The sequence below is a fragment of the Pseudomonas sp. MWU347 genome (genome assembly GCF_017947305.1).
Classification (GTDB): Bacteria; Pseudomonadota; Gammaproteobacteria; order Pseudomonadales; family Pseudomonadaceae; genus Aquipseudomonas; species Aquipseudomonas putida_A.
The window spans coordinates 343398-458740 of sequence record NZ_JAFGZB010000003.1 but is presented as its reverse complement, the minus strand read 5'-3'; the positions used below and the strand labels follow the sequence as shown (position 1 = coordinate 458740).

105 protein-coding genes, 1 tRNA gene and 2 pseudogenes (1 of these 108 only partly in view) are annotated in these 115343 nt (G+C 59.3%); 46 read left to right on the top strand and 62 right to left on the bottom strand.

The features are described from left to right. Positions 1-70: 70 nt before the first annotated feature. The 9 genes and pseudogenes from KCG87_RS08460 to arnB form a co-directional block, all read right to left on the bottom strand. Positions 71-1669, bottom strand: a complete 1599-nt coding sequence (locus tag KCG87_RS08460; RefSeq protein ID WP_210557094.1) for a glycosyltransferase family 39 protein — start codon at positions 1667-1669, stop codon at positions 71-73. Positions 1670-1684: 15 nt separating this feature from the next. Then, positions 1685-3045 (bottom strand): annotated as a pseudogene (locus KCG87_RS08455) (UDP-glucose/GDP-mannose dehydrogenase family protein). Beyond that, positions 3042-3455, bottom strand: a complete 414-nt coding sequence (gene arnF / locus KCG87_RS08450; RefSeq protein ID WP_134786349.1) for a 4-amino-4-deoxy-L-arabinose-phosphoundecaprenol flippase subunit ArnF — start codon at positions 3453-3455, stop codon at positions 3042-3044. Before arnF ends, KCG87_RS08455 begins: the two are co-directional and overlap by 4 nt. Then, on the bottom strand, positions 3452-3796 hold the full coding sequence (gene arnE / locus KCG87_RS08445; RefSeq protein WP_097089729.1) for a 4-amino-4-deoxy-L-arabinose-phosphoundecaprenol flippase subunit ArnE: 345 nt from the start codon (positions 3794-3796) through the stop codon (positions 3452-3454). Before arnE ends, arnF begins: the two co-directional genes overlap by 4 nt. After that, the gene (arnT, locus tag KCG87_RS08440; RefSeq protein ID WP_210557096.1) at positions 3793-5442 is read right to left on the bottom strand and encodes a lipid IV(A) 4-amino-4-deoxy-L-arabinosyltransferase; all 1650 of its coding nucleotides are present in this window, start codon (positions 5440-5442) and stop codon (positions 3793-3795) included. The genes arnE and arnT (KCG87_RS08440) overlap by 4 nt, the downstream gene beginning before the upstream one ends. Beyond that, positions 5439-6323 (bottom strand): 4-deoxy-4-formamido-L-arabinose-phosphoundecaprenol deformylase, encoded by an 885-nt coding sequence (arnD, locus tag KCG87_RS08435; RefSeq protein ID WP_098963996.1) that lies wholly within the window; start codon positions 6321-6323, stop codon positions 5439-5441. Before arnD ends, arnT (KCG87_RS08440) begins: the two co-directional genes overlap by 4 nt. Beyond that, positions 6323-8314 (bottom strand): bifunctional UDP-4-amino-4-deoxy-L-arabinose formyltransferase/UDP-glucuronic acid oxidase ArnA, encoded by a 1992-nt coding sequence (arnA, locus tag KCG87_RS08430; protein ID WP_003224731.1) that lies wholly within the window; start codon positions 8312-8314, stop codon positions 6323-6325. Before arnA ends, arnD begins: the two co-directional genes overlap by 1 nt. After that, positions 8311-9342 (bottom strand): undecaprenyl-phosphate 4-deoxy-4-formamido-L-arabinose transferase, encoded by a 1032-nt coding sequence (gene arnC / locus KCG87_RS08425; protein WP_134786352.1) that lies wholly within the window; start codon positions 9340-9342, stop codon positions 8311-8313. The genes arnA and arnC overlap by 4 nt, the downstream gene beginning before the upstream one ends. Further along, positions 9339-10487, bottom strand: coding sequence for a UDP-4-amino-4-deoxy-L-arabinose aminotransferase (gene arnB / locus KCG87_RS08420; RefSeq protein WP_027611948.1), 1149 nt, complete (start codon positions 10485-10487; stop codon positions 9339-9341). The genes arnC and arnB overlap by 4 nt, the downstream gene beginning before the upstream one ends. 438 nt (positions 10488-10925) lie before the next feature. On the opposite strand from arnB, the gene KCG87_RS08415 reads away from it, so the two are divergent. Then, a complete protein-coding gene (locus KCG87_RS08415; RefSeq protein ID WP_027611947.1) occupies positions 10926-11816 on the top strand; it encodes a tyrosine-type recombinase/integrase in 891 nt (296 codons plus the stop codon). On the opposite strand, the gene KCG87_RS08410 is transcribed toward KCG87_RS08415, so the two are convergent. From KCG87_RS08410 to KCG87_RS08385, 6 genes are all read right to left on the bottom strand, one after another. Then, positions 11817-12875 carry an ABC transporter ATP-binding protein gene (locus KCG87_RS08410; RefSeq protein ID WP_134786353.1) on the bottom strand — a complete coding sequence of 353 codons (1059 nt, stop codon included), beginning with the start codon at positions 12873-12875 and terminating at the stop codon, positions 11817-11819. Further along, entirely contained in the window at positions 12872-14467 is a 1596-nt protein-coding gene (locus KCG87_RS08405) for an iron ABC transporter permease (protein ID WP_210557098.1), read from the bottom strand. The genes KCG87_RS08410 and KCG87_RS08405 overlap by 4 nt, the downstream gene beginning before the upstream one ends. A 3-nt stretch (positions 14468-14470) precedes the next feature. Continuing rightward, positions 14471-15484: an iron ABC transporter substrate-binding protein gene (locus KCG87_RS08400; protein WP_134786355.1), complete on the bottom strand. Its 1014-nt coding sequence runs from the start codon at positions 15482-15484 to the stop codon at positions 14471-14473. A 186-nt stretch (positions 15485-15670) separates the two neighbouring features. Beyond that, the gene (locus KCG87_RS08395; protein WP_210557100.1) at positions 15671-17188 is read right to left on the bottom strand and encodes a glycosyltransferase family 39 protein; all 1518 of its coding nucleotides are present in this window, start codon (positions 17186-17188) and stop codon (positions 15671-15673) included. Next, positions 17185-18906, bottom strand: a complete 1722-nt coding sequence (gene arnT / locus KCG87_RS08390) for a lipid IV(A) 4-amino-4-deoxy-L-arabinosyltransferase (protein ID WP_210557101.1) — start codon at positions 18904-18906, stop codon at positions 17185-17187. Before arnT (KCG87_RS08390) ends, KCG87_RS08395 begins: the two co-directional genes overlap by 4 nt. Positions 18907-19201: 295 nt before the next feature. Continuing rightward, entirely contained in the window at positions 19202-19744 is a 543-nt protein-coding gene (locus KCG87_RS08385; RefSeq protein ID WP_246881667.1) for a histidine phosphatase family protein, read from the bottom strand. Between the two features lie 454 nt (positions 19745-20198). On the opposite strand from KCG87_RS08385, the gene KCG87_RS08380 reads away from it, so the two are divergent. Further along, the gene (locus KCG87_RS08380; protein WP_210557104.1) at positions 20199-21509 is read left to right on the top strand and encodes a HAMP domain-containing sensor histidine kinase; all 1311 of its coding nucleotides are present in this window, start codon (positions 20199-20201) and stop codon (positions 21507-21509) included. Here the strand turns inward: KCG87_RS08380 and KCG87_RS08375 are convergent. From KCG87_RS08375 to KCG87_RS08355, 5 genes are all read right to left on the bottom strand, one after another. Further along, positions 21467-22018, bottom strand: a complete 552-nt coding sequence (locus KCG87_RS08375; RefSeq protein ID WP_210557105.1) for a PqiC family protein — start codon at positions 22016-22018, stop codon at positions 21467-21469. The two genes, KCG87_RS08380 and KCG87_RS08375, sit on opposite strands and share 43 nt — an antisense overlap. A 16-nt stretch (positions 22019-22034) precedes the next feature. Beyond that, entirely contained in the window at positions 22035-23690 is a 1656-nt protein-coding gene (locus KCG87_RS08370) for an MlaD family protein (RefSeq protein ID WP_103367168.1), read from the bottom strand. A gap of 117 nt (positions 23691-23807) precedes the next feature. Then, positions 23808-25109, bottom strand: a complete 1302-nt coding sequence (locus tag KCG87_RS08365) for an FAD-binding oxidoreductase (protein WP_210557106.1) — start codon at positions 25107-25109, stop codon at positions 23808-23810. After that, entirely contained in the window at positions 25106-26194 is a 1089-nt protein-coding gene (locus KCG87_RS08360; protein ID WP_041063835.1) for a polyamine ABC transporter substrate-binding protein, read from the bottom strand. Before KCG87_RS08360 ends, KCG87_RS08365 begins: the two co-directional genes overlap by 4 nt. A gap of 204 nt (positions 26195-26398) precedes the next feature. Continuing rightward, entirely contained in the window at positions 26399-27757 is a 1359-nt protein-coding gene (locus KCG87_RS08355) for a glutamine synthetase family protein (RefSeq protein WP_210557107.1), read from the bottom strand. Positions 27758-27918: 161 nt separating this feature from the next. On the opposite strand from KCG87_RS08355, the gene KCG87_RS08350 reads away from it, so the two are divergent. The 5 genes from KCG87_RS08350 (at position 27919) to KCG87_RS08330 (ending at position 33502) form a co-directional block, all read left to right on the top strand. Then, positions 27919-28815, top strand: coding sequence for a helix-turn-helix domain-containing protein (locus KCG87_RS08350; protein ID WP_210557108.1), 897 nt, complete (start codon positions 27919-27921; stop codon positions 28813-28815). Between the two features lie 95 nt (positions 28816-28910). Then, positions 28911-29420: a sigma-70 family RNA polymerase sigma factor gene (locus KCG87_RS08345; RefSeq protein WP_210557110.1), complete on the top strand. Its 510-nt coding sequence runs from the start codon at positions 28911-28913 to the stop codon at positions 29418-29420. Continuing rightward, positions 29420-30382 carry a FecR domain-containing protein gene (locus KCG87_RS08340; RefSeq protein ID WP_098964009.1) on the top strand — a complete coding sequence of 321 codons (963 nt, stop codon included), beginning with the start codon at positions 29420-29422 and terminating at the stop codon, positions 30380-30382. Before KCG87_RS08345 ends, KCG87_RS08340 begins: the two co-directional genes overlap by 1 nt. A gap of 67 nt (positions 30383-30449) precedes the next feature. Further along, on the top strand, positions 30450-32852 hold the full coding sequence (locus KCG87_RS08335) for a TonB-dependent receptor (protein ID WP_210557111.1): 2403 nt from the start codon (positions 30450-30452) through the stop codon (positions 32850-32852). Between the two features lie 134 nt (positions 32853-32986). Next, positions 32987-33502 (top strand): cupin domain-containing protein, encoded by a 516-nt coding sequence (locus KCG87_RS08330; RefSeq protein ID WP_210557113.1) that lies wholly within the window; start codon positions 32987-32989, stop codon positions 33500-33502. A gap of 183 nt (positions 33503-33685) precedes the next feature. On the opposite strand, the gene KCG87_RS08325 is transcribed toward KCG87_RS08330, so the two are convergent. From KCG87_RS08325 to KCG87_RS08290, 8 genes and pseudogenes are all read right to left on the bottom strand, one after another. After that, positions 33686-34297, bottom strand: a complete 612-nt coding sequence (locus KCG87_RS08325) for a dTMP kinase (protein ID WP_210557115.1) — start codon at positions 34295-34297, stop codon at positions 33686-33688. Between the two features lie 95 nt (positions 34298-34392). Then, a complete protein-coding gene (locus KCG87_RS08320) occupies positions 34393-34857 on the bottom strand; it encodes an SRPBCC family protein (protein WP_135295796.1) in 465 nt (154 codons plus the stop codon). Between the two features lie 101 nt (positions 34858-34958). Beyond that, on the bottom strand, positions 34959-35345 hold the full coding sequence (locus KCG87_RS08315; RefSeq protein WP_096796037.1) for a nuclear transport factor 2 family protein: 387 nt from the start codon (positions 35343-35345) through the stop codon (positions 34959-34961). A gap of 59 nt (positions 35346-35404) precedes the next feature. Continuing rightward, positions 35405-35785 (bottom strand): nuclear transport factor 2 family protein, encoded by a 381-nt coding sequence (locus KCG87_RS08310; RefSeq protein ID WP_139053991.1) that lies wholly within the window; start codon positions 35783-35785, stop codon positions 35405-35407. Positions 35786-35854: 69 nt separating this feature from the next. After that, a pseudogene (locus KCG87_RS08305) lies at positions 35855-36452 on the bottom strand (SDR family oxidoreductase). Positions 36453-36484: 32 nt separating this feature from the next. Continuing rightward, positions 36485-37588, bottom strand: a complete 1104-nt coding sequence (locus KCG87_RS08300; RefSeq protein WP_027611807.1) for an alkene reductase — start codon at positions 37586-37588, stop codon at positions 36485-36487. 119 nt (positions 37589-37707) lie between these two features. Further along, positions 37708-38991 (bottom strand): cation:dicarboxylase symporter family transporter, encoded by a 1284-nt coding sequence (locus KCG87_RS08295; RefSeq protein WP_098964014.1) that lies wholly within the window; start codon positions 38989-38991, stop codon positions 37708-37710. A gap of 113 nt (positions 38992-39104) precedes the next feature. Beyond that, positions 39105-39530: a VOC family protein gene (locus KCG87_RS08290; RefSeq protein ID WP_039762906.1), complete on the bottom strand. Its 426-nt coding sequence runs from the start codon at positions 39528-39530 to the stop codon at positions 39105-39107. A 155-nt stretch (positions 39531-39685) separates the two neighbouring features. Here KCG87_RS08290 and KCG87_RS08285 point away from each other — a divergent pair, with 155 nt between their 5' ends. Next, entirely contained in the window at positions 39686-40564 is an 879-nt protein-coding gene (locus tag KCG87_RS08285) for a LysR substrate-binding domain-containing protein (RefSeq protein ID WP_210557117.1), read from the top strand. Between the two features lie 202 nt (positions 40565-40766). After that, on the top strand, positions 40767-41426 hold the full coding sequence (locus KCG87_RS08280) for a carbonic anhydrase (RefSeq protein ID WP_095135815.1): 660 nt from the start codon (positions 40767-40769) through the stop codon (positions 41424-41426). A 62-nt stretch (positions 41427-41488) separates the two neighbouring features. On the opposite strand, the gene KCG87_RS08275 is transcribed toward KCG87_RS08280, so the two are convergent. Then, positions 41489-42202, bottom strand: a complete 714-nt coding sequence (locus KCG87_RS08275) for an SDR family NAD(P)-dependent oxidoreductase (protein ID WP_210557119.1) — start codon at positions 42200-42202, stop codon at positions 41489-41491. A gap of 59 nt (positions 42203-42261) precedes the next feature. After that, positions 42262-42474, bottom strand: coding sequence for a 4-oxalocrotonate tautomerase family protein (locus KCG87_RS08270; RefSeq protein ID WP_095135811.1), 213 nt, complete (start codon positions 42472-42474; stop codon positions 42262-42264). Between the two features lie 199 nt (positions 42475-42673). Between KCG87_RS08270 and KCG87_RS08265 the strand changes: the two genes are divergently transcribed. After that, positions 42674-43597 carry a LysR family transcriptional regulator gene (locus tag KCG87_RS08265; protein WP_210557121.1) on the top strand — a complete coding sequence of 308 codons (924 nt, stop codon included), beginning with the start codon at positions 42674-42676 and terminating at the stop codon, positions 43595-43597. Between the two features lie 210 nt (positions 43598-43807). On the opposite strand, the gene KCG87_RS08260 is transcribed toward KCG87_RS08265, so the two are convergent. From KCG87_RS08260 to KCG87_RS08250, 3 genes are all read right to left on the bottom strand, one after another. Further along, positions 43808-44056, bottom strand: coding sequence for a CsbD family protein (locus KCG87_RS08260; protein WP_098964018.1), 249 nt, complete (start codon positions 44054-44056; stop codon positions 43808-43810). Between the two features lie 146 nt (positions 44057-44202). After that, entirely contained in the window at positions 44203-44895 is a 693-nt protein-coding gene (locus KCG87_RS08255) for a DUF695 domain-containing protein (protein WP_210557123.1), read from the bottom strand. A 43-nt stretch (positions 44896-44938) separates the two neighbouring features. Further along, positions 44939-45523: a TetR/AcrR family transcriptional regulator gene (locus KCG87_RS08250; protein ID WP_007967154.1), complete on the bottom strand. Its 585-nt coding sequence runs from the start codon at positions 45521-45523 to the stop codon at positions 44939-44941. A 196-nt stretch (positions 45524-45719) separates the two neighbouring features. Between KCG87_RS08250 and KCG87_RS08245 the strand changes: the two genes are divergently transcribed. The 12 genes from KCG87_RS08245 to KCG87_RS08190 all read left to right on the top strand — a co-directional run bounded on the left by KCG87_RS08245 (position 45720) and on the right by KCG87_RS08190 (position 59570). Then, a complete protein-coding gene (locus KCG87_RS08245; protein ID WP_210557125.1) occupies positions 45720-46397 on the top strand; it encodes a type 1 glutamine amidotransferase domain-containing protein in 678 nt (225 codons plus the stop codon). Between the two features lie 94 nt (positions 46398-46491). Further along, on the top strand, positions 46492-47616 hold the full coding sequence (locus tag KCG87_RS08240) for an alkene reductase (RefSeq protein ID WP_210557127.1): 1125 nt from the start codon (positions 46492-46494) through the stop codon (positions 47614-47616). Between the two features lie 241 nt (positions 47617-47857). Then, entirely contained in the window at positions 47858-48418 is a 561-nt protein-coding gene (gene folE / locus KCG87_RS08235; RefSeq protein WP_097089804.1) for a GTP cyclohydrolase I FolE, read from the top strand. 106 nt (positions 48419-48524) lie between these two features. Then, complete coding sequence (locus KCG87_RS08230; RefSeq protein ID WP_202368197.1) at positions 48525-49067, top strand: DUF3833 domain-containing protein; 543 nt, start codon at positions 48525-48527, stop codon at positions 49065-49067. Next, positions 49064-49774, top strand: a complete 711-nt coding sequence (locus KCG87_RS08225; protein WP_210557129.1) for an SDR family NAD(P)-dependent oxidoreductase — start codon at positions 49064-49066, stop codon at positions 49772-49774. The genes KCG87_RS08230 and KCG87_RS08225 overlap by 4 nt, the downstream gene beginning before the upstream one ends. 14 nt (positions 49775-49788) lie before the next feature. Then, positions 49789-50094: a DUF6482 family protein gene (locus KCG87_RS08220; protein ID WP_027611785.1), complete on the top strand. Its 306-nt coding sequence runs from the start codon at positions 49789-49791 to the stop codon at positions 50092-50094. A gap of 14 nt (positions 50095-50108) precedes the next feature. Then, positions 50109-51647 (top strand): cryptochrome/photolyase family protein, encoded by a 1539-nt coding sequence (locus KCG87_RS08215; protein WP_210557131.1) that lies wholly within the window; start codon positions 50109-50111, stop codon positions 51645-51647. A 159-nt stretch (positions 51648-51806) separates the two neighbouring features. Then, on the top strand, positions 51807-53996 hold the full coding sequence (locus KCG87_RS08210) for a hybrid sensor histidine kinase/response regulator (RefSeq protein ID WP_210557133.1): 2190 nt from the start codon (positions 51807-51809) through the stop codon (positions 53994-53996). Between the two features lie 59 nt (positions 53997-54055). After that, positions 54056-54499, top strand: a complete 444-nt coding sequence (locus KCG87_RS08205) for a TspO/MBR family protein (protein ID WP_210557423.1) — start codon at positions 54056-54058, stop codon at positions 54497-54499. 206 nt (positions 54500-54705) lie between these two features. Beyond that, a complete protein-coding gene (locus KCG87_RS08200) occupies positions 54706-57111 on the top strand; it encodes a glucose/quinate/shikimate family membrane-bound PQQ-dependent dehydrogenase (protein WP_210557135.1) in 2406 nt (801 codons plus the stop codon). 105 nt (positions 57112-57216) lie between these two features. Then, on the top strand, positions 57217-58503 hold the full coding sequence (locus KCG87_RS08195) for a carbohydrate porin (RefSeq protein ID WP_210557137.1): 1287 nt from the start codon (positions 57217-57219) through the stop codon (positions 58501-58503). 164 nt (positions 58504-58667) lie between these two features. Beyond that, complete coding sequence (locus KCG87_RS08190; RefSeq protein WP_007967141.1) at positions 58668-59570, top strand: bestrophin family ion channel; 903 nt, start codon at positions 58668-58670, stop codon at positions 59568-59570. Between the two features lie 50 nt (positions 59571-59620). Here KCG87_RS08190 and KCG87_RS08185 read toward each other — a convergent pair whose 3' ends face one another. Next, positions 59621-59863, bottom strand: a complete 243-nt coding sequence (locus KCG87_RS08185) for a hypothetical protein (protein WP_103367089.1) — start codon at positions 59861-59863, stop codon at positions 59621-59623. Positions 59864-60156: 293 nt separating this feature from the next. On the opposite strand from KCG87_RS08185, the gene KCG87_RS08180 reads away from it, so the two are divergent. Continuing rightward, positions 60157-60426 (top strand): hypothetical protein, encoded by a 270-nt coding sequence (locus tag KCG87_RS08180; protein WP_098964028.1) that lies wholly within the window; start codon positions 60157-60159, stop codon positions 60424-60426. Positions 60427-60507: 81 nt separating this feature from the next. On the opposite strand, the gene KCG87_RS08175 is transcribed toward KCG87_RS08180, so the two are convergent. Continuing rightward, the gene (locus KCG87_RS08175) at positions 60508-61179 is read right to left on the bottom strand and encodes a lipopolysaccharide kinase InaA family protein (protein ID WP_210557140.1); all 672 of its coding nucleotides are present in this window, start codon (positions 61177-61179) and stop codon (positions 60508-60510) included. Between the two features lie 455 nt (positions 61180-61634). Between KCG87_RS08175 and KCG87_RS08170 the strand changes: the two genes are divergently transcribed. Continuing rightward, positions 61635-62684, top strand: a complete 1050-nt coding sequence (locus tag KCG87_RS08170) for a 3-oxoacyl-[acyl-carrier-protein] synthase III C-terminal domain-containing protein (protein ID WP_210557141.1) — start codon at positions 61635-61637, stop codon at positions 62682-62684. Positions 62685-62776: 92 nt separating this feature from the next. On the opposite strand, the gene KCG87_RS08165 is transcribed toward KCG87_RS08170, so the two are convergent. The 3 genes from KCG87_RS08165 to KCG87_RS08155 all read right to left on the bottom strand — a co-directional run bounded on the left by KCG87_RS08165 (position 62777) and on the right by KCG87_RS08155 (position 65366). After that, the gene (locus tag KCG87_RS08165) at positions 62777-63844 is read right to left on the bottom strand and encodes an alkene reductase (RefSeq protein WP_135295815.1); all 1068 of its coding nucleotides are present in this window, start codon (positions 63842-63844) and stop codon (positions 62777-62779) included. A 576-nt stretch (positions 63845-64420) separates the two neighbouring features. Then, positions 64421-64804, bottom strand: coding sequence for a helix-turn-helix domain-containing protein (locus tag KCG87_RS08160; protein ID WP_210557142.1), 384 nt, complete (start codon positions 64802-64804; stop codon positions 64421-64423). 85 nt (positions 64805-64889) lie between these two features. After that, a complete protein-coding gene (locus KCG87_RS08155; protein ID WP_210557143.1) occupies positions 64890-65366 on the bottom strand; it encodes a GNAT family N-acetyltransferase in 477 nt (158 codons plus the stop codon). Positions 65367-65778: 412 nt separating this feature from the next. On the opposite strand from KCG87_RS08155, the gene gabP reads away from it, so the two are divergent. Then, positions 65779-67179 carry a GABA permease gene (gabP, locus tag KCG87_RS08150; RefSeq protein ID WP_210557144.1) on the top strand — a complete coding sequence of 467 codons (1401 nt, stop codon included), beginning with the start codon at positions 65779-65781 and terminating at the stop codon, positions 67177-67179. A gap of 87 nt (positions 67180-67266) precedes the next feature. After that, positions 67267-68358: a GlxA family transcriptional regulator gene (locus KCG87_RS08145; protein WP_210557145.1), complete on the top strand. Its 1092-nt coding sequence runs from the start codon at positions 67267-67269 to the stop codon at positions 68356-68358. A gap of 60 nt (positions 68359-68418) precedes the next feature. On the opposite strand, the gene KCG87_RS08140 is transcribed toward KCG87_RS08145, so the two are convergent. Beyond that, on the bottom strand, positions 68419-70278 hold the full coding sequence (locus tag KCG87_RS08140; RefSeq protein ID WP_210685720.1) for an ABC transporter ATP-binding protein: 1860 nt from the start codon (positions 70276-70278) through the stop codon (positions 68419-68421). 236 nt (positions 70279-70514) lie between these two features. Between KCG87_RS08140 and KCG87_RS08135 the strand changes: the two genes are divergently transcribed. Next, a complete protein-coding gene (locus KCG87_RS08135; RefSeq protein WP_134786410.1) occupies positions 70515-71276 on the top strand; it encodes a hypothetical protein in 762 nt (253 codons plus the stop codon). A 7-nt stretch (positions 71277-71283) separates the two neighbouring features. Here the strand turns inward: KCG87_RS08135 and KCG87_RS08130 are convergent, their stop codons facing one another. Both KCG87_RS08130 and KCG87_RS08125 read right to left on the bottom strand, forming a co-directional pair. Further along, positions 71284-71598, bottom strand: a complete 315-nt coding sequence (locus KCG87_RS08130; protein ID WP_210557148.1) for a plastocyanin/azurin family copper-binding protein — start codon at positions 71596-71598, stop codon at positions 71284-71286. A 14-nt stretch (positions 71599-71612) separates the two neighbouring features. Further along, positions 71613-72581, bottom strand: coding sequence for a metallophosphoesterase (locus KCG87_RS08125; protein WP_210557150.1), 969 nt, complete (start codon positions 72579-72581; stop codon positions 71613-71615). Between the two features lie 153 nt (positions 72582-72734). Here KCG87_RS08125 and KCG87_RS08120 point away from each other — a divergent pair, with 153 nt between their 5' ends. From KCG87_RS08120 to KCG87_RS08110, 3 genes are all read left to right on the top strand, one after another. Beyond that, positions 72735-73247: a sigma-70 family RNA polymerase sigma factor gene (locus KCG87_RS08120; protein ID WP_210557151.1), complete on the top strand. Its 513-nt coding sequence runs from the start codon at positions 72735-72737 to the stop codon at positions 73245-73247. Then, positions 73240-73980, top strand: coding sequence for an anti-sigma factor (locus KCG87_RS08115; RefSeq protein WP_210557152.1), 741 nt, complete (start codon positions 73240-73242; stop codon positions 73978-73980). Before KCG87_RS08120 ends, KCG87_RS08115 begins: the two co-directional genes overlap by 8 nt. A 138-nt stretch (positions 73981-74118) precedes the next feature. Beyond that, entirely contained in the window at positions 74119-76740 is a 2622-nt protein-coding gene (locus tag KCG87_RS08110) for an EAL domain-containing protein (RefSeq protein WP_210557153.1), read from the top strand. A 29-nt stretch (positions 76741-76769) separates the two neighbouring features. On the opposite strand, the gene KCG87_RS08105 is transcribed toward KCG87_RS08110, so the two are convergent. Both KCG87_RS08105 and KCG87_RS08100 read right to left on the bottom strand, forming a co-directional pair. Continuing rightward, positions 76770-77738, bottom strand: coding sequence for an ABC transporter substrate-binding protein (locus tag KCG87_RS08105; protein ID WP_086791533.1), 969 nt, complete (start codon positions 77736-77738; stop codon positions 76770-76772). Positions 77739-77824: 86 nt separating this feature from the next. Continuing rightward, entirely contained in the window at positions 77825-78637 is an 813-nt protein-coding gene (locus KCG87_RS08100; protein ID WP_134786415.1) for a phytanoyl-CoA dioxygenase family protein, read from the bottom strand. Positions 78638-78746: 109 nt separating this feature from the next. On the opposite strand from KCG87_RS08100, the gene KCG87_RS08095 reads away from it, so the two are divergent. Continuing rightward, positions 78747-79661 (top strand): LysR family transcriptional regulator, encoded by a 915-nt coding sequence (locus KCG87_RS08095; protein WP_134786416.1) that lies wholly within the window; start codon positions 78747-78749, stop codon positions 79659-79661. A 190-nt stretch (positions 79662-79851) separates the two neighbouring features. On the opposite strand, the gene KCG87_RS08090 is transcribed toward KCG87_RS08095, so the two are convergent. Together KCG87_RS08090 and KCG87_RS08085 are read right to left on the bottom strand one after the other, a co-directional pair. Further along, the gene (locus tag KCG87_RS08090; protein WP_134786417.1) at positions 79852-80370 is read right to left on the bottom strand and encodes a nuclear transport factor 2 family protein; all 519 of its coding nucleotides are present in this window, start codon (positions 80368-80370) and stop codon (positions 79852-79854) included. A 42-nt stretch (positions 80371-80412) separates the two neighbouring features. Next, a complete protein-coding gene (locus KCG87_RS08085; RefSeq protein WP_134786418.1) occupies positions 80413-81486 on the bottom strand; it encodes an aldo/keto reductase in 1074 nt (357 codons plus the stop codon). A gap of 143 nt (positions 81487-81629) precedes the next feature. Here KCG87_RS08085 and KCG87_RS08080 point away from each other — a divergent pair, with 143 nt between their 5' ends. Beyond that, positions 81630-82520, top strand: a complete 891-nt coding sequence (locus KCG87_RS08080) for an AraC family transcriptional regulator (RefSeq protein ID WP_210557154.1) — start codon at positions 81630-81632, stop codon at positions 82518-82520. A 520-nt stretch (positions 82521-83040) separates the two neighbouring features. After that, positions 83041-84351, top strand: coding sequence for a glycosyltransferase family 39 protein (locus KCG87_RS08075; RefSeq protein WP_210557425.1), 1311 nt, complete (start codon positions 83041-83043; stop codon positions 84349-84351). 188 nt (positions 84352-84539) lie between these two features. On the opposite strand, the gene KCG87_RS08070 is transcribed toward KCG87_RS08075, so the two are convergent. Further along, entirely contained in the window at positions 84540-85187 is a 648-nt protein-coding gene (locus KCG87_RS08070) for a hydrolase (protein WP_210557155.1), read from the bottom strand. A 179-nt stretch (positions 85188-85366) separates the two neighbouring features. Here KCG87_RS08070 and KCG87_RS08065 point away from each other — a divergent pair, with 179 nt between their 5' ends. Both KCG87_RS08065 and KCG87_RS08060 read left to right on the top strand, forming a co-directional pair. After that, entirely contained in the window at positions 85367-86284 is a 918-nt protein-coding gene (locus tag KCG87_RS08065; protein WP_135295823.1) for a LysR family transcriptional regulator, read from the top strand. A gap of 220 nt (positions 86285-86504) precedes the next feature. Continuing rightward, positions 86505-86723 carry a hypothetical protein gene (locus KCG87_RS08060; RefSeq protein ID WP_134786422.1) on the top strand — a complete coding sequence of 73 codons (219 nt, stop codon included), beginning with the start codon at positions 86505-86507 and terminating at the stop codon, positions 86721-86723. Between the two features lie 310 nt (positions 86724-87033). Here KCG87_RS08060 and KCG87_RS08055 read toward each other — a convergent pair whose 3' ends face one another. The 7 genes from KCG87_RS08055 to KCG87_RS08025 form a co-directional block, all read right to left on the bottom strand. Next, the gene (locus KCG87_RS08055; RefSeq protein ID WP_210557157.1) at positions 87034-88281 is read right to left on the bottom strand and encodes an MFS transporter; all 1248 of its coding nucleotides are present in this window, start codon (positions 88279-88281) and stop codon (positions 87034-87036) included. A gap of 816 nt (positions 88282-89097) precedes the next feature. Next, positions 89098-90444, bottom strand: coding sequence for a glutamine synthetase family protein (locus KCG87_RS08050; RefSeq protein WP_210557163.1), 1347 nt, complete (start codon positions 90442-90444; stop codon positions 89098-89100). A 21-nt stretch (positions 90445-90465) separates the two neighbouring features. After that, positions 90466-91023, bottom strand: coding sequence for a cupin domain-containing protein (locus KCG87_RS08045; protein ID WP_027614278.1), 558 nt, complete (start codon positions 91021-91023; stop codon positions 90466-90468). Positions 91024-91036: 13 nt separating this feature from the next. Then, positions 91037-92326, bottom strand: coding sequence for an FAD-binding oxidoreductase (locus KCG87_RS08040; protein WP_210557165.1), 1290 nt, complete (start codon positions 92324-92326; stop codon positions 91037-91039). A gap of 93 nt (positions 92327-92419) precedes the next feature. Further along, entirely contained in the window at positions 92420-93604 is a 1185-nt protein-coding gene (locus KCG87_RS08035) for a DUF2252 family protein (RefSeq protein ID WP_210557167.1), read from the bottom strand. 62 nt (positions 93605-93666) lie between these two features. Continuing rightward, complete coding sequence (locus KCG87_RS08030; RefSeq protein WP_098964056.1) at positions 93667-94995, bottom strand: ATP-binding protein; 1329 nt, start codon at positions 94993-94995, stop codon at positions 93667-93669. Further along, positions 94992-95735: a response regulator gene (locus tag KCG87_RS08025; protein WP_098964057.1), complete on the bottom strand. Its 744-nt coding sequence runs from the start codon at positions 95733-95735 to the stop codon at positions 94992-94994. The genes KCG87_RS08030 and KCG87_RS08025 overlap by 4 nt, the downstream gene beginning before the upstream one ends. 131 nt (positions 95736-95866) lie before the next feature. On the opposite strand from KCG87_RS08025, the gene KCG87_RS08020 reads away from it, so the two are divergent. Both KCG87_RS08020 and KCG87_RS08015 read left to right on the top strand, forming a co-directional pair. Next, positions 95867-96190 carry a hypothetical protein gene (locus tag KCG87_RS08020; RefSeq protein ID WP_095135713.1) on the top strand — a complete coding sequence of 108 codons (324 nt, stop codon included), beginning with the start codon at positions 95867-95869 and terminating at the stop codon, positions 96188-96190. 35 nt (positions 96191-96225) lie between these two features. Further along, the gene (locus tag KCG87_RS08015) at positions 96226-96897 is read left to right on the top strand and encodes a DUF3313 domain-containing protein (protein WP_098964059.1); all 672 of its coding nucleotides are present in this window, start codon (positions 96226-96228) and stop codon (positions 96895-96897) included. 104 nt (positions 96898-97001) lie between these two features. Here the strand turns inward: KCG87_RS08015 and KCG87_RS08010 are convergent, their stop codons facing one another. Both KCG87_RS08010 and KCG87_RS08005 read right to left on the bottom strand, forming a co-directional pair. Beyond that, positions 97002-97631, bottom strand: a complete 630-nt coding sequence (locus KCG87_RS08010; RefSeq protein ID WP_098964060.1) for an amino acid transporter — start codon at positions 97629-97631, stop codon at positions 97002-97004. 15 nt (positions 97632-97646) lie between these two features. Beyond that, the gene (locus KCG87_RS08005) at positions 97647-98273 is read right to left on the bottom strand and encodes a TetR/AcrR family transcriptional regulator (RefSeq protein ID WP_210557169.1); all 627 of its coding nucleotides are present in this window, start codon (positions 98271-98273) and stop codon (positions 97647-97649) included. Between the two features lie 158 nt (positions 98274-98431). Between KCG87_RS08005 and KCG87_RS08000 the strand changes: the two genes are divergently transcribed. The 6 genes from KCG87_RS08000 (at position 98432) to KCG87_RS07975 (ending at position 103453) form a co-directional block, all read left to right on the top strand. Further along, entirely contained in the window at positions 98432-99814 is a 1383-nt protein-coding gene (locus KCG87_RS08000; protein WP_210557171.1) for an aspartate aminotransferase family protein, read from the top strand. Between the two features lie 201 nt (positions 99815-100015). Beyond that, positions 100016-101308, top strand: a complete 1293-nt coding sequence (locus KCG87_RS07995; protein WP_210557173.1) for an OprD family porin — start codon at positions 100016-100018, stop codon at positions 101306-101308. Between the two features lie 6 nt (positions 101309-101314). Beyond that, complete coding sequence (locus KCG87_RS07990) at positions 101315-101479, top strand: hypothetical protein (protein WP_167734059.1); 165 nt, start codon at positions 101315-101317, stop codon at positions 101477-101479. A gap of 278 nt (positions 101480-101757) precedes the next feature. Then, a complete protein-coding gene (locus KCG87_RS07985) occupies positions 101758-102417 on the top strand; it encodes a hypothetical protein (RefSeq protein ID WP_246881673.1) in 660 nt (219 codons plus the stop codon). Continuing rightward, a complete protein-coding gene (locus KCG87_RS07980) occupies positions 102414-102935 on the top strand; it encodes a hypothetical protein (protein WP_098964065.1) in 522 nt (173 codons plus the stop codon). The genes KCG87_RS07985 and KCG87_RS07980 overlap by 4 nt, the downstream gene beginning before the upstream one ends. Beyond that, on the top strand, positions 102932-103453 hold the full coding sequence (locus KCG87_RS07975) for a hypothetical protein (RefSeq protein WP_210557175.1): 522 nt from the start codon (positions 102932-102934) through the stop codon (positions 103451-103453). The genes KCG87_RS07980 and KCG87_RS07975 overlap by 4 nt, the downstream gene beginning before the upstream one ends. A gap of 49 nt (positions 103454-103502) precedes the next feature. Here KCG87_RS07975 and KCG87_RS07970 read toward each other — a convergent pair. The 7 genes from KCG87_RS07970 to fdnG form a co-directional block, all read right to left on the bottom strand. Beyond that, positions 103503-103598 (bottom strand) — tRNA-Sec (locus KCG87_RS07970). A 7-nt stretch (positions 103599-103605) separates the two neighbouring features. After that, entirely contained in the window at positions 103606-105522 is a 1917-nt protein-coding gene (gene selB, locus KCG87_RS07965) for a selenocysteine-specific translation elongation factor (RefSeq protein ID WP_210557427.1), read from the bottom strand. Beyond that, the gene (selA, locus tag KCG87_RS07960) at positions 105519-106931 is read right to left on the bottom strand and encodes an L-seryl-tRNA(Sec) selenium transferase (RefSeq protein WP_210557176.1); all 1413 of its coding nucleotides are present in this window, start codon (positions 106929-106931) and stop codon (positions 105519-105521) included. Before selA ends, selB begins: the two co-directional genes overlap by 4 nt. A 190-nt stretch (positions 106932-107121) precedes the next feature. Continuing rightward, positions 107122-108048 (bottom strand): formate dehydrogenase accessory protein FdhE, encoded by a 927-nt coding sequence (fdhE, locus tag KCG87_RS07955; RefSeq protein ID WP_210557177.1) that lies wholly within the window; start codon positions 108046-108048, stop codon positions 107122-107124. A 3-nt stretch (positions 108049-108051) separates the two neighbouring features. Next, positions 108052-108717 carry a formate dehydrogenase subunit gamma gene (locus KCG87_RS07950; protein ID WP_003224974.1) on the bottom strand — a complete coding sequence of 222 codons (666 nt, stop codon included), beginning with the start codon at positions 108715-108717 and terminating at the stop codon, positions 108052-108054. Beyond that, positions 108714-109649: a formate dehydrogenase subunit beta gene (gene fdxH, locus KCG87_RS07945; protein WP_098964070.1), complete on the bottom strand. Its 936-nt coding sequence runs from the start codon at positions 109647-109649 to the stop codon at positions 108714-108716. The genes KCG87_RS07950 and fdxH overlap by 4 nt, the downstream gene beginning before the upstream one ends. Further along, the gene (fdnG, locus tag KCG87_RS07940; protein WP_210557179.1) at positions 109650-112715 is read right to left on the bottom strand and encodes a formate dehydrogenase-N subunit alpha; all 3066 of its coding nucleotides are present in this window, start codon (positions 112713-112715) and stop codon (positions 109650-109652) included. Between the two features lie 320 nt (positions 112716-113035). On the opposite strand from fdnG, the gene KCG87_RS07935 reads away from it, so the two are divergent. The 3 genes from KCG87_RS07935 to KCG87_RS07925 all read left to right on the top strand — a co-directional run. Next, positions 113036-114190 (top strand): PatB family C-S lyase, encoded by a 1155-nt coding sequence (locus KCG87_RS07935; RefSeq protein ID WP_210557181.1) that lies wholly within the window; start codon positions 113036-113038, stop codon positions 114188-114190. Between the two features lie 197 nt (positions 114191-114387). After that, positions 114388-115245 carry a glucose 1-dehydrogenase gene (locus tag KCG87_RS07930; protein WP_027612798.1) on the top strand — a complete coding sequence of 286 codons (858 nt, stop codon included), beginning with the start codon at positions 114388-114390 and terminating at the stop codon, positions 115243-115245. A 6-nt stretch (positions 115246-115251) separates the two neighbouring features. Next, on the top strand, positions 115252-115343 hold the beginning of the coding sequence (locus KCG87_RS07925) for a cation:proton antiporter (protein ID WP_210557182.1). 1252 nt of this gene lie beyond the right edge of the window; the window shows 92 of its 1344 coding nt (coding positions 1-92); its start codon is at positions 115252-115254; its stop codon lies off the right edge, out of view.

Genomic DNA, 115343 nt, shown 5'->3' with positions numbered 1-115343 from the left:
CCCTGTAGAAGCTGCCGCAGGCTGCGATCTTTTTCCTGAAAGCGCAAAAGATCGCAGCCTCAATCAGTTCCTACAAGGGCTTCAGATACAACAGCACGTAATCGTTCTTGTCGAAACGCCCGGTCAGCACCGGTTGCAGGCCGGCCAGCGGGGTGCCCTGTAGCGTTTGCAGGTCCTTGCTGTCCATCATCAGCCAGGCCGGGCCCTTGAGGGCTTCGAGTTGCTGGACTGTTTCGGTGAACTGCGGTTGCAGATCATGCTCGACGTTGACCATGAACTTGATCGCCTTGGCGTCTTTGCCCATGCCGTGCAGCACCAGCGGGGCCGGGTTCTGCTGCACCTGCGCGAAGGCAGCACGACTGAACGCCTGCGTGTCGTACAGACGTCGTTCCACCGGTTCGAACACCGCGGCATACACCGTCCACAAGGCTAACACCGAGCACAGCGCCAACACTTCGGCCCGCCAGCGCGGGATCATCAGACGCGACAACGCGAGCAATTGCAGAACGCCGAGCACGACCAGTACCAGGGTGATGCCGTCGAGTTGCTCGGGAAAGCGGCGCTTGGCAACCAGCAGGGCCACCATCAACAGCCCCGGCGTCACCAGCCAAATGCCTTGAATTACCCCACGCAATACGCGGAACACTCGTCCGTGCAGCACCTGAAACGGGTACGCCGCGATGATCGCCGCCATCGGCAACATCGGCAGCAGGTAACGCGCCTTCTTCGCCTGTGGAATCGACAGACCGACCATGACGATCAGCCCGGCGGCCGCGCAGTATTGCACCAGACGCAAGGCCGGCCCGCGCTGATGCGGCTTGCTCAGCCAGGTCGCGGCCAACGCCAGTATCGCCAGCGGATACGCCAGTGCGTAATTGCCCATGGAACTGGTGAAGTAATACAGCGAACCGCTGACGCCTTCGCTGCCGTCCATGCGCCCCATGAACTGCATACGAATGACGTCTTGCAGGAACGCCTCGCCACCGCTGAGTTTAGCCAGCCACAACAGCAGGCCGACGCATGCAGCGAGCAGGATCGACGCCAGCACACCGAACACCAACAGCCGTTTCCACTCGCGGTTAAGCAAGTAGTAACTGCAGAGCATGCCGGTCGGCACCACCAGGCCGATGGGCCCGCGAATACCGAAGCCCAGCAACAACAGGATAAAGATCAGCGGCCAGCGACGGCGCGAGCCGAAATGGTCGTGCGCGTAACCGAGGTAAAACACCGACAGCGCCACGGCGGCGAGCATCAGGTCTTGCGACACGGCGCGCACTTCGGTGACGAAGGTGCTGGTGAGCATCAACAGCGCGATGCTGATCAGGGCCCAGCGTTGCGAATGCACCGCCAGCAACCGATACATCAACGTCACGATCACGCCGCCGGCAATGGCGCTCGGCAGCCATGCCGTCAGGGTGTTGATCGCGCCGAAGGGCAACGACAACAACCAGATGAACAGCGTCGAGAGCGCTGAATAGTCGGCGTAAGGTTGACCGTATGTGGTCGGGAATACCGTTGGCCCGTGTCGCAACATTTCCTGGGCAAACAGTACGAACCGTGAATCGAAGCCAATGGGAGCCTGTCCGTAAACCCCGGCGATAAACAACAGCAGTGCCAGCAGCCCTGCGATCAGGGACTGCCGGCGGATGACAGGCGACAACGTGATCAAGCGACGTCCGCAGTGTTAGGCCACTGCTGCAGCGGGATCGGCAGTTTGCGCGAATCGCCTCGGCCGATCGGGAAGTACTTGAAGCCGTTGCGTGCCAGACGCTCGGCGTCGTACAGGTTGCGGCCGTCGAAGATCACCGGGGCTTTCAGGCGCTGCTCGATCAGGTCGAAATCCGGCGCCTTGAACTGCTGCCATTCGGTGCAGATGATCAGCGCATCGGAACCCGACAGCACCGATTCCGGGGTGCCCATCAGCATCAGTTTTTCTTCGTTCGGATACAGATGCTGGGTTTCCTGCATCGCTTCCGGGTCGAACGCGCGAACGCTGGCGCCAGCGGCGAACAGCGAGTCGAGCAGCACGCGGCTCGGCGCATCGCGCATGTCGTCGGTGTTCGGCTTGAACGCCAGGCCCCACAGGGCGAAGGTCTTGCCGCGCAGATCACCTTTGTAGAACGCATTGATGCGGTCGAACAGCTTGTGCTTCTGCCGCTCGTTGATCGCCTCGACCGCTTGCAGCAGGTCGCTGGAGCAATGCGCCTGTTCGGCACTGTGGATCAGCGCGCGCATGTCTTTCGGGAAGCACGAACCGCCGTAACCGCAGCCTGGGTAGATGAAGTGGTAACCGATGCGCGTGTCGGCACCGATGCCCTGACGCACCGACTCGATGTCGGCGCCCAGGTGTTCGGCCAGTTCGGCGATCTGGTTGATGAAGCTGATCTTGGTCGCCAGCATGCAGTTGGCGGCGTATTTGGTCAGCTCGGCGCTGCGCAGGTCCATGAACATGATGCGGTCATGGTTGCGGTTGAACGGCGAGTACAGGTCGCGCATCACATCGCGCACTTCGTCACCTTCGCAGCCGATGACGATGCGGTCCGGACGACGGCAGTCGGACACCGCCGAACCCTCCTTGAGGAATTCCGGGTTGGAGACGATATCGAACTGCAGCTCACGACCGGCCTTGTCCAGCGCGGCCTGAATGTGCGCACGCAGGGTGTCGCCGGTGCCGACCGGTACGGTGGATTTCTCCACCAGGATCAGCGGCTGCTCACGATGGCGCGCCACGGCATCACCTACCGACAGCACGTATTTCAGATCGGCCGAGCCGTCTTCGCTGGACGGCGTACCGACGGCGATGAATGCGACGCGACCGTGTTGTACGGCGAGCTTTTCATCGGACGTGAAATGCAGGCGGCTGGAGTCCAGGCCTTCGCGTACCAGGCTCGACAGGCCCGGTTCAAAGATACTGACGTGACCCTGGCGCAGCAGTTCGACTTTCTTCTGATCGATGTCCATGCACACGACGTCGTGACCGACTTCGGCCAACACGGCGGCCTGCACCAGGCCGACATAACCGCTACCAAATACTGTGATTTTCATGGAGCACTCCTGAATTCGGGCGCACGAGACGGACGAGTGTTAATAGTGATGACCCCGAGCATGACCAGTGCCACGCCCAGCGATTTAGTGAAACTGAACGATTCGTTGAACAGCGGCAGACTGGCCGCCAGCAGGTACACCAGCGCGTAGCTGATGCTCAATAGTGAATAAGCCCGGCCCAGCGGCAGATCGCGCAATGCCGCGAGCCAGCAGAGCATCGACAGGGCGTAGGCGAAAATTGCCACCAGCACCACCGCCAGCGCCGAAAGATCGACACTGCCGGCGCTCAGCGCCGTCAGCCATTGTTCCGGTTGCGGCAGGCGCGTCATGCTCCAGCGCATGCCCAGTTGGGCGCCACTGACCAGCATTACGCTGCCCAGAGCAAATCCGATTCCACGAGCCTGGTTCATGACTGTTGCCCCAGCAAAACCACGCCGCCGATCACCAGCGCCACGCCCAGCCAATGCTGGCGGTCGATGGGCTCGCGAAAGACGAAGCGGGCAATCAGGGTGATCAGCACGAAGTTGAGGCTGAGCATCGGGTAAGCGATGCCCACTTCAAGACGTTGCAACACCAGCAGCCAGACCAGCAGCCCGCTACCCAGCGAAAACAGCGCCAGCCACAACCATGGCGAACGCAGTTTGTCGGCCCAGGACGAATCAACGCCGCGCCAGCTCTCCACGGCGAATTTCTGCGCGACTTGCCCTAGGCACGTCAGCAGACACGCCGTCAGTAACAGCAACCAGCTCATGACGGATCCTTGGGCAGCACCATGATCACCAGATTGCCCGATTCGTAACGGGTACCGTCCTTGGGCAGCAAGTCCAGCTCTTCGAGCTCGTCCTGGCCCTTGACGCGCATCAGCACACCGACCGATCCGCTGCGGCGCGCTTCACGTACCCATTGTTGAACGTTGTCCTTGGTGAGTCGGCGCTCGGCGCCTTCCGGGTAGGAAAGACCGTACTTGAGTTCGCCGACCGTGTTGTACAGCGCGACCTCCGGTTGTTTCATGCGCCAGGCCAGTGCCGCCGCCGCGCCCAGATCGTTGCTCAGCAGATGCGTAGCGCCGGACAGTTCAGTGACGTGATGACGGACGAACTGATCCGGGGTCTTGTTGGCCACCACCGACTTGGGCAACGCCGCCGGCAGGATCCCGGCCAGTAACAGACTGCCCAGCGCCGGTGCCGCCCAGCACTGCAACGGCAGGAACGCTTGCGCCAGGTTGGCGATGATCCAGCCGATCAGGGCGATGAACACCAGCACCAGGCTGTGCAGTTCGTGGTCGTACACCGGTTTGTTCAGTTGCAGGTAAACCAATGCGATCAGCGTGACCACACCCAGCAGCAGGTTCAGCAGACCGTTGATCCCCAGCGCCCGACCTTGTTCCAGACGCAAGCGATCAGCCAGCGCATTGCCCAGCAGCAGTGACAATGGCAACAGGCACGGCAGAATGTAGGTCGGCAGCTTGCCGTTGCTCAGGCTGAAAAAGCCGAGCGGCAGCCACAACCACAACAACAGGAAAACCATGTTCGGCTGGGCCCGGGTTTGCCAGGCTTGCTTGAACGCGGTCGGCAACAGGCCAACCCACGGCAGACTGAATGCCACCAGCAGCGGCAAGTAGAACCACCACGGTGCATCGTGCTGCGCATCGTCACCGGCAAAGCGGCGGATGTGTTCGTGCCAGAAGAAGAACCGCCAGTAATCCGGTTCCTGTGCGTGCACCGCCAGCGCCCACGGCAAGCTGACGATGATCGCGATGGCGATCGCCACCGGACCGAACACCAGTAGTTCACGCCAGCGTTTCTGCCAGAGCATCCACGGCAACGCGATCAGTACCGGCAGCAACCAGGCGAGAAAGCCCTTGGTCATGAAACCCATGCCGCAGGCCAGCCCCAGCAGCGCCCAGGCGCCCAGACGGTGCCCGGTGCTTTTGCTGTCGAGCGCAAACCACAGCGCCACCAGGCTCAGGTTGACCCAGAAGGTGAATTGCGGATCGAGGTTGGCATACCCGGCCTGACCGGCGACGACTGTAAAGCTCATGTAGAGCAGGGCGCAGACGAAGCTCTTGCGCGGATCGTTCCACAACCGCCGCGCGACCAGGTAGGCCAGCAGCACACTCAACGCCGTGCTGAGTGCCGACGCGAAGCGCACGCCGAACAGGTTCTGTCCGAACAATTCCTGGCCGATGGCGATCATCCAGTAGCCGGCAATCGGTTTCTCGAAATACCGCAGCCCCATGAAATGCGGCGACACCCAGTTGCCACTGAGCAGCATGTCCTGGCTGATCTGTGCGTAACGGGTTTCGTCGGGGATCCACAGGCCATGGGTGCTCAATGGCAACAGATAGGCCAGCAGACAGAGGCCGACCAACAGCGGCAGTGCCCAGCGTCTGGTCATGCGCCTTGCACTCCCAGCCAGCCTTCACGGCCTTCGAGCACACCGCGCTGCACGCGGCCCACGGGCAGGGTGTTGAAAAACTCGGGCAACAAGTCGCCCAAGGGTTTGAAGTCAATGTTGCGCTGGCGTGCATCGGCCAGCAATTGACGAAAGTCCTGAGCCATCAGAATCCCTTCTACTTCGGCATGAATGGTGTAGACGTTGAGTGCTTGCGCCTGGAACCGGTCGAGGATAAAGGCGTTGAAGTCCTTCGCCGCCACGTGCGGGCCGACGACTTCGTCGAAGGTCGGCAGGTCCACCGGAATCTGCGGAGTGCCCAGCGAACCGTCCGCCAGCAGCGGACGGAACAGGCTCTGCCCGCGGCAATCGCTGTTATAGCGAAAGCCGAAGGTCTGCTTGGCCTCGATCACGCGCTCGTCCGCACGCCAGCCGGCGGCAGCCGAACACTGGATCTTTTCGCCGAGGATGTCGCTCAAGGTGTCGACGCCGCGCCGGATCTGTTCGATCAGTTGCGCGTCGCTCCAGCGCCCGGCGTTGGCCTGCCAGCCATGGTGATCCCAGGCGTGCAGGCCGACTTCGTGACCGGCGTCCCGGGCCTGACGCATCAGGTGCCCGAGATCACGGCCAATCGGTTTGCCGGGCCAGGCAGTGCCGGCCAGCAAAATGTCCCAGCCGTAGAGGCCGGCAGCGTTGGAGCGCAGCATTTTCCAGAGGAACTGCGGGCGGATCAGGCGCCACAGATGCCGACCCATGTTGTCCGGGCCGACACTGAAGAAAAACGTTGCCTTGACCTGCGCCTCGTCGAGCATCTCCAGCAGCCGCGGCACACCTTCTCGGGTGCCACGGTAGGTGTCGACATCGATACGAAGACCTGCCTGCATTACTTCTTGTCCGCGATTTCGAGCATGGCTTCACGCAGGAAGAAGTCCAGGGTGTTGCCGATGGTCTCGCGCATTTCCACGGTCGGCTCCCAGTTCAGCAGGCGCTTGGCGTTGGCGATGCTTGGCTTGCGGTGTTCCACGTCCTGGTAACCGGCACCGTAGAACGCCTTGCTTTCCACGTCGCGGAAACCGGCGAACGGAGGGAAGTTGTGACGCAGCGGGTGCGCTTCGAACTGACGCAGCAGCTCTTCGCCCAACTGACGGATGCTGGCTTCGTTGTCCGGGTTGCCGATGTTGATGATCTGGCCGTTGCAGACATCGTTGTCGTTGTCGATGATCCGCGCCAGGGCTTCAACGCCGTCAGCGATGTCAGTGAAGCAACGCTTCTGCTCGCCACCGTCGAACAGACGGATCGGCGTACCTTCCACCAGGTTGAGGATCAACTGGGTGATGGCGCGGGAGCTGCCGATACGCGCCGAATCCAGACGGTCCAGACGTGGGCCCATCCAGTTGAACGGACGGAACAGGGTGAAGTTCAGGCCCTTGGCGCCGTAAGCCCAGATCACGCGGTCCAGCAGTTGTTTGGAGACCGAGTAGATCCAGCGCTGCTTGTTGATCGGACCGACGATCAGGTTCGAGCTGTCTTCGTCGAAGTTCTTGTCCTGGCACATGCCATAGACTTCCGAAGTCGACGGGAAAATCACGCGCTTGTTGTACTTGACGCAGTAGCGAACCAGTTTCAGGTTTTCTTCGAAGTCCAGCTCGAATACGCGCAGTGGGTTGCGGGTGTATTCGATCGGGGTGGCGATGGCCACCAGCGGCAGGACCACGTCGCACTTCTTGATGTGGTACTCGATCCACTCGGAGTGAATGCTGATGTCGCCTTCGACGAAGTGGAAGTTCGGGTGGCTGCGCAGACGCTCGATGGCGTCGGAGCCGATGTCCAGACCGTAGACTTCGTAGCGGTCGTCACGCAGCAGGCGCTCGGACAGGTGGTTACCGATGAAACCGTTGACGCCCAGGATCAGTACGCGAGTACGACGTGGCGCACGACCGGATTCGGCACCGCGCAGCAGCGAGCCATCGACCAGACCCAGTTCGTTGGCCAGTTGCGGGCCGCTGAGGTACAGACCGTTGTCGTTGCGCTGACCGGCGTTGATCACCAGCGAGTCTTGACCGCAGGCAATGCGCAGCGGATCGACGCTGATCACGCGACCTGGCGCCTGACCTTCGTTGCCCTTGACGACTTCAGCGCTCCAGACGATCAGTTTGTGTTCGCCCACAGCGCAGAAGGCGCCCGGGTAAGGACGGGTGACGGCGCGCACCAGGTTGAACAGTTCTTCTGCCGGTTTGGCCCAGACCAGTTTGCCGTCCGCCGGGGTGCGGCGACCGAACACGGTGGCTTTCGATTCGTCTTGCGGAGTTTCAGTGATCTTGCCTTGCAGCATGTTCGGCAGGGTGTCGCGCAGCAGGTCGCTGGCGGCGGTGCGCAGTTTGGCGTGCAGGGTCAGGCCGGTATCACTGCGCTCGATGGCAACGCGCTGCTGGGCAACGATGGCGCCGGCATCAGCGCGCTTGACCATGCGGTGCAGGGTAACGCCGGTTTCGGTTTCGCCGTTGACCAGCACCCAGTTCGCCGGAGCGCGGCCGCGATAGCGTGGCAGCAGCGAACCGTGCAGGTTGAACGCGCCTTTTTTGGCCAGGGCCAGCAGTGGTTCGCTCAGCAGGTTGCGGTAGTAGAAGGAGAAAATGTACTCCGGGTCCAGCTTGGCGATGCGCTCGATCCACAGTGGGTGGTTGGCGTCTTCCGGGGCGTGGACCGGGATGCCTTTGTTGGCGCACAGCTGGGCAACCGACGCATAGAACGCGTTTTCTTTCGGATCGTCGGCGTGAGTGAACACTGCTGCAATGTCAAAGCCGCTGTTGAGCAGGGCTTCAATGCCGGCGCAGCCAATATCGTGGTAGGCGAAGACAACAGTTTTTGCACTCATGAGAGAACCTGATCGGAAGTGGAAGAAGTAGCGGTAGAAGAAAGACCATCGACGGTGACGGCAGGGGCCGGATCGGCCGGCTGGCTGCGCAACACCTTTTCGATGAAGAAACGTGGACGGGCGCGCACATCGCTGTACATGCGGCCGAGGTATTCACCCAGCAGCCCCATGCCGATGAACTGACCACCGGTGAACACGAACAGTACGGCGAACAGCACGAAGGTACCGTCACCGGCCCAACCGGCACCGAAGGCCAGACGCAAGACAATCAACGCAATCGCGAACAGCACGCCCAATCCGGCCATGGCGAAGCCGACGATGCTCAGCAGACGCAGCGGCGTGGTGGTCATGCAGGTGACCAGATCGAACATGAGGTTGATCAGGCGCATCGGGCTGTATTTCGAGTCGCCGTGTTCACGCTCGGCGTGGGCCACGACGATTTCGGTGGTGTGACGGGCGAAGCTGTTGGCCAGGATCGGGATGAACGTACTGCGTTCGCGGCAGGCGAGCATCGCGTCGATGATGGTGCGGCGGTAGGCGCGCAGCATGCAGCCGTAGTCGCTCATGGCGACGCCGGTGGAGCGTTGCACGGCCAGGTTGATCAGCTTCGAAGGATAACGGCGCAGCGCCGAGTCCTGACGATTGCCGCGCACGGTGCCGACCACGTCGTAACCTTTTTCGGCTTCGGCCACCAGCCGGGGGATTTCCTCCGGCGGGTTCTGCAGGTCGGCATCGAGGGTGATCACCACGTCGCCCTTGCACTGTTCGAAACCGGCCATGATCGCGGCGTGCTGACCATAGTTGCGGTTGAGAATGACCGCCACGAACGGGCTGTTTTCACGCCCGGCGGCTTCTTCGAGCATGTTCGCCGATTCGTCGCGGCTGCCGTCGTCGACCAGCACGATTTCGAAATCGTGATTCAGTTGGCGGCAGGCCGCCTCGGTACGACGCAGCAGCTCGGGCAGGCTTTCCTGTTCGTTGTAGACCGGGATGACGATCGACACGCTACGGATTGGATAAGGTTTCACAGGCGTTTTTCCATGATGTGTGCGATGGCACCGACCACCCGGTCAAGGTCTTGACCGGTCATGTCGGGGAACAGCGGAATCGAGCACAGCCGCGCCGAGTTCCATTCGGTGTTGGGCAGGTACAGGTCGGGGTCACGCTGGCGATACCAGGTGTGCAGGTGGGTGGCGATGAAATGGATACCGGTGCCGATGCCCTGATCCTGCAACGCCTTCATGAAGGCTTCGCGATCCATGCCGCAACGCTCGCTGTCGATGCGCAGGATGAACAGGTGCCAGGCGTGTTGCTGGGCATAGGCGGGCAGGGCCAGCGGTTGCACCGGCAGGCCTTCGAATTTTTGCAGGTAGCTGGTGGCCAGTTCGGTGCGCCGGGCGTTGATTTCGTCCAGACGTTGCAGCTGCACCAGGGCAATCGCGGCGTTGATGTCGGCCAGGTTGTACTTGAAGCCCGGTTCCATCACTTGCGCCTGCGGCTTGCGGCCACCGGTCAGACGGTCATAGGCGTCAACGCCCAGGCCGTGGAATTTGAGCATGCGCACGCGGCTGGCGAGCGCTTCGTCGTCGGTGACGAACATCGCGCCTTCGGCACAGGTCATGTTCTTGATCGCATGGAACGAGAAGATCGCCGTGCCTTGCGAACCGACGTGGCGCCCCTTGTAGCGGGTGCCGGCGGCGTGGGCGGCGTCTTCGATGACCGGGATGCCGTGCTTGTCGGCCAGGGCATACAGCGGATCGAGATCGAATGCAGCACCGGCGTAGTGCACTGGAATGATTGCCTTGGTTCGCGGGGTGATGGCCGCTTCGATGCGCGCAGCGTCGGTCATCAGCGTGTCGCGGTCGACATCGACAAACACCGGTTTGGCGCCCAGCAGGGAGATCATGTTGGCGGTCGAGACCCAGGTCTGCGACGGGGTGATGACTTCGTCGCCCGGGCCGATGCCCAGGGCCAGCAGCGTGATGTGCATGCCGCCGGTGGCCGAAGACAAGGCCACCGCGTGCTTGCAACCCACGTACTGCGCAAACTGCTCTTCGAGTGCCTGGTTTTTCGGTCCCGTGGTGATCCAGCCCGAGCGCAACACCTGCTCGACAGCGGCAATTTCCTCATCGCCAATACTTGGGCGGGAGAAGGGGAGAAACGCCTGACTCATGGGCACCTCATTGCAAAAAATAAAAGGATGGACTCACGTAACTGTTGGATCCAACCACAGCGTAGACACAGAAAAGCGCTCCTGCATCAATAACTTGGCAAAAAAAGCATGACGTCGGGGATTGATTGACTTTTCACGATTTGCCCGGCAGGTTGGGGCATAGCCACTACCGAACCTATGGGAATTAAGGTTATGCCGGTTTTTGTGAAAGGAACATGAAAAACCGGTTGGCGAATCGTTTATCTGTCACTTATACAGCCGCTGTTCAGGCTTCTGCCGTCCATCGCAGTTTTTTCTCGGACAGTGCCGCTCAAGTACCTTCTTTACTTCAAGTACATTGCATTTGTTAGTTGTTGTAGTGCTGTACGTTTTTTACTCAAGGTTTAACGTTTGATTGATTTAGTTGCTGCAACCCCCGACGCTCCAAAAACCAACCCGATGAGCCTGTACCTCGCGCGTTTGGCGCCCTCCAGCCAACTGACCATGCGCTATGTGCTGCAAGATGCGGCCGATCGCCTGGGCTTTGAAGACATGAATGTCGAAGAGATTCCCTGGCATGCCTTGCAACCGGAAGATGTTGTAGCGCTGGTCGCTGCATTACGCGCAGACAACTACGCACCGAACACTTCTTCGTTGTATGTGAATGCGGTGCGCGGGGTGATGAATGAGGCCTGGCGCATGAGTCTGATCAGCCAGGAACATCTGTTGAAGATGCGCTCGGTCAAGGGCATTGCCGGCACGCGGCTGTCTCAGGGGCGCAATCTCAAGCGCACGCTGATTCACGAATTGATGGAAGTCTGCGCCGCCGACCCACGCCCGCAGGGCTTGCGTGATGCAGCAATCATCGCGCTGCTGTACGGTACCGGTATGCGCAAGTCGGAATCGGTGGATCTGGACCTGAATCAGGTCGACTTCAGCGAGCGCAGCCTGTGCGTCACCGCCAAGGGCAACAAGCAGTTGATCAAGTACGCGCCGGCATGGGCTTTCAGCAAGCTCGATGCATGGCTCGAACTGCGCCGCTCGCAGCTCAAGGAAGGCGAGAGCGACGATGCCTTCCTGTTCAACCGTATTCGCCGTGGCAGCCACATCACCCGCGAGCGGATCACCAAGCATGCGATCTACTACATCGCCCGCCAGCGCGGCACGCAGGTCGGGGTGAAGATCATGCCCCACGATTTCCGTCGCTCGTTCATCACTCGGGTGATCGAGGAGCACGACCTGTCGATCGCGCAGAAACTGGCGCATCACAGCAACATCCAGACCACCGCCAACTACGATGTGCGCGATGACAACGAGCGGCGGCGGGCGGTGGATCGCTTCGATCTCTGATCAGCTCAGGCCAAACACATGCGCCGCACCGAGTACCGACAGCTGCACCGCGCTGCCGGCGGGCGGCGCGTGCATGCCGGAGCTGCGCACCAGAATCGAACGGGGCGGATCCTGAGTCGCGGATGAGCTCAGTTCAACGGTCAGGGTGCAGGTGTTGCCGGCAAAGTCACGGTCGGTGACCAGCGCATGGCAGCCTTGACTGTCAGACGCCCCTTCGGCGATCTGCAATTGCTCGGGGCGCAGCATGATCTGCGCGGCGCCGCTGAAGCCGTTGCTGTTCACCGCCACCTGACCCAGATCGCAATGCGCCCAACCCGCCTCGATTCGCGCGGGCAGGACCACCGCTTCGCCGAGAAAGTGCGCGGTCTGTTCATCCTGCGGATAGCGGTAGAGATCCATCGGATGCCCGGACTGCACCAGCCGGCCGCTGCGCATCACCGCCAATTGATCGGCAAACGACAACGCTTCGCTCTGATCGTGAGTCACCAGAATGGTGGTGACGCCGGCGTCTTCGAGCAGGCGCGCGACCATTTTGCGCATGGCACTGCGCAAACCGGTGTCGAGGGCGGAGAACGGCTCATCGAGCAGCATCAGCCGTGGTTGCTGCGCCAGAGCGCGGGCCAGCGAGACCCGCTGTTGCTGGCCACCGGACAATTCGTGGGGCCAACGGTTGGCCATGTTGGCGTCGAGGGCGACGCTGTCCATCAACTCAAGGATGCGCTGGGTGCGGGCCGCACCGGTCAGGGCCAGGCCGAAACCGATGTTCGCCGCCACCGTCATGTGCGGGAACAACGCGCCGTCTTGCGGTACGTAGCCGATCTGCCGTTGATAGGCCGGCACTGCGTGACTGCGGTCGACCAGCGTCTGGCCGTTGAGGGTGAGGCTGCCGCTGTCGGGAAACTCGAAGCCGGCGATCATTCGCAACAGCGTGGTCTTGCCGGAACCGGAGGGGCCGACGATCACCGTGCGGCTGCCGGTCGGCACGTTGAGGCTGACGTCGTCGAGCGCCTTTTGCGCGCCGAAGGTTTTACTGAGGTTGAGCAGTTCGAGAGCGTTCATCGGCCAGCGGTACGCCTGGATTGGTGATAGAGAATGGCCGTCAGCGGCAGTGAAAGCAGGATCATCAAGAACGCGTAGGGCGCGGCGGCGGCGTAATCGATTTCGCTGGTCATCGCCCAGAATCCGGTGGCGAGGGTCCGCGTGCCGTTGGGCGCCAGCAGCAGGGTTGCGGTCAGTTCATTGGTGATTGCCAGGAACACCAGTGCCGCACCTGCCGCCGCGCCGGGAGCTGCCAGGCGTACGGTGATCAGCCACAATGCGCGTATCGGCGAGCGGCCAAGGCTTTGCGCGATGTTTTCCAGCTCGACCGGGGCCTGTGCGAAACCGGCGCGCAGGCTGACCAGCGCCCGGGGCAGGAACATCAGCAGATAGGCCAAGAGCACCGTGATGGTGGTCTGGTAGATCGGCCGGGCGAAATGAATGGTCACGGTGACCAGCGCCAAAGCAACGACAATGCCGGGCAGTGAACTGGTGATGTAATTGCAGCCTTCCAGCAAGCGCTGCAGTTTGCCCGGCGAGCGGATCGACAGCCACGCGATGGGAATCGCCGCGACACTGGTCAGCAATGCGCCGGCCACTCCGTAAGACAAGGTCTGCAGCAGCGCCGGCAGCAACTCGTCACCTTGCCAGACCTGCACGCCACCGGCCAGCAGCCAGCGGCCCAGCGTGAGCAACGGCACACCGAGCGCGAGCAGGCAGGTCAAGGTTTGCAGCAATAAAGCCAGGGTTGTCACGCCTCGGTTCAGTCGCACGCTGCGCTGATCGCGGGCGCTGCCGGAACCGACTCGCGCGTAGCGGGCGTTGCCACGGGCGGCAGATTCGGCGGTGAGCATCGCCAGACAGCACAGCGCCAGAACGCCAGCGAGCATGTTGGCCGCCGGGCCGTTAAACGTCGATTTGAACTGATCGAAGATCGCCGTGGTGAAGGTGTCGAAACGGATCATCGCGTACAAGCCGTACTCGGCCAGCAAATGCAGACCGACCAATAACGCGCCACCGCAGATTGCCAAGCGCAATTGCGGCAACACCACCCGAAAGAACACCGCCCACGGCTTAAGTCCCAAGGATTGCGCGACGTCTTCAATCGCCGGATCGAGACGGCGCAAGGTCGCGGCAATCGGCAAATACAGAAACGGGAAATAGGCGATCACCGACACCAGCACACCGGCCGGCAGACCGTGGATCGACGGAATCAGGCTGACCCACGCATAACTGTGGACGAACGCCGGCACGGCCAGCGGAGCCACCGCCAGCACTGACCACAGGCGTCGGCCGGGCAGGTTGCTGCGTTCGGTCAGCCAGGCCAAGGTGGTTCCGAGCAGGATGCACAGCGGCAGGGTGATCAGCACCAGCAGCACGGTGTTGATCAGCAATTCGCCGACCCGCGGGCGAAAGATCAGAGCTTCGATGGTTGCCCAACCGGTGTACCACGCAACGCCGATGACGAACGCGATCGGCAGCAGGGACAACAAAGACACCAGCACCGCCGAGCTCACCACCCACGAACTGCCACGCCCGGCCAGCGTGCGGGGCGGGTGAATGAGGCTGGCGGCGGCCGTCGCAACGGCCGGTGCAGGCAAGGTTTCGGGCATCACTTAGAGCAATCCGGCCTGGGTCATCAGCTCGACGGCTTTTTTGCTGTCGAGGGTCGACGCATCGACTTTCGGCGCGTCGAGGGTTTTCAGCGGAGTCAGCTTCGGATTGGACGGCGCGTCTTTACCCACGGCGTATTCGAAGGAGGTGCCGGTTTCGAGAACTTCCTGACCTTCCTTGCTGGTGATGTATTTGACGAACTTCTGCGCTTCATCCTGATGCTTGCTCGAGGCCAGCACGCCGGCGCCGGAGGTACTGACGAACGCGCCCGGATCCTGATGTTTGAAGTAGTACAGCTTGGTGTTTTTGCTGTTTTCGCCGGTCTTGGACTGATCAACGAAGCTGTAATAGTGATAGATCACGCCGCTGTCGATCTGTCCGGCGTTCACCGCTTTGAGCACCGCACTGTTGCCGCGATAGATCGTGGCGTTGGTCTTCATGCCCTTGAGCCATTCCAGGGTGGCAGCTTCACCTTTCTGTTGCAGGACGGCGGCGACGATCGCCTGGAAGTCCGCGCCAGCCGGGGAGGCGGCCCAACGGCCTTTCCAGGCCGGGGTGGCGAGGTCGAGCAGGGATTTGGGCAAGTCCTTTTCAGTCAGTTTGCTTGGGTTGTAGACGAACACGGTGGAGCGGGCGGCGATGCCGACCCAATTGCCGTGGGCCGGACGGTAGGCGGAATCGACTTGCTCAAGGGTAGCGGGCGCCAGAGGGGCGAACAGTTTGGCGTTGTCCACCAGCACCATCGCCGGGGAATTCTCGGTGAGGAATACGTCTGCCGGCGAGGCGGCGCCTTCCTGCACGAGCTGGTTGCCCATCTCGGTGTCATCGCCGTTGCGAATGGTCACCGGAATGCCGGTTTCCTCGGTGAAGCCGGCCACCCAGGCCTTGGTCAGGGTTTCATGCTGGGCGTTGTAAACCACCAGACCCACCGAATCGGCGGCAAAAGCCTGCCCGGTGCCGAGCAACGCAGTGGCCAGCAATGCGCGCTTGAAGAAGGATGGAAAGCGTGGATTCATTCGGGCAGCTCCTGTTTTCAGACGTTATGAGCAAACCCTCGCAGGAAACAATGCGAACGATTTGCAAGTGTCGAGTCGCGGCAATGTAGGGTGGCAAATGAGAAAAAAACGTCAAAGAAGCCGTTAATACTTGTCATTGCCATTCAAATTTACCGCGACTCTCTCCTTTTGTCTTAACGTCATTGCTCAGGAGTGGGGAATGTAAGCCACGCTCTGGTCTGCACGCCCGTGGAATACCTGTTCGCCACGGGTCGGGGTGGTGGTGATGACCTGATGATCAGCCTTCAGCGCATCCAGTGGCACGGCGTCACCGGAACGATATTGCGCGACGAAGATCGTGCGTTGCGGATCCCAATGTTCCCCGCTGGTCCTTTCCAGCCAGGCGATCAGCGTCGCGGTGTCGCCATTGTGCGGGAAGTCCTCGATCGTTTCCGGCACGTAGTAGAACGGTGCACCACCGGTTTGCAGGTACATCGGTACTTTGTTGTCGACCTCGATCATGACCATGCGCCATTGATTCAACGGTGCCTGCTGACTGGCCTGTTCGCGAACCTGCTCGCCGAAGCGGATGACACCGCCGCCGCTGTTGGTCCATGGGTAAAGCACACCCAGTACCGCAGCGAGCAGTATAGTAGTGACAGCGAAGCCGATCTTCAGCCCACGGCCTTCGCTTTTGCGGGCGGCCATGCGCCGGGTCACCCACCAGGCACCCAGCAATTGCGCGAAGGGCACCAGCGGCAACACGTAATAGCTGCGGCGACTGCCACTGGCGGTGAAGAACAGCATCAGCAACGCGAGCCCTTGAATCAGCCAGCGGGTATCCGGTTCGATGTGCTTCCAGTTGCGCGCGGCCACCCACAAGGCGATCAACCAGCACGGCGCCCATGGCAGGGTGTAGACCGGCAGGTAGATCAAGTAGGTGTAAATCGGCCCGAACTGATCGAACGGCTGGAAAAACCGCACGACGTTTTCACGCAGCACCAGGCCGAGGCCGCTTTGTTCGTAGTTGGGCGCACCGTAGAGGTGAGACAACAGGAACGGCGCCATGTAAAACGCCCCGGCGATCAAGAGCGCGCCGAACAGTCGCAGGTTCAGGTGACGTTTCCAGCGGTGTTCGCTGAGCAGGTGCGGCAGCAGCACCAGCCCCGGCAGGATGAAACCGATCAGGCCTTTGAACAGCGAGGTCAGCGACAGCAGGCCGAAGAACACCACGTAGCGCCAGAAGCGGGTGTCATCCGGGCCGCGCCAATACCACCAGACGGCCGCCAGCACGCCGCAGACGGTGAGAATGTCGGCGGTGGCGACTCGGGCCCAGAACACGAAATAGAAGGTGGTCGCCAGCATCCAGCCGGCGATCAGCCCGGTGCCTTTGCGAAACAGTTGCTCGCCGAGCAGGTACACCAGCCACACGCTAAGCCACGCGGAAATCACCGAAGACAGGCGTAACGACCAATGTCCCAGTCCGCCAGTGAACCAGGAGGTGGCGGTGATCAGCCAGTACGACAGCAGCGGTTTGTCGTAATAAGGACTGCCCTTGAGATAGGGGTCGAAATAATCGCCGCTTTGCAGCATCTGCAAGGCGATGTTGGCCCAGCGGGTTTCCGGCCCCCACAGCTCGCGACTGCCCAGGCCGAGCAATAACAGCAGGGCAGTCGCCGTCAGCAGAAGCAGCAATTGCCTCCGTTCAGTCCTGGTCCGGGTCATGGCTGGCTCTGGCTGAAGATGAGGATTTCGATCTGGCCACGGCGGTAGTGCTTGCCGTCTATCGGCAACAGCTCCAGTTGCTGCTCGTCAGAGGTGCTGTTGACGCGCATCACCACGCCCACCGAGCCTTTTTTGCGCGCTTCGGTCATCCATTCGCCTACGCCGTCGAGGCTGACCTTGCGTGAGGCCATGGCCGGGTCATCGAGGCCGTACTTGAGCTCGCCAACGGTGTTGAACAGGTCGACTTGCGGGCGGCGCAAACGCCATGACAATGCGGAAGCGGCTCCCAGGTCGTTACTCAGCAACGAGCTGGTTTCGCTCAGTTCCTGCTGATGTTCGGCAATGAACTGATCCGGCATCTTGCTGTTGACGATGGTCGCCGGCATCGCCGCTGGCAGCAATGCGACGAGCAGGCCGATGCCCAACGCCGGCATCGCCCACAGCGCCAGAGGGCGCAAGGCTTGCAGCGATCCGGCAATCAGCCAGCCGAGCAGCACGATATAGCCCAGCGACAGGCTGAACATTTCGGTGTGTTCGTAAATTTCACGGGTCGCTTGCAGATAAATCAGCGCGATCAGTGCGGCGATGGCCAGCACTACGTTGACCACACCGTTGATGCGTAAGACGCGGCCGTTCTGGTCAGCTATCCAGTTCATCACGGTGTAGCCCATCAACAGAGCCAATGGCAGCAGGCACGGCATGATGTAAGTCGGCAGTTTGCCGCTGCTCGCACTGAAAAAAGCCAGCGGCAGCAGGAACCACAAGGCGAGGAAGGCGATTTTCGGATCACGCTTTTCGCGCCAGGTACGCAGCAGCGTCGAAGGCAACAGCAGTGCCCACGGCAAGGTGGACGCAAACAGCAGCGGCAGGTAGAACCACCATGGTCGTGCGTGCTGTGCGTCTTCACCGGCGGCGAAGCGGCGGATGTGTTCGTGCCAGAAGAAGAACCGCCAGAAATCCGGTTCACGGGCATGCACGGCCAGTGCCCATGGCACGCTGACCAGCGCGGCCACCGCCACGGCAACCAGTCCATAACGCACCAGTTCACCGAAGCGCCGTTGCCAGATCATGTAGGGCAGGGCGATCAGTACCGGCAGCATCAGGGCGAGGAAACCTTTGGTCATCAGGCCCATGCCGCAGGCAAATCCCAACAAAGCCCAGCCGCCCAGCCGCGCGCGCGGGGTGTTGCTGTCGATGGCAAACCAGATCGCCACCAGACTCAGGTTGACCCACAAGGTGAACTGCGGATCGAGGTTGGCATAGCCGGCTTGTCCTGCGATCAGGCCGAAGCTCATATAAAGGAGGGCGCACGCGGCGCTGATTCGCGGGTTGTTCCACAGGCGCCGGGCCAACAGGTAGGCCAGCCACACGCTAACCCCGGAGCTGAGTGCCGAGGCGATGCGCACGCCGAACAGGTTTTCACCGAAAATCGCCTGGCCGATGGCGATCATCCAGTAGCCGGCGATCGGTTTTTCGAAGTAGCGAATGCCCATGAAGCGCGGCGCCACCCAGTTGCCGCTCTGCAGCATTTCCTGGCTGATCTGCCCATAACGGGTTTCATCGGGAATCCACAGACCGTGAGTCATCAGCGGCAGCAGGTAAAACACCACGAATGCCAGCACCAGACCGGGTATCGCAAAGCGTTCGATCAGGGAGCTCTGGTGGAGGCGCGGCAAATTCAGCGCTGCATGGTGCAGCGGTTTGTTCTCAGACGTCATGACTGGACCTTGGTGCAGTACAAAGTGTGCGTTTCAGTGACGGCCCGGCGATTTCCGTAGCAGGCGCGGCACTGGGTTGAATGAATGCAGAGGCGAGCACGGCCGAGGGGCGTGTCCTGCATTCAGAGAACGGGTCTGCTTCCAGCTTTAAGTTCTCCTCGGGAAGACAAGCTTTAAAATGAAATATTTCCAGTTTTTTCAGTCTGAAAAACATTTCTTATTACAAATTTCATACACGCCAATACCCTGTGCCAGAGCATTGGCCGAGTCGTTTGTTCTCGACTAAGTTTGATGATTACTTGGCCAATCGTTGCCAGCCTTCGGGATTCATGATGCCGATTACATCAAGTTTTCCTTGCGCATCTATCCGGGCCAAAACAGTGCTGCCATATTCGGCGGCGACCGCGCGCGGGTAACCGGTCTGCCGTTCAAAATCGGCGATGCAGCCGCTGTGGGTTACCAGAATCATGTTCTGTCCCGGGGTCTTGTGCGCCACCAATTCATTGCGCATCGTCGGGCCACAGGTTTCCAGCCATTCCGCCGCCACGGCATCGTGGCCAAGCATGTAATGCGCAGTCTGCATGGTGCGCGTCAACGGGCTGCTGAAGAACTGGGTCTTTTCCAGGCCCAGTTGCGTAAAGCCACGGCCGACGTCGGCTGCAGCAATGCTGCCAGCCTGGGTGATACCGTCCGCCGGCCCCAGGCAAGTATTGGTCGAGCGGTCGCAACGTTCGGTGTGGCGAACCAGTGCGACGACTTCACCGGCCTGCCAGGCCTTTACCCATTCCTGGGTAGCCGACGCACTCGCATAGCGCAGGTTGGGGGGCGAGCGTTGCATCCAGACGAAGCCGCAAATCAGTGCGATCAGCAGCAAACCGACGGCTATGATTGCCCAGGTGCGCGGACGAGACAGGTCCCATCGCTTGGACGCTGATTGTACTTGTACTAATTCAACCACAACGTTGCCCCTTGTCATTCCCGAGTTCCATTCAGTCAACACGCAAAGTGCAACGTAAGCTCCAGGAGATTAGTTACTTTACGGGGATCTGCTTGAATGGCTGCTGAACACTACGTTCAGAGTCGTGGCGGGGCAGTGAAGAACATGTGAAAAATTTGCGAGAGAAGCGCAGGTATTAGCGGAAAAGTCTATTTGATAACTAAACTCAAATAGTCGTTTTGTTTGTTTTGGCCACTTAACAATGGCGCCACTGGAGGCGAAGCTGCGACTTTGGATAACGTCGTGGCGCAGCTGCTTTCAGCCCCCGACATCAGCACTGGAGTCATTGAACCGGATGGACCTCAAGCAAAGCCTCGCCAATCGGATCGTGATTGTGTTCGCCTTGATGAGCGCGGTGGTGGCCGGTGTCTTCGCGATGGGCATTGTGGCTACCGTGCATGTCGTGGAGCACAAGTTGACCATGACCGCCCTCGGCGGTGGGCTGCGCCGGTTGTTGGCGATGGACGACATCAACCAGTGGCGCCACGAGCCGGAAAAGAGCGAACTGTTTTTTTTCGAGAACGGCCCGGGGCCCATGGCGCTGACGCCGCAACTGGCGGAACTGCCCGTGGGGTTTCAAGAGATCACGTTCAACGGCGACGACTTCTATGCGATGGTCGAGGCGGTCGGTGGCCGCAAATATGTGCTGTTGCGCAATCAGGAAAGCTTCGAACAGCGTGAACACCTGCTGTTCGTGGTGGTGATAGTCGGGTTCATCCTCAGTGTCATGCTGGCGGTCGCGCTCGGCAGGTTGTTGGCGCGGCAGGTCATGGCGCCGGTGATTCGCCTGGCGGGGCAGGTACGTCATCGCGATCAGTTGATCGCGTTGGCGCCGGCCCTGCATCCGGATTACGCCGATGATGAAGTAGGGGAGCTGGCCCTGTCTTTCGACCAGACACTCGGCCGGTTACGCGAAACCCTGAACCGCGAAAAACTCTTCACCAGTGATGTCAGTCATGAACTGCGCACACCGTTGATGATTCTGGCCAGCTCCTGCGAGCTGTTGCTGGCCAACCCCTCGCTGGATCAGCGTTCCACTCAGCAGGTCACACGCATTGCCCGGGCCAGCGCTGAAATGCGCCAACTGGTCGAAACCTTCTTGATGCTGGCGCGCAAGCCGGAAGAGCTTGGCACCGAATCCACTTGCACACTCAAATCGATCGCCGACGCCCAAGTGGAAATCTGGGGGCGACTGATTCGTGAAAAGGGTCTGGAATTCATCTACGAGCCGCAACTGGCGGGCACCACGCGTTATGACCTGACGTTCTTGCAGTCGGTCATGGGCAATCTGCTGCGCAATGCCTGGCACTACACCGATCAGGGCTTTGTAAGGTTGACCCTGCTCAAGGACAGCTTCGTGGTCGAGGACAGCGGCATAGGTATTCCGGAAGAGAAACGTCATGCGATGTTCCAGCCATTCGTGCGCGGTGACGAGCAGCGCGGTGAAGGCCTTGGGCTGGGATTGTCGCTGGTGCAGCGGATCTGCAGCCATCAGCGCTGGCAGGTTCAGTTGGTGACTCGCGAACCCAACGGCTGCCGTTTCACCGTCACGCTGTCGGCGGCTCAGGAGGCCGAAGGGCAGACGCGAGAATTACCCGCCGCTTGATTGATCAGGGCAGCCAGGCGTTTGACGTTGTTCTGTTGCGCGGCCACCAGTTCGTCGATGCTCGGGCCGGACGGAGTTTGCAAGGTTGAATGGCAGGTCAGCAGAGCATTGTCCGCCGCACCGCTGGGACGCAGGCGCCATTTGACGTCGATCAGCCCGTACTGGCCGGGGATCGAGTCGAAACGCTGCACATCGATGCGCACCGAGACGTTGCCGCGACTGCCGGTATTGCTCAGTTGATCGTTCAAGGCACTGCGCAGCTCATCCGCCAGACTCGCCCCCCACCACTGGGTTTCCAGAATCGCCAGGCCGTTGTTGCCCTGACGGATGACGATTTGCGGGCGGTCGACTTGTGGCGGCACGCTGATCCCCTCGATCGGAATCTGCGCGCCCGAGCGGGACGCCGGCAGTTGCACCGGGGTCAGGGTGTGAAAGTTGATCGGCTCGCTGCGGCAGGCGCCCAGCAGCATGAACGCAGCGAGCACGGTGATCTTCAGCGGTAAAGCCATGGGGGAGCTCCTGTGCTCAATTGCGCGGCGGTCCTTTCAGATCCAGCGGCGCCGCGTTGTCGGGACGACCGCGAATCAGTGATTCCGGATGGCGACCGAGATAATCCGACAGCTCACGCAGCGAACGCGACATGCGCCCGAGTTCGTCGAGGGTCTCGGTGAGTTTCTCGCGCTGTGGCGAATCTTCGGCCAGGGTCGAGCTGGCGGACTGCAAGGTCTTGCTGACGTCGGCCAGGGTGGTCTGCACGCTTGGCAGGGTTTTCGCGTTGAACTGGGTCAGGCCTTTGCGCAGCTCGACGAGGTTGCTGTCGAGGTTGCCGGCAATCCGTTCGACCGGCAGTTTGTTGAGCTTGTCGACCACGGCTTCGAGTTTTTCCTGCAACTGTTCGAGGCTGCCGGGCACGGTTGGCAAGACCACCGGCCGAGCCGTCGCGTCGAACGCAACTTTCTCGGCTTTCGGGAAGAAATCCAGCGCAATGTACAGTTGCCCGGTCAGCAGGTTGCCGCTGCGGGCCTGGGCGCGCAGACCGTTGTCGACGAAGGTGCCGAGCAAACGAATGCCGGCGGCTTCGTCGTCGGGATCGTGCTTGAATTCGGTCAGCATCTTTTTGTAGGCCTGCCCCAGGCGCTGGGGGTAAATGACGATGCCGACGTTAAGCGGGAAGCTGCGTTTTTTCGCGTCGAAGTCCAGGTTGATCCCGACGACCCGGCCGATCTCCATGCCGAGAAACTCTACCGGTGCATCGACCTTGAGCCCGCGCAAGGACTGTTCGAAGCGCAGCACCATGTATTGCGCCTTGCCGTTGGGCGGGGCGAGGGCGGTCTGCTGATCGGCGAACAGTTCGAAATCCTTGTCGTCGGCGGCTGCCACATCGTTGGGGCTGTAATCCGGCGCACGGAAGGCAATGCCGCCGACCAGCATGGTCGACAGCGATTCGGTCTTCACTGCAAAGCCGTTGGCGCCGACATTGATGTCGATGCCGCTGGCGTTCCAGAACCGGGTGTTTTCGGTGACGAACGCGTCGTTCGGCGAATGGATGAACACCTCGATGTCCACGCCCTTGCCCTCGGGGTTGAGCGTGTAGGTCACCACCTGACCGACCGGAATCTTGCGGTAGTAAACCGGCGAACCAATGTCCAGCGAGCCGAGATCCGGCGCATGCAGCATGAAGCGCTTGCCCGGTTCGCCGTACGTGATCGGCGGCGGATTCTCCAGGCCCTTGAAGTGTTTGGCGCGGCTGTCGGACTGGCCGATGTCGGCGCCGATGTAGTCGCCGGAGAGCAGGGTGTCGATGCCCGACACACCACCTGCGCCGATGCGCGGGCGCACGACCCAGAAGTGCGAGTCTTCGCGGGTAAAGGTTTCGGCCTGCTTGGCCAGTTTGATCGTGGCGTCGACGCTCTTCTGATCGCCGCTCAACTCGACGTCAGTCACCTGACCGATCACTACATTGCGGTATTTGACCTCGGTCTTGTTGGCGGTCAGGCCACTGCCGGTCTTGAAGTTGACGACGATGGTCGGGCCTTCCTGCATCAGGTTGTGCACCACCAGCGAAATACCGACCAGCACCGCGACGATCGGCACGATCCACACCAGTGAAATACCGAAGCGACGCGTCTTGATCGGCGCTTGGCCCGGTGCTCGTGGCTCATCGGCGGCTGACGACTTCATCCATGTCCTCCTCGGTTTTGTGGATGCTGAGCGTCAGGAACGCAAAAGCACTTCATCAATATAGAAGTGCTTGGCGATAGAGCAAATAAGCGAGGAGATGGTTACGTGGTGGATGCCTCAGCCGAGGATTTCACGCAGGCGATACCAGAACATGCCCAGTGCCAGCAGCGGCGAACGCAGGGCCGGGCCGCCGGGGAAGGTCATGTGCGGCACCGCGCTGAACACATCCATGCCCTGACTGTGGCCGGCGTGAATCGCTTCGCCCAGCAGCTTGGCGCACCAGTGCGTGACGTTGAGGCCGTGCCCGGAGTAACCCTGAGCGTAGAACACGTTCGGCTGCTGCTGGAGCCGGCCGACCTGCGGGAAACGGTTGGCCGTGATGCCGATCTTGCCGCCCCATTGATAGTCGATGCGCACGTCCGCCAGTTGCGGGAAGACCTTGAGCATCTTCGGGCGCATGTAGGCGGCGATGTCCGCCGGGTCGCGGCCGGAATAATGACAGGCGCCGCCGAACAGCAGGCGTCGATCCGCTGAAAGCCGGTAGTAATCGAGGCCGACTTTCTGGTCGCACAACGCGAGGTTGTGCGGGATCAATTGCGCGGCACGTTCCTCGGACAGCGGCTCGGTGGCGATGATGTAACTGCCGGCCGGCAGTACCTTGCCGCTGAGTTGCTGTTCGAGTTCATCCAGATGCGCGTTGCAACCGAGCACCAGACTGCCGGCGCGAACGCTGCCGGTGGCGCAGCGCACTTCAACGGTTTCGCCATGAATGATCTGCAGCACCGGGCTTTGCTCGAAGATTCGCACACCGAGGGACGCCGCCAGACGCGCTTCGCCTTGCACCAGATCCAGCGGGTGCAGATGACCGGAGCCCATGTCGATCAGACCACCCGCGTAGATGTCGGCGTTGACCACTTGCTGACGGATCAGCTCCGGGCCGACCAGACGGGTCTGGTGTTGATAACCGAGTTTGTCGAGGCTGACCTGTTCGTCCTTGAACGCTGCGAATTGCGCCGGAGTGTTGGCCAGCTCGCAGAAGCCCCAACGCAGGTCGCACTCGATGGCGTTCTCGGTGATGCGCTGGCGCACCAGTTCCACCGAATCGATCCCGGCGCGCTGCAAGTAACGCACGCCGTCATTGCCGACGTAACGGGCAAAGCCTTCGACCTCATGACCGATACCGCGAATCAATTGACCGCCATTGCGCCCGCTGGCGCCCCAGCCGATGCGCCGGGCTTCGATCAACACCACCGACAGCCCGCGCTGCGCCAGTTCAATCGCGGTGTTGACCCCGGTGAAGCCGCCGCCGATCACGCAGACATCGGCGGTGAGATCACCGTCGAGTGTCGGCCAGGGCGTGCTGGCACGGGCCGAAGCTGCGTAATAGGAGCGGGCGTGTTCTTTGCTGTACTGATTCATTTGTTCGACTTCACTTTGCTCCAGGACCGGGTCATCAGACGCATGATCGACTGGGGCGGGGTAGAGGAGATGTAGAGCTTGTCCAGCACCGCCTGGGACGGGTAGACCTCGGGATTGTTCACCAGCGCCTGATCCATGTACTGCTTGGCGGCCGGGTTCGGGTTGGCGTAACCGACCGAAGCGCTGACCTTGGCAATCACTTGCGGATCGAGCAGGTAATTGATGAAGGCGTGGGCTTCCTTGGTGTTGCTGGCGTCGGCCGGGATCGCCAGCAGGTCGAACCACAGGTTGGCGCCTTCCTTCGGAATCGCATAAGCGATGTTCACCCCGTTCTTGGCTTCCTTGGCGCGGTTGGCCGCCTGGAACACATCGCCGGAGTAACCGAAGGCTACGCAGATATCGCCATTGGCCAGATCGGAAACGTATTTCGAGGAGTGGAAATAGGTGATGTACGGGCGAATGCTCAGCAGTTTGGCTTCAGCCTTTTTATAGTCTTCCGGGTTTTCGCTGCGTGGGTCCATGCCCATGTAGTTGAGGATCGCCGGAAACACTTCGTCCGCCGAGTCCATCATCGACACGCCGCACTGGGTGAGTTTCTTCAGATTCTCCGGCTCGAACAGCACGGCCCAGGAGTCGATGTGGTCGATGCCGAGCACAGCCTTGACCTTGTCGACGTTGTAGCCGATGCCGTTGGTGCCCCACAGGTACGGTACCGAATGCTGATTGCCCGGGTCGTTCTTTTCGAGCAGTTCAAGCAGCTTGGGATCGAGATTTTTCCAGTTCGGCAACTGCTCGCGATCGAGTTTGAGGAACGCCCCGGCCTTCACCTGACGCGCGAGAAAGTGGTTGGATGGCACCACCACGTCGTAGCCGGTACGGCCGGCGAGCAGCTTGCCTTCCAGGGTCTCGTTGGAGTCGAACACGTCATAGATCACCTTGATCCCGGTCTTGGCCTGGAAGTCGGCGAGGGTGGTTTCACCGATGTAGTCGGTCCAGTTGTAGACGCTGACCTGTGGCTGGGCCAGGGCTGCGGTGCTGCACAACAGCGCCAGTGCGGCGGGAACCATGGATTTCAATAGACGCATATCGACACCTCTTGGAATTATTGGAGTTTTTCAGGTGGTTCTGGATTTTCAGATGGATCATTGTTCCCCTGCTCTTTGTGGGAGGGGGCTTGCTCCCGAAGAGGCCGGTACCTCCAACATTACAGCTGGCTGATACACCGCTTTCGGGAGCAAGCCCCCTCCCACAAAAAGTCATGCCATGGAGGAAGGGGATTTGTGCTGGAGTCAGACGCTCAGCAGCAGGAACTCGCGCTCCCACGAACTGATCACGCGCTTGAAGTTTTCATGCTCGGCGCGTTTGACCGCGACGTAGCCGCGCACGAATTTGTTGCCCAGGTAACGCGCAACGGTGTCGCATTCTTCCATTTGCGTCAGCGCGTCTTCGATGGTGATCGGCAAGCGCAGGTTACGGCGTTCGTAGGCGCGGCCTTCGACGGCGGCACTCGGTTCGATGCCTTCGACCATGCCGATGTAGCCACACAGCAGGCTCGCGGCGATCGCCAGATACGGGTTGGCATCGGCGCCCGGCAGGCGGTTTTCCACGCGCATGGATTCCGGCCCGGAGGTCGGCACACGCAGGCCGACGGTGCGGTTTTCTTCGCCCCACTCGACGTTGACCGGTGCCGAAGTGTCCGGCAGGAAGCGGCGGAACGAGTTCACGTTCGGCGCGAACATCGGCAGCACTTTCGGGATGTACTTTTGCAGGCCGCCGATGTGATGGCGGAACAGCTCGCTCATCTTGCCGTCGGCATCGGCGAAAATCGGCTTGCCGGTGGCGATCTCCACCACGCTCTGGTGCAGGTGCATGGCGCTGCCGGGTTCGTCGCCAATTGGCTTGGCCATGAACGTGGCAGTGACGTTGTGCTTGAGCGCCGCTTCGCGCAGGGTGCGTTTGAACACGGTGATCTGGTCGGCCAGATCCAGTGCGTCGCCGTGCCGGAAGTTGATTTCCATCTGCGCCGGGCCGTCTTCATGGATCAGCGTGTCCAGATCCAGACCTTGCAGCTCGCACCAGTCGTAGACGTCTTCGAACAGCGGATCGAATTCGTTGGCGGCATCGATCGAGAACGATTGCCGCCCGCTTTCAGCCCTGCCCGAGCGCCCCAGTGGTGCCTTGAGTGGCAGGTCCGGGTCTTCGCAGCGCTGGGTCAGGTAGAACTCCATTTCCGGCGCCACGATCGGCTTCCAGCCCTTGTCGGTGTACAGCTGCAGGACTTTTTTCAGCACGTTGCGCGGCGACAGTTCGATCGGGTTGCCGAACTTGTCGAAGGTGTCGTGGATGACGATGGCGGTCGGCTCGATCGCCCATGGAATCACATACACGGCGTCGCTCACCGGTTTGCAGACCATGTCGATGTCGGCCGGGTCGAGCAGGTCGTAGTAGATATCGTCGTCGACAAAATCCCCGGTTACCGTTTGCAGCAGCACACTTTCCGGCAGGCGCATGCCTCGCTCATGCAGGAACTTGTTGGTCGGTGCGATCTTGCCGCGGGCGATGCCGGTCAGGTCGCTGACCACACATTCAACTTCGGTAATCTTGTGATCTTTCAGCCACGTGAACAGCTGATCGAAAGGGGCATTCATAAAGACCTCGTTATTGGTTTTATAGACGCCGGGGAGGGCGGGTTTCATCTTCCGCCCCTTCCCCTGTGGCGCGTTGACGACTATCTTGGGCGTGCCTTGCCGTTCCATCTATCCACTTTAAGCAGCACCAAAGCGCACCAAAAGAGTGCGCAAGGTCTCCCATGACAATGTGTAATCCGCTACAGGTTCAGGCTTTCAATACCGCTGATGTCAGCGAACAAATCCGCGCCACGCCGGGTTGGGTTCAGCATTACCAGCAGATGTCTCCCGGACATTTCGCCGGGCAGATCCGCTATCTGGACCTGGAGGGTGTGCAGGTCTACGAAGAACAGATGAACACCCGCGTCGAGCAGACATTCAGCGCGCCATCGGGTGCCTTGGCGTTCTGTTTCGATCGCAGCGACAACGCGCTGTATCTGCTCAACGAAGACAGCCGCAACATCTGGATCACCCCGGAGAACTACCAGGAAATTGCCGTGGTGTTCGGCCCGGAATTCGTCCGTCAGCACGGTCTGGATGTGGCGAGACTCGAAGGATTGTTCATGGCGCCGCTTAACTGCGGGCAGAACGCCTTGTTCAGTCGCTGGTTAAGCTCAACTCTCACGAAGTTGTCGCAAGCTGTTGATCCGTTTGATAAAGACTCACTGACTCAGCAGTTACTCGAAGACTGCCTGTTCATCCTCGACAACGCACACACCCGTCTTGATCGCGGCGGATTACAGCGGCGTAGTGAAGAACGGACGATCATGAAGCGAGTAGGGGAGTGGGCAGCGGATTCGCCGGAAGACACCGTCAATCTGCTCGAACTGTCGAAGGTCGCAGGGGTGCCGTTGCGACAATTGCAGCAGGCATTCAAGGCCTACACCGGGATGACCCCGAGTCACTGGCTACGCCTGCGCCGGCTGAACAGCGCACACCGCGAATTGCTCAAGCGCCGGCCTACCGAAACTACTGTGGCCGAGGTGGCGATGCACTGGTCGTTCTGGCATCTGGGGCGGTTTTCCAGCAGTTATCGTGCGCTGTTCAAAGAGCTGCCGAGCGAGACGCTGAAACGCTAGAGATTGCAGTAACGGGCAAAAAGATCTTTGTGTCCCAAGCGAAGTTAAATAGAATCAGTCTCATTTGAATCTAACTTCGCGCAGGGTCTCTTGAGATGATTGAAGCCGCCACGCCATCTGAGCAGAGCCTGCACGCGCTGTACCGCGATCACCGAGGCTGGCTGGAAACTTGGCTGCGTCGACGCATGGGTAATGCGTGGGATGCGGCGGATCTGAGCCAGGACACCTTCATGCGCGTGCTGTGCAGTGCGCAACCGATTGCCGACATGCGTGAGCCTCGTGCCTATCTGCTGACCGTGGGCAAGCGTCTACTGAGCAACTTCTACACCCGCCGCAGTCTGGAAAAAGCCTACCTCGAAGCCCTCGCGCAACTGCCGGAAGAGTGCGTGCCATCGCCCGAGCAGCGTTGGCTGCTGCTGGAAACCCTGCAAGCGCTGGATGAGTTGCTCGATGGTTTGCCGCGAGCAGTGCGTCGGGCGTTTTTGTGGAGTCAGCTTGAGGGCCTCGGTTACCGCGAAATCGCCGAGCGCCTGCAAGTGTCCGAGCGCACCGTCAAACGTTACATGGCGCAGGCCTACGAGCATTGTCTGCTGGTGGAGCTTTGATGCGCGTAGCCCCCAGTGATGAAGCCCGCGAAGTCGCCCGCGCCGCCGCGCACTGGCTGGCGTTGATTGAGTCCGGCGAAGCGGGCGCTGACGATCATGCGCAATTGCAGGTCTGGCGCAACAGCGATAGCCGGCATGAACACGCGTGGCAGAAAATCCAGCGCTTGCGCGAACGGTTTTCCGCTCTGCCTTCTGCGCTGGCCATGGCTACGCTGGATCGTCCGGACGCAACGCGTCGGGCCGTGCTGAAACGCGCGCTTGGTATCGCGGCACTGGTGCCGGCTGCCTGGCTGATCAGTCGGCAACTGCCGCTGGATGTCTGGCGCGCGGATTTGCAGACGGGCACGGGTGAACACAAGACATTGCCACTCGCCGATGGCAGTTCGTTGCAGCTCAATACCGACAGTGCCGTCAATGTGGATCTTGCTGCCGGTCAGCTGACGCTGGTGCGAGGAGAGATGGCCCTTGATGTACCAGGCAACTCAGCCCTGATCATCAATGTGCCGTACGGGCGAATCATCGTCAGTCACAGTGAGATTTGCGTGCGTCTCAATGAGCGTGACTGCAATGTGTCGGTGGTCCGTGGCTCGGTGCAGTTGCAACCGTCAAGCGGGCCGGCGCTGGTCCTCAATCAGGGCCAGCAGATCAGGCTGCAGGCTTCTGGCGCGGGTTCTGTCCGAGCGTTTGACGCATCGATGCCGAGCTGGCGCGACGGTGTATTGATGGCGCAAAACCAGCCGCTGGGGGATTTTCTGCGCGAATTGAGCCGTTATCGCCCAGGCGTGCTGCGCTGGGATCCGGAGCTGGAGGCGCTGCGCATCACCGGCAGTTTTCGCCTGGATAACACCGATCAAGTGCTCTCACTGTTGGCGGCCAGCCTGCCGATCGACGTGCAGCAACGCACGCGCTTTTGGGTCTCTCTCGTTCCGCGAAAATTGTCCCAGTCCAAAAAAACAGTCTGAGACCTGTCCCTTTTTTTCGCCTCGCTGGTCATTCCAGGCAAGTGAACCAAATCGAGAGCTTTTTCCTATGCCTGCAGTATTTCCAGGTCGTTTGCGTCCGTTGTTGCAGTTGAGCCTTTTGTTGAGCCTGAGTGCCAGCCCCCTGTTGATCCCCAGCAGTTGGGCGGAAAGCGCCGACCGCCGCGGTTATCAGGTGCCGGCCGGCAGTCTCGGTGCTGCGCTGACCCGTTTTGCCGGACTGGCCGGGGTCAATCTGTCGGTAGATCCGGCCTTGGTCAGCGGGCGCAACAGCAATGGTTTGTCGGGTGAGTTTGACGTGGAGGAGGGCTTTACCCGGTTGTTGCTGGGGTCCGGTCTACAGCTGCAACCGGCGGGCGACCGCGCTTACACAGTCATTCCTGCGCCGGACGGTGGCAGTCTGGAACTGGCACCCACTTCGATTCTTGGATCGACGGGTGGCACGGATACCGAGGTTTTTGCCGGTGGCCAGGTGGCGCGCCGTGGTTCGCAAGGACTGCTGGGTTCCAGGGATTTCATGGAGACCCCGTTCAGCATGACCACCTACACCAGCGAAACGGTGAAAAACCAGCAGGCCCGCACTCTGGGCGATCTGATCGCCAGCGATCCCTCGGTGCGTGCGACCAACCCGGCAGGCGGCCGTTATGAGCAATTCACCATCCGCGGTTTCAGTCTGTTCAACAGCGACGTGGCCTATAACGGCCTCTACGGTGTCTTGCCGACTTACACGATCGACATGGAAATGGCCGAGCGCGTCGACATCCTCAAGGGCCCGAGCCAACTGATCAACGGGATTTCGCCGCGGGGCAGTGTAGGAGGGGGGATCAACGTGGTGCCCAAGCGCGCCGGCGATCAGCCGAATACATCGCTGACGGCCAGTTACGCCTCGAACAATCAACTCGGCGGCGCCGTCGACATCGGCCGTCGCTTTGGTGAGGACAACCAGTTCGGCCTGCGTTTCAACGGCGTCAAACAAGCGGGTGACACTGAATGGGATCACCAGAGCGTCGATCGCGACATGGCAGTGCTGGGCCTGGATTTTCGCGGTGAGCGCCTGCGGCTTTCCAGCGATATCGGTCACACCGAGCGCGATACCGATACACCGCAAGAACGTGTGCAGGTCGGTGCAAACGCGAAAGTTCCGGATGCTGATGATGTGCGCGACAACTACGCGCAACCCTGGAGCCAGGCGCGAACCAAAGATACGTTTGGCACGCTCAATGGCGAGTTCGACGTCAGCGATTCGGTCATGTTGTATGGCGGCGTCGGCGCCCGTAAAAGTAACCACGATTTCCTTCGGCATGCGGTGTCGGTGACCAACGACGCCGGCGACTTCAGTGTTCAACCGCGGAATTTCACCCGTGACGAAAATGTCCGGACCGCCACGGCAGGTGTGCGCAACTGGTTCCATACCGGTTCAGTCAGCCACGAGGTCAATCTGGCGGCCAGCTACTTCTACATGGATTTCGAAAATGGTGGCGCGCGGTATGCGGCAGGGCGCAGCAATCTGTATGACCCGGTGGAAACCGCAAAGCCGCGCACGCCAACACGCTACGACGCCAGGGTCTACACGGAAAACCGCTTCAGCGGCGTCGCACTGTCCGATACGCTGGGTTTCTTCGATGATCGCCTGCAGCTGACCCTTGGCGCCCGTTGGCAAAGGGTTCAAGTCGACGACTGGAGCGATGATGTGAAGGGTGACACAGCCTATGACGAAGAAAAACTCTCGCCATCGGGCGGCATTCTGTTCAAGGCGACGGACAAGCTCTCGCTCTACGCCAACTACATGGAAGGCCTCAGCCAAGGGAAAATTGCGCCATCGACGTCGATCAACGAGGATGAAATCTTCCCGCCTTTTATCAGCCGACAAGTCGAAGTCGGGGCCAAATATGACGCGGGTTCGTATGCGCTTACAGCGTCTGTGTTCCGGATCAAACAGCCTGCTTATGAAACCAACGCCTCGACACGAGTCTTCGGCCCGAACGGCAAACGACAGAACGATGGTGTGGAATTGAGTGTGTTCGGCGAGCCGTTCAAAGGGTTTCGATTGCTCGGCGGCGTGATGTACATCGACAGCGAACTGACCCAGACCACCAATGGAACCTTTGACGGTAACCGCGCGCCCGCGACACCCAAATACAACGTCAATCTCGGCGCAGAGTGGGATGTACCCAATATGCAGGGGCTGACGCTGACAGGCCGTGGAATCTATTCGAGTTCGCAGTATCTGGATCAGTCCAACCAGAAGGAAATCGACTCATGGGAGCGATTTGACGTGGGGACGCGTTACGCCTTTAAACTGGACGACAAGACCATCACCGTACGCGCCAATGTCGAGAACGTATTGGATAAACGCTATTGGAGTTCGGCGGGCGCATCAGATGACAGTGAACCCGGTTTGACGCTTTCGACGCCACGGACTTATCTGCTATCGGCAACGGTGGATTTCTGAATTGCTTTCTTGAATAAAAGGGTCACTTAAAAGGAGGGTAAAATCTTCTAAATTCAGCGATCTACTGTTAACTACACTAAATAGCCGTTTAGTAGAGCTATCGTAAAATAAGCCGCCATCCACCGGAGCAGACCATGTCTCAACGCACAGTAAACGCACAGGCCTTGATTCAGGCGCTGGATCTGCAATCTCACGTGGAAGGCGGTTATTTTCGCAGAACCTATCAGGCCGATCATAGAGAGATGCTCGATACCGTCGGTGGCCCACGGTACCTGATGACCTCGATTTACTACCTGTTGACCGAACAATCACCAGTGGGCCAGTTTCATTTCAATCATTCCGACATTGTGCATTTTTTCCATCTGGGCGATCCCATCGAGTACAGCATGATCCATGCTGACGGCTCGCTGGAAACGCTGGTAATGGGCAACGACATTCTGGCGGGACAGCATCTGCAAATGCACGTGCCTGGCGGAATCTGGAAAGCTTCGCGACTGCTCGAGGGAGAACATGGATTTGGCTTGATCAGCGAGGCCGTGTCGCCGGGATTTGATTTTGCGGATATGGAGATGGGTGATCGACGCAAACTGATTGCGCGATTTCCACAGCACCGGATGCTGATTGAAAAACTGACGCGGGATGCTGATTGAAGGTCGCCAATTGCAGGCAAGGCCGAGGTTTTGAAAAGAGGACTCAGGGTAAAACTCTGGATTGAAATCTGGCGTGCAACCGGGCTAATCCTGAAACATCTTGTTACGTGTAATGTATATTATGTTAAACCACGTATTACGCTACGCGCCTTCCTGCACCAACATCTGTCTCCACTCCAACAATCACCCCAGCACCCTATAAATCTCAGAAACCACCTGCATCGTAGCGTCTTCGATTGTTCTCTCATTACGGCACAAAACCCAACCGTGCTCCTTGACCGCTTGCTCGAACATCTCCGTACACGACAAATGCTCTGCGTGCTTCTGAATCACAGTGCCGCCCAATCCTCGCGATCTTGTCGCAGCCCTTGCCCATGAAATATCCGGATCGGTGACGACGCCAACATGCAGATCCGGCACGCGCACGTCTCGATCCAGGTTCAACTGGAGAATCTCGGCAAACGGGATAGATCGGCGAAACGCTGCATCAGACGGATACCAGCGATCAATCAGGATAATGCTGTCCAGCGGCTGCTGCGTCAGTACGTGTCGGGAAATCCAGCGCCGACTATCAGCCAGGCGCTGGCACACAGCCCATTCCAGATCCCGGGAAGGATTTCTGACAAGCGAGTTGATCAGGGCCATGGTTTCACCCCGGAAAGGATCGCTTTTTCTCTCGCAGAGCCGGATGACTTTCTTGTTGCCGGCCCTCAGTGCCGTCGTAACGGCCTCCAACAGCGTGGTTTTGCCGGTGCCTTTGGGCCCATCCAGAGAAACAAACAGCGGACGATTCATTGTTCACATAACGATGGATTTACGGAGGGGTACTCTAACCGCATTCCTGGCATTCCAATGGCTGAATTGTCATTTCCAATGGCATGGCCCTGCCCTCACCCTACTTCACCGCCCTCCTCAGCTTGTTGCTGCAGAAATGACTGGAGACTGTTGTGGCCGTCTACGATCAGTCCTCTAACAAGCGCCTCATAGTGTTCGGCAGTAGTGAGATCTTGCAGATCGAAGCTTGCAGACCAACGGATGAACGTCTTTGACTGTCCAGTCAGCGAGGCTAATTGAACAGTAGCTACATAGTTGTCCAACGGTAACGGAGCCTCCTCGAAGCGATAAGACAGCATCGTATTGCGATCATCTACCGACAAAAGACGCTCCCTGACCACCGCACCGTCGACCAACGTGAGTTTGCGAATACAGCCAACCAATCCATCGGGCTGGTTGTCCTCAATGCTGCTTTCCAAAATGGAGGGATGCCATTTACCAATCTCACCAAACCTCTTCAACACGCTCCAGGCGTGCGCTATATCGCTGTCCAGAACAGCGGAGAACTCAACTAGCGGCATCGTGTACACCCTCAAAATCAACTGCTTTCGAACCTGACCTCTGCGCACGTCAGGTGGATGAACTCCGGTCCCGGTATGGATCAACCGGGACCGGAAGACGCTCAACCTTCGAACTGGTGATAAACCTTGGCAATGACCTTCCAGGCCCCGTCGATTTTGATCAGGGTCAGGTAATCGTTGTAATCAGCGCCGATTGCATCCTGTTCCATGTCGACACGAACCACGGCGGTGGTTGGCGTGATCGCCAGCACGTCGAGTCGGGTGATGATGTTCGGGGCATCGCCGTTCTTCTCTACGAAATCAAACAGATTCCTGATCGGGCCGCCCAGCAGTTCACCATTGGTGAATCCGTACATCACAGCGTCTTTATGAAACGCCTGCGCAACGCTCTGTGCACTGCCCACACGCAGCCCTTCAACATACTGATTGGCAATGGCGATGACAGCGTTGTACTCAGCGGTGGGTACTGCCTTGATGTTTTTCGACATGGGTCTGTCCTTCCAGTAAGGACGAGGCGCGACGCACCTCGCCAATTGCATTCAACGGCTTAGGCGCTTGGGTGGGTGTGGTAGATCTTGCTGACAATCGTCCACTGACCTTCAACCTTCAGCAGGTTGAAAAAATCGGTGAAACGAAATCCTGAAACATTGTCGGTGTCGACCCGGGCGCTGGCTGCCGAGCCTACGATGTCGATGCGAACGATCGCTGCTTGCGCTTCCGGAGATGGGCGGAATGCGTTATCGATGACGTCGTACAGGTTCTGGATCGCACCGCCGACGAGCTTGCCTTCGTCGACCCCGAACATGGTGGCCTGCTGGTTGAATGCGGGCTTCATCAAGGCGCTGTCAGCTTTGGCACCACCTTCGTTGTACTGGCTGAGCACGTCGACGATTGCGTTGTATTCCTGAACATAAGTTGAAGTGGACATGAGGTATTCCTGAGTTAGTAAATGGCTGAAGAAAGCAAGGAAGGTTTACGGATGAGGCTCGGTAAACAGTCACCAATCCTGGCGGGTCGGCGAGATGATCAAGTCGTTGACGGTGACGTTTTCCGGTTGGTTGAGCGCGTAAATCACGGCACCCGCGATATCGTCGGGGGCGATGGCAACTCGGTTGAGCGCTTGGGCAGCCTTGCGCCCTTCAGGATCACTGACCTTGTCGGCCCAGCCGGTATTGATGACACCCGGGCTGACCGTGTTGACGCGGATGCCGTGCTGCACACCGAGCTCCTTGCGCATGGACTCGGTCATGGCCTGAACGAAAAATTTTGTTGCGCTGTAAACACCCGCCGCCGGTCCGACCTGATGACCGGCAACAGAGTCCATATTGAGAATCTGCCCGGACTTGCGCTCCAGCATGAAAGGCAGCACCGCCGCCGTAGTGTTGAGTTTGATGCGCCTGAGTCACGTCGGTGGTAAAAGCGACCACTTCGTTACCGCCCGCCCGCAACTCGGCGACAAAGCTTTCCAGACCCTGTTCATCCAGTGCAGCGGCCACTACGCGCACGCCTTGGGCGACAAGCGCGCGGGTGGTGGCGGCGCCGATGCCGGAAGACGCGCCGGTGACGATGGCTACCTTGTTTTGCAGATAATTCATGCTCATTACCTCTTATCGATAAATGCCGTCGTTCAGGCGTTCGCGGTTGGCCAGTCGATGTAACCCTTGGCACCGCCGCCGTAGTAACTCTCGCGTGGCGCGATGGTGAGCTCGATCCCGCGACGCAAGCGCTCCACGAGGTCGGGGTTGGCAATGAACAAACGACCAAACGCCACCGCATCGATCCGCCCCTGCGCACGACGCTCTAGCGCCATCGGCAGGTCGTAGTTGTTATTGCCAATGAATGGCCCTTCGAACTGCGCACTCAGCGCGTCCAGATCCACGCCTTCCGGGACCGTGCGGGAGGTCGCCGTGGCGCCTTCGACAAAATGCAGATAAGCCAGATTGAATTGATTGAGCTGCTGAATCAGGTAACCGTAAGTCGCCATGACATTGCTGTCGGGAGGTGTATTTCCGGCATCGGGTGTGACTGGCGAGAGGCGAATACCGACCCGATCGCTACCCCAGATCGAAATCACGGCTGCGGTGACTTCCAGCGTCAGTCGAGCCCGGTTCTCGATGGAGCCGCCATATGGGTCAGTGCGTTGATTGGTGGAATCGCGCAGGAACTGGTCAAGCAGATAGCTGTTGGCGGAATGCACTTCCACACCATCGAAACCGGCGCGCCGGGCATTCTCTGCGGCCAGTTTGTACTGCTCGATGATTCCTGGAATCTCCGAGGTTTCCAGTGCGCGAGGCATCGACACCTCGACAAAGCCTTTCTCGGTGTAAGTGCTGCCTTCGGCCTTGATCGCCGAAGGCGCTACTGGCGCTTCGCCGTTGGGTTGTAGCTCGACACTCGAAAAGCGCCCCACGTGCCACAACTGACTGACGATTTTGCCGCCCGCCGCGTGCACCGCGTCAGTGACTTTTTTCCAGCCAGCTACCTGTGCCTCCGACCAGATACCCGGGGTCATGGCGTAACCCCGCCCCTGGGGAGAAATATTGGTCGCTTCGGCGATGATCAAGCCTGCACTGGCGCGCTGGGCGTAGTAAGTCGCGTGCATTTCATTCGGTACGCCGTCTTCGGCCATTCGGCTGCGTGTCACAGGTGCCATGACAATTCGGTTAGCCAATTGGAGTGCGCCCATTTGCATGGGCGAAAAGAGGTCGGTATCAAACGTGTTAGCCGTCATAAAATCCTCGACTGAATAGACCGGTCGTCTAGTGGAAGGTTAAAAAAATACGCCCCTCTGTCAGCAGGCGTTTGCTGGTGATAATGCTGTTTCAAAAGCTGCCATCGTGTTCACGACTGTTACCGGCAGCGTTGCACCTGGTCACACAGGTGGTCGTCTGTATGACCCGTTCGTGAGGGCTCTAGCGCGACTTTCTCCCACTTGCTGATAACCAGCGGCGCAATCGCATTGCCCAGTACATTGAGCGTGGTGGTGCCGCTGTCGATAATCCTGAAAATGCCGGCGATCAATGCCACACCTTCCAACGGAAGACCGGCAGAGGCCAAGGTGGCTGACAAGATCACGATTGCAAACCCAGGCACACCTGCGGCGCCCTTCGAGGTCAGTACCATCGTCACGACCAACAGAATCTGCTGTGACAGAGACAGGTCGATCCCATAGAGTTGCGCCACAAAAATGGTCGCCACACCGAGAAAAATCGATGCGCCATCGAGATTGAACGCATACCCCACCGGCACCACAAAACTGACGATCCGACGCGGTACACCGTAGCTTTCCAGTTTGGTCATCAGTTGCGGCATGACGGCGGCTGAGGCGGCACTGGAAAACGCCAGAATCAACTCATTACGGAAGTAGCGGATCAACTTGAAGATGTTTTCGCCAATCAAATAACAAATGCCACCCAGTACCACTAAAGCGAACACCATCAGCGCCAGATACACCACCCCAATCAACTTGAGCAGCGGCAGCAGCGAGGCAAAACCAAACGTCGCGACGGTCGCGCCGATCATGCCAAACACCCCTATCGGCGCGTAGGCCATCACAATGGAAACCACCTTGAACATCGCATCGGAAAGGCTCTGAACAACCGCAATAAATGGCGCGCTTTTGTCTTTGGGCAAAGCATTCAACGCCAGCCCCAACAGCACAGCGAAGAACAGTACCGACAGCAACTTCGCTTCTGACATTGCCACTATCACGTTGTCTGGAACGATGTTCTGCAAAATCACCAGCGCCCCTTTGGACGGCTCAAGCGTGATCGATGCAGCACCATGCGAAAGGCCTGAAATATCGGTTCCTCGTCCTGGCTCGAAGAGGTTGGCAAAACACAGGCCTATGACAATGGCCAGCGCGGTAATCGCAAAGAAGTAGCCGAGCGACTTCACCCCCATACGGCCGAACGATTTGCTGTCACCGCCGCCCGCGATCCCCAAAATCATGCAACAGAACACGATCGGAACAACCACCATCTTCATCATCTTGATAAAGATGTCACCGAGCGGTTTGAGGATCTCCGCACTCACCCATGTCTGATAGTGCGGATGCGTATTGAAGTACCAACCTGCAAGCACGCCAAGCAATAGCCCGGCAACGATTTGCCACACCAAGGGAATACGTTTCATGTCTAGCCTTCTTGTTGGAATGAAAGGTCTGCGTCTATTCGCAGTTGCTAGAGTCATGAGCTTCCAGCTCACTTGAGATCGAATGGCACAAACGGGTTGTGCCATGCGTGCTCCTATTTAGCGAAGAGCTGGCTCATATCCTTGAACGCCTTGAATTCAAGAGCGTTGCCGCACGGGTCAAAGAGAAACATGGTGGCTTGCTCGCCTACCTGGCCTTTAAACCGAATGTACGGTTCGATCACAAACTCGGTACCAAACGACTTCAGACGTTCGGCCAGCGCTTCCCATTGTTCCCAACCCAAAATGATGCCGAAGTGCGGAACCGGGACATCGTGTCCGTCGACCGGGTTGCTGTGAACGCTCTCTTGTGAGGCTGTTTTCGGATGTTCGTGGATCACCAGTTGGTGACCATAAAAATCGAAATCGACCCATTGCGTGCTGGAGCGCCCTTCTTCAAGACCAAAGACCTCACCGTAGAAGGTGCGCGCCGCAGCCAGGTCATAAACAGGGATCGCGAGGTGAAATGGCGAGAGGCTCATCAGAACTCCAAATATTTTTTGTTGGTTGGCGAACATTTCCACCGTCATCAGCTCTCTGGGTTCAGCCGGTGCCGGGGGTTGGAAAACATCCTAGGACGAAAAAACAAACAGAAAAATCAATATATATTTCTCAGAAACACAATTAATATTTGTGAATGATCAAAGAACTGAAAACACTCATTGCGGTGGCGCGGGAAGGCACATTCGCCGCTGCCGGGAACAAGATCGGCCTGACCCAGGCCGCCGTCAGCGCGCAGATTCAGCGCCTGGAAACCGAACTCGGTTTTGAGATTTTCGACAGGAAAGGACGTTCGGCCCATCTGAACAAAATGGGTCACCAGATACTTCTGCAGGCGCAGGAGTTACTCAGGCTATACGACAATCTGGGTTCCACTGCGCTGGGCCAACCTACCAACATACTCATCAACATCGGTGCGATCGCATCCGTGCAACGTTCCTATTTGCCCGATGCGCTGGCGAAGTTTCACCAGCAGTGTCCGCAATGCCGCACACGTGTCATTCCAGGGCTGTCGATGGAAATGGTGAACCTCGTAGACGCCGGCGAAATCGACATGGCTGTCATCATTCGACCGCCCTTCTCTCTTCAAAGTGACCTGCGCTGGACGACGCTGGCGCGAGAACCCTACCGACTGATCGTGCCGCGCGAGCTGGAGGGAAATGACTGGTCGGAACTGCTGTCCAGCCAGCCATTCATTCGCTATGACCGATCATCTTTCGGCGGCCGGCAGGTTGATCGTTTCCTGCGACAGATGCATTTCACCTTGCAGGAAGTTTGCGAACTGGATGAACTGGAGGCCATCATCAAACTGGTGGGAAAAGGTGTAGGCATAGCGCTGGTGCCACAGACAGAGCCCCATCAGGAATGGCCCGAAGGTGTACGAGCGATCGATTTGGGACAACACACCTTTCACCGGGATATCGGGCTGGTACATCGATCTCGACAGAGTTTCACCGAGCCTGTGCGAATTTTGGCTCAGCTTATAAGTGATCAGGTAACCGCCGTTGCAGAATAATAGTCGCCAAGCGCGGATCGAAATGCTGCGCAGCGACGACGCCAGCAATGCCAGAGCTTCGTCGCCGACATCACTTGGCTCGAAGTGCATCTTGCACGACTACTGCCAACACCTGCGACGTCTGCAATAATGCCGACCACAGCGGCGCGAAGGCATATCGAGTGCTCGTGCCCACATCTGCTTTTCGGGTTTGGAGGACTTCATGCAGGACATTATTGACGGCTTTCTGCGCTTTCAGCGCGAGGTTTATCCGCAACGCGTCGAGCTGTTCAAGCAGCTCGCGACAGAACAGAATCCAAAGGCGTTGTTCGTCACCTGCTCGGACAGCCGTGTGGTGCCGGAACTCCTTACGCAGCGCGAGCCGGGCGAACTGTTCGTGATTCGTAACGCCGGCAACATTGTGCCGTCTTACGGCCCTGAACCGGGTGGCGTGTCGGCGACCGTCGAGTATGCGGTCGCCGTGCTCGGGGTACAGGATATTGTGATCTGCGGCCACTCGGACTGCGGGGCGATGGGCGCGATTTCACGCTGCACGTGCCTGGACCATCTTCCGGCGGTCGCTAACTGGCTACGTCACTCGGACGCCGCGAAAGCGATTAACGCAGCACATGAGTTCGACACCCCCCGCGCCAAGCTTGATGGTCTGGTGCGGGAAAACGTGATCGCGCAACTGGCGAATCTGCGGACGCATCCATCGGTGGCCCTGGCGCTTGAGCAGGGACGCATGAATCTGCACGGCTGGGTCTACGACATCGAAGCGGGATGCATCGATGCTCTGGATGGCGCGACCCGCAAATTCGTGTCACTGGCTGATTCGCCGACCACCGTTGCGATCGCTGCGCGTAACGGCAAACAGATGTGATGGCTACAGATAAGTAAGGCAGAAGCCGCCTGGGGCGGCTTCTTGTCGACTCGCTTTCTTCATCAGTGACCGGCGCTTTGGCCGCCATCGACATGCAGGATTTCGCCGGTGACGAAGTTGGCGCTGTCCAGGTACAGCACCGCTGCAACGATGTCTTGCACCTCGCCCATGTGTCCGACCGGATGCAGGCTGCCCAGAGCGGCGTGATTTTCCTCGCCATGCATCGGGGTCTTGATGATGCCAGGCGATACGGCGTTAACGCGGATGCCGCGCTTGGCGTACTCGATCGCCAGGGATTTGGTCGCGGCGTTCATGCCACCTTTGGTCAGCGACGCCAGCACCGACGGCACCCCATCGATGGCATGATCGACCAGCGATGTGGTGATGCTGACCACGTGTCCACCCTCACTTTGTTTCTCCATCTGGGCAATCGCCTGCTGCGACATGTGGAAGAAGCTGCCCATGTTGGTGGCCACAGTATTTACATACTCTTCGCGGGTATAGGCTGTGAACGGTTTGGCGAGGAAGATCCCGGCGTTGTTCACCAACGTGTCAATGCGGCCGAAACGCGCTACGCCTTCGCGGATGATTTTCTCGGCAGTCACCGGATCGGCAATGTCACCGGCGACGGTCAGGATGTCCGGATCCGCTGACGGTTTGATGGAACGCGAAGTCGCCACCACTTGATAGCCGAGTTTGCGAAAACCTTCAACGATGCCTGCGCCCAGCCCTTGGGATGCGCCAGTGACCACAACGACTTTTTTTGAATGGCTCATGATAATTCCTCAATAGTTTACGAAAGGGGTTTCACACACAGACGAGCCTGATGGCGTGATTACTTGGGCTCCACCAGCGACTGGCGGTACTCGGTAGTGGTTATTCCTGCGTAGCCCCAGTTATCGGTATCGACTTCCTCGATCACGATGTGCGTCAGGTGCGGATCCTTGTTGAGCACCGTCTGCATGGTTTTGGTGATCTCGGCGATGACCTGGGCTTTCTGTTCTTTGGTAACGCCGTCGCGGGTGATACGAACGCTGATGAAAGGCACGGGAGAGTCTCCAGTTCGCGCCTCATCGGCATGAGGAGGCGGCAGTGGAGTGAACTCTAGGAGGTTGCCTTCAATGAATAAATGCGGGTGCGGTTACTTCATTTGTGACGCGGTGTAATGAATCGATCCGCGGTCCTCGCCACTGCATCATCGACATCGGTATGCTTCGGGCACTTCGCGAATACCCGGTGTGATTAATATGAAGCGCCATTTTGATGACCTGCAGTTAGGCAGCATCGAGCTGTTTTGCCTCGCCTCGGAAACCGGCAGTTTTACCGCAGCCGCGCAGGTCGCCGGTGTGACGCCTGCGGCAGTAAGCCGATCGATTTTGCGTCTTGAGGAGCGTTTGGGATCACGCCTGTTCGTGAGAACCACGCGCAGCATCCGGATGACTGAACCGGGGCGGGTGTTCTACGAACAATGCCGACAGGCCCTGACTCAATTGGTGGAAGCGCAGCAAGAAGTCATGGGCGCTCAATCGAAGCCTTCAGGGCGGCTGCGTATCAGTCTTCCGACCACCTATGGGCATCATCGGATCTTGCCGCTTCTGCCGAAGTTTCGAGCGCTTTATCCAGACGTCACCGTAGATATCCACTTGGGTAACCGAAATATCGACTTCGTGGCGGAGGGCTATGACCTGGCGATTCGGGTTCGCGCTCAACCGGACTCGACCCTGATTGCGCGCTTGCTCGAAGACGCACAACTGGTCGTGGTCGCAACACCTGAATACCTGAGCAAGGCCGGCACGCCAACGACACTGGATGACCTCGTCGCTCACGAGTGCATTCAATTTGAACTGCCGAGCAGCGGTCGACGCATCTCATGGCTGTTCGACGTCGAGGGCAAACATCGGGAGATCTTCACTGAGGGCAGTTATTGCTGCTCGGATGATGTGCTGGGCGGCGTTACCCTGGCCAAACACAGTGCGGGTCTGTTCCAGACTTACAAATTCATTGTCGAGCGCGAACTGGCCGATGGCAGCCTCGTCGAGGTACTCCAGCCCTACAATGGACGCTCCAGGCCTTACACCCTGCTCTACCCCCATGGCCGCTATGTTCCTCAGCGGGTTCGGGCATTCGCCGACTTCCTGTTGCAGTATCGAGCCGATTGGGCGGCGAACTGAGCGACGGGATGGATTGGGCGGCGCGCTCATCTTCCAGAACATCATCCACTACCACTGAGAAGAACACTGCATTTCCCGCGCATTGAGCGGGATGTCGTTGAATCCATAACGTCCATGAAAGGCCGGTTAAAAAAAAGAGCCCCTAAGGGCCCTTTCCTTTAATTCAATTTTCCTGTCTTTCAACGTCTGGTGAAAAACCCGGTCACTCACTCAGCGACGAAAAATTCGGTTTATCAGGATCAATGCCGCAGCACCTATCGCGATTGCAGCTATCGGTTTTTCTTTGACGAAGGTCGATACGTTATCCAGTGCATCGCCGTAGGACTTAGTCAGCTGTCCAGCTGCCTGATGTCCGGCACCTTCAGCTTCCATCTTCGAATCACCCATCAGTTTCCCGACCGCGCTCTGCGCCTTGCCAGCCAACTTTTCCGCTACGCCTTCTACCTGTTCACTCTTCATGATTCATAAACCTTCGTGTAAGTGGGAAGCTCTGAGTCTCGACAGAAAAGTTGACTGGTGGCTGGGAGTTGGAGTTCCACTTTTTATGGCTGCCGCTCGTCAGTGGTGCTGAAAAAATGGTAATCGCCGCGCCCGCGGCACGCGTTTCATTCCATACACAATTTGGGGGTGACACGGATGTCTTGTGCTGGTTGCCTCCCGACGCTGGGCGCCGCGTCCCTCTGTGCCTTTAACTCGACGGGGTATGGACCGGTCTGCGCCAGAGCGGCTCGTACCTTGGTGATGAAGGCCTCATCGCTTTGCGTATAGAAGATCCACTCCCGCTGTTGCCCACCGGTGGCTGTGCATACCCACTTCGCCAGCCCGTTTTCCTGCACCGCCGACATGATCAGCACCTGCATTTTCTCCATTTGCAGGGCGTCCCGGCGCTCTGGCTGGAGGCTCGGTGAAGAATATTTCCAGATTATCCGGGCCTTGAACGGCAGCGCTTGCTTTTCAGCCAGCGAAATCGAATCCACTCCCCTGTAGGACATGGGGATGGGCGTATCCGGGAAATCAGAAGATTGGTACTTGCTCTCGGGCATTTCGATGATTTGCAAGTGCTGCAGATGAGCCGGGTCATCGTCAAGCAGCGCTTCAAGTGCTTCCTTCCTTTGGCGATCCCGCTCAGCCACACAGTGATCGTACCCGACACTGTTTACCGGGCCTGCGTCGAGGCAAGGGTCGCGCTCGACCGGTCGGGGCACCGTGTGGCTGGAGCAGCCGCTGAGAAGCACGCCGACCAATGCCAAGATGCAACCTGTTGGCGTGTGAAAAAAAGGAGTATGTCGCAGGCCCATTTACGCTTCCTTGGCGGGTCGGGAGAAAGGGTTGTGGGTGTCCTCAGCTTTGCAAAAGCTGTTTGGTCATCACCATCGACGTCTGCAACGACTGCCCCGTGCGCTGCAGTTTGTTCAACAGACTCGCCCCCAACCACAGTTGATAGAGGGTTTCTGCCAGTTGCCGAGCGTCAGTCTGCGGCAAACTTTTATCCAACTGCCCTTCTTCCAGGCACGTCGTAATTCGCGCAACGATGCGCTCGGCGCCGTCGCGCAAGGTCAGGCGCATCGACTCGGACAGGTCGGCGACTTCCGCGCTCAACTTCACCACCAGGCATTCATCACCATGGCCTTCCAGGGTGCAGCGGTTCTGCCAGCCCTGCCAGTAATCCATCAGCCGCTCATAGGCACTGAGCCCAGGCAGAGTCAGGCGTCGCTCCATATCTGCCAGGTAGCCGACAAAGTAGTCCTCCAGCAACGCCTGGCCGTAGAGTTCCTTGGATTTGAAGTAGTGATAGAACGAGCCCTTGGGCACACCGGCGGTCTGCAGGATCTCGCTCAGGCCAACGCTGGTGAAGCCCTTTTCGGCCATCATGCGGTGGCCGGTGTCGAGCAGGTGTTGGCGGGTATCGTCGTAGGTCGGTTTCATGGGGCGCAAAATACCAAACATTAGACCAGTCGTATATTTCTGATGGGCAGGAGTTTGCCACAGTGATGGCTCGGAAACACGGGCGTAAAAATTTACTAGACGACCGGTCTAATATGAATCTATTCTGTGGCCGTCACTCCTTCCGAGGTGTCGCAGACGAACCCGTCGAGGACACCAGACCAATACAGGGCGCTCTATGAAAATCTTGATGGTTCTGACTTCCCACGATCAGCTTGGCAACACTGGCAAGAAAACCGGCTTCTGGCTCGAAGAGTTCGCAGCTCCCTACTACGCCTTCAAGGATGCCGGTGCGCAAATCACCTTGGTATCGCCGGCCGGCGGCCAGCCACCGCTCGATCCGAAAAGCGATGAGCCCGATGCGCAAACCGCTGAAACCGACCGCTTCCGCAAGGACCCTGCTGCTCAGCAGGCGCTGGCCAATACCGGGCGCCTGGCGGATGTCAGCGCTGAGGATTTCGATGCCGTGTTTTATCCCGGTGGCCATGGCCCGCTGTGGGATCTGGCCGATGACAAACACTCGATTGCGCTGATCGAAGCGTTCGACCGCAGCAACAAACCTCACGGTTTCGTCTGCCATGCGCCGGGCGTTCTGCGTCGCGTGGTGGCTGCCGATGGCAAGCCGTTGATTCAAGACCGGGACGTCACCGGTTTCACCAACGCTGAAGAAGCCGCGGTAGGCCTGACCGATGTCGTGCCGTTCCTGATCGAAGACGAATTCCAGCGTCTCGGCGGTCGCTACTCCAAGGTCGCTGACTGGCAGGTTCACGTGGTGAGCGATGGCCAACTGGTGACGGGTCAAAACCCTGCCAGCTCGGCAGCCGTCGCCGAAAAACTGCTGAAGCTGTTGGCCTGAGCCCTCCAGCGTCCAGACACCGTGCGCATCCCGCACGGTGTTTTTTTACCGCATTACTAGTCGACTGGTCTAATAAGGCCAAAACAGGAATCACATGAAAAACAGCCCTTACTTCACCCCCGTCACACTGGGCCTGCACACCCTGAAGAACCGCATCGTCCTGCCGCCCCTCACCCGCCAGCGCAGCACACAACCGGGCAATGTCGCCAACGCATTGATGGCCGAGTATTACCAGCAACGCGCCGGCGCCGGTCTGCTGGTTACCGAAGGCACGCAGATCGAACCTCGCGGTCAGGGCTACGCCTGGACTCCCGGCATTCACACCCCTGAGCAAATTGCCGGATGGCGCACAGTCACCGAAGCGGTTCATGCACAGGGCGGCGTGATATTCGCCCAGCTTTGGCACGTCGGCCGTGTGTCCCACACCGCGCTGCAACCTGATGGGGCGGCACCGGTTTCAGCGTCCGCCATCGCCACCGAGCGAGTCAGCGTGTTCATCGAAACTGCGCCGGGCGCCGGCGAGCTGGTTACGCCATCCGCGCCGCGAGCGCTTAGCACCGATGAGGTCCAGGAACTGGTTCAGCTCTATATACAGGCGGCGCGCAATGCGATGGACGCCGGCTTCGACGGGATCGAACTGCACTGCGCCAATGGCTATCTGGTGAACCAGTTCATTTCTGCCCACAGCAACGTGCGCACCGATCAGTACGGTGGCTCGCTGCACAATCGCCTGCGCTTTCTGCGCGAAGTGGTGTCGGGTGTCGCCGAGTGCATCGGTAAAGAGAAAGTCGGCGTGCGTTTCGCGCCGCTGTTCACCACCACCGATGAAGCGCGCACCTATCTGGGCATGGTCGAAGAGGATCCGCATACCACTTACATCGAAGCGATCAAAGTGCTTGAGGATGTGGGCATTGCCTACCTGTCCATCGCTGAAGCGGACTGGGACGACGCGCCCGCGATGCCGCAAACCTTCCGCCGTGCAGTGCGCGATACCTTCAATGGCGCGATCATCTACGCCGGGCGTTACAACGCTGACTCCGGTGCGCAATTGCTTGAATCGGGACTGGCTGATCTGGTGGCTTTCGGCCGTCCGTTCATGGCTAACCCGGACCTGCCGGCGCGCATCGCCAATGACTGGCCGCTCAATCCACTGAATCCCGCGACGGTCTACGGCGGCAATGCCGAAGGCTATGTGGATTACCCGACCTACAGCGAATAATTCCGCGAATTCGCACAGCGCTCCCACTCACCGGGAGCGCTTCCTCTTCTCCCCCGCTACACCCGCAACCTCGCGCGCTGCGCTGCGAGGTTTTCGCATCTGCACAAAAAAGATTGCCGATTGATTGTCAGGTTTATTTTTTCAGCCTATCTTGAATAAAACCTATACAAAGCACTTCTTTACGTACAACTCTTCCGCTACGGATTGGCCCCTACGCACAGCACTGCCGCGAGCACCCTGAATGAACCCACTACTAGCCAGCCATTACCGCGAAATCCTCGTCGGTGTCGGTGAAAATCCCGAGCGCGAAGGTCTGCTCGACACACCCCAACGTGCGGCCAAAGCAATGCAGTATCTGTGCAACGGCTACTCGATGAGCCTGGAAGACGTCACCAACGGTGCCCTGTTCGAATCGCAAAGCGATGAGATGGTCATCGTCAGTGACATCGAGCTCTATTCCTTGTGCGAGCACCACATGTTGCCTTTCATCGGCAAGGCACACGTGGCGTACATCCCCACTGGCAGGGTGCTGGGACTGTCGAAAGTAGCGCGCGTGGTGGACATGTTCGCCCGTCGTCTGCAGATCCAGGAAAACCTCACCCGGCAAATCGCCGAGGCGATCCAGCAGATCACCGATGCCGCCGGCGTGGCCGTGGTCATTGAAGCCAGGCACATGTGCATGATGATGCGCGGCGTCGAAAAGCAGAATTCGATCATGACCTCTTCGGTGATGCTCGGTGCTTTTCGCGACAGCTCCACGACGCGTCAGGAGTTCCTGCAATTGATCGGGCGGCGAAGTTGATTTCCGACCTTCGACAGGCGCGATAAACCTGTACACGATAAATCCACTGTACAAGCACGATATTCCCAACTTCACCCCCATACCTGTGCACTCAGGGAGAACGGCAATGGCCCGACTTGTGCTCTTACTGGCTCTGGTACTCGGCGTTGCAAGCTGCGGCAGCGTGGATGTCAGCCACTATGCCGATCAGCAACCGGCGCTGGATCTGCAACGCTTTTTCAGCAAACCCGTGAAAGCCTGGGGGATGTTTCAGAAGCGCTCCGGGGAAGTGGTCAAGCGCTTTGAGGTCAACATCGTCAGCCATCGTGAAGGCGACAACCTGATTCTCGATGAGCGCTTCCTGTACAGCGACGGCACGCGCCAACGCCGCGTCTGGACCCTGACGCCCGAGGGCCAGGGACGCTGGAGTGGGCGTGCGGGTGATGTGGTGGGTGTCGCTACAGGTCAGGTCGCTGGCAATGCGCTGCACTGGCGTTATCGCCTGAATCTGCCAGTTGATGGCTCGACCTATGAAATGAGCATGGACGACTGGATGTACCAGATGGACGAGGACACGCTGATCAACCGCACCAGCATGTCCAAACTCGGGGTTGAAGTCGGCCAGGTGACCTTGTTCTTTCGTCGCCAGGGCGCGGGAGAAAATCAATGAACAGCCCGTTCAGTATGGCCTCCCTGGGCGATGGTTATCGCGCACTGGTGATTGGCGCCAGTGGCGCTATCGGTAGCGCATTTTGCCAGCAGCTCAGTCAGGATCCGCGCTGTGCCGGCGTTCGTGAGCTGGGGCGTCGTACCGTTCCGGCGCTGGATCTGGAGCAACCGGAAACCATCGCCAGCGCAGCCACCGAATTGGCCGCAGAAGCGCCCTATCAGTTGATCGTGCAAGCTGCGGGTCTGCTGCATCGTGAGCGGATCAAGCCAGAAAAGAGCTACAGCGCGATCGAGGCGGATGCGCTGCAAGCCGTGTTTCAAGTCAACACGCTGGGACCGGCAATGGTGTTGCGGCATTTTCTGCCGCTGCTCGCTCCCCAAGGGGCGATGGCGATGCTCTCGGCCAAGGTCGGAAGCATCGGCGACAACCGTTTGGGCGGCTGGTACGCCTATCGCGCCTCCAAAGCAGCACTGAACATGCTGATCAAGACGGCGGCGATCGAACTGGCGCGCACCCGCCCGCAAAGCCGCTTGCTGAGTTTGCATCCAGGCACAGTCGTGTCGGGCTTGTCGCAACCTTTTCGCGGCGCTTCCAGCGCGCGTCCGGCAGATGTCGCCGCTGACCAGTTACTCAACCTGATTGACCAATTGACCGCGGCCGACAGCGGCCAGTTCTTTGCCTACGATGGACAACGCCTGCCCTGGTAGGCAAGGAGTGAAGCATGAATCTGCAAACCCTGACCGAACGTGCGGCCAACAGCGAAATACGTGAGCTGGAGCTGCTGTCGCTTGAAGGTGGTTTTTATCTGGCCCGCATCCGTCTGGATCACGGCCAGTTCACCTTGCTCGACGATGCAGCCAAACCGATGCATCTGCGCTCGATCACCCATCTGCGTGACCTGCTACAGACTGTGCCGGCATTCCCCTGCGTGCTGGTGCAGCAATGCGTGCACGACGAAATGTGCGGGCGTGATAGCGGGCCCGTCGAAGAGCTGCGGATTCCGTTTTCCTTGGCCACATCGCTATGAAACGGATGCTGTGAATGAACCAGAACCGTCGGTTGTGCCTGGTACTGGGCGATCAGTTGTCCTTTGATCTGGCTTCATTGCAGACGCTTGATAGCGAGCGCGACAGCGTGCTGCTCGTCGAGGTCATGGAAGAAGCCAGCCATGTGCCGCACCATCCACAAAAGATTGCCCTGATCTTCAGTGCCATGCGCCATTTCGCCCAGGCCCTGCGAGACCAGGGCGTTCGTGTCGAATACGTGACCCTGGATGATCCGCACAACAGCGGCTCGGTGCCGGGGGAATTACGCCGCTGGCAACAGCGGTTGCAGGTCGAGGAAGTGCACGTCACCGAGTGCGGGGATTGGCGCCTGGAGCAATCGATCAGGGACTGTGGCCTGCCTATCCATTGGCACGCCGATACGCGTTTTCTGTGCAGTCGCAGCGAGTTCGCCGCCTGGGCCGCCGGCAAAAAGCAGTTGCGCATGGAGTTCTTCTATCGCGAGATGCGCCGCAAGAGTCGCTTGCTGCTCAATGGCGACGGCACGCCGGTGGGTGGTGCGTGGAATTTCGATGCGGAGAATCGCAAGGCCCTGCCCAAAGGCGTGAAAGCCCCCTACCCGATCCGTTTCGGTAATGACGCCATCACCCGCGAAGTGCTGGACCTGGTGAAGGCCCGTTTCAGTCAGCATTACGGCGCACTCGACGACTTCAACTACCCGGTCACCCATGCCGACGCGCAGGCGCTCTGGGAGTATTTTCTGGACTATGGCCTGGCAGGTTTCGGCGACTATCAGGACGCCATGGCCAGTGACGAACCGTTTCTGTTTCACGCGCGCATCAGCGCTGCGCTCAATATTGGCCTGCTGGATTTGCGGCAGTTGTGCAGCGACGTCGAGTCGGCCTATTGGGCCGGCAGGATTGCCCTGAATGCCGCCGAAGGCTTCATTCGGCAACTGATCGGCTGGCGGGAATATGTGCGCGGCGTGTACTGGCTGAAAATGCCGGACTACGCACTCGGTAATGCATTCGGCAACGACCGGCCACTGCCCGAGTTCTACTGGACCGGTGCGACGCAGATGAACTGCATGCGCCAGGCCATTGGCCAGAGTCTGCAGCACGCCTACGCGCATCACATCCAGCGGCTGATGGTCACCGGTAATTTTGCCCTGCTCGCCGGCATTGCGCCGAGCCAGATCTGTGAGTGGTACCTGGCGATCTATATGGACGCCTTCGACTGGGTCGAGCTGCCCAACACCTTGGGCATGGTCATGCATGCCGATGGCGGTTACCTCGGTTCCAAACCCTATTGCGCCAGTGGCCAATACATCAATCGCATGTCCGACTACTGCCGAAGCTGCGCCTACAAGGTCAGCGAAAGTACCGCGGACAATGCCTGCCCGTTCAATGCGTTGTATTGGCATTTTCTGATGCGCCACGGTGAACAACTGCGCGGCAATCAGCGCATGGCGATGATGTACAAGAACCTCGACCGCATGCCGCCAGCCAGACAGGAAGCACTGTGGCAACGCGGGCAGAACCTGTTGGCGCGCCTGGATAACGGCGAATCGATCTGAAATGAGCGCTCGCTTGCGCGGGTGGTGAAACTTAAGCACAGCGCGCCCGGTCAACGGATGATTGGCGCTCGAGTCCACTGCGAGCGCGACGTTCACTGCTCGCGTTGTGCCTACGCGCTCTATGAAGCCAGCCCCTGAACATTCAATAAAGCAGGTCACATGGATACCCTTGAACACCTTAGTCGCGAAGCGCTTGAGTCAGAGGTAAGGCGATTGCGCGCGGCGCTTCAGAGCACCCTGGTCGACACGCAGGACGTTGACCTCGATCGCGACATGGCGGCGCAACTGCAAGCCAGTCGGGATGCGCTCGCACGCAGCGAGGCTCGCTTCATCACCATTCTGGAAACCATCGAGTCGGCGTTCGCCATCGTCAAGGTCAAATTCGACGCCGAGGATAAGCCCGTCGACTATTACTTCGTCGAAGCCAACCCGGCGTTCGAACACCAGTGCGGGGTCAACCTGCGCGGCAAATGGGTGACCGAGTTCGCGCCCAATCTGGAAAGATTCTGGTTCGAAACCTACGGCCATGTGGCCAAAACCGGAGAGCCGGCGAACTTCGAAAATTACGCCAACACCTTCGAACGCTGGTTCGACGTGCGCGCGGTACGGGTCGGCGATCCGGCCGACCGGCAGATCGCGATCCTGTTCAACGACGTCACCCAGCGGCGCGACGCCGAAGAGCGTTTGCGTGCCAGTGAAGCGCTGGCGCGGGAGAACGTCGAGCGTGTGCAACTGGCGCTCGCCGCCGGTGCGATCATCGGCACCTGGCACTGGGACCTGCTCACCGATCGTTTCGCCGTGGACGAAGCGTTCGCCCGGGTGTTTGATCTCAACCCGGCGCTGGGCCGCGAAGGGCTCAGCCTCGAACAAGTCATGGTGACCGTGCATCCCGAAGACCAGGATGGACTGACCACCGCGATCAACGAAGCCATCGGCCGTGGTGGCGCCTACTCCCACCAGTACCGTGTGCGCCGCACAGACGGCAAATATCAGTGGATCGAGGCCAACGGCCGTGTTGAGTGTGCCGATGATGGAACGCCGCTGCGCTTTCCCGGCGTGCTGATCGATGTCGAGGAACGGCGCAATGTCGAAGCGGAGCGCGACCGCGCCATCGCCGCGTTGCGCGCGCTCAACGATACGCTGGAGCAGCGCGTGTCATCGCGCACTTCAGAGCTGATGCAAGCCGAAGAGAAACTGCGTCAGTCGCAGAAAATGGAAGCCGTCGGCCAACTGACCGGGGGCCTGGCGCATGACTTCAACAATTTGCTGGCCGGCATTTCCGGCGCGCTGGAGTTGATGGGCGCGCGCATCAGCCAGGGCCGGCTGAATGAGGTCGACAAATACATGGTGACCGCCCAGGGCGCAGTCAAGCGCGCCGCCGCCCTGACCCACCGTCTGCTGGCGTTTTCCAGACGCCAGACCCTCGATCCGCGGCCGACCGATGTCAACACGCTGATGACCGGCATGACCGAGTTGATCCAGCGTACGGTCGGCCCCAGCATCGTTCTGGAAACCCGCGCCGCACCGGGGCTCTGGCCAACGCTGGTGGACGCCAGCCAGTTGGAGAACGCCCTGCTCAACCTGTGCATCAACGCGCGCGATGCGATGCCGGACGGCGGGCGCATCACCATCGAGACGGCTAACCGTGCGCTGGACTGCGAGACGGCGCGCACCCTGGACATGCCCGAGGGCGAATACCTGTGCCTGTGCGTGACCGATACCGGCACCGGCATGACCGCCGATGTCATCGCCAAAGCCTTCGACCCGTTCTTCACCACCAAACCGCTGGGCCAGGGCACGGGGTTGGGGTTGTCGATGATCTACGGTTTCGCAAAGCAGTCCGGCGGCCAGGTGCGCGTGCATTCGCAGGTTGGCCAGGGCACTGAGATGTGCATTTATCTGCCGCGCTACCATGGCGAGCCCGTGCCGAATCAGGATCACAAGGACAACACGCCGGCAGCCTTGCCCAAGTCTGGCGAGACGATTCTGGTGGTGGACGACGAGCCTACGGTGCGTGCGCTGCTGACTGACGTGCTCGGCGATCTCGGCTACACCTTGATAGAGGCCGCTGACAGTGTGGTCGGGCTGAAGATGTTGCGCTCGGACATACACATCGACTTGCTGATCACCGACGTCGGCTTGCCGGGTGGCATGAATGGTCGGCAACTGGCCGATGCCGGCCGGGAAATCCGCCAGAATCTGAAGACCCTGTTCATTACCGGGTACGCAGAAAACGCGGTGATTGGTGCCGGTCAATTGGGCCCGGACATGCAGGTGCTGACCAAGCCGTTTGCCGTCGACACGCTGGTGGCGCGGGTCAGCGACCTGATGGCGATGAAATCCGAATGAGCGACCGTTGCGGCGCTGAAATCCCAGAGAGAGTGGCTGCGGCCAAGGAGTGATAAATGGTGACGTTTCTGATTTTTCTGATCGCGTGCGGCGCTGCGGCGACTACCGGGGTGATTTTCAAACCCGGGCCATGGTACGAAGGGCTCAATAAACCCGGATTTACTCCACCCAATTGGGCGTTTCCGCTGGCCTGGACAATAATCTATCTATTGCTGGCCTGGGCCGGTTATCGCTTGAGCCTGATTCCTGGCAGTCAGACAGTACTGGCGCTATGGGCCGCGCAGATTGCCTTGAACACGTTGTGGACGCCGGTGTTCTTCGGCGCGCATCAGGTGGCCGCCGCCATGGTGATTCTGCTGCTGTTGTGGCTGGTGGTCGCGGTGATGGTGTTTATGGCGTTGCGCCTGGATTTGATCACCGGGTTGATCCTGTTTCCGTATCTGGCCTGGCTGTGTGTAGCGGCGGCGTTGAATTTTTCGATTCTGCGCAATAACCGTGGTTGATGACGGCAGCTGTCATAACTCCCATTTTTTCTGACAAAAAGGCGCTTTTTCAGGCATTCAAAATATCTTTCCAGGCCCTTGAAAGCGCAGGTCCCCGCTCAGGACGGGGATTTCGCAATGAACAACAGTTCATTACTGAATTAGTGATTTAACTAGGTAGTTACCTATCTATATAATGCACGCCTCATTTCAACGGGACATTCAACGTGAAGCAGAGTCAACGCCTCTCGGGCATATCAAAATTCATTCTGGTCGGGCTGGGGGTGATCATCGCCCTGCTCGGCCTGGCACTTGCGGCTGGCGGAGTGAAGCTGGTCAGCCTGGGAGGGTCGTGGTACTTCCTCGTGGGCGGTCTGGTGATGGCCGTTTCCGGTCTGCTGATCGCTCGCTTCAAGACGGCCGGCGCCTGGCTGTTTGCAGCGTTTCTGGTGGGGACAGCGATCTGGGCGGTGAGCGATGCCGGGCTGGTGTTCTGGCCGGTGTTTTCGCGTCTGTTCATGTTCAGCGCCGTGGGTCTGGCGGTGACGCTGGTCTATCCGCTGCTCAAGCGTGCCAACGGTGGTGTTCCGGGTCGTGGCGCTTACGCCGTTGCCGCTGTCCTGGCCGTGGGACTGGCGGTGGCTGCCGGCAATATGTTCGTCGCGCATCCGACCGTCGCTGCCACCGGCACTGGCCCAGGCCTGACCCCGGTTGAGCCAGACAAGGCGCAAAAAGACTGGGCGCACTACGGCAATACCGAGGGCGGCAGCCGCTTTGCTGCGCTGGACCAGATCAACCGCAACAACGTCGACAAGCTGAAAGTAGCCTGGACCTACCACACCGGTGACGTCGCCGAGAGCGATGGCAACGGTGCCGAAGACCAGCTCACTCCGCTGCAGATCGGCAACAAAGTGTTCATCTGCACCCCGCACAACAACCTGATCGCGCTGGATGCCGACACCGGCAAAGAGCTGTGGAAGAACGCGATCAACGCTAAGTCGAAAGTCTGGCAGCGTTGCCGTGGCATGGCCTATTTCGATGCGACCAAAAGCATCGCTCAACCAAGCAATTCGAGCATCATCGAAGCCAAACCGGCGCCGGCCGCCAATTGCCAGCGCCGTCTGCTGACCAACACCATCGACGCCCGCCTGATCGCGGTCGATGCCGACACCGGCGAGTTCTGCCAGGGCTTCGGCAACAATGGCCAGGTTGATCTGAAGGCCGGTCTCGGTGACGTACCGGACAGCTACTACCAGCTCTCCTCCGCTCCGCTGATGGCCGGCACCACTGTGGTGGTCGGCGGTCGCGTAGCCGATAACGTGCAAACCGACATGCCGGGCGGCGTGATCCGTGGTTTCGACGTAATCACCGGCGCCATGCGCTGGGCCTTCGACCCGGGCAACCCGCAGGCCAAAAAGGCCCCGGCCGACGGCAGCACGTATGTGCGCAGCACGCCGAACAGCTGGGCGCCGATGTCCTACGATCCGGCAACCAACACCGTGTTCCTGCCAATGGGCAGCTCGTCCACCGACATCTATGGTGTCGAGCGCAGCAAACTCGATCACACCTACGGCGCCTCGATCCTCGCGCTGGACGCCACCACCGGTGATGAACGCTGGGTATTCCAGACCGTGCACAACGATCTCTGGGACTTCGACCTGCCGATGCAGCCGAGCCTGATCGACTTCACCAAGGACGGCAAAACCGTTCCGGCGCTGGTCATCGGCACCAAGGCCGGGCAGATCTACGTGCTCGATCGTGCCACCGGTAAACCGTTGACCGAGGTTAAAGAAGTCCCGGTCAAAGCCGCGAACATCCCGAACGAACCGTACTCGCCAACCCAGCCGAAATCGGTGGGCATGCCACAGATCGGTGCTCAGCATCTGACTGAGTCGGACATGTGGGGCGCCACCCCGTACGACCAGTTGCTGTGCCGGATCGATTTCAAATCGATGCGTTACGACGGCCTGTACACCGCGCCGGGTACCGATAAATCGCTGAGCTTCCCGGGTTCGCTGGGCGGCATGAACTGGGGCAGCATCTCCACTGACCCGGTGCACGGCTTCATCTTCGTCAACGACATGCGCCTGGGTCTGTGGATTCAGATGATCCCGTCGCAGAACAAGGCTCAAGCTTCCTCCGGTGGCGAAGCGTTGAACACCGGTATGGGCGCGGTACCGCTCAAAGGCACGCCTTACGCGGTGAACAAAAACCGCTTCCTGTCGGTGGCCGGCATTCCGTGCCAGGCTCCGCCGTTCGGCACTCTGACCGCGATCGACATGAAGACCCAGAAAGTCGCGTGGCAGGTTCCGGTCGGTACCGTTGAAGACACAGGTCCCTTGGGCATCCGCATGCACCTGCCGATCAAGATCGGTCTGCCGACCCTCGGCGGCACCCTGTCGACCCAAGGTGGCCTGATTTTTATCGCCGGCACCCAGGACTTCTACCTGCGCGCCTTCAACAGCGCCAATGGCGAAGAAGTGTGGAAAGCGCGTCTGCCGGTCGGCAGTCAGGGCGGCCCGATGACCTTCGTTTCGCCGAAGACCGGCAAGCAGTACATCGTCATCACCGCCGGTGGTGCGCGTCAGTCGACCGATCGCGGCGACTACGTGATGGCTTACGCCTTGCCGTAAGCCGCAGCGCCCGTGCTGACCACGGGCGCTTTCTTTTTGCGCGCGGCACCTGAGGGTGCCGCGCCGCTTTCCGATATCGCTACAGCTTTGAGCAGGAAGATCTCCATGTTTGGTTTTACTCGTAACGGCTGGGTCAACGGCGTGCTGTTGGGCCTGACCTGCACCACCCTGCCCGCCTTCGCCGATACCGATTCGAACCTGTTGACCCGCAACACCCTGACCGGTGACTGGGGTGGCCTGCGCCACCAGATGGACGAAGACGGCATCAAGTTCACCGGCGATTACACCGGCGAAATGGCTTACAACGCCGATGGCGGCCTGCATCGCTCCGGCCGTTACTCGCAGAACATCAAGCTCGGCGCGCAGTTCGACCTGAGCAAGTTGTATGGCGTAGAGAACGCCGGCAAGGTTCAGCTGACCATCAACGACCGCCGCGGCAACAGCGCCTCCGAAGATCTGGTTGGCAACCGTCTGCCGATCCAGGAAAACTACGGCGGCCTCTACACCCGCCTGACCGAACTGAGCTATGAGCGCAGTCTGTTCACCCCGGCGCTCAACGTGAAGCTGGGTTACATGGCAATGGGCAACGACCTCGGCGGCCTCGACAGCGGCATTCTGTGCAACTTCATGAACGCCGGTTTCTGCGGCCATCCGCTGAACATGTCCGGCGGCAGCGGCTGGACCAATTACCCGAACGCACACCTGGGCGTGCGGGTGAAATACGACTTGTCGCCGTCCTGGCAACTGCGCGTGGCCGCGTTCAACGTCGATCCGGAAAGCAACGGCAACTCCAGCCGTGCCTGGCATCTGGGCCCGAAACACACCACCGGCACCGTGGTGCCGATCGAGCTGGTGTACAAGCACGCGGGCCAATTGCCTGGCGAATACAAGCTCGGTTACTACTACGACAGCTCCGACGTGAAACGCGTCGGCAGCGACAAGGAAGTCTCCGGCCGTGGCGGTCACTACCTGCTGATCGATCAGGCCGTATGGAGTTCGCCAACGTCCGAGGGCCGCAGCCTGCATGCGTTCGGCCAATACTCGGCGGCCAGCGAAGCGGCTTCGCCATTCAGCAAGTGGTACGGCACCGGTCTGGTGCTGTACAAACCGTTCGAAGGTCGCCCGCGTGACACCGTCGCTCTGGGCTACGGCCGCGCCGTGCCTAACTCGCGCAGCCGCGACGTGCAACAGGACGCTGCCATGGCCAATGGCACGCAGTTCCCGAACCTGGACAGTGGCGAGCAGTTGATCGAACTCGGCTACGGCTATCAGGCCACGCCGTGGCTGACGCTGCGCCCGAACATGCAATACATCATCGAACCGGGCGCGTTTTCCGGGCAGGACATCGACAATGCGTTGGTGTTTGGCTTGCAGGTGAAAGCTTCGCTCTGACGTCTGGCAGAACTGCAGGCAATAAAAAACCCGGCGTAATGACCGGGTTTTTTATTGCCTGAAAATTGTCGTAACCAAGAAGCTCACTCGACACCGAACCTTTACCCCCGAACCAGCGTCGGAGCTAGGGCGTTAACGCTTACCGCTCGCCACGAGGTTTCCGTTTGAAAGCAGCCATCGTCAAAAAATACCGTTTGATCATCAAGACCATGGGCTACGTGGGCTGGTCGCTGTTCTGGTTGTTGCTCTGGGACATCGCCGTCACCGTCGACTTCATGTTGTTCCTCAACGCCAAGATCAACCTGCCGCTGATGCCTCTGACTTTGCTCGGTTCAGCGCTGGTGGTGCTGATCAGTTTCCGCAACAGCAGCGCCTACAACCGTTGGTGGGAGGCGCGCACGCTGTGGGGCATGATGATCAACAGCTCGCGCAGCTTTGCCCGGCAGGTGCTGACGCTGCTGGATGATCCCGATAACGAAGTGAACCCGGTGAAGGCGACGCTGTTGCGCCGCCATGTGGCGTACGTCAATTGCCTCGCGGCGCATCTGCAGGGTCAGCCTTGCCCGGAGGAAGTCCGCGCGTTCATCCCGGCAGATGAATTCGCCCGCAGCGGCACCACCAACAACTTTGCCAACGACATCCTCACCGGTTCCGCGGCGTTGCTGGCTCGGGAATACAAGGCCGGGCGCCTGGACAGCATTCGGCTGGCACGGCTGGAATCGACGATGGTCGATCTGTCCAACAGCCAGGGCGGCATGGAGCGGATCGCCAATACTCCGCTGCCCTACCCCTACGTGTATTTCCCGCGCCTGTTTATCTCGCTGTTCTGCCTGATTGTGCCGGTGGGGCTGGTGGAATCGCTGGGTTGGTTCACCCCGCTGGCCTCGACGGTGGTGGGCTTCATGCTGCTGGCCATCGAACGCATCGGTACTGACCTGCAAAGCCCGTTTCGCCATAGCGAGCATCAGATCCAGATGGAAGCCCTGTGCGAAACCATCGAGAAAAACCTGCAGTCGATGCAGCGTGATTCGTTGGGGGATGCGCGCAGGGTTGAAGAAACGGCTTGAAGAACGATCTGAGGGATGCCAGGGCGTAAAGCCCTGGCGAGTCGCAGGTGTTACTTCTTCTTTTTCGCCGGCTTGTCAGCCTTCTTAGCATCCTTGGCCTTTTCCGGCTTGCTATCGGCTTTTTTCGCAGACTTTTTCGGTTCGGCGTCTTTCTTCTTGTCTTTCTTGTCGGAGGACTTGGAAAGCGCCGAAGCTGCCGCTGATTTCTTTTCCGGCGAAGACTTTTTGTCTTTCAAGTCCTTGCTGGCTTTCGAAGCATCGTCTTTTTTGCTCTTCTTCTCGTCTTTAGCCACGTTGACCACCTCTCGGAATGTGCCGGTATTGGCACCGGGCCTGTGCGAATGAACACAAGCTGATCGTTAGGCGTGGGCGTTCGGGCGGGGTTCAGATTATTTGACTCGATCCAGCGCCCATGGCGAAGACCGGCCGTTCAACAAGTTGTCAATAGCACAGTTGTGCGACTGTTCTGGAGATAGCGCAGTGATAGGCTTTTCTGGCGTGACATTACGCGAATGCCCGATCTGTTTAGAAGGCAGGTCGGGGCCGATGTATAAGCCCGCTGTCAGCTAACTGAAAGGATTCGAACATGAAAAAGTCCATGACTACTCTGGCCATCGCGGCGACGCTCGCTCTCGCCGCAACGGCCACAAACGCTGCCGTGCATCCAACCACCATCACTGCTCCACAGACGGTCAAGCAGGTGACCGCCTCGATCAACACGCCATTCGCAACACATAGCAAAGCCGGAGAAATCCAGACGGCCAGCCTGGCCAGAAGTTGCTCTGATGAGCGCTATTCCTGGTGGGAATTCAGTGGCTGGGAAATAATCGCCTGCCTCGGAAGCGGTCAGTGGTAATTATTCAGAGGAGGCTGGTGCGTGACTTACGTGCTGAGCACGCACCACAGCCTGTTCTAACCAATGGCTTTGCACACCTGCTTACAGGGTTCTACCACTGGCTTGCTCATAACTCGAAAGGAAATGCTGCCACTGCGACTCATCCCAGAAAGAATGCCGCCTGAGTTGCGGAATGTCGTGACGCGCCGCGCCCATTGCCGTAGCACGTCCGCGAGATTTCTCCAGGTCAAGCAGCGCCAGTTCGAAATCGAAGTCTGTGTCGGTAATCGACGCCTTGATAAAGATGTGTTTGGAGCGCATGCAACCGTGCTGCCATTTGCCCGAGTGCATCCGCGCCAGCATTTGCGCCAAACGTTCAAGAAGTCGCAGATGTTGCTCTGTGGTCAACAGACTTGCAGCGCCCTGGCTATACCAGGTATCCAGATCGATGAAGCCGCCCAGGTCTTTGGTAACCAAGACACCCTGCCATACGCCGTCGACTTTTCTCGCGCCATAAAATACCGGTCTTGGCGCATTCACGCCCAGCTCTTCGAGTCTTGAAAGGGCAACGCCTTCACGCAATGCGGTCGGTCGGCCAGTGGGGTAACGGAGACTGCGGAACAAATGGCCGGTCTGGCGCTTTACAAAAAACGTCTTGTCACCTTGAACAATCAGCTGGACACCGCTGGTGCCGCTGCGGCGCACATTCGGCGGTTCCACCCACGACCCGGAAGTACCCCACCAGAAATCAAACTCATCGCGTGCCCTGCCCATTGTGTGCTCCATTTATTGTAGAAATCGTTTCGTGCGACGTTTGCATGAAGGTCGCAACAGCAGCTCAGTCTGTTGGTGGACGTTAATAGTTCCCTCGGTTTTCGAGGATTTTAGGGCCAGCTTGGGGCTTTTACGCAACCACGTGACGAAAATTGGCTATTGAGGGGTGTTTATCCCTTCAGGTGTGTCCTTTTCGCCGATAGCCGACGACATCAAACACAGATGCCAACCGCGTCGCGAGGGTCCGCCCGACTGTTTTTTCGATTAACTTGAAAGCCGTTAAATTGACCCAGGTCATGATTCAATTCGATTGAGGCAAATAACGAGCAACGTCCTTGATCCGCGTTTTCTTTGTGCTAAAAGTATTGCCGCCAGTGGCTCCTTACAGGGATGAGTAAGGGTTTGCTCATCCGCAGCCATTGCCCACGGATGCATACTTTCAACAAGGAAGTCATATGAAAATAGTTGGTCTGTCCGGGATTCTCCCGTCACGCATTATCAGCAATCAAGACGTTATAAACCTGGTCGAGGAACACTCTAAAGATACGTTCCAGGAAGACTTGCCAAAAACCTTGAAGACCATCAGCAAGTTGCTTGAAAAAAGCGGCAGCGGCACGCGCCACTGGCTGGGCGCCGATGAAACGCCGATGCAACTGATGGAGACTGCATTCAACTCGGCGCTCGCTCAGGCCAACATCGACAAGGCCGACCTGGATCTGTTGATCTATCCGAACGTCACGCGAGGCTTCATCGAGCCGGCCAACAGTACGTTCATTGCCAAGGCGCTGGGCCTGAGCTGCAGAAACTTTGATGTGGTGGACGCCTGCAACGGCTGGGTGACCGCCATGGATGTCATCAACAGCAAAATGCAGGCCGGCGAGATTCGCTACGCGGCGATCGTCAATATGGAATTTGGCATGTCTGCTGGCGGGCCGGTCATGCCCAAGAACTTCTCTTTGCAGTCGTCGGCGGAACTGGCTTACAAGTTTCCGAGTTTTACCATTGGCGAAGCCGTCACGGTCACCATCCTCAGTCATGAGGCCCCCGGCAACTTCAAGTTCTCGTACATCAACCGGCCGGACTTGAGCGACTTGTCGACCATTTCCCTGCCGGACTGGAAACTGTTCTGCAATGAGGAGGATATTCCCCGTATTGCACCGACCGGCGGGCAATATCAATTCAACTCCTACGCGGCAGCCTTGCATGAAGATGGTCGTAATGAAGCGATCAAAGTCTTCAATCTGCAAAACATCTCTGCAGCAGATGTTCATAAAGTGTTTATTCATACCGGTTCGCCAAAGATGTGGGAGCACATTGGGCAACTGATCGGTATTGATCACAAGCTGCACCATGTCGGGCATAAAACCGGCAACATCATTACCGCGTCCATCCCCTACGGCATCTTCGATGCGATGAGTCGGGGCGAAGCCGAGAAAGACCAGTTTTGCATGGGTTGGGCAGGCAGTGGCGGGATGGTCTTCTCTGCGTTGTCATTTACTCTGTAAGGCCTGAAGCAACTTGCCGTCCTGAGGCGGCAAGTTGCTCGTCCATGATCAAACTGTTGGTCGGTACCAAAACGAAAATCGCGCTTCGATCTCTAGGCCAGCGGCGGGTAGTCGGTGTAGCCCTCTTCCGAACCACTGTAAAAAGTGGAGGCATCCGCAGTAGCCAGCGGCGCATCAAGGAAGAAGCGTTCCGGCAGATCAGGGTTGCTGATGAACAGTGTGCCAAATGTGACTGCATCGGCCAGGCCGGTTTGCAGGGCCTGTTCCGCGGACTTCCGATCATAACCAACATTCAACACGAAAATTCCTGAGAACCGCTGGCGAGCCCCGGGCGCCAAGGGTTTCGCGCCTTCCGGTAGAGTCCCGGGTTCCATGAAATGCAGAATTCCAACGTTTCTACTTTCCAGCGCTTCTACCGCGTACATGTAGGTCTGCTCGAGATTGGAGTCGCCCATGTCATTGTACGGAATGCGCGGCGACAGCCTGACCGAGATACGGGCCGGTCCGAAGACTCTGATCGCAGCGTCCGTGGCTTCAAGCAAGAACCTCGCCCGCTTCTCAATGCTACCGCCATATTCGTCGGTGCGTTTGTTTGAGCCGTCTTCCAGAAACTGCGCGGGCAGATAACCATTGGCACCGTGTATCTCCACACCATCAAAGCCCGCATCTTTCGCGGCCTGTGCAGCTTTTTCGTAGTCCGCAATGGTGGACTTGATTTCATCAATGGTCAGTTCGCGTGGGGTCACCGAGGGTTTGATGCCTTCTGGCGTGAACGCTTGGCTATTGAAGGGGACTGACGATGGCGCGACCGGGAGTTCTCCTCCATGAAAATCAGGATGAGATGCTCTGCCGGTGTGCCAAAGCTGGGCGAAAATGAGGCCACCGGCTTCATGAACTGCCTGAGTTACCTTCTTCCAGCCCGCAATCTGTTCAGGCGTATAGATCCCTGGGGTATTCGTCCAGCCGACGGCCTGGGCGCTGATCTGGCTGCCTTCAGTAAAAATAAGGCCCGCCGATGCGCGCTGTGCGTAATAGGTCGCAGTCAATTCGTTGGCCACCTGATCCTTGGATCGACCTCTTGTCATCGGCGCCATGAACACCCGATTTCTGAAAGTGAGCTCTTCGTTGTTCAAGGGGGTTAGAAGCTTAAAATTTCCCATACTTTCCTCAGAATAAATTTATTGAATGTCCGCCCGTGCCTAACGATTTCTCAAGTGCGGCTCGACCAAAGAAATGCTTCTGTCGGATGCTCGATTGGCTGGCTGCAAGCCGCCGGCAAGAGTGGCGAACGAAGGGTTTGGTTCGGACCGCTTCCCTCAAGTGAGGACAATCGACAAGGTATCAATAATAAACCTGGCGTCAATTAGGCACCGTTCGTACACCTGGTAGGTCTGAGGATACCTACCGTCAGGAAATGGTCGGCGGCGTATGGGCTGGCGAGCCGTATACAGTGGCCTCGCGCGCAAGAGCAGGACGCTCTGCGTTCATGATCGAACGGCCTGAGCAATCGATGTGAAGATTCGGTTGAAGCAGGTATCGAGAATGATTGCCCGCGGTTGAAAGGCAAAAACCAGCGCACTGCCAACAACAAAAAGTGTTGGCAGAGTTTCATGCTTACATGATCGCGCTGGTTTGATTGAGATCTTCGGTGTTTTTCAAGCCATCGGATGACAAGTTCCGAAGCGCAGCATGGGCGGCCGACAACGCGTTCAAGTAATCCAGTGAAGCAGCCTTCCCTACGTACTTATCGGTCCGATTGCAGCGGCGTCGAACTTCTGCCGGGCAGCATCAACCTCCGGTAGCTTGGCGAGCGTCCATTCATGCAGTGCCCGAAAAGGTTGTTGCAGCGTGCGGCCCAGCGGCGTGATTTGGTACTGCACCGCGACTGGCGAAAGCGAAATCACCTCGCGCGATACCAGGCCGTTGCGCTCCAGCCGGCGCAGACATTGCGTGAGCGCTTTTTGGGTGACGCCTTGCAGGCGACGACGGATCGCGTTGAAGCGTTGCGGACCGTCATCAAGCACGGCTAACACCATCATCGACCATTTATCAGCGATCTGCTCGAATAAGGCTCGGCTAGGGCAGTCGGACGAGAAGCACAGCGGTTCGAGTTCAAGCATGGCGGTTTCCTTCTGTATACCCAGGCGCTCTAAGGCGCGAGATTGACGCCAAGTTTACTGGATATACCGAGCCTGAGAACGCTTTCTACCGTTGTTTCGCCGGAACACTCTGACGCACATAATAATTGTCGACTTCACTGCTTTCGGTGAATTGGAAGCCATGGCGGGTATAAAAGCGATTCGAAGCACTTTCTTTGAGAGCGCCAACTTTAACAGGGAGCGCAGCCGCATCCGCCTCTTTGAAAATCTGAGTGAGAACAGCAGCCCCTACACCTGATCCTTGCGCGCTCGGTCTCACATACAAGTGGTCGAGCAAGAGTTCATTGTGGTGATGCTTGACCACTACAAAACCAACCCTCTCTCCAGATACCTCGATATAGCGTGTGTTGCGAGCGTCAAAACCGCCAAGAAACCGCTCACGCGCACGCACCGGATCAAATCGCCCGACACGCTCCAGACTTTCGCGCATGGCCTCAATTCGAATGGCTACAAGATTGTCCAAGTCGCTTGGTTGAGCCGGGACCAAAATGACTGGGGAATTTTGATTGGGTGCGACGGGCATAGGGTGTGCTCTATTTACCATCCTGGAGGGCCAGTATAGAGAGCCTGGCTTGTGGGGCCCAGTTTGGCTTCGCCGTCGAATTCAGGCCCCCATCTCAAAAACGAACATGACTTGGTCAATCTGGGTTTTGATTGCCAGAGCCTTGCGTGACCGACAGGTCTCCAATACGACCTCATGGTATTCACATGTCGATATCAGACACGATCATGGCGCAATCAGGCTATTGAATCTGCTGCAAGGCCGGCTAAGGTGCCGTGTCTTCCTATCAAAACAATCCCGGTCAGATCATGGGGTTGATAAGAACTGCGGCGGTTGGACGGGCTTCTCTCGGGAGTTCAGCAGGCAACGATGGTGACCGATCGCGTGCTCGTTCAATTGCTTAAATGTCGATCAGCAGAGAATAAAAATACCGATGATCAGCCCGAACTCCATGGATTCGAGTAGCCAATTGGCGCAGGGCTTCAAGCCTCGTCACGTCACAATGCTGTCCATCGCCGGGATTATCGGCGCCGGTTTGTTCGTCGGTTCAGGACACGCGATTGCCGCAGCAGGGCCGGCGGTGCTGCTCGCCTATCTGTTTTCCGGTTTGCTCGTCGTGCTGGTCATGCGCATGCTCGGCGAGATGGCGGTGGCCAATCCGGACACCGGTTCGTTCTCCACCTACGCCGACCAGGCCATCGGCCGCTGGGCCGGTTTTACCATCGGTTGGCTGTACTGGTGGTTCTGGGTGTTGGTGATTCCCATCGAAGCACTGGCGGCCGGGCATGTGCTGCACCAATGGTTTCCGCAGGTCGATGCCTGGCTGTTCGCGTTGGGATCGATCATCGCGCTGGTGGTGACCAACCTGTTCAGCGTGTCCAAGTATGGTGAATTCGAGTTCTGGTTCGCCATGGCCAAGGTTGTGGCGATCATCGGCTTCATCGGGGTCGGTTTTGCCGTGTTGATGGGCTGGGTGCCCGACCGCGAAGTCAGCGGGTTGAGCGGCCTGATGGCCGAGCACGGCGGATTTGCGCCCAACGGCTTGTCGGCGGTGGTCGGCGCTTTCATCACGATCATGTTCAGCTTCATCGGCACTGAAGCGGTGACCATCGCGGCCGCCGAATCGAATAACCCGGCGCAGAACATTGCCAAAGCCACCCGCTCGGTGATCTGGCGCATCGGCGTGTTCTACCTGCTGTCGATCTTCGTGGTCATCTCCGTAGTGCCCTGGAATGATCCGTTGCTGGCTTCGGTGGGCTCTTATCAGCGCGCCCTGGAAATCATGAATATTCCAAACGCCAAGTTCATGGTCGACGTCGTCGTCCTGATCGCCGTGGCCAGTTGCATGAACTCCTCGATCTACATTGCCTCGCGCATGCTGTACTCGCTGGGCCGTCGCGGCGATGCACCGAAAACGCTGAAGGCGACTTCCGCGGCCGGTGTGCCACGCGCCGCCGTGATCGCCAGCACCGTGCTGGGTGCGTCGATCACCGTGTGGAGCTACTTCATGCCCGCCGGGCTGTTCGAGTTCCTGCTGGCCAGTTCCGGGGCGATTGCCTTGCTGGTGTACCTGGCGATTGCGGTGTCGCAGCTGCGCATGCGGCGGATATTGCAACAGCGCAAGGTCGAGCTGACCTTCCGCATGTGGCTGTTTCCATGGCTGACGTGGCTGGTGATCGGCTTCATCTGCGCGGCGCTGGCGGTCATGATGATCACCCCGCAGCACCGCACCGAAGTCACCACCACCATTGGTCTGGCGCTGGCAATCTCCTTTATCGGCCTGATGACGTCGCGTCACCCTGCCCCGACGGCACGCGCAACGTCGGTGGGCTAGGCGTTCACGCCGAAGCCGATATTCCCTTGGCGAAGACCAAGGGAATGACCGACGCCTGCATCTCAGACCGATTCCTGTGAGGACACGATGTCATCGACCCCCTCCGTGGCCGACGGTACGACCCAATCCGTCGGGTTTCTGCTGTTGGATAAATTCACCCTCATGTCGCTGGCATCCGCCGTCGAACCACTGCGCATGGCCAATCAATTGTCGGGGCGAACGCTGTATCGCTGGCATACCTTCAGCGCCAATGGTGCGGCTGTTTGGGCCAGCGACGGGGTCCCGATCACGCCGGATGCCTCGTGGAGCAACCCCAGCGTGGCGGACACGGTGATTGTTTGTGGCGGGGTCGGCATCCAGAGCGCGATCACCCGTGAGCACACATCCTGGTTGCAAGCCCTGGCGCGCCAATCCAGACGCTTGGGCGGTGTGTGCACCGGTAGCTGGGCACTCGCCAAAGCCGGATTGCTCGATGGTTATGAGTGCAGCGTGCATTGGGAATTTCTGGCGGCCATGCAGGAAGCTTTCCCACGCGTAAACGTCAGCACCAGCCTCTTCACCCTCGACCGCAACCGCTTTACCAGTTCCGGAGGAACAGCGCCGCTGGACATGATGCTGCACCTGATCGCCCGCGATCATGGTCGTGAGTTATCAGCCGCCATCTCGGAGATGTTTGTTTACGAGCGCATCCGCAACGAGCAGGACCATCAACGCGTACCGCTCAAGCATGTGGTCGGTACGCATCAGCCCAAGCTGCAAGAAGTCGTTGCGTTGATGGAGGCCAATCTTGAGGAACCGATCGAGCTGGACAACCTAGCCGAATACGTCGATCTGTCACGCCGACAGCTGGAGCGGTTGTTTCAGAAATACCTGCAATGCACGCCGTCACGCTACTACTTGCGGTTGCGGCTGATTCGCGCGCGACAACTGCTCAAGCAAACCTCGCTGTCCATCGTGGAACTGGCGTATGTCTGCGGATTTGCCTCCACACCGCATTTCTCAAAATGCTATCGCGAGCACTTTGGGGTGCCGCCGAGCGACGAGCGCTCAGGTTCTGCAATGAGTCGTAAACGGGTAACGCCGCCGTCATCGATCAACACACTGACAACGCTCGATCAGGCGAGAAACGAATCGACGTTTGCCAGTGTTCGAATGATGGCGAGTGTCGATCTGGCTTGAATGAACCGAGGCAAATCGGCCGGGAACACCCAAGATGCCCCGGCCATGTGCCCTGCCCGTTTACGCCTGATCCAAGGCCTCCACCACGCCTTTGTCTTCTCCAAGAAACCCGCCGCTCTGATGCGCCCACAGCCGCGCATACACGCCGTTCTTCTCCAGCAATTCGGAATGGGTGCCCTGCTCGATGATGCGTCCGTCATCCATGACAATCAGCCGGTCCATCGCTGCAATCGTCGACAGTCGATGTGCGATCGCGATCACGGTCTTGCCCTGCATCATGTCATCGAGGCTTTCCTGAATCGCCACTTCGACTTCCGAGTCCAGTGCACTGGTGGCTTCGTCGAGCAGCAGGATCGGCGCGTTCTTCAGCATCACCCGGGCGATCGCCACCCTTTGCCGCTGGCCGCCGGACAGCTTGATCCCGCGCTCGCCTACCAGAGTGTCGTAGCCGGTATGGCCCTGGCGGTCGCTGAGTTGGCTGATGAACTCGTCAGCCTGCGCATTGGCAGCGGCGCGGCGGATCTGTGCGTCGGTGGCATCGGGCCGGCCGTAGGCGATGTTGTCGCGAATCGAACGGTGCAGCAGCGATGTGTCCTGGGTGACCATGCCGATCGCGCTGCGCAGGCTGTCCTGGGTCACGTGCGCAATATTCTGGCCGTCGATACGAATCTCGCCGCTGTCGACGTCATAGAAGCGCAGCAGCAAATTGATCAGCGTCGATTTGCCCGCACCGGAGCGCCCTACCAGACCGATTTTCTCACCCGGCCGAATGCTCAGGCTCAGGCCATCGAGCACCTGACGCTCGCCACCGTAGTTGAACTTCACCTTGTCGAACGTCACCGCGCCGCCGGAAGTGACCAGCACGCCGGCATCCGGTGCGTCTTGCACCTTGGTGCCTTGGGTCAGCGTTGCCATGCCGTCCTGGACGGTACCGATGCTTTCGAACAGCGAGGTCATCTGCCACATGATCCAGTTCGACATGCCATTGATCCGCAACGCCATGGCGGTAATCGCCGCCACCGCACCGGCGCCGACGTCGCCCTGATGCCACAGCCACAGGGCATAGCCGCCGGCGGACATGATCAACCCCACCACCAAGGCCTGATTGACGATTTCGAACAGACTGACCAGACGCATCTGACGAAAGCCGGTCTGCTTGAAATCTTCCATCGCCGCCCGCGCAAAGTGCGCTTCGCGGTTGGAGTGGGAGAACAGTTTCACTGTGGTGATGTTGGTGTACGCATCGGCGATACGCCCGGTCATCATCGACCGCGCATTGGCCTGTTCCTGGCCGACCTTGCCCAGGCGCGGCACGAAGTACCACATGGCCAGACCGAACAGCACGACCCAAGCAAGAAACGGCAACATCAGCTTCAGCGCAAAACCGCCAGCCAGGGCAATGATCGCGATGAAGTACACGCCAATCCCCGGCAGAATCTCGATCATGGTGAACAGCACGTCGCGCACGGCAAGCGCCGTCTGCATGACTTTGGTCGTGACCCGGCCGGAGAACTCGTCGGAGAAAAACGAAAGGCTCTGCCGCAGCATCAGCCGATGGAAATCCCAGCGCAGGCGCAGCGGCAGGTTAATCGCCAGAATCTGGTGTTGGACCATGGTGCGCAACGCCACCAGCCCGACACTCAAGACCATGACGATGCCCATGCCCCACAACACACTGCTCTCCTGCACCGCCGCTTCGCCGCCGGCCTGCCACGTGGAGAGCAAATCGACGACCTGGCCGAGGAAGGAAAACAGCCACGCTTCATAAACCGATACGGCAGCACTGAGCAACGCCAGCGCGAGAATGTAGCCGCGAGCCCCCCGCGTGCAGGCCCAGAGAAATTTAGCCAGACCGTTGGGTGGCGGTGGCACCTCGTCAGGCGGGAAAGGGTCGAGTCTTCGTTCAAACACACGAAGCATGATGTTCTCCTGAACGTTCAAGTCAGGGAGATTCTGCCACCGATTGGATCCTGGGAGGTCTTTGTGAAAAAGTGTGTGCTCGTCAGTAAAGGTGCTGGCTGAGAACGAACAATTGGATTCGTTTACAACCTGAGCACTTCCTGAAGTGGCGATCAGGCTGTCCGGGCACTTGCCCTTATCAGTTGTATCGATATGCTCTGTTCGCTCCGCAGCTCACTTCAATTCGGATAAAGACAATGCTTCAGTTGATTGGCCAGACTACCGATATCAAATCAGCAATCAATGCGTTCAACGCCTCTTACCATGCTGATTTTGCTCACGTACGCAAAATTTCCAGTCGGTACCTTGCCGCTGATGTTTCAATAGAGCGTGCTGGCGAGCTCGCTGAGGCCTTATACGCCGCATTGGCCAACTGGGGAGCGTGTACGCGCAAGGCTCCGATACTCCGTCCAACTCAGCACATCGCTGCAGCGCTGAGCAGCAAGGCGCTGCATTCCAGGCTTGTGTGCCTCGACCGCATCGGACTGGATGCTTTGGATCTAGACCCTGCGGGCGGTCGAAACTTCATCCGAGAGACACCCTTCAGCTCGCTCAACCAATTTGATACTGAATTGCTAAGTATCCTCGAGGCGTTGGCGCATGCGCTCTTCATCAACAATACCAACGTCACTTATCCAATGAAGGCTTTACTACTGATCACTGGATTCATGCCCGCGTTTGACAGCCAGGTCAGAAAGGGTTTGCAACGTGCAGGAATATCCGGGTTCAGCGGCACACAGTACCTTCTACCAAAAAACGCCTATAGAGCCGCTGGCCAGCGCATTTGCCATCTACCATTTTCCTTGGGCCAATGCTGGCGCGACAATAAAGCGCTGCTGACCGAGGCAATTCTCCAGAGCAACTATCCTGAACTCAGTACAGAGCCAGGTCGAATCTTCGACGTCATCCTGTTTATGCAAAGATCCCCTGAGCGGCGTTTGATTTTGTCGGCTGGATAAAGAGCGTCTACTGCGTCACCACCACCACCACCTTCCCAATCATCTGCGGATGCAACACGCAAAAATACTCAAACTCCCCCGGCGTATCGAACACCCAGGAAAAGCTGTCATTGGTATCCAGCGCTCCCGAGCGAAACACCTTGTGGGTTTCTGCCACCGTGTGCGGAATCTGATCGTCATTGACCCACGTCACCTTGGTGCCGACGGCCACGGTCAGGTCCTTGGGGGCGAACATGAATTCCTTGATGTCGATCTTCACTTCCGCGGCCCACAGCGGCATTGCCAGCAACAGGCCCATCAGCGCCAACAGTCGCGTTTTCATCGGTTCGCCCTCCGTCACACCAGTGTCGAATCAATCAGTGCCAGCGGATGATCGCCCTGAGTCGCGCGCACGTCGGTGATCCCCAGGTAATTGCGCAATTGATCGGCTGCCACCGTCATCGGCCCCGGCGACGGTGCGGCACCCGGTGCCGGCTGCGGATAGGCCGTGCCACGGGCGGTGTGAAAGGTGATATTGCCTTCGACTTTCTGGATCACCTGATGGATGTGCCCGTTGAGCACCGTCACTGAACCGTACTTGCGCAGCATCGCTATTGCTTGATCGCCATCCTCGGTGCCCCAGCCCCACGGCTGATAAATGGTCCACAGCGGGATGTGCGTGAACACGACGATGGGCGTGCTGCTGCTGACCGCGCGCAAGTCATCCGCCAGCCAGGCCAGTTGATCGGTGCCGAGGGTGGCTTCGTGGCCGGCCTGGAAATTGAACACATTAATCAGCCCAATGAAGTGCACGCCATGGTCATCGAAACTGTACCAACCGTTTCCTTTGGTGCCCTTGCCGTAGCGTTCCAGATAAAGCTTGCCGCCGCCCTCGTCGAGGGTGTCGTGTTCGCCGGGCACGTAATACACGGTGGATGGCAGGCCTTTGAGCAGCTGTGCGGCGGTGTCGAATTCCTCAGGTTTGGACAGGTGGGTGATGTCGCCGGTGTGCAGGATCAGTGACGGCCGTTTGGGCAGTGCGATGACCTTGTCGATCGCCACTTGCAAGGTCTTGACCGGCTCCGGATTGGCTTCCTTGTTGAAGCCGATGTGCGAGTCGCTGATCTGTACGAAGTGAAAGGTGCTGGCCAGCGCTTTTGGATCATTGACGTTGCCCGCCTCGTCCAGCGCAAAGGCTTTGGGAATCCCGCCGCTCAAGGCCCAGAGTACTCCTGCCCCGGCCCACGCCGAGCATTTGAGCAGGGTTCGCCGGTCCGGGTTGAGCGGGCCGTCGGTACGCAGCGGATGTTTTGCTTGAATGTCCATCGGTGTGTCCTCGCGGGCGAACTACAGTGAGGTAGCTGACACGAGGTAAACCTGGCCGCGCGAGGCTTTATTCCACGGCAAAAAATAAATCTTTTGCCGCGAATAAAACCCGCCGCAGCACGGTTATAGGGGTGTGACGGTGCGGAACCGACCATGAAGCGATTTGAGGAACTGATTGCGCCCCATCTGGACGCGGCCTACAACCTTGCGCGCTGGCTCACCGGCAACGACAGCGCTGCGCGCGATGTGGTGCAGGAAAGCGCCCTGCGCGCCTTCCGGTTTTTGCAGCGTTTCGCCGATGGCAACGCCAAGGCGTGGTTTCTGACCATCGTGCGCAACGAAAGCTACACCTGGCTCAAGGCCTCGGCCGGACGCCATTGGGTCGCCATCAATGACGACATGGCGATTGACGACGGCCCCCTGAGCCATAGCCAGACCCCGGAATTGCTGGCCATTCACACGGAAAACGCCGCGCTGCTGCAGCAAGCGCTGTGCGCCCTGCCGCCGGCGTTTCGCGAGGTGATCGTGCTCAAGGACCTCGAAGACCTGCCCTACAAGGACATCGCTCTGGTGGTCGATATTCCCATCGGCACCGTGATGTCCAGGTTGGCCCGGGCGCGGGCCCTGCTCAAGCTCGAACTACTGAAGTTGCACGATCATGAATGAACTCGACTGCACGGTTTGCCAGACACAGCTGCACGGCTATCTGGATCAGGAACTTGATCCGGCGACAGCTACGCAGGTGGCAGCGCACTTGAGCGCCTGCGCCGAGTGCGCGCGGCTGCATGATCAAGCGAAGTTGCTCAAGGTCAGCGTGAAGCGCCATGCGCCGTACTACCCCGCCCCCGCCTCATTGGCGGCCAGCGTGTTCGCAGCCGACACACCTGCGCCGGGATTCATCCAGCGCTGGCAAAAATGGCTGGCACCGGCCTTTTCCGCCACAGCGCTGGCCCTGGCGATGGTGCTGTATGTCGCCACTCCGGGCAGCGAGCAACCCTTGATCGACGAGGCCGTGTCCAGCCATGTGCGCTCGTTGATGGGCGAACACCTCAACGACGTGGTGTCATCCGACCGCCACACCGTAAAACCGTGGTTCACCGGCAAACTCGACTTCTCGCCCCCGGTTTCCGACTACTCGGCGCAGGGCTTTCCCTTGCTCGGCGGGCGCCTGGATTACCTGCAACACCAGACCACCGCTGCCCTGAGCTATGGGCATGGCAAACACATCATCAACGTGTTCATCCTGCCTACGAGCGAGGCTGATAAAGCTGTGCAAAGCCAAAGCTTGCGCGGCTTCAATGTGGTGTCGTGGCAGGCCAGTTATATGCGTTTCGTGCTGGTGTCGGATGTGGAGAAAGCTGAGCTGCAGGCGTTGGGGCAGTTGCTCAGAGCGCAATAGCGTGGCCTCAAAGGCAAAATCCCCGCGCATTCACTACGCTTGAGAAATCCGCCGCAGCGCAATCGTCAGCAAGAGACTGAACATTGCGCTCGGGCCGCTGTTCCAGATGAGCAAACCCAAGCTACCAAGGACGAGCATATGGACAGTTTCGCTCCTGCCACGCCGGTTCCGCCTCAGCAAAGCGCAATCACCCGCCGCCTGGCGTTTGCGGTCGGCACGCTGTTTATCGTCGGGGTGATTGCCGCTATCGGCACCCTGCTCGGCATTGCCGCTCGCCTGGATCGCGAGGATGTCGAGCAGAACCGTTTCTACACGGCCCGCGCCCTGGAAAACCGCATCAGCACCTCAAAGAGCTACATCACCAGTTACGCTGACTGGACCACCGCCTATGAGCACCTGCACACCCAAGTCGATACCGACTGGGCGTACACCCAACAGAACATTGGAAAGACGCTGTTCACCACTGACGGTTATGACGGCGTGTTCGTGCTGGATCGGCAGCGCACCAAATACGCCGTGGTGCAGGGACAGCAGGAAGACGCGGACATCGCGCACTGGCTCGCGGTGCCTGCCGCGTCGTTGATTGATCAGGTGCAAAACCAGTCTGATCTGACTGTGCCTGTCAGCACTTACTCGCTGTTCGACGGCTGGCCGGCGCTGGTCACGGCGGCGGCCATTCTGCCCAACGATGAGCGTCCGGTGGGCGATCCGCAAGAGACCTCGGTGCTGGTATTCGTCGACAAGCTGACACCGGCCAAACTGCAAGCGCTTGGCGTGGCCTATGGCCTGAACAACCTGACTCTGATGCCGGATGAACAGCTCAGCGGGGAGCAACCACGCGTGCCGCTGGACAGTACCGGTTTCAGCTTGACGGCAGATCTGAAGCGACCCGGGCAGCAATTGTTGTGGTCATTGCTGCCAACACTCGGCAGCGTGCTGGCCGTGCTGATGCTGTTGACCGCCTATTTCCTGCGTCACGCCGTGCGATCGTCGACCTACGTCGATCAGAGTTTCAGCACGTTGAAGACCTCGAATCAGGCGCTGGAGGCGGCCAACCACGCACTGGAAGCCAGTGAAGAACGCTTTCGCGCGGTGGCCGAAGCCGCATCGGACTGGATCTGGGAAGTCGACAATCAGCTGCGCCTGACCTATCTCTCGGCGCGCTTCAGCGAGGTGACCGGTTACCCGCAAACCGAGTGGCTGGGGCAAGGCATCGGGCAACTGGTGTCCTGCGATACTACGCCGCTGGAGCTGTGGCTGAAAAAACTCACCGAAGACAGCAATGCCAGCGACCTGCGCTGCACCTACCGCGATCACGCCGGGCAGCAACGTCACTGTCGGCTATCAGCGCGGCCGATCATCGAGAAACAAAGCGTGGTCGGCTATCGCGGCACCGCCAGTGACATCACCGACGAAGTCGCTGCCCATGCGCAGATCCAGCACCTGTCGATGCACGACGCCTTGACCGGCCTGCCCAATCGCAATCAGTTGTCGCGTTATCTGGATGACGCGCTGCTGCTCAAAGAGCATGCCCCGCCACTGTCGTTGCTGGTGATCGATCTGGACAACTTCAAGCCGATCAACGACTCGCTCGGCCATCCGGCCGGTGATGCGGTGTTGCAGGAGGTCGCCAGTCGCCTGCGCGAATGCACCCGTGAGCACGACATCGTCGCGCGCCTGGGCGGTGACGAATTCGTCGTGGTGCTCAATGGCATGGACACTCGGCAAGAGGTCGACCGCTTTTGTACCCGGCTGGTCGAGAGCCTGCATCAACCGATGGTCTTCGAGCTTCACCCATTGCACGTCGGGGCCAGCATCGGCATCGCCCTGAGCCGCCGTCAGGGCTTCGTGCCCAGCGAGTTGATCCGTTGCGCCGACATCGCGCTGTATCAGGCCAAGTCCGAGGGCAAGAACACCTGGTGCTATTTCGAAGCGCACATGAACGACCAGATCCAGACCCGCCGGCAAATGGAAAGCGATTTGCGTGGCGCGTTGAAGAACGACGAATTCATCCTGCATTACCAGCCGCGCTACACCGTCGACGGCAAGCACATCGTCTCGGTCGAAGCGCTGGTGCGCTGGCAACACCCGACCAAGGGCCTGCTGGGGCCGGACGTGTTCATCGGCCTGGCGGAACAGACCGACCTGATCGTGGCGCTGGGGCGCTGGGTATTGCGTGAAGCCTGTGAAACCGCACTGAGCTGGCCGTCAGACATTCTGCTTTCGGTCAATCTGTCGCCGGCGCAATTTGCCCTCAGCGATGTCGTCGAAGACGTGCGCGAAGCGCTGATCCAGACCCGTTTCCCGGCCAGTCGCCTGGAACTGGAAATCACCGAAAACGTGATGCTCGTCGACACCGACGGCGCGCTGGCCACGATGAATGCGCTCAAGCAACTCGGGGTGCGCCTGAACATGGACGACTTCGGCACCGGCTATTCGTCCCTCGGCTACCTGCGCGCCTACCCGTTCGACGGGATCAAGATCGACAAACGCTTCATCGCCTCGATCAGCAACGGCGCCAACGATCGCGCCGTGGTTCAGGCGATCATCGGCCTGGGCAAAGCCATGGGCCTGACCGTGACCGCCGAAGGCGTGGAAACCGAGGAGCAACTGGAGATTCTCGGCAAGGATCAATGCAATGAGGTGCAGGGTTATTTCATGAGTCGACCAATAGACAAAGCGGCGTTCGCCCGGTTGTTGCAAACCGCCAGAACCGGGCCGGCCGATCATTCGCCGTCGAAGAAAGGTCGCGTCATCTAGCCAAGCGGGCGTCCCTGCCCGGATTCGAACTAAAGCGTCGCGTCGATCTTTTTCGCCGCTGCATCGCTGACCCAGGTGTGCCAGATTTCCGGGTGTTCCTTGAAGAATATCTTCGCCAGTTTCGGCGAGTCGATGTGCTCGTTGGTCATGCGGGCCAGGTTCTGGTTCAGTAGATCGATGGGCAGATTGACCTTTTCCAGTACCCCGACCAGTTCGGGTGCCTGCGCATGGAACACGCTGGACAGGCCGACCTTGATGCTGATCTGTTTATCGACGCCGGGTTTCTCGCCCAGTTTGATCAGATCAACCTGACCCATCAGCGGGGTTGGCGACCAGTAGTAGAACAGGATCGGCTCGCCGCGCTTGTAGCTCGACAGCACCGCCGCATCGAGGGCCGGGCCGGTGCCGGGGCGGAAGTTGGTGTAGCTGGCTTGCAGGCCGTAGCTCTTGAGCATCTCGCTGTTTTCCAGTTCGCAGGTCCAACCGGCCGGGCAGTTGTAGAAACGGCCCTTGCCCGGTTCTTCCGGGTCCTTGAACAGCGCGGCGTACTGCGGCAGATCGGCGATGTTTTTCAGGTTCGGCGCTTTGGGCTTGAGGTTGCGTTTGGCATCGCCCTCGACCAGATACCGCGGCACATACCAGCCTTCGGTGGCGCCAATGATCGGCGCACCGACACCCACGACCTTGCCGCTGCTGGCGGCCTTGTTCCAGACCTCGCTGCGCCCGACCCACTCTTCCGCCAACACTTGGATATCGTTGCTGCCCAAGGCGCTTTCCATGGTGATGGAGTTGCCGGGCAGCGTGTCGACGGCACAGCCGTAACCATCCTTGAGCACGATCTGCAGCACCTCGGTGAGCAACATGCCACTTTCCCAATTGAGCCCGGCGAACTTCACCGGTTTGCCCGACTCGCACCAACCGGCGGCCTGGCTCGACGCACTGACGGCCAACAGGCCGATGGAAAACAGGGGGGCCAACAGGCTGTTTGTTCTTTTCACAATCGCACGCTCCAACACAGTGAACAGGATTACGGCGGTACAGGTGCTCATCACGACGTGACGGGCACCTGTCAGCAATTCACAACTCAGGCTTGCCGATGAATCGTCGGAAACCAGTCTTCGCGCAGTCGTTGACCGGTTTGCATCGCATGCCCCGGATACGGCGGCGAAGTCCGCCCCGGCCGCTCGAAGTAGCGCATGTCATCGCCGAGCCAGCGCAGCGATAGCACCCGGCGACGCTGCGCCGACGCGTTGCCTCGGGCGCCATGCACGGTGCGAAAATCGAACAGCACCGCATCGCCCGGCTGCATCTCCCACTCCAGCACTTGCATGCCCTCCTCCGAATCCGGATCCGGTGCTTCACGATAGCCATCGGCATCGCGGTAGAAGTCACTTTGATCGGCCCAGTGCACCGGTTTGATGCCTTTCTCCCAACGATGCGACCCGGCCAGCAGGCGCAACGTCGACTCGCGAACCGGGTCGACCGGAATCCAGAAACTCACGCTCTGGCTGCCTTCAACGAAGTAATAGGGAATGTCCTGATGCCAAGGCGTGGCTTTCTGCGCGCCTGGCTCCTTGACCAGCACATGATCATGGAAGAACTGTGCCGAGTTTGAACGCATGATCGCAGCGGCAACCGATGCGGCCGGGGACTGTTCGACCATGTGGCGAAATTCCGGGATCCGTTGCCAGTTGCAGTAGTCGTCGAAAAATCCGCCCGGCTGGTCATCTTTTTCAACGTAGCGGCTCGCATACACGCCCGGTTCAGCGAGGTTGCGCTCGATGCCGGCGGCAATCGTGTCGATCCACCCGGAGAACACTCCGCGCAGGCAAACCGCACCATCGCGCTGGAAGGCTTCGATGTCTTTTTCATTAACGGTGTAAGCGCTGGCTGTCATGACCTGAAACTCCCTCACGCAAGAAATAAAAGTAGGCGCAGGGCAAATATTCCATGACACTCAGCCAAGAGAAAATAATATGTCTTGATCTGTCACCGAAGAAAATCTTATGAAGTTCAGCCTGCGACAACTGCGTTACGCACTCGCTGCGGCCAAGCACGGCAACCTGACACTGGCGGCCGAGGAACTGCATGTTTCACAGCCCTCGATCTCCACCGCGATTACCGAACTGGAACAGCTTTTCGGCCAGCCGTTGTTCGTTCGTCAACGAGGCCTCGGGGTCTCGCTGACGCCGTTCGGGCGCACGCTGATGACTCAGGCCAAGCGCGTGTTGAGCGAGGCTCGGGCATTCGCCGACATCGGTGCTGACAGCACGGATTTTTCCGGAGAACTGGTGCTCGGCTGCTACGCGGATCTGGCGCCGTATTGCCTGCCCCAGATCCTGCGACGCTTGCAGCAGGAACACCCGCAGGTCACGGTGGACATGCGCGAAGGCGAGTTCGAATATCTCGGCAAGCGTCTGGCCGAGGGCACGCTGGAGTTGGCGTTGACCTACGATCTGGGCTTGCCGGCCAACACCACATGCGTCGAGCTCTGTCAGCTGCGCGCACACGCCCTGCTGCCGGCCGATCATCCGCTGGCCAGTGCGGCCGAGGTCTGCCTGCAAGCACTAAGCGAATGCCCTCTGGTGGTGACGGATCAGATCCACAGCTGGCAGCACGTGCTGGACTTGTTCAACTTCCATGGCTATGCCCCGGCCAGCGTCCAGCACACCCACAGTTTCGAGTTTCAGCGCAGTCTGGTGGCCAACGGATTTGGCGTGGCGTTGACCTATACCCGGCCCTTCGGCGATCACAGTTACGACGGCCAGCCACTGGTCTGCCGCCCCATTCGCGAGCCATTGCCGGTACAACGCATCGTGCTCGCCCACGACCAGCGTTATCCACTGACACCGCCGGCCGAGGCGTTCAAACAACAGGCGCTGACGTGGTTCAAGGAGCGGCAGCCGTTTGCCACAAGCTGAGATTTGCCATGCCTCAAGCGGCAGTCGGAGCCCGTAAAGTCTCAGATGGCCCACCTTGGCGCTGAAACAATTTCGACTCGATCCAGCGCTTGAACGCGCTGGAAAACTTCTCAAATCCTTCCTCGATGATGTCGACCAGAGCCCCGCACAGTCGAACAGATTAACGACCTGCTCACCATGGCGCCTGGCTTTACTCTGACGGGGGAATTCGACGTAACACATCGCCATAAGCAGACAGATCGAGGAACGCCGTCACCTCTGTCGCACGCCCTTGCTCCATGCGGAAGATCCAGACGTAGCTGTTGGTATAGGGCTTTGCGTCGTGAGCGACGGCTTCGCCTTTCCAGTGGATGATGACGTAATCACCATCGGCCCAAAGCTGCCTTGACACTGGCCGGATGGGCGTCTTGAGGCGGACGGTCAGGGGGCGAACGGCTCGCTCCATCAAGTCGTTGCGGCCACGGTAAGTGCCGGAGTGAGGTCCTGATCCCTCAATGGTCCACACGACGTTGGGGGCCACAACATCGTTGAAGAAGTCAGCCCCACCAGCCGCCCAACGGTCGAACGCCGCGGCAACAAAGGCCTTGTTGCTTGCGACCACCGCCCCCTGTCCTTGCTCGAGATTGGCCGAGGCGCAAGTCGCAAAACAGGCAAGCAAAGCACAGAACACAAGCTTGTAGGTGAGATTGGCGAAACGGATTCTGGCCATGGTATTTGCTCCTGCTATCGATAGTGTTCCTGCTTGCGGCACTTAGCCCGCTCGTCCCTGCAGCTTGATGCCGCCAAATACCAATTGCTGAACCATCGGCTTGGCCACAAACCGGCCTGGAAAAATCAGCTCCGGCGCGCTTGCCTGATCCAGGCGGGCGATATGCGATTGATCCAGCTCGATGCTCAGTGCTTTCAAGTTGTCCTCGGCTTGCGCCAATGTTCGCGCGCCGATAATGGGCGCCACCACGGCCGGGTTTTGCAATGTCCACGCAAGCGCTACCTGGGACGGCTTCGCGCCGATCTCCCCAGCGATATCAACCACCACACTGGCGATTTGCAACGAACGCTCGGTCAAGTGGCCCGATGAACTGATCACGCCCTTGCGATTTGCCGCTATGCCGGCTTCGTTACTGTTGCTCAGGTCGTCACGCCCGTATTTGCCGGTCAGAACACCGCCGCCCAGCGGAGACCACGGCATTACGCCCAGTCCCATTTCTCGCGCCATTGGCAGCAGCTCGTGCTCCACCGTGCGCTCCACCAGGCTGTATTCGATTTGCAGTGCCACGAGGGGCGACCAACCGCGCAGCTCGGCAAGCGTTTGCATTTGCGCCACCTTCCACGCGGGCGTGTTACAGATGCCCAGATACACCACCTTGCCGCTGCGCACGAGGTCATCCAGGCCGCGCATCACTTCTTCCGCACCCGTGGTGAAGTCCCATGCATGCAGGTACAACAGGTCAATGCGATCAGTGTCCAGTTGACGAAGGCTGGTTTCCACCGAACGCATCAGGTTCAGGCGCTGATTGCCGCCTGAGTTGGGATCACCGGGATTACGGGCCATGGTGTACTTGGTTGAAATAACCAGGCGCTCGCGCCGGCCCTTCATCAATTGGCCAAGAATGCGCTCGGAAGCCCCGTTCGTGTAATTGACCGCGGTGTCGATAAAGTTTCCACCCGCCTCGACATAGGCGTCGAAAATTTGCCGGGCGCCGGCGGCGTCCGTCCCCCACCCCCAGTCAGATCCGAAGGTCATCGTGCCCAATGCGAGCGGGGAAACGCGAATGCCGGAGCGGCCGAGCAGACGGTAGTGATCGAGTGCTGAACGAGTAGACATAGGAACTCCTTACGAAACACAGGTTTTTCTGTAGGGAGATTTTGCGTGGAGATCGCGACTTGCACGTATCAGTATCGTCCAGCATCCTTGCATCATCCTCCGAACCATTTTGCGTTCCGTAGTAGAACGTTTTGGGAAACGCCATGAATCCGCGGCACAAGCTGATCGACCTCATCAGCCGTCATGCACCGTCAAATGGTTTTCACCTGACACCACTGGCAGGCGTTACTCTGGTGCGTTCTGATACCCCGACAGTGCCCATGCCCGTGGTTTATGAGCCGACGCTCTGCTACATCGTGCAAGGCCGCAAGCAAGTGTTGGTGGGCAGCACGACCTACGTTTACGACGCGGCCAACTACTTGGTGGCCTCGGTGGATATTCCGGTGATGGGTTCGGTTATCGAAGCCAGCGAGGCAGAACCCTATTTATGCCTGGTGCTCGATCTGGACATGACGGTGCTAAGCGAACTGGCCTTGCGCAATCCTCCGACCAGCCACGAGAAGGCCGTGGTGTCGACCGGCATCGAACTCAATGGCAGCACGCCGGAGCTACTCGACGCGGTGACCAGGCTGGCTGGCTTACTGGACACGCCGCAAGACGCAGCCGAACTGGCTCCGCTGGTGGTACGTGAGGTGCTCTATCGCCTGCTCACCCTCCGTGGCAATGGCATGCTGTGGCAAATGGCCAAGGCCGACAGCCGCCTCGGCCAGATCGCCAAAGCGATTACTTGGCTTCGTGCCCATTATCAGGAACCGTTGCGCATTGACGATATTGCCGACATCGCAGGCATGAGCCGCTCCACCTTTCATGCTCATTTCAAAGCGGTGACGTCGATGAGTCCGATCGAATTTCGCTGTCTGCTTCGGCTGCAGGAAGCCCGGCGCCTGATGGTAGCCGAAGCACTGGATGCGGCGAGTGCCGGTTACCGCGTGGGCTACGAGAGTCCGTCCCAATTCAGCCGTGACTACGCGCGAATGTTTGGCCTGCCTCCTGCCCGAGATGCCGGGCGCTTGCGCAGCGGTGCCATGGCCTAGCTAATTTGCCAGGTGCAAAAGTGCTTTCACCCTGGACGCGGTAGTCTGGGAGGAATAGTTATGTTCCCGAACAATCAAAAAAGTGAGCTTCGACCCCCATTGCCTACTGACTGGCACAGATGGAGTCCGCTGTTACTTTCAAGATTAAACAGGGATCAACTCACATCAAACCCTTTCTACCCACCGCCAATATTGCCGAGCGCGAAATACGTAGAAAGCCCGGCTCGACGCGCCTCGTTAATAATGTTTTTTGTCGACTTTGATTAGTCTTGTTCAGGGAGTGTTTAGGCACGTCATGCTTGAATAGTCCATGCCGTGGGCTAGGCTCAAATTCAATTTTCCGAAATACACAACTTCACTTACGGCTTACCGGGCTTTCAGGACTGCGGTAAAAAAGAACAACTTCACTAAAGGGTTACCGATGGATCGATATGAGGCCCCGCTTGTTGTAGAGCGCACTTGGCGGGCAGTGTTGTTCAAAGGATTGATTACGAGAAATCCATGCCTGAGCATTTTTTTCATGACACTGGCCGTGTTCATGGCGTTGCAGTACAAACCCGCTGTCCTCAACTACACAACACGTTTTGTCGACTTTGCCGAGTACATGTTGCTGCACGGCATCACACTGTTCCCGATTGCCGACGACCTCAAGCCTTATCCCGACTATACGGTTCTCAATACCCTGTTGGTCTATCTGGTTTCCTTGCCGTTCGGCCGGGTGTCCATTCTTTCAATGGGTTTTCCGTCCTGCGTGGCCGCTTCGCTGATGCTGGTATTCATTTATCGGCTGGGCGCGTTGCACAGCAAGAAATGGGGTGCGTATGGCGTTCTTTTCAGCCTGCTCACCTGGGCTTTTCTTGACGGCGTCAACTCGCTGGCACTGGATATCTATCCGGCGCTGTTAACGGTGATGTGCTTCTACTTTGCCTATGCGGCCGATGTAAAAAAGGACCCGCGTCGCCTTGCATTTCTGTACCTCGGGTTGGCACTGGGTTTCGCCTTTCGGGGGCCGATTGGCTTGATCGGACCCGCGACTGTCATTGGCGCCTATTACTTGCTGAGCCGGCAGTGGCGCATGTTGCTGCTGTATTCATTGCTCTCGGGCGTGATTCTGACTCTTGGCGTTGCGCTGCTGGCATGGGCCGCCTACTTGCAAGGTGGGCAAGCGTTCCTAGACGAAGTGCTGAACATGCAGGGCATCGGACGCTTCGGTTCCGACCACGCGCCACGCTATTACTTCTACTTCTCCGCAGGCTTGTTTACCTACGGCATCACGGTGTTTTACGCCATTAATGTAATTATCAAGAAGTACAAACTGTTCTTTCGCCCGACCCGCGATAAAGACATCGACCTGCTGCTGTATCTGACCGGGTGGCTGTTGGTGCTGCTGGTGCTGTTTACAATCCCCAGCTCGAAGAAAGCGCGCTACATCCTCGCGATCACCCCGACCATTTCGCTGCTGGCCGCCTACCTTTTCGTCAGCAAGGAAGCCGCCTTGGTCCGCGCCAAAAACGGCCTGCTGAAATTCTGCCTGAAGTTGCCCCTGCTGGGGTTGGGGATGCTGGTGGCGGTGCTGGTCTACAACAACTTCGCCGATGTCCCGCTACAGCCCAACTACCTGGGCGTAGCCTTGGGATTGTCTGCGCTGCTGAGCTTCTACCATGGCAAACACCAGTACTTCGCCGAGCATCCCTATCGCGAGTTCATGACGCTGTCGTTTGGCGTAGCGGCATTTCTGATACTGGATATGTTTTTCTTCAACCCGATCACCTACCACCTGGAACTCATGATCGAACCCACGCCGAAGTTTTTGCCGTATTGGTTTTGGTGAAGCCTCTTCCTGAGACATGAGTTAGCGACACGACTGTCCAGTATCCACATGTTGATATCTGACAGGGTCATGACGCATCCAAGGTACTGAATCGGCGGCAGGGTCTGCACAAAAGCAGTCGTTTGCAGCAGTAAAAAATAAGGTGGCGCCCGCTTTCGCGAGCGACACCTTCATCCCCTGCCCGCTAATCAGGCCTTCTTGTCCGCTTCGTCCAGCGCTTTTTCAGCGTTGAACCCGTCGAAGTTCTCGAATACGCCCAGAAAGCCCGGCACGGTCACTTCTCGCGCCCAGTCGCGCTGTAGTTCGCAGTACATTTGCACCCGGCTGATGAGCTTCGCGCCCGCCTGTTCCATTCTGCGCAACGCCGCCTCGTGCGCGGCGAGCGATGTGCCGCCGACCGCATCGACTGGCACATAAACGTCATAACCTTCCTGGATCGCGTCGAGCACCGGGAATGTCAGGCACGCTTCGGTCCAGAGTGCAGTCATGATGAGCTTCTTGCGCCCGAGCGCCTTGACTGCCTGCTTGAATTGCGTGTCCTCCCAACTGTTGATCGATGTGCGGTCATAGGTCGGCAGATGGCCGAGCACCTGTTGCAGCTCCTGAATCGGCGGCTTGTTGCGGCCGGTCGCGACATTGACTGTCGAGTGGATGATCGGAAGGTTGTAGTTGACCGCCGCCTTCGCGACGCTGGTTATGTTGAAGACGAGTTCATCACGCGGCATCGAGCGGATCGAAGAAACCTGAACCGGCTGATAATCGATGATGATCAACACCGAGTTTTCCGGGGTCAGTAGCTGATCGGTATGGGGGTTGCGGAGAGTCTCGCTTGCCATTGGCAAATCCTTTTCATGGGTGACGCACGTTTGTGAATCAGGCCGGAGCCTGTGCGGGTGATGGATTCCGAGACACGTGCGAATGACGCCATGCCCGGAAAATCCATTGTGCTGTTCCCATGTTTGACGCAGTAGTAGCATTGCGCGACGTGCTGTGTCGCGAAAAGAGGAACGCAAGCGTGGACATCGAAGAACTGCAGACCTTCGTGGAAGTGGCTGATGCCGGGGGCATTTCGCAGGCTGCCCTGCGTCTTGGCGTGTCGAAATCGATCGTCAGCCGCCGCCTGGCTCGGCTTGAAACCGAATTGGGTGTGCAATTGCTGGCACGCTCCACGCGCGGGGCGGCGCTTACCGAGGCCGGTGCGACGTTCCGGGACTACGCCGCCAGGGTTTGCACCGAGATCGACATCGCCAAGGAAACGATCCTGCCCGCCGGCGCCCTCCGCGGCCGCTTGCGCGTGGCCGTGCCGCTGTCGTTCGGCCAGAGTCACTTCGCCCCGATGCTGGCAGAAATGGCGCGTCGGCATCCGCAGCTGCACATCCAGACCTGTTACAGCGATCGCTTCGTTGACCTCATTGCCGAGGGGTACGATTGCGCCATCCGGGTGGGCTATATGCAGGACTCCAATCTGATCGCCAGACGGATTGGCCCGGTCTACACCAAGCTCGTCGCGAGCCCCGCCTACATCAACGCGCATGGAGAACCCCAGACGCCGGATGAACTGATTGCCCATCAGGCGCTCATGCAGGGCACCGAAGCCTGGCAATTCATGGATGGCGACAAAGTCATCACGGTTCGTCCGCAAGGCCGCTTCAAGGCCGACAACGGCATCGCCCTGGTCGCCGCCGCGACCGCAGGCCTGGGTGTCGCCTACCTGCCCGATTGCCTCACCCATGAACACGTGGCATCCGGCGCATTGGTGCCGATCATGACAAACCATCCTCCCCCTCCGGCCGGTGCCTACATCATCCGCCCGCCGGGTCCGCACCCTGCGCGCAAAATTCGTGTGCTCACTGAACTGCTGATCGAGTTCTTCGGCGAAACGCCACACCTGGCGGTGCAGCCGCTGTCACATCAGGATGATGCGCTGGTGTGAGGTTGGGCTAAGCGAGAGCGACAGACTTCCTCTTTATCCGCCGTTCGCGCAGGGCCGCTATGGGAAAGCGGTCACTCGCGAGTGTCGCCTTCTGACCGGAAGTTGCCCGATAAAAACTCCAAAGCCAGCTCGGATGATTAAAAATCGCCCCAAACACGCATTGCCGCATCTGTCCGGCGTCAGTAGGATTCGGTCATCGCTGACATAGATGGATGTGTATATGGAAAGCATGCCGAGACTGGAAATTGAGCGCGTTGCGTATCAAGAGTTTTTAACTCTTTGGGAACGCGGTGTATTCGATAATCAGCGCTTAGGCCAAGCGTTCTATAACCATTTTCGGCTTCATCGTCTGAGCGACCAAACGCGCCTGTTCGGTCTCTATGAAACTGACGGAGACAAGGCCATAACCGCGATCTCCCGCCTGTTCCAAATCAGATAACTTCGACCCCGCGTTTCGCGAGAGCAGGGTCAGCCTTGAAGACCGAGAGGAGATCTAGCGTTTTTACAGACTCTGGGCCAGAAGCGGACGTATTGGCATTTGTGTAGTATCTGCCTCTCTTCCAACCTATATGAGGTGCCCGACGTCTACTCGACACCCCCATCCCCTACAAGAGCTGTCCTAGACCTGCAATTCGCCCTTTACTCGATGGAGCGCCCATCACGGTAAGGTCATGTTTGTGTGACGTACACGAGCAACCACAATCCCTTGATATTTTACAATAAACCCTTCCATTTACCTGAAGCCTATGTCATGTAGCCATAACTGCCGCGAGCTTCGGATGTTTATTTTGATAATACAGCTCCACCTCAGCATCATTCTCCAGGAATTGCCATACCTCTTTTGAACGCATGGAGTATAAAACGATAACTGCAAACACTCCCAGATACAGCCATACCAAACTCGCCGTGCCGAATTTAGACATGATAGCGCCAGTCATCACGAATGAAACCGAGCTTCCCAACTGACTAATAACCAACGTGGACGCCATCAATCTTACGCGTGCACCCGAAGGTATAGACACAACTCTTTTATCCATTCCGATCAAGGTAATACAAGCACTGGCCGCCCCCGCGAAAAATAGCCAAGGAATCAATAGCCAAACTTCATCGCTTTGCGTCGTCGCGCAAAGTGAAAAAGTCAGTAACGACCAACATCCAAGATACTTTTTGCGCTGATTTTGTCTTTTAGCAATAATTGGGCTCAAAATTAACAAGCCTGCAATAGCTCCACTCGCGAAGACAGCATTCAACAGGCCTGCACTGCCTTCCGCAAGATTGCGAGTATGTATAAGTGTTGGAACCAGCATCGGCACGATCGCCGTGACGGTCAAACCAAGTAGCAGCCCAGAACAGGTCAAAAATTGTTCTGGCGGAAGAATGCATTTAAGTTTAAGCCCAAGAAATATGTCATTAATACGATGTGATGTTGATCTCGGCTTTGTGGGGGCTTCACTTATCGGTAGAGCCATTGCTATTACTACGGCTACTAGTCCCAGTATTGAAGAAAAAAGTAGCGAGATGTCCAATGAATACACCGCAATTACAATGCCCGCTAACAAAGGCCCCGCAACCCTACCCACGGTAACAACGATACGCCGAATGCGAAATGCAGCACTCGTTTGATGTTTATCAACAGTTTCAGCAGGATAGATGCCAAAAAGAGGCTGGACCACTCCAAATGCTGCTACGGCGATAACGTCGATGAGAATCAGGGCGTCAAGCGAATACCAGTTAGAAGCAAATAAGTACCGCAATGCACTGGCAAACAAGATTACAATACAACCTGCCTTAAGAGCAGTACTACGGCGCATCGACTCAACGCGTGGCGCAAAGCACAACATTGAAATTATCGCTGCGAATGCGAGTGCTGTTTCGTAGACAGCCAGTTCAAACAGGCTGCCCCGCTGTACAATAATCAGAGGCAGCGTTGTGTTCCAACATCCGAGGTAGATCCAGAGCAATAACTCCAGGTATAGATACGTTCGGAATGTACTCAATTCATAATTTCCTTCTTCGTATGGTGGCCGCTATAGCTCCCTGCCATGGCGACCCCTTCACACGAATCAGCCTGCTATAAAATGATTGACTTTAAAGCTTTCTGCGCTCACACCAAACTTGGAAAAGAGGTGGCCGTGCATTTTATTCTTGTATATATCTCGATTCTTTTCGAAATACTCTCGACCATACCATCTTACGCCGAAAAACATGGTCAACCCCCTTACCACAGTCGCAAGCTGCCAATCGTAGAAACGGCCTCAACCGGTCGAGCGCCCAATCGCTCATACTGCTCAATACGAAGTAGCAACCCTTAAACACGAACCGTAGCAGTGTGCTTCACATTCCAGTTGAGCGCCCTGATAATTAATGTTCAACCGAACTGCGCTGTCAAACTATTTTTTATGCACCATTTTGGCAAATGAACCACGACCAACGGAGCCTTTAATTGTGGAGATGTGGCTGCAACAGCATCAAAAAGGAGCGCACATGAATTATTTGGTGCACCTCCATAAAGCAAAAAAATTGTGAAGAAATAATAGTTAGAGACTGGCAACCATCCTTTGAATGACCCCTTCTGGCCGATAGCTGCCAGCCAAAGTCAACTATTTCCAACTCAGCGCAGACACCGCATGGGATGGCGTTGGATTTTCTCCAGACGTCATTCGAAGCCGCTCTTTCGCCATCGTCACGCCCGGTGTTCAAAATACCTGGTGGCTCCATCATCAGTTTGATGAGCGATGGAATTCACCGGTACTGAATTCCATCCGGTCATCGCGGCCCCTGCACCCGATTCATGTGGTGTGCTGAACCAGTGATCACAAATACCAGCGATACTCCCGCGCACTGATCTCCTGCATGAATGCCAGGTGATCCTGACGTTTGTTCTCGCAATACACGTCGACAAACTCGGCGCCCAGTCCCGCACGCAGTTGCGGCTGATGCTGCAAGGCGCGCAGCGCTTCGAGGATTTCCGTCGGAAAATCGATGCCGCTGTTGCGGTCATCGTTGAGGGGCGGGATCGGTTCCTTGCCTGATGCCAGACCATGTTCCAGGCCCACCAGAATCGCCGCCAGCACCAGATACGGGTTGGCGTCGGCGCCGGCCAGACGGTATTCGATGCGCAGGTTTTTCGTGTCCGATTCGGGGATGCGCAGGCAGGCGTCGCGATCTTCGTAACCCCAGCTCGCCTGGGTCGCGGTGTTCACCGTGCCGCTCAGGCGGCGCATGGCGTTCTGGTTTGGAGCGAAGATCGGCATGCTGTGCGGCAGCAGATCCAGGCAGCCGGCCACCGCATGGCGCAGCGCTTGCTGGTGATTGGCGGCCAGCAGGTTATTGCCAGCGGCGTCATACAGGCTGACATGCACGTGCATGCCGCTGCCCGGATGCTCCACGTACGGCTTGGCCATGAAACTGGCGCGGTAGCCGTGCTTGAGCGCCACCCCGCGGGTGCTACGACAGAACAGCGCCGCCCAGTCCGCAGCGCACAAACCGTCGTCCAGATGGCCGAAATTGATTTCGAACTGCCCCGGCCCCAGCTCGGCGGTGATCACCGTGGCGTCGATACCCTGCGCCCGCGTTGCTTCAACCATTTCGTCGAGTACCGGGGCGAAACGTGACAGACGTTCGATGTGCATGTTCGGCTGATCATCGGCATCGTCGGTCAGTTCGTCCCGAGGGAATTGCGGGAGGCCGTCGCGCAGTTTTTTGTCGAACAGATAGAACTCCAGTTCGAAGGCCACCACCGGGTGAATGCCTTTGCCCGCCAATCGATCCAGTACCTTCGCCAGCACTTCGCGGGGTTCGAACTCGATCGGTTTGGCGGTGCCGTCGGAGGTAATCAGCATCTGCCCCAGCGGCTGCGCTTCCCAGGTCACGGGCTTGAGCGTGCCCGGCACCAAGCGGCGCACGGCGTCCGGGTCGCCGTCGTTGAAACAGTAATCACCAATCTTGAACAGACCGCCCTGCACGCCGAGCAGCACGCAGTTCTGCGGCAGCTTCAGCGCGCTGCCCGCCGCGACTTTTTCGAGCATGTCCACCGGATAGCGTTTGCCGTAAAAATGCCCCGGAATGTCCAGGGAAATCAGGTCGACATAACGCACCTCGGGGTAGCGTTGGCGAAACGCGCGCACTTCGGCGAGCAGGTCAGAGCAGACAGCGTCCATCGTGTTCATCCTTTGTTGTTATCAGGTGTAGACCCAAAGCACACGGGTGAGCTGCCCGGTGAGGTTGCCGTAGCGACAATGGGTGTGACTGTCGAATTGAAAGCTGTCGCCGGCCCTCAAGGTGACCGGCTCGTCGTCGTTGCCCAGCCACAAGGTCAGTTCGCCTTCGAGCACATAACCGCCCTGCTCCGAGCTGTCGCTCATGTGGCGGTCGCCGCTGCTCGCGCCCGGCTCCAGATGACTTTCGAGCATGGAGAACGAGGCACGCATCTGCGGTGACACCAGAATGTCGGTGATGCCGTTGGCGTAATACAGCGTGCGTCGTTCGTCCGGACGGGTGACCCACGGCACTTGTTTGGCTTTGGGCAGGCTGTAGAAATAGGTGGTCGGCACGCCGAGGGTTTCGCTGATCGCGGTGAGGTCGGCCACGGTCGGGCGCGACAAGCCGCGTTCGACTTGCGAGAGAAAGCCCACCGAACGTCCGATCTTGTCGGCCAGCTCTTTAAGGGTGTACTTCTTGTGCTTGCGCAGGTCGTGGATCAGGATCGCCAGCGCAGCGATTTCTTCTTGCTTGTTCATGGTCAAAATCTCATCAAATGCTGTCGCGCAGCCGATACCAGGCCTTGCCGATAGCCTCCAGCGGTGCTGCGAAGTGCTTGCCGCCGGGGAAACGGCCATTGCTCAGGCCCTGGTACAACGCCAATTCATCCGCCTCGCCGAGAATCGCATCGGACACCGCACGGGCGGCGGCCAGCGTCGGCAACACGCCGTGCCCCGAATAACCCTGAAGCCAATAACGATTGCCCTCGCCGCCGACATCCGGCGTGCGGTTCATGGTCAGATCGATATGCCCGCCCCAAGCGAATTCCACCTCTACACCTTTAAGCTGCGGAAACACGCGTTCGAGAAACGGCCGAGTCGCCGCCGCAATGTCCTTGGGCATACCGCCCAGATAAGTGCAGCCACCGCCGAACAACAAGCGGTTGTCCGGCGTGCGACGGAAGTAATCGAGAACAAACTGGTTGTCGGTCACACAGACGTTGCTCGGCAGCAGCGCGGTGGCTTGCTCCGGTGTCAGCGGTGCGGTGGCGACTTGATAGGTGCCAACCGGCAGGATGCAGCTGGAGAGTTGCGGGTCGAGTTGATCGAGATAGGCGTTGCAGGCCAGCACCAGCACATCGGCCTTCACCGAACCGCGCTCGGTATTGACCCGGAAGCCATTGCCCTCCTGCTGATAACTCGACGCTTTGCTTTGCTCATGAATATGCCCGCCGGCACGCTCGATGGCGGCGGCCAGCCCCAGGGCAAGCTTCAACGGATTGAGGTGTGCGCCTTCGGCGTCAAAGAGGCCGGCCTGATAGCGTTCACTGGCGACCCATTGCGGCAGGTCTTCGCGGGGAATGAACTGCAGACCGTCGTGGCCCCACTTATGACTGGCTTCGTGTTGCCATTCAGTCAGCAGGCTGACCCGACGCGGCATCACCGACGTCCACAAATGGCCCGGGCGATAGTCGCAATCGAAACCATGCCGCCCGGGCAATTCACGCAGCTCCTGCGCGGCCCAACGCATGCCGTCCCACAGACGCCTGGCGCGCTCATATCCAAGCGCAGCCTCCAGCGGCGGCATGTCGCAAGACCAGCCCAGAATCGCCTGCCCGCCATTACGCCCGGACGCGGCCCACGCCACGCGACTGGCTTCGAGTACGGTGACGCGCTTGCCGGCCAATGCCAGGCGCAACGCGGTGTGCAGCCCGCTGAAACCGGCGCCGATGATCACCACTTCGGTGTCGTGTTCACCTTCCAGAACGGGCCGTGTGCTGAGAATATCGGCGCAACTGTGGGCGTAATAGCTGGCGACATGCTGCTGGGACTGCTGAAACATTCGGCGCCTCATGAAATTTATTTCTTATAATTTCATGAAAATCTACAGAACAAATTTCATATCGGCAACCGACAACTGTTTCACTCACACAGATCAATGCTCCAGCGCATAACGCCGGCAATGCTCCAGATAACCTTTCTCATGTTTGCCAACCAACTGCACAACACTGGTCCACAGCCACGACGGCGCATCCAGTGTCTTCGAGCGGCACGCTTGCAGTTCACGCATCCATGACGCCCGGGTGCTCATGTCCATCTGCCGGGCATGGGCCAGCCCCACGACGCGGGCCAGATAACCGGCGGCGAGCATCGCGTCGGTCTGGCTCAACTGATCCAGTTCCAGTTTCATGTCTTGTGGCAGCAGTTCGCGGATGAAGAAGCCATGGTCGAGCACCCGTGTGGCGATCATCCGATTGCCCAGGCCCGGCGAGAGAAAACGCGCACCTTCGACCACACGTTTGCCGTTGTCGCGAGGCATCGCGGCTCGCGCCACTCGTGGTGCGGCGGCGGCAATCGCTTCCTTGATATCCAGCAGGCAATATTCCTGATCGTCGCCCTCGCCCACCCCCAGCAACACCGCATAACGCTTGAGCCCCAGCGAACTGCAGCCTTTGACCCAATAAGCCGAGTCGAGCATTTTCACCCGGTCGTCCTTGTTGCGGCCCTTCAATGAGGTCACCAGCGTGTGCAGGTCTGGCGTGGCGCAAAGGGTCTTCAGCGCACTGCGTTCTTCCCGTGACAGCGACCAGAAATGCTTGCCCAGCGGAATAGTTGGTTTGGTGCTCTCGATGCGCTCCTGGGCCAGATGCTTCCAGGTGCGCTGCACCGCGCTGCGCATGCCGGCCTTGACTTGCGCGGGTCTTGGCGGCTCTTTGTCGACGTCGTCTTCGAATGCTTGTTCATAGCCGCGCATCATCTCTTCAAGCATGCGCGCGGTGGCGACGCCGGGCAGGTCCGAACCTCGGGCGGCGGTGGCCAAGGACAGCGCCAGGCGTACCAGATCATGCGCAGGGTTGCCGATAACGGTTTGGTCGAGGTCGCGGATGTGAATGTCGATGCGCCCTTTCAGGTCGCCAGTCGGCCCAAGATTGCCGGCATGACAATCGCCACAGATCCACACCGCCGGCCCTTTCGGCAGACTGCGCCCGGGCTGGCTGTGCAGCCACTCATAAAACTGCACCGTACTGCCACGGACATAGGCGTGGGCGGAGCGAGCCATTTTCAGATTGCGCAGTTGTGACAGCGGTTCAAGACGTGCGGAGGGCCGTGGGGTTTTCATGGACGCTTCTTGCAGTGAATGTGTCCTGTTGACCGCCCGTCACGAGCAAATGTTTCAAAGTATTACAAAGGCAACTCAACCCGAGCCAGCAGACCACCGCTGCTGCGATTGCTCAAACTCAGTTCGCCGCCCTGCTCGCGCACAATCGCCCGCGCCGCCGACAACCCGAGCCCGACACCACCGGTTTCCCGGTTGCGCGAGGTTTCCAGGCGGAAAAACGGGTCGAACACCCGCTGCAACGACGCTTCGGGAATTCCCGGCCCATTGTCACTGACGTCGATGCACACGCTGTAACCGTCGCTGCTCAGAGCGATAGCCGGCTGCTGCGCGTACTTTTCGGCGTTTTCCAGCAGATTGACGATCACCCGTTTGATCCCCAGCGGCCGGCCCTCGTAGACCAGATGCGCCGGGCCGGTGAAATCGATCGCAATGTTCTGGTCGCGGTAGTCGTCGATGATGGTCTGCAGCAATTCCGAGAGGTCGAACGCGGTGCTTTGCTCCGGCTGAGTGTCTTCCCGAAAGAACGCCAGTGCCGCGTTGATCATCGACTGCATTTCTTCGATGTCGCGGATCAGTTTGCCCTGATGATCAAAGTCCTCCATGAACTCGCTGCGCAGGCGCATACGGGTCAGCGGTGCGCGCAAGTCGTGGGAAATCGACGCGAGCATGTGCGTGCGTTCGCTGATGTAGTGCTGAATCTGCGCCTGCATGGTGTTGAAGGCGATGATCGCCTGGCGGATCTCGTCGGGGCCTTCGACTTTGATCGGCGGCGCACGCAGATCACCGCCAAAACGCCGGGCGGCGCTGGCAAAGCGTTGCAGTGGCTTGGCCAGTTGCTGCGTGGCCAGCCAGGCCACCAGCACGGTGGCGATCAGGCCGAGGGCGATGATGATCGCGATGCGCGTGCCGATGTCCAGGCCCCAGGAGCGTTCGGGCGAAGAGAACAACAGCCAACTGGCATCCGGCAGTTGAATCAACGCCGCATAGCGCGCCAGCGGACTGCCGCTCGGCCAGTCAGCGGGATTGAACACCCGAATGTCTCGCTCATCGCCCAACAACTGATGCAACCCCGACGTCTTGTTGGCGATGAGCTGCGTACCACCCGCTGGCAATCCGAGTTCGTCGCGTTGCGCACTCCAGGTCACCTCCTGCGTCGGGCCGGTTGCCGCGTGCGCCAGTTTCGGGCGTAAAGGCGCTGGTGCAGCCTCGATCACTTTGACGGTCGCGGCAATCTGCTCCAGCAACCCGGTACGTTCAATCGGTGGTCGCGCCCAGGTCCCGGCAACCTCCACGAACAGGAAATTGAGTGCCAGCGACGCGAGCATGGCCGCGACGATGGTCAGGGCGATCCGCCGACTCAGCGGATCACGGCGCAGGAATCGACGGATCATGAACGAGTGACCTTGGCGGTAAACATGTAACCGCCGTTGCGCACGGTGCGGATCAGGTCCGGGCGCTTACTGTCCGGCTCGATCTTGCGGCGCAAGCGGCTGACCTGCACGTCGATGCTGCGATCGAAGGCGTCGTGGCCCTGACCACGAGACAGGTCGATCAGTTGCTCGCGGGTGAGGATGCGCTGCGGGTGTTCGAGAAACACCACCAGCAGATCGAACTCGCCACCGGACAGCGGAATCATCACGTTTTCCGGGGAGCGCAGCTCGCGACAGGTGATGTCCAGATGCCAACCGGCGAAGGCGATCACCGGCCGTGACGGCTCGCTCGCGGGGCTGACCTGCTCACCGGCGCGGCGCTGCACGGCGCGCAGGCGAGCCAGCAATTCACGCGGGGCGAACGGTTTGGTGACGTAGTCATCGGCGCCCAGTTCGAGGCCAACGATCCGGTCGCTCAATTCGCCCATGGCGGTCAACATGATGATCGGAATGCCCATCTGCGCGCGCACTTTCTGGCACAGGCTCAGGCCACCTTCGCCGGGCAGCATCAGGTCGAGAATGATCGTGTCCGGGCGCTGCTGCGCAATTGCCGCCCACATCGCTGCGCCGTCGGCGGCGACATCGACCTCGTAGGCGTGCTGGACGAAGAACTTCTTCAGCAGGGCGAGAATTTCCACGTCATCGTCGACGATCAGCAGTCTGCTCACGGGCACAGGATCCTCAGGCCAAAAAGAACGCATCTAAAACTATTCTGGCGGGCGGGTCATATATTTCAATCGAGCAACATTCCGTCGCCCCGGACATCAAGCGGACATTCTGCGGCAAAACCCCTAAGGCACCCTGCACGCCATCAACAACCGGGGGGCTTTCAATGAGCGCATTGCACAACCGTTATACCGCCGAGGGCCACGACGCCCGCTATCCGTTGATTCTCAGCCAGCGCACCAGCGCGCCCGAGCAGGATACGCCGCTGTTGTTCCAGGAGTTCTGCCTGGGCCTGTCAGATGACCAAAGCCGTATCGTCCTGCGCCGCTATTTCGAGCAGTACGGCCCCAGCGATTCGCAATGGGTGGAGTACGTGCATTCGATTCCGACCGCCGACCTGATCCAATGGATCATGAGCCACGGCCAGTTGCACATCGAATGCTCGGACAACACCCCGCCACTCTCCTCCCCAATCACAGCCCGCGCTTGAACCACGCGGGGCAAAAGCGCAAAACAAGGATTCGCATGATCAGAAGCCATTGCTTGATGTCGGTGCTATGTACGGCGTCCCTGAGCCTTTCGGCCTGCAGCAGCAAAACCGTCGAACCGCAGAAGTACACCGGATTTCTGCACGATTACAGCGTGCTCAGCGAGCGCCAGTCGCCATCTGGGCAGACGGTGCTGGGTTGGGTCAGCCCGGCGCTGGCGCGGGGGCGTTACACCCAGGCCTATCTGGCGCCCAGCCAGTTCTACCCGAGCGCCGCGCCGACCGAGCGGATCCCGCTGAGCACGCTGTCCGGCGTCACCGACTACTACGACGCCGCGCTCAGGCTGGAACTGGGCAAGGTCATGCGCCTGATGCCGCAACCCGGCCCGAACACCCTGACCATCAGACCGGCGATCACCCGCGTCGCCGCCAGCACCCAAGGCTTGCGCTTCTATGAATGGCTACCGGTGACGCTGGTTGCCGCCGGCGTGAGCACCGCCACCGGCATCCGCGATCAGGACAGCGAAATCACCACCGAAGTCTCGTTCGAGGACGGCTCCACCGGCGAAGTGGTCGCCGAAGTCGTGCGCAAGGGCATCGGACTACCGCTGGAAAACGACAAACAGGTGCTGACCGCCGATGACGTCAAGGCTGTTCTCGATGGTTGGGCCGGCGACCTGGGCCAGTCATACCTGGCGATCCGCCGCTAGACATTTTGTGGCGAGGGAGCTTGCTCCCGCTGGACTGCACAGCAGTCCTCCCCAACAGCGGGGCCGCTTCGCGCCCCAGCGGGAGCAAGCTCCCTCGCCACAGTTCATTCGTTGGGTCGGGAGTATTTTTCAGGTGTTTGCAATCGCTGAATCCACTCATGCTCGGGATGCAACCGAACCAGATGTTGCATCAGCCATCGCCGCTCTTCGCGAGATAAATCCGGCAATGCCTGACTGAAATCGGTTTGATCCTTGGGACGCGTGTATTTGGCCTTGAACAGCAGAATCGCCGCAGGCCTGAGATAGGGAATCCCCGTATCACTCAGTGCCACCATCGCGGCGCGTGGATGGACAATCGACGGGTCTCTTTTATAGACCCACGTATCCGTCGTGCCGGATTCAAGCATCAGATCGACTCGCCAGGCATGGGCAACGGCATCAAATCCCCACACCTGGAAAATATTCTCGCCTGGCGTTTGCCCCACCGGCAAAAACGTCAGTTCACCGTCCCGCACGGTATAGAAGTCCAGCTCGGCCAGCGCTTGCCGGAAGCGCTGAAAGTCGTCCCGCAGGAGGGTGAACTCCAGATCGCTGTGCGCACGGGTTGGCCGGCCCAGCCATAAATCCAGCGCCCATCCGCCCACCACGCACCACGGGCGCGAGATGTGTTTCAGCCGTTGCGCCAGTTCTTCCGGCGTCCACGGTTGCCATTCTTGCTGATCAGGAACGGTCATGCGCTCTGCTTCTCGTCACTTGGCTTTCGATTCCGCGCCGTTGCTCAAAATGCCGTGGCAGATCAAACCCAACACACTGCGCATATGCCGGGCATGCGCTTGCCGATTGGGTGCCGCCTCGGTCGCCAGCCGAATAAACGCCATATTCGCGTACTGGTTGAACAACGTCGCCGCCACATCGAGATCGACTGACGCCCGCACCTTGCCCTGCGCCTGAAAATGCCCGAGCAGCGTCTTGGTCTCTTCGATCACCGCCGCATTCCACGGACTCAACGCCTGAGCCAGTTCACCCGTGAGCAGAAACGGCGCCAGTTCACGCCACAACGAGGCCGGCATCGCTTGCAGTTGGTAGTCGGTCATCAAACCTTCGAACTCGCACAACGCCTCCAGCGGATCACTGTCGTCGTCCAGATTGGCCCGCGCCTCGCGCATCGCCTGCTCGTCCGGCTGTTTGAGCAAGGCCAGCAGAATCTCCTGTTTGCCACCGAAATAATTGACCACCGTCGGCGCGGAAACCCCGGCCTGGACCGCGATCTGGTCCAGTGTGGTGGCCGCAAAACCGTTGGTCTTGAACAACTCCAGCGCTGCCTGCGCGATGACTTCCCTGCGCTGTTCCTTTTGCCGTTCTCTGAGCCCGCTCATGGTGCTGATGTCCTGTCTTGCTGATCGGCGTCAGCCTACGGATTTCTTTTTTCACCGACAAATATTTTCTTTACAAAAATTTTTTTAGTGACAAATATTAACCGTGCACCGCTGGAATGAACGCGCACCCACTTGCCCCGTTTCTCTGGAGAACCGCCATGTCCGCCGAATTCGATCCGACCCGCAGCACCCGCGATTATCAGGCCGCCGACGCCGCCCACCACATTCACGCGTTCGTCGATCAGAAAGCCCTCAATGAGGAAGGCCCGCGGGTGATGGTCAGCGGTGATCGGCTGGCGCTGTGGGACAACGACGGCAAGCGCTACCTGGACGGCATGTCCGGCCTGTGGTGCACCAACCTCGGTTACGGGCGCAAGGATCTGGCCGCCGCGGCCACCGCGCAGCTGCAACAACTGCCGTACTACAACATGTTCTTCCACACCACTCACCCGCAGGTGATCGAGCTCTCCGAACTGCTGTTCAGCCTGCTGCCCAGGCACTACAGCCACGCGATCTACACCAACTCCGGCTCCGAAGCCAACGAAGTGCTGATCCGCACCGTGCGCAAGTTCTGGCAGGTGATGGGCCAGCCCGAGAAGAAAATCATGATTGGCCGGTGGAACGGCTACCACGGCTCGACTCTCGCCGCGACGGCGCTGGGCGGCATGAAATTCATGCACGAAATGGGCGGCACCATCCCTGACGTCGCGCACATCGATGAGCCGTACTGGTTCGCCCATGAAGGCGACCTCAGCCCGGAAGCATTCGGCCTGCGCGCCGCACGGCAACTGGAAGACAAGATCCTCGAACTGGGCGCTGACAAGGTCGCCGCGTTCGTCGCCGAACCGTTTCAGGGTGCCGGCGGCATGATCATTCCGCCCGCCACCTATTGGCCGGAAATCCAGCGCATCTGCCGCAAATATGATGTGCTGCTGTGCGCCGACGAAGTCATCGGCGGTTTCGGTCGCACCGGCGAATGGTTCGCGCACCAGGCCTTCGGTTTTGAACCGGACACCCTGTCGATCGCCAAAGGCCTGACCTCCGGCTACATCCCTATGGGCGGCCTGATACTGTCGCGACGCATGGCCGAAGCGCTGGTGGAAAAAGGCGGTGTGTTCGCTCACGGCCTGACCTATTCCGGGCACCCGGTGGCGGCTGCGGTGGCGATTGCCAACCTCAAAGCATTGCGCGATGAAGGCGTGGTCACTCAGGTGAAAAACGACACCGGTGCTTATCTGCAGAACTGCCTGCGTGAGGTGTTCGGCAACCATCCGCTGGTGGGTGAGGTTCAGGGCGTGGGGCTGGTGGCGGCGCTACAATTCGCCGAAGACAAAGCCACCCGCAAGCGTTTCGCCAACGAGAACGACATCGCCTGGCGCTGTCGCACCATTGGTTTTGAGGAAGGCCTGATCATTCGTTCAACGCTGGGCCGGATGATCATGGCACCGGCGCTGATCGCCACACGGGCGGAGCTGGATGAACTGGTCGACAAGACACGCATCGCGGTAGATCGCACAGCGCGCGAGTATGGCCGCCTGTAACCCATATCCCCTGTAGGAGTGAGCCTGCTCGCGATAGCGGTCGGTCAGTTTAGATCGATGTGAATGACACGCCGCTATCGCGAGCAGGCTCACTCCTACAAGGGAAATCAGGTATGCCTTGAACTCAGCACATCGGCTCAATCCAGCCCGGTTGATCCTGCCCATCATCAGCAGACCTTCCCTGATTGTCGGTCTCTCTCGATGGCTTCCTCAACATCACACTTTGCATTGTTGGCACTGCTTTGCGCAGCGAGCGACAGTGCTTTGGCCAATGACTTCTTCGACGACGCCAAAACCGAAGTGCTCAGCCGCAACTTCTTCCTGAGCAACGACTACCGCTCGCCCTCTCCCTCCGGCAAAAACTATAAACAGGAATGGGCCCAGGGCTTTATCGGCACGTTCACCTCTGGCTACACGCCAGGCACTGTCGGATTCGGCATCGATGCCCATGCCTTTCTCGGCCTGAAACTCGATGGCGGTAAAGGACATTCCGGCACGGGTCTGTTGCCGGTCGACAGCAATGGTCGTAGTGAACCGAACTACTCCAGCGCTGGTGGCGCATTCAAACTGAAAGCTTCGCGCACCACCCTCGCGTTCGGCGAGATGACCGTGGAAACGCCGGTGTTCGACACCTCGGACAAACGCCTGCAACCGGAATACGCCACAGGTTTGCTAGTGAACAGTCGTGAAATCGACAACGTTAACTTCACGGCCGGACACTTCACCGCATTCAAGAATCAGGACAGCTCCTCAGGGCGCGGCGACTTTTCCGGTTACGGAGCCACTACCGAGGCTGGCGGAATCAGTTTTCTCGGCGCCGATCTGTTCGGTGACAGTCCGGTGGGTGGATCGCTTTACGCCTCGGATCTGACTGACACCTGGCATCAGTACTACGCCAATCTGCACTTCAAACAGTCCGGCCTGTTGCTCGATGCCAACCTCTACCACACCCGCGATACCGGTCGGGCGCTGGCCGGCGCGATCGACAACACCGCGTTCAGCCTGTCCGGCAAGTACAGTTTCGGCCCGCACGCGGTCATGCTCGGCTGGCAACGTATCAATGGCGACACGCCGTTCGATTTCGTGGGCGGCGACTCGATCTACCTCGCCAACTCGATCAAATACGCCGACTTCAACGGCGCCGGCGAACGCTCCTGGCAAGCACGCTACGACCTCGACCTTGGCGCTTTCGGCATCCCTGGCCTGACCTTCATGACCCGCTACGTCTCCGGCGACCACATCGACGGCACTCACGCGCCCAAGGGCGGCGCGTACAAACCGTTCGATGCCGAGACTGGCGACTATCAGCCGCAGCAAGGCGCTGGCGGCAAGCATTGGGAACGGGATATCGATCTGAAATACATCGTGCAATCGGGTGCGGCGAAGGACCTGTCGGTGCAGCTGTCGCACGTCTCGCACCGGGCCAACGAGGCACAGGCCGGCGATGATATCGACCGAATTTATGTGGTGATTCAGTACCCGTTGGGGTTCTGATGGCCCGTGATTAAACCCGGACTCAGACCCGAGGTCGCCCTACGAATCCATCGACTCAAAAAACTTCACGAAGCCGCCGACAACGAAGCCCTGCTGGGCATTCAGCAAGTCGTGATGCTCGGCGAACTGACCGTCAACCGCGCCCTCGACAACCTCGACCCGCCCGCCTGAAAACGCGATCCCCTGTAGGAGTGAGCCTGCTCGCGATGGCGGTCGAACAGCCGACTTTGAGGTTAGTGACACACCGGCCATCGCCAGCAGGCTGGCTCCAACCAGGGGATCGAGTGACATTTTGAACATTGCGTGATTTTCGGACGGAAGCCGACCTGCGTTATTGGCTAGCCAAATGCCACTACATCACTTAGTCTGCGCGCCCCGCAAAAACGTTTGGCCAGGAAGGCTTTGATTGGCCTTCGCAACTGAACGTCATCAATCACGCAGATTCAGGGATGTTCATGTTTCATGTCTTCAAAATAGCGGTCGCCGGCCTGCTGGCCTCGCTGCTCAGTGGTTGTATCACCGAAAGCGCGTCATGGGTCAGCGAACCATTGCAGGCCAAGGCCAATGAGCCTGTGGCTTATCTGATCGGGTCTATCGGGCCGCGCTCGCTCAAACTGTCTCCGGCGGATAACCAACGCCTGTTTATACGCAAACGTGGCTCCCAGTACGGCGCTGCCGGTATCTGGAAAATGGCCGGTGCCTATTCAACGCCGCAGGATATTCAGGACGCTAGCGGTGCCGCGAGTGTCTTCGTCCTTGCTTTGAAACCGGGCGACTACGAGTTCTACGATTTCCAGTTCTTCTCTGCGCGATACACACCGGGGCTTGGCACCGTTTACAGTTCGATGGAAGCGCGTGAGAAATTCAACCTCCCGCTACGTCTTGAAGCCGGAAAAGCCTATTACATGGGTGAATATCGCTCGCTCTGCCTCAACGGCATCGGCTGCACCTTCCTCTGGCGCGATCAGCGCGCCCGCGACGCCGTGATCGCCCAGCGCCAGGTTCCCGGACTACCACCTCTGCAATCACTGAAGCTCGATCTGAAAAGCGCCGAACCCTATATTTTTGCCGATACCCCGCCGGGTGTTGCCGCGGACATCAAACCATGAAAAAAATCACCACGCTTGCCACCGTCGCTCTGCTGGCCGGTTGTACCGCCACCAACACCTTGCCAGAGCGCACACTGGCCGACGGACAGGATTATCTGGCACCGATCCACGTCATGATCGACGACCCTCTGCAGTCTTCGTCGTTGCGCAATCATCTGCGCGAAACTGGCGTATTTCGCAACGTCGAAACCGGGTCCGGCCAAAACGATGCGTACAACGTCCAAGTCAAATTGAACATGCAACGCGAGTTCCCGCCGTTCCCGGTGGTGTTGTTGAGTTGCGCCACACTGTTCATGCTGCCGCTTTCGAAGGAATATGACACGCAGGCCGAGTTCTCGGTGTATCAAGGCGACAAGCGCCTCAAGCAGTACACCTATCGCAATAACACCCAGAAATACACCTGGTTGCTCGACCAGGGTGGCGAGCTGGAAGGACAAAACCTCAGCCGTATTGCACGAGCCTTTGCCCAGGACGTTCAGCATGACCGGTTGATCCCTGTCGTGGGAAGTGCCCAATGAAGCTGGCCTTGATCAAGAACGGCGCGCTGCTCAGTGCGCTAATGGCACTCGGCGGTTGCGCCAACACCCTGCCGCCTCTCGATTATCACGCTACGCAAGCCTATGTGCCGGTGACGTTGAGCCTGGGCCCGGCCAATACCCGGCACGAAGAATATCGTCAGCGTGAAACCATTTCTGCACTGAAAAACTCCGGTGCATTTTCCATGCTCGACGGCGGTTACACCCGCAACGGTTACAGCCTGCTGATTACCCAGCCGTGGTCGGGCGAAACCCATTATCTGGCCATGTTCAATGTTCTGACCCTGTTCACCCTCCCAGTGCCTTATCACTACCAGGACAACTTGCGCAGCTCGGTCTTCAAGGACGGTAAACTGCTCAAGACCTATAACTATTCCCGCGAAGGCTGGAGCGTGATGGCGTGGTACGTGCCGATCCCGAACAACAAAAACAAGCAGCAGATGCTGGATCAGTTTCTGGGAGAGTTGGAGAAGGACAAGCTGATTCCCTATCAGCCTTGACCGTTGTGCCGCGACAGCAAGCATCACTGCGGCGAGGACGGGAATTTATTGGCGGAAGGCAGCCGGAGTCGAACCTGCCCGGGAACGGATGCCGTCCCCAACCGGGTTTGAAGCCCGGCCGCGCCACCGGGCGCGATTGCCTTCCTTTGAACTCAGGGTGCGTCGGCACCGGCCAGCGCGTTGTCATGGCGGATCACCCGGGATTCGCCGATGCGTCGGGTCAGGCCGAGGCGGTCGAAGTATTCCAAGTATTGAATACAGCGTTTGCGTCCCAAGCCTAGCGCATCACGGAAGGTTGTCACCTGGATCGACGGATTTTCCTGTTCCAGTTGCAACAGAATGTTGGCCATGCGCCGCAGTTGCCCGTCAGACAGAAACAGATCGCGCACCACTTGGTGCATCAATCCCAAGCGCGCCAGTTTGCGCAACAGCAGGCGCACCATCGCATCTTCCACGCCCAACACTTTGGCGACGTCACGCACCCACGGCGGATCAAACCCGGCCTGTTCGAACAGCGGCTGCATGCGCTGCCAAAGGGTTTCGTCTTCAGCATTCAAGCGCACCTGATGATCCGGCAGATGCAACCACGGCCCGCTGGCGTTGATCGACCCGGCAGCGCGCAGTTCTTCCAGCAGGCTGACAAAGGCCGAACGCTCCAGCGCCAGACCACTGAAGCGTCGCAGGCGGTCGCGATCCGGTCCCATCTGGTCCGGTTCCAGCTCATGCAACTTGGCCAACTGCTCCAACAGGGTGAACTTCAACTGCCCCCAGCGCTGCACGTTGAACAGCACCGGTCCCTGGCGGGTGTCGATCAGGCGCACGTTGGCTGGTAGCGCCCAGTCTTCACGCTGACGATTGAATTGACGCTCCAGCCGTTGCGGATCGAGGCCGCCAGCGCTGTGGTCAAGCAGCAGTGGTAACGCTAGTTCAAGACTGTCGCTGCCGGCCAGGGCCTGCAGTTGCGCAAGCCGTTCCGGGCTGCGGCGCTGGCGGGCCGGGGCGAACGGGTCGAGTACCTGACCGCCACCGAGGGTGCGTTGCGCGCTGTGGTCACGCAGGATCAGGCGATCGCCCTTCACCGCGTGCACCGGGGCGTTGATCAGCAATTGCGCGAACATGCGCTGACCGGGACTCAAGCGCGGGCCTTCGAGCAACGCCACGCGGGCGATGACGTCTTGCGTACCGAGGTGCACGTGCACCGGGTGAAAGTGTTCGAAGGTGCGCTCACCGGGCAACAACTGAAACTCGATATCGACCCGTTGCGTCGGTGCGTGCAGCCACTCGGCCAACAGCCATTGGCCGCGATGGATCAGCTCAAGGGTCAATCGATCGCCACTGATGTTCAGTGCCACCCGTTGCCCGGCGAAGGCCTGCTCGGCGGGCTGGTTTTGCGCGTGCAAGCCCCGCACCCGCACCGATTTCCCGGACGGCCCGAGGGCCAGTTTGTCCCCGACACAAACCGCGCCCGACAACGCCGTGCCAGTCACCACAATCCCGGCGCCCGCCACGCTGAAGGCGCGGTCGATGGCCAGGCGAAAACCACCTTCGCGGCTGCGCTCATGCACTTCGCTTTGAATCTGCAGCAAGCTCTGGCGCAGTTCATCGACGCCCTGCCCGGTCACGCTCGACACCGCCAGCGTCGGCGCATCGGCGAATGGCCCGGCTTCGAGCAGATCGAGAACCTGGCGCTGCACCTCCTCCACCCTGCCCGCTTCAACCCGATCGCATTTGGTGATCGCCACCAGCGCCCGGGGAATGCCCAGCAACTGAACAATCGCCAGATGCTCGCGGGTCTGCGGCATCACCCCGTCATCCGCCGCCACCACCAGCAACACCAGATCGATGCCCTGCGCGCCGGCGAGCATGTTGTGGGTGAATTTCTCGTGGCCCGGTACATCGATGAATCCGGTCAGCCCGGCACCGGCTTCCAGCTCCGCGTAGAGATAACCGAGGTCGATGGTCATCCCGCGCTCGCGCTCCTGCGGGCGGCGGTCGCCGGCTTGCCCGGTCAGCGCTTGCAGCAGCGAGGTCTTGCCGTGGTCGATGTGCCCGGCGGTGCCGACGATCACGACTCGACCTGCAACTGCGGCAACTGCGCCAGCCACGCCGGTTCATCGTCGAGCTGCCGCAGGTCCAGCCACAGCGCATCGTCGTCAATGCGCCCGAGCACAGGGATTGGCAACGCACGCAATGCCGCTTCCAGATTCAGCAGACAACGCCCGCGCATGCGTTTCGACACCTGCGGGCGCAGGCACAGCGCCGCACTCGGCAACCGCGCCACCGGTTGGCTGCCGCTGCCAATCATGCCCAGCGCTTTCACTGCACTGACATTCCACGGTTCGCCGATAACCTGTACCAGTGCCGGTAGCAGGCGCTCGGCCTGGGCGAGGATCTCGGCTTGCGGGCGAGTCAACAGCCGCAGGCTCGGCAGACGTTCAGCGAGGCGATCCGGATCGCGATACAAACCCAGCACCGCTTCCAGCGCGGCCAGGGTTAACTTGTCGACCCGCAAGGCGCGCTTCAGCGGATTCTTTTTGATCTTCGCGATCAAGTCTTTGCGCCCGACAATCAACCCGGCCTGCGGCCCGCCGAGCAATTTGTCGCCGCTGAAGGTGACGATGTCTGCACCGTCGAGCAGCGCCTGGCGCACTGTGGGTTCCGCCGGCAGACCCCAGCGGGTCAGGTCCAGCAGACTGCCGCTGCCCAGATCCTCCAGCAGCGGCAAGCCGTGCCGATGGGCCAGCTCGGCCAGTTCGGCGGTGGGCACCCGGGCGGTAAAGCCTTCGATGCTGTAGTTGCTCGCATGCACGCGCATGATCAAACCACTGCGCGGGCTGATCGCTGCTTCGTAGTCGCGGGCGTGGGTACGGTTGGTGGTGCCGACTTCATGCAGGCGCACGCCGGCGCGGGCCATGATGTCGGGGATGCGGAACGCGCCGCCGATTTCGATCAGCTCGCCGCGCGAGATGATGCCTTCCTTGCGCGCGCCGAGGCTGTTCAGCGTGAGCAACACCGCAGCGGCATTGTTGTTGACCACGGTGACGGCTTCAGCGCCGGTCAGTTCGCGAATCAGGCCTTCGATCAGATCATCGCGATCACCGCGCTTGCCGGTCGCCAGATCGAATTCCAGATTGAGCGGATAACGTGCGGCCATCTGCACCGCGTCGATGGCTTCTTCGGGCAACAAGGCGCGGCCGAGGTTGGTATGCAGCACCGTGCCGGTGAGGTTGAACACCCGCCGCACGTTGCTGCGCTGTTGCTGGGCCAGACGCTCACCGACGCGGCCGGCGAGCACTTCGGGGCTGATTTCAATGGCAGACAGTTGACCTTGCAACACGCTGAGCCGCAGCTCATCAAGCAACTGCCGCAAGCCGCTCAGCAACGCCTCACGGCCATAACGCTCGGCCAGCGGCAGACAGGCCGGGTGACGCAACAAACCATCAATGGAAGGCAACCGCAGGGCAACACTCGAAGACATCAGCCACTCCCGAAAACAAGACTCTCCGGCATGACCTGACGCAACGCGTCTAAATACAGCACACCGGCCCCCAATTGTGGGAGCGGGCTTGCTCGCGAATGCGGTGAGTCAGCCACAAATGATCTGACTGACACGGCCCCTTCGGGAGCAAGCCCCTCTCACAAGTTTTTCAGGAGTGTAGACGCTCTGGTCATTCGTCTCCCGGCGCCAGCATCAGATTCGGTGCCAGACGCTGAAAACCGTCCTGCGCCAGACGCATGTCGAGCAGCAGGCTGCTGAGATCCGCCGACAACGCTTCGCCTTCGGCATCGTTCTCCAGATAAACCAGTTTCAGGTAGCTGTTGCAGCTGGGGCACACCTCCGCACGAATCGGCGCCTGATTGGCGGCGTGGCGATCGTCCTCCAGGCTCAGGTAATCCAGGCCTTTACTCGACTCGCAATACACGCACTTGACCCGCACCACGTGCCATTCGCAGGCGCACAGCGAACACACCAGATAGCGCAGGCCGTTGTGTTTGCCGCGATGGCGGATCACCCCGGCCATCGTCGGCGAACCGCACCCCGGGCACTGGCTGAGGCTGTCGCCGGGTTTCAGTTGCAGGTTCGGTGCGCTGAGCAGCCAGTGGCTCCACGCCGCTTGCAACCCGGCGCCGAGAAACGGCACCAACTGTGCCGGCACCATCGAAAATTGACCGCTGACCAACGCCACCGCCCACGCACGCAACTGGCCGGCACTGGCGCCGCGCAGTGTCGCGAGCGCGTCGACTACGGCGGGTTGATCGGGCGCCACGTAACGTTGCAATAAAGCATCCAGATAAGCCCGCCAAACGTCTTCGCGAACCAGTGTGTCGGCAGCAAACGGCGGCAACCCATGCAACTGACAGGCTTCGATCCTTTGCTTATCAAACGGTACCGTCAGCGGTGGATCGTCGAAAACCTGCTGCTGAGCCCGGCACAATCCGGCGATCAGCCGCAGGTAATCAGCCAGCGGATGCCCCTGAGCCAATTGCTCCAGACGCTGGGCGCGCAGGGTGAACAGATTGTGCGGCGGCAGGTGCAGAAACGGCGGCGAACTGGCCGCCGCTTCGATTTCCCCGGGTTCAAGAATGGTTGCCAAAAGTCAGCCCTTTTTGGTGATCGGTCGCTCCGGCACGTCCGGATTGCGTTCATCGCGGGTGATGTCGCGATACCACAGTTCGTGGTGTTTCCTGGCCCAGGCGCGGCTGACCCAGCCATGCAGCATCGCGTCCACCGAACCCTTGATCCACAGGCCGGCGTAGATGTGCACGATGATGCTGAGGATCAGCACAAACCCGGCCAGTGCATGCAGGAGCATGGCCCAGCGGATCACGGTGATGCCGAAGTACGCACTGAAATACGCACGCCAGATCACCAGACCGGTGAACAGCAAACCGAGCATGCACAGCAGTAAAGTCCAGAACAGCATCTTCTGCCCGGCGTTGTACTTGCCCACCGGCGGCACGCTTTCCTCGTCGTTGACCAGCACCCGATCAATGCGGCGCATCCACTTCCAGTCGTTGTCGATGAAGAAGTTCGCGCGCCAGAAGCGGAACACCAGGCCGAGGAACAACACGAACATCAGCACGCCCATGAACGGGTGCAGAATCCGCGTCCACGGCCCGCCGCCGAACAGGTGGGTCAACCAGAACATCGACGGATGAAACAACGCCAGCCCGGACAGCCCGGCCATGAAGAACAGAATCGCCACCAGCCAGTGATTGGTGCGCTGGTTGGCGGTGTAGCGCAGGATCGTCTTGTTGCTCATGGCCGGTCCTCCCCGCGTGGATCGAAGGTGTGCACCGCCGGATCGACAACATGCACCGAGGTATCGGGCGGCGTCGGATGATCATCCTCTTCGGTGCGATTCGGCCCGATGCGCACATAGTGGAAGAAACCGGCGAGCACCGCCGCACCCATCGCCAGCAGGCCCAACGGTTTGCTGATGCCTTTCCACAAGCCCACCAGCGGGCTGATGGCCGGCGCCTCTGGCAACCCGGCGTAGATCTTCGGCGTATCGGCGTGGTGCAACACATACATCACGTGAGTGCCGCCGACGCCTTCCGGGTCATACAGACCGGCGTTGTCGAAGCCCCGGCTTTTCAGATCGACGATGCGTTCGGCGGCGTGTTCCTTCATGTCTTCCTTGGTGCCGAAGACGATGGCCCCGGTCGGACAGGTTTTCACGCAGGCCGGCTCCAGCCCTACCGCGACGCGGTCGGAACACAAGGTGCATTTGTAGGCCTTGTGATCCTTCTGCGAGATCCGCGGAATGTTGAACGGGCAACCGGTGATGCAATAACCGCAGCCGATGCAGTGGTCCTGATCGAAATCGACGATGCCGTTGGCGTGCTTGATGATCGCCCCGGGACTTGGGCATGCCGCGAGGCACCCCGGCTCGGCGCAATGCATGCAGCCGTCCTTGCGAATCAACCATTCGAGGTTGCCGGCATCGTTTTCGTGTTCGGTGAAGCGCATCAAGGTCCAGGTTTCAGCGCTCAGGTCTTGCGGGTTGTCATAGGTGCCGTGGTTGTGACCGACCTCGTCGCGCAGCTCGTTCCATTCCGAGCAGGCGACCTGGCAGGCCTTGCAGCCGATGCATTTGGTGGTGTCGATCAGCTTGGCGACTTCCTGCTGATTCCGCACCGAGGGCGGCACCGTGGTGGTGGCCGAGCGGGCAATGATGTCTTGGCTGGCCATTTACAGTTTCTCCACGTTGACCAGGAATGACTTGGATTCCGGGGTCTGTGTGTTGCCATCGCCGAGGAACGGCACCAGGGTGTTGGTCAGGTAACCGTGACGCGTCTGGCCGGTGAATCCCCAGTGCAGCGGGATGCCGATCTGATGCACCACCTGGCCGTTGACCTGCAGCGGCCGGATGCGTTTGGTCACCACCGCCACCGCCTCGATGAACCCGCGTTTGCAGCTGACCCGCACCCGATCTCCGGCGGCGATGCCCTTCTCCTTCGCCAGCACTTCGCCGATTTCGACGAACTGCTCAGGCTGGGCAATCGCATTCAACTTGCAATGCTTGCTCCAGAAGTGGAAGTGCTCGGTCAGCCGGTAACTGGTGCCGGCGTACGGGAAGTCCTTGGCCTCGCCGAGGCTTTCCCAGACCGAATCGAAGATCCGCGCCGCCGGGTTGCTGGTGGCTTTCTTGTTTTGCGGGTGCAGCGGGTTGATGCCGATCGGCGTTTCGAACGGCTCGTAGTGCTCGGGGAAAGGCCCTTCGTTCATCTTGTCGACGGCGAAGAACCGCGCCACGCCTTCGGGGTTCATGATGAACGGGTTCATCCCCGCTTCCGGCGGCACATCGGCCTTGTAGTCCGGCACGTCGGTGCCGCCCCAGGCCTTGCCGTTCCACCATACGAGGCGTTTTTTCGGATCCCACGGTTTGCCCGCGACGTCCGCCGAAGCGCGGTTGTAGAGAATCCGCCGGTTGGCCGGCCATGCCCAGGCCCAGCCCTGATGCTGATGCATGCCATACGGGTCGGCATTGTCACGCCGGGCCATCTGGTTGCCGGCCTCGGTCCAGCTGCCGGCGAAGATCCAGCAACCGGACGCGGTGCTGCCGTCGTCCTTGAGCAGGCCGAACCCGGCCAGTTGCGAGCCGGCCTTGACCGCCACGCCGCTGGCATCGGTGAAGTCGGCCATGGCGCTGCCGTTGATCTCTTTGGCCAGCTCCTCCGGCGATGGCTCGTCGGGGATCTTGTACGGCCACGACAGGTTCAGCAGCGGATCGGGGAACTTGCCGCCCTCGGCCTGATAACGCTTGCGCAGGCGCAGGAACAGTTCGCTCATGATGCGAATGTCGGTCTGCGCTTCGCCGGGGCCGTCGGCGCCTTTCCAGTGCCATTGCAGCCAGCGGCTGCTGTTGACCAGCGAGCCGTCCTCCTCGGCAAAGCAGGTGGTCGGCAGGCGAATCACTTCGGTCTGGATCTCGGCGCTTTTCACATCGTTGTACGGCCCGACGTTTTGCCAGAACTCCGAGGTTTCGGTGGCCAGCGGATCCATCACTACCAGCCATTTGAGTTTGGCCAGCGCAGCCATCACCCGGTTCTTGTCCGGCAACGCAGCGATCGGGTTGAAGCCCTGGCACATGTAGCCGTTGACCTTGCCCTGGCTCATCAGGTCGAACATCTTCAGGACGTCGTAGTTGGGGATATCCAGTTTCGGCAGGTAGTCGTAATTCCAGTTGTTCTCCAGCGTCGCGTTGGCGCCGTACCAGGACTTCATCAGGCTGACGTGGAATTTGCTGTAGTTCTGCCAGTAGGACAACTGCCCCGGACGCAACGGCATTTGCGTACGCTTTTTGATAAAGGCGTTGTAGTCCTGCTCGGCATCGCCACCCAGGGTCAGATAGCCCGGCAGCGAGTTGGACAACAACCCGAGGTCGGTCAGGCCCTGAATGTTCGAGTGCCCACGCAAGGCATTGACCCCGCCGCCCGGCATGCCGACGTTGCCCAGCAGCAGTTGCACCATCGCCGCACTGCGGATGATCTGTGCGCCGATCGAATGTTGCGTCCAGCCGAGTGCATAGAGGATGGTCATGGTTTTGCCCGGCGTGGAGCACGTGGCAATCTCATCCCAGATTTTCTGCATGGCATCGACCGGCATGCCGCAGATCTGGCTCGCCAGCTCAATGTTGTAGCGGCTGTAATGCTGCTTCATCAATTGATAGACGCAGCGCGGATCCTGCAGGGTCGGGTCGACCTTGACGAAGCCGTCCTCGCCCAACTCGTAACCCCAGCCGGATTTGTCGGTGTAGCTGCGTTTGGCCGCGTCGTAGCCGCTGAAGATGCCGTCTTCAAAGCCATAGCCGGCTTTGACGATGAACGAGACGTCGGTGTAGTTGCGCACGTATTCGTGCTGGATCTTGTCCTGAGTCAGGAGGTAATTGATCAATCCGCCCATGAAGGCGATGTCGGTACCGGTACGGATCGGCGCGTAATAGTCGGCCACTGAAGCGGTCCGGGTAAAACGCGGGTCGACCACGATCAGCCGGGCAGCGTTATGCGCCTTGGCCTCGGTCACCCATTTGAAGCCGCACGGATGCGCTTCTGCTGCGTTGCCACCCATCACCAGGATCAGATTCGCGTTAGCGATATCGGTCCAGGTGTTGGTCATGGCTCCACGGCCGTACGTCGGGGCAAGACTTGCCACCGTCGGGCCGTGTCAGACACGCGCCTGGTTATCGAAACCCAGCATGCCAAGACTGCGAATCACCTTCTGGGTGATGTAACCGGCTTCGTTGGACGCTGCCGACGCGGCGAGGAACCCGGTGGTCAGCCAGCGATTCACCGTTTGCCCGGTGGAATTTTTCTCGATGAAGTTGGCGTCGCGGTCGGCCTTCATCAGGTCGGCGATGCGATCCAGTGCTTCATCCCAGCTGATCCGGGTCCATTCGCTGCTGCCGGGCTTGCGCATTTGCGGGTATTGCAGGCGGCCCGGGCTGTGAATGAAGTCCAGCAGGCCCGCGCCTTTCGGGCACAGGGTGCCGCGGTTGACCGGGTGGTCGGCGTCGCCCTCGATGTGAATGATATTTTGCGCGACGTTCTTCGCGGCATCGCCCTGGCTGTACATGATCAACCCGCAACCGACCGAGCAATACGGGCAGGTGTTGCGGGTTTCATGGGTGTGGGCAAGCTTGAAGTGACGCACCTGCTCGGCGAAGGCCAGCGTCGGGGCCATGCCCAACGCGCCCAGGCTAGAGCCTGCAAGGCCGATACCGGCGACCTTGAAGAATTGACGACGGCTGAGATCCATCGTGCACTCCTGATCAGGTGGAACCCGGTACTTGAGCCGGGCTTTTTCTGGACAAACACGGTTACGGCAGAATGCCTGCCGGCTTTTTCACTGTAGACAATGACCACACACTCTGTGTGAAAACCGACCGTCGGCCGTTTGTCGGTCTATTCGCCAACGAACACAAAACCCTGTGGGAGCTGGCTTGCCAGCGAAAGCGGTGGATCAGTCAACACTAATAGCGACAGTGACGACGCCATCGCTGGCAAGCCAGCTCCCACATGGGTCGCGTTGGGCTTAGAATGGCGCCCAGGATCCATCCCGCCTTCACGAGACCGCGCATGACTTTCGATTTTGATCAGCTATTCGACCGCCACAACACCGGCAGCACCAAGTGGAGCCGCTACCCGGCCGATGTGTTGCCGATGTGGGTCGCTGATATGGATTTCGCCGCGCCACCGGTGATCATCGAGGCGTTGCAGCAGCGTCTGCTGCACCCGCTGGTGGGTTACAGCGTGGCGCAGGACAACTTGCGTGAAGCCATCGTCGCCGACCTGTGGGACAAGTTCGCCTGGAAGGTCAAACCGCAGGAGCTGATCTTCCTGCCGGGTGTTGAATCCGGTTTCAACATGGCTTTGAAAGCGCTGGTGCAGCCGCAGCAGAACGTCGTGGTGCAGGTGCCGAACTATCCGCCGCTGCGGCATGCACCGGGGCATTGGGGGCTGAACAAGGTCGAGCTGGAATTCGTCGCCCAGGCCGATGGCAGCTACGCCACGCCGCTGGAGACCCTGCGCGAATCGCTGAACGGTGGCGGCGCCCTGCTCTTGAGCAACCCGCACAACCCGATCGGCAAGGTGTTTGGCCGTGAGGAGCTGCAAGCCGTAGCGGATATCTGTGCGGCACAGGACGCCTGGATCATCTCCGACGAGATCCACGCCGAACTGTGCTTCGACGGCCGCGTGCACATTCCGACCGCGTCCCTCAGCCCGGAAATCGCCAAGCGCACCATCACCCTGATGTCGGCGAGCAAGGCCTACAACATCGCCGGCCTCAAGACCTCGTTCATGATCATCCAGGACGCCGCCCTGCGCGAACGCGTCAACCACGCGCGCTGCGGCATGGTCGACAGCGTCAACCCGCTGGGCATGGAAGCCACCCGCGTCGCCTACAGCCAAGGTGCGCCGTGGCTGGCCGAACTGAAAACCTATCTGCAGGCCAACCGCGACTGGTTGGTGGATGCGGTGCGCAGCCGCTTGCCGGGGGTGACGATCAATGTGCCGCAAGGGACGTATCTGGCGTGGCTCGATTGCTCGGCGCTGGACCTGGACAATCCGCAGCAGTTCTTCCTTGAACAGGCCAGTGTCGGTCTGAGCGCCGGGCTGGATTTCGGCGATCAGCACCAACAGTTCGTGCGCCTGAACTTCGGCTGCCCGCGGTCGTTGCTCGAAGAGGGCATCAGCCGCATGGAGCGCGCCCTGACCCAGCGCAATACCTGAAAACACCACCAATCTGTAGGAGTGAGCCTGCTCGCGATAGCTGACTGACATTCAACATCAATGTCGGCTGATACACCGCTATCGCGAGCAGGCTCACTCCTACAATGGTTTTGTGGTCATCCAAAATCCGATCGAACTCACGGCAAATCGTCCAGGTCAACCACCCATACCTGCCCTAAGAACCTCGGAGATCTGTGATGACCGACTATCCAAAACCACCCTTCCCCGCACAAGCCCAAGCCGTCCCCGGTGCGCAAAGCAAAATGCAGCCGTACCCCGACTGCGGCGAGCAAAGCTACGTCGGCTCCGGGCGGCTGGCCGGCAAGATTGCGCTGATTACCGGTGCCGACAGCGGCATTGGCCGCGCGGTGGCGATTGCCTTCGCCCGTGAAGGCGCTGACGTGGTCGTGGCCTATCTGAATGAACATGAAGACGCCAAAGAGACCGCACGCTGGGTTGAACAGGCAGGCCGCCAGTGCCTGTTGCTGTCCGGCGATCTCGCGCACAAGGCCCATTGTCAGGAACTGGTGGACAAGACCGTCGAACGCTTCGGGCGCATCGACATTCTGGTGAACAACGCCGCGTTCCAGATGACCCACGAAACCTTCGAAGAAATCCCCGATGAAGAATGGGTGATGACCTTCGACGTCAACATCACGGCGATTTTCCGGTTGTGCCAGGCAGCGATCAAACACATGCGCCCCGGCGCGTCGATCATCAACACCAGCTCGGTCAACTCGGACATGCCCAAACCGACCCTGCTGGCCTACGCCACCACCAAGGGCGCGATCGCCAACTTCACCGGCGGACTGGCACAGATACTCGGGCCAAAAGAAATCCGCGTGAACTGCGTGGCCCCCGGACCAATCTGGACGCCACTGATCGTCTCGACCATGCCCGATGAAGAGGTGCAGAACTTCGGCAGCGAAACCCCGCTCGGTCGCCCCGGGCAACCGGTGGAAGTGGCGCCAATCTATGTGCTGCTCGCGTCCGATGAAGCCAGTTACATCACCGGTCAGCGCTATGGCGTCACCGGCGGCAAGCCGATGTTGTAAGCCTCCATGAGCTTTGTCATCTGGGTCGCGGTGCTTGGCGCGGTGTTGCTGACCCTCGCGCTGACCTCGTCGTACCTGCGCTGGATGCCGGTCACCAC

Bases quoted from the DNA above. Each gene is read 5' to 3' on its own strand.
- arnF (WP_134786349.1), bottom strand. From the start codon at position 3,455: ATGAACCAGGCTCGTGGAATCGGATTTGCTCTGGGCAGCGTAATGCTG.
- arnE (WP_097089729.1), bottom strand. From the start codon at position 3,796: ATGAGCTGGTTGCTGTTACTGACGGCGTGTCTGCTGACGTGCCTAGGG.
- arnT (WP_210557096.1), bottom strand. From the start codon at position 5,442: ATGACCAGACGCTGGGCACTGCCGCTGTTGGTCGGCCTCTGTCTGCTG.
- arnD (WP_098963996.1), bottom strand. From the start codon at position 6,323: ATGCAGGCAGGTCTTCGTATCGATGTCGACACCTACCGTGGCACCCGA.
- arnA (WP_003224731.1), bottom strand. From the start codon at position 8,314: ATGAGTGCAAAAACTGTTGTCTTCGCCTACCACGATATTGGCTGCGCC.
- arnB (WP_027611948.1), bottom strand. From the start codon at position 10,487: ATGAGTCAGGCGTTTCTCCCCTTCTCCCGCCCAAGTATTGGCGATGAG.
- KCG87_RS08415 (WP_027611947.1), top strand. From the start codon at position 10,926: ATGAGCCTGTACCTCGCGCGTTTGGCGCCCTCCAGCCAACTGACCATG.
- KCG87_RS08410 (WP_134786353.1), bottom strand. From the start codon at position 12,875: ATGAACGCTCTCGAACTGCTCAACCTCAGTAAAACCTTCGGCGCGCAA.
- KCG87_RS08405 (WP_210557098.1), bottom strand. From the start codon at position 14,467: ATGCCCGAAACCTTGCCTGCACCGGCCGTTGCGACGGCCGCCGCCAGC.
- KCG87_RS08400 (WP_134786355.1), bottom strand. From the start codon at position 15,484: ATGAATCCACGCTTTCCATCCTTCTTCAAGCGCGCATTGCTGGCCACT.
- KCG87_RS08395 (WP_210557100.1), bottom strand. From the start codon at position 17,188: ATGACCCGGACCAGGACTGAACGGAGGCAATTGCTGCTTCTGCTGACG.
- arnT (WP_210557101.1), bottom strand. From the start codon at position 18,906: ATGACGTCTGAGAACAAACCGCTGCACCATGCAGCGCTGAATTTGCCG.
- KCG87_RS08385 (WP_246881667.1), bottom strand. From the start codon at position 19,744: ATGCAACGCTCGCCCCCCAACCTGCGCTATGCGAGTGCGTCGGCTACC.
- KCG87_RS08380 (WP_210557104.1), top strand. From the start codon at position 20,199: ATGGACCTCAAGCAAAGCCTCGCCAATCGGATCGTGATTGTGTTCGCC.
- KCG87_RS08375 (WP_210557105.1), bottom strand. From the start codon at position 22,018: ATGGCTTTACCGCTGAAGATCACCGTGCTCGCTGCGTTCATGCTGCTG.
- KCG87_RS08370 (WP_103367168.1), bottom strand. From the start codon at position 23,690: ATGAAGTCGTCAGCCGCCGATGAGCCACGAGCACCGGGCCAAGCGCCG.
- KCG87_RS08365 (WP_210557106.1), bottom strand. From the start codon at position 25,109: ATGAATCAGTACAGCAAAGAACACGCCCGCTCCTATTACGCAGCTTCG.
- KCG87_RS08360 (WP_041063835.1), bottom strand. From the start codon at position 26,194: ATGCGTCTATTGAAATCCATGGTTCCCGCCGCACTGGCGCTGTTGTGC.
- KCG87_RS08355 (WP_210557107.1), bottom strand. From the start codon at position 27,757: ATGAATGCCCCTTTCGATCAGCTGTTCACGTGGCTGAAAGATCACAAG.
- KCG87_RS08350 (WP_210557108.1), top strand. From the start codon at position 27,919: ATGACAATGTGTAATCCGCTACAGGTTCAGGCTTTCAATACCGCTGAT.
- KCG87_RS08345 (WP_210557110.1), top strand. From the start codon at position 28,911: ATGATTGAAGCCGCCACGCCATCTGAGCAGAGCCTGCACGCGCTGTAC.
- KCG87_RS08340 (WP_098964009.1), top strand. From the start codon at position 29,420: ATGCGCGTAGCCCCCAGTGATGAAGCCCGCGAAGTCGCCCGCGCCGCC.
- KCG87_RS08335 (WP_210557111.1), top strand. From the start codon at position 30,450: ATGCCTGCAGTATTTCCAGGTCGTTTGCGTCCGTTGTTGCAGTTGAGC.
- KCG87_RS08330 (WP_210557113.1), top strand. From the start codon at position 32,987: ATGTCTCAACGCACAGTAAACGCACAGGCCTTGATTCAGGCGCTGGAT.
- KCG87_RS08325 (WP_210557115.1), bottom strand. From the start codon at position 34,297: ATGAATCGTCCGCTGTTTGTTTCTCTGGATGGGCCCAAAGGCACCGGC.
- KCG87_RS08320 (WP_135295796.1), bottom strand. From the start codon at position 34,857: ATGCCGCTAGTTGAGTTCTCCGCTGTTCTGGACAGCGATATAGCGCAC.
- KCG87_RS08315 (WP_096796037.1), bottom strand. From the start codon at position 35,345: ATGTCGAAAAACATCAAGGCAGTACCCACCGCTGAGTACAACGCTGTC.
- KCG87_RS08310 (WP_139053991.1), bottom strand. From the start codon at position 35,785: ATGTCCACTTCAACTTATGTTCAGGAATACAACGCAATCGTCGACGTG.
- KCG87_RS08300 (WP_027611807.1), bottom strand. From the start codon at position 37,588: ATGACGGCTAACACGTTTGATACCGACCTCTTTTCGCCCATGCAAATG.
- KCG87_RS08295 (WP_098964014.1), bottom strand. From the start codon at position 38,991: ATGAAACGTATTCCCTTGGTGTGGCAAATCGTTGCCGGGCTATTGCTT.
- KCG87_RS08290 (WP_039762906.1), bottom strand. From the start codon at position 39,530: ATGAGCCTCTCGCCATTTCACCTCGCGATCCCTGTTTATGACCTGGCT.
- KCG87_RS08285 (WP_210557117.1), top strand. From the start codon at position 39,686: ATGATCAAAGAACTGAAAACACTCATTGCGGTGGCGCGGGAAGGCACA.
- KCG87_RS08280 (WP_095135815.1), top strand. From the start codon at position 40,767: ATGCAGGACATTATTGACGGCTTTCTGCGCTTTCAGCGCGAGGTTTAT.
- KCG87_RS08275 (WP_210557119.1), bottom strand. From the start codon at position 42,202: ATGAGCCATTCAAAAAAAGTCGTTGTGGTCACTGGCGCATCCCAAGGG.
- KCG87_RS08265 (WP_210557121.1), top strand. From the start codon at position 42,674: ATGAAGCGCCATTTTGATGACCTGCAGTTAGGCAGCATCGAGCTGTTT.
- KCG87_RS08260 (WP_098964018.1), bottom strand. From the start codon at position 44,056: ATGAAGAGTGAACAGGTAGAAGGCGTAGCGGAAAAGTTGGCTGGCAAG.
- KCG87_RS08255 (WP_210557123.1), bottom strand. From the start codon at position 44,895: ATGGGCCTGCGACATACTCCTTTTTTTCACACGCCAACAGGTTGCATC.
- KCG87_RS08250 (WP_007967154.1), bottom strand. From the start codon at position 45,523: ATGAAACCGACCTACGACGATACCCGCCAACACCTGCTCGACACCGGC.
- KCG87_RS08245 (WP_210557125.1), top strand. From the start codon at position 45,720: ATGAAAATCTTGATGGTTCTGACTTCCCACGATCAGCTTGGCAACACT.
- KCG87_RS08240 (WP_210557127.1), top strand. From the start codon at position 46,492: ATGAAAAACAGCCCTTACTTCACCCCCGTCACACTGGGCCTGCACACC.
- folE (WP_097089804.1), top strand. From the start codon at position 47,858: ATGAACCCACTACTAGCCAGCCATTACCGCGAAATCCTCGTCGGTGTC.
- KCG87_RS08230 (WP_202368197.1), top strand. From the start codon at position 48,525: ATGGCCCGACTTGTGCTCTTACTGGCTCTGGTACTCGGCGTTGCAAGC.
- KCG87_RS08225 (WP_210557129.1), top strand. From the start codon at position 49,064: ATGAACAGCCCGTTCAGTATGGCCTCCCTGGGCGATGGTTATCGCGCA.
- KCG87_RS08220 (WP_027611785.1), top strand. From the start codon at position 49,789: ATGAATCTGCAAACCCTGACCGAACGTGCGGCCAACAGCGAAATACGT.
- KCG87_RS08215 (WP_210557131.1), top strand. From the start codon at position 50,109: ATGAACCAGAACCGTCGGTTGTGCCTGGTACTGGGCGATCAGTTGTCC.
- KCG87_RS08210 (WP_210557133.1), top strand. From the start codon at position 51,807: ATGGATACCCTTGAACACCTTAGTCGCGAAGCGCTTGAGTCAGAGGTA.
- KCG87_RS08195 (WP_210557137.1), top strand. From the start codon at position 57,217: ATGTTTGGTTTTACTCGTAACGGCTGGGTCAACGGCGTGCTGTTGGGC.
- KCG87_RS08180 (WP_098964028.1), top strand. From the start codon at position 60,157: ATGAAAAAGTCCATGACTACTCTGGCCATCGCGGCGACGCTCGCTCTC.
- KCG87_RS08175 (WP_210557140.1), bottom strand. From the start codon at position 61,179: ATGGGCAGGGCACGCGATGAGTTTGATTTCTGGTGGGGTACTTCCGGG.
- KCG87_RS08170 (WP_210557141.1), top strand. From the start codon at position 61,635: ATGAAAATAGTTGGTCTGTCCGGGATTCTCCCGTCACGCATTATCAGC.
- KCG87_RS08165 (WP_135295815.1), bottom strand. From the start codon at position 63,844: ATGGGAAATTTTAAGCTTCTAACCCCCTTGAACAACGAAGAGCTCACT.
- KCG87_RS08160 (WP_210557142.1), bottom strand. From the start codon at position 64,804: ATGCTTGAACTCGAACCGCTGTGCTTCTCGTCCGACTGCCCTAGCCGA.
- KCG87_RS08155 (WP_210557143.1), bottom strand. From the start codon at position 65,366: ATGCCCGTCGCACCCAATCAAAATTCCCCAGTCATTTTGGTCCCGGCT.
- gabP (WP_210557144.1), top strand. From the start codon at position 65,779: ATGATCAGCCCGAACTCCATGGATTCGAGTAGCCAATTGGCGCAGGGC.
- KCG87_RS08145 (WP_210557145.1), top strand. From the start codon at position 67,267: ATGTCATCGACCCCCTCCGTGGCCGACGGTACGACCCAATCCGTCGGG.
- KCG87_RS08140 (WP_210685720.1), bottom strand. From the start codon at position 70,278: ATGCTTCGTGTGTTTGAACGAAGACTCGACCCTTTCCCGCCTGACGAG.
- KCG87_RS08135 (WP_134786410.1), top strand. From the start codon at position 70,515: ATGCTTCAGTTGATTGGCCAGACTACCGATATCAAATCAGCAATCAAT.
- KCG87_RS08130 (WP_210557148.1), bottom strand. From the start codon at position 71,598: ATGAAAACGCGACTGTTGGCGCTGATGGGCCTGTTGCTGGCAATGCCG.
- KCG87_RS08125 (WP_210557150.1), bottom strand. From the start codon at position 72,581: ATGGACATTCAAGCAAAACATCCGCTGCGTACCGACGGCCCGCTCAAC.
- KCG87_RS08120 (WP_210557151.1), top strand. From the start codon at position 72,735: ATGAAGCGATTTGAGGAACTGATTGCGCCCCATCTGGACGCGGCCTAC.
- KCG87_RS08115 (WP_210557152.1), top strand. From the start codon at position 73,240: ATGAATGAACTCGACTGCACGGTTTGCCAGACACAGCTGCACGGCTAT.
- KCG87_RS08110 (WP_210557153.1), top strand. From the start codon at position 74,119: ATGGACAGTTTCGCTCCTGCCACGCCGGTTCCGCCTCAGCAAAGCGCA.
- KCG87_RS08100 (WP_134786415.1), bottom strand. From the start codon at position 78,637: ATGACAGCCAGCGCTTACACCGTTAATGAAAAAGACATCGAAGCCTTC.
- KCG87_RS08095 (WP_134786416.1), top strand. From the start codon at position 78,747: ATGAAGTTCAGCCTGCGACAACTGCGTTACGCACTCGCTGCGGCCAAG.
- KCG87_RS08090 (WP_134786417.1), bottom strand. From the start codon at position 80,370: ATGGCCAGAATCCGTTTCGCCAATCTCACCTACAAGCTTGTGTTCTGT.
- KCG87_RS08085 (WP_134786418.1), bottom strand. From the start codon at position 81,486: ATGTCTACTCGTTCAGCACTCGATCACTACCGTCTGCTCGGCCGCTCC.
- KCG87_RS08080 (WP_210557154.1), top strand. From the start codon at position 81,630: ATGAATCCGCGGCACAAGCTGATCGACCTCATCAGCCGTCATGCACCG.
- KCG87_RS08075 (WP_210557425.1), top strand. From the start codon at position 83,041: ATGACACTGGCCGTGTTCATGGCGTTGCAGTACAAACCCGCTGTCCTC.
- KCG87_RS08070 (WP_210557155.1), bottom strand. From the start codon at position 85,187: ATGGCAAGCGAGACTCTCCGCAACCCCCATACCGATCAGCTACTGACC.
- KCG87_RS08060 (WP_134786422.1), top strand. From the start codon at position 86,505: ATGGAAAGCATGCCGAGACTGGAAATTGAGCGCGTTGCGTATCAAGAG.
- KCG87_RS08050 (WP_210557163.1), bottom strand. From the start codon at position 90,444: ATGGACGCTGTCTGCTCTGACCTGCTCGCCGAAGTGCGCGCGTTTCGC.
- KCG87_RS08045 (WP_027614278.1), bottom strand. From the start codon at position 91,023: ATGAACAAGCAAGAAGAAATCGCTGCGCTGGCGATCCTGATCCACGAC.
- KCG87_RS08040 (WP_210557165.1), bottom strand. From the start codon at position 92,326: ATGTTTCAGCAGTCCCAGCAGCATGTCGCCAGCTATTACGCCCACAGT.
- KCG87_RS08035 (WP_210557167.1), bottom strand. From the start codon at position 93,604: ATGAAAACCCCACGGCCCTCCGCACGTCTTGAACCGCTGTCACAACTG.
- KCG87_RS08030 (WP_098964056.1), bottom strand. From the start codon at position 94,995: ATGATCCGTCGATTCCTGCGCCGTGATCCGCTGAGTCGGCGGATCGCC.
- KCG87_RS08025 (WP_098964057.1), bottom strand. From the start codon at position 95,735: ATGCGTTCTTTTTGGCCTGAGGATCCTGTGCCCGTGAGCAGACTGCTG.
- KCG87_RS08020 (WP_095135713.1), top strand. From the start codon at position 95,867: ATGAGCGCATTGCACAACCGTTATACCGCCGAGGGCCACGACGCCCGC.
- KCG87_RS08015 (WP_098964059.1), top strand. From the start codon at position 96,226: ATGATCAGAAGCCATTGCTTGATGTCGGTGCTATGTACGGCGTCCCTG.
- KCG87_RS08010 (WP_098964060.1), bottom strand. From the start codon at position 97,631: ATGACCGTTCCTGATCAGCAAGAATGGCAACCGTGGACGCCGGAAGAA.
- KCG87_RS08005 (WP_210557169.1), bottom strand. From the start codon at position 98,273: ATGAGCGGGCTCAGAGAACGGCAAAAGGAACAGCGCAGGGAAGTCATC.
- KCG87_RS08000 (WP_210557171.1), top strand. From the start codon at position 98,432: ATGTCCGCCGAATTCGATCCGACCCGCAGCACCCGCGATTATCAGGCC.
- KCG87_RS07995 (WP_210557173.1), top strand. From the start codon at position 100,016: ATGGCTTCCTCAACATCACACTTTGCATTGTTGGCACTGCTTTGCGCA.
- KCG87_RS07985 (WP_246881673.1), top strand. From the start codon at position 101,758: ATGTTCATGTTTCATGTCTTCAAAATAGCGGTCGCCGGCCTGCTGGCC.
- KCG87_RS07980 (WP_098964065.1), top strand. From the start codon at position 102,414: ATGAAAAAAATCACCACGCTTGCCACCGTCGCTCTGCTGGCCGGTTGT.
- KCG87_RS07975 (WP_210557175.1), top strand. From the start codon at position 102,932: ATGAAGCTGGCCTTGATCAAGAACGGCGCGCTGCTCAGTGCGCTAATG.
- selA (WP_210557176.1), bottom strand. From the start codon at position 106,931: ATGTCTTCGAGTGTTGCCCTGCGGTTGCCTTCCATTGATGGTTTGTTG.
- KCG87_RS07950 (WP_003224974.1), bottom strand. From the start codon at position 108,717: ATGAGCAACAAGACGATCCTGCGCTACACCGCCAACCAGCGCACCAAT.
- fdxH (WP_098964070.1), bottom strand. From the start codon at position 109,649: ATGGCCAGCCAAGACATCATTGCCCGCTCGGCCACCACCACGGTGCCG.
- KCG87_RS07935 (WP_210557181.1), top strand. From the start codon at position 113,036: ATGACTTTCGATTTTGATCAGCTATTCGACCGCCACAACACCGGCAGC.
- KCG87_RS07930 (WP_027612798.1), top strand. From the start codon at position 114,388: ATGACCGACTATCCAAAACCACCCTTCCCCGCACAAGCCCAAGCCGTC.